Source organism: Mesorhizobium sp. M0195 (genome assembly GCF_040322115.1).
Lineage (GTDB): Bacteria > Pseudomonadota > Alphaproteobacteria > Rhizobiales > Rhizobiaceae > Mesorhizobium.
On record NZ_JAMYSV010000001.1, the window covers coordinates 888,561 to 970,080 of the forward strand.

The 81,520-nt window shown below is 63.2% G+C and carries 77 protein-coding genes, 1 pseudogene and 1 riboswitch (1 of these 79 running past the window's edge); of the genes and pseudogenes, 47 read left to right on the forward strand and 31 right to left on the reverse strand.

What is annotated here, in order from left to right; all coding sequences use genetic code 11:
- From NKJ12_RS04445 to NKJ12_RS04470, 6 genes are all read right to left on the reverse strand, one after another.
- A protein-coding gene (locus tag NKJ12_RS04445) for a peptidoglycan -binding protein (RefSeq protein ID WP_352465687.1) crosses the window boundary here: on the reverse strand, positions 1-748 show its 5' portion. 284 nt of this gene lie to the left of the window's left edge; the window shows 748 of its 1,032 coding nt (coding positions 1-748); it begins with the start codon at positions 746-748; the stop codon falls past the left edge of the window.
- Position 749: 1 nt separating this feature from the next.
- A complete protein-coding gene (locus NKJ12_RS04450; protein ID WP_352476085.1) occupies positions 750-1,775 on the reverse strand; it encodes a MotA/TolQ/ExbB proton channel family protein in 1,026 nt (341 codons plus the stop codon).
- A 115-nt stretch (positions 1,776-1,890) separates the two neighbouring features.
- The gene (trhA, locus tag NKJ12_RS04455) at positions 1,891-2,598 is read right to left on the reverse strand and encodes a PAQR family membrane homeostasis protein TrhA (protein ID WP_352687191.1); all 708 of its coding nucleotides are present in this window, start codon (positions 2,596-2,598) and stop codon (positions 1,891-1,893) included.
- 99 nt (positions 2,599-2,697) lie between these two features.
- Positions 2,698-3,498: an inositol monophosphatase family protein gene (locus tag NKJ12_RS04460; RefSeq protein ID WP_352504937.1), complete on the reverse strand. Its 801-nt coding sequence runs from the start codon at positions 3,496-3,498 to the stop codon at positions 2,698-2,700.
- Positions 3,499-3,523: 25 nt separating this feature from the next.
- Positions 3,524-4,090 carry an elongation factor P gene (efp, locus tag NKJ12_RS04465; RefSeq protein WP_254816449.1) on the reverse strand — a complete coding sequence of 189 codons (567 nt, stop codon included), beginning with the start codon at positions 4,088-4,090 and terminating at the stop codon, positions 3,524-3,526.
- A 139-nt stretch (positions 4,091-4,229) separates the two neighbouring features.
- Entirely contained in the window at positions 4,230-5,102 is an 873-nt protein-coding gene (locus tag NKJ12_RS04470) for a LysR family transcriptional regulator (protein WP_352687194.1), read from the reverse strand.
- A 97-nt stretch (positions 5,103-5,199) separates the two neighbouring features.
- Here NKJ12_RS04470 and NKJ12_RS04475 point away from each other — a divergent pair, with 97 nt between their 5' ends.
- Positions 5,200-6,216, forward strand: coding sequence for a zinc-dependent alcohol dehydrogenase family protein (locus NKJ12_RS04475; RefSeq protein WP_352504939.1), 1,017 nt, complete (start codon positions 5,200-5,202; stop codon positions 6,214-6,216).
- Between the two features lie 43 nt (positions 6,217-6,259).
- On the opposite strand, the gene NKJ12_RS04480 is transcribed toward NKJ12_RS04475, so the two are convergent.
- From NKJ12_RS04480 to NKJ12_RS04490, 3 genes are all read right to left on the reverse strand, one after another.
- Positions 6,260-7,291 (reverse strand): tetratricopeptide repeat protein, encoded by a 1,032-nt coding sequence (locus NKJ12_RS04480; RefSeq protein ID WP_023678013.1) that lies wholly within the window; start codon positions 7,289-7,291, stop codon positions 6,260-6,262.
- 1 nt (position 7,292) lies between these two features.
- Positions 7,293-7,940 (reverse strand): thiamine phosphate synthase, encoded by a 648-nt coding sequence (locus NKJ12_RS04485; RefSeq protein ID WP_352504940.1) that lies wholly within the window; start codon positions 7,938-7,940, stop codon positions 7,293-7,295.
- 105 nt (positions 7,941-8,045) lie between these two features.
- A complete protein-coding gene (locus tag NKJ12_RS04490) occupies positions 8,046-8,930 on the reverse strand; it encodes a DMT family transporter (RefSeq protein ID WP_352504941.1) in 885 nt (294 codons plus the stop codon).
- A 133-nt stretch (positions 8,931-9,063) separates the two neighbouring features.
- Here NKJ12_RS04490 and NKJ12_RS04495 point away from each other — a divergent pair, with 133 nt between their 5' ends.
- Together NKJ12_RS04495 and NKJ12_RS04500 are read left to right on the forward strand one after the other, a co-directional pair.
- Entirely contained in the window at positions 9,064-9,513 is a 450-nt protein-coding gene (locus tag NKJ12_RS04495; protein ID WP_352504942.1) for an Lrp/AsnC family transcriptional regulator, read from the forward strand.
- Positions 9,514-9,607: 94 nt separating this feature from the next.
- The gene (locus NKJ12_RS04500) at positions 9,608-10,378 is read left to right on the forward strand and encodes a sulfite exporter TauE/SafE family protein (protein ID WP_352504943.1); all 771 of its coding nucleotides are present in this window, start codon (positions 9,608-9,610) and stop codon (positions 10,376-10,378) included.
- 40 nt (positions 10,379-10,418) lie between these two features.
- Here NKJ12_RS04500 and NKJ12_RS04505 read toward each other — a convergent pair whose 3' ends face one another.
- The gene (locus NKJ12_RS04505; protein ID WP_352476095.1) at positions 10,419-10,970 is read right to left on the reverse strand and encodes a DUF2269 family protein; all 552 of its coding nucleotides are present in this window, start codon (positions 10,968-10,970) and stop codon (positions 10,419-10,421) included.
- A 580-nt stretch (positions 10,971-11,550) separates the two neighbouring features.
- Here NKJ12_RS04505 and rcdA point away from each other — a divergent pair.
- The 17 genes from rcdA (at position 11,551) to ftsH (ending at position 26,207) form a co-directional block, all read left to right on the forward strand.
- Positions 11,551-12,078 carry a protease adaptor protein RcdA gene (gene rcdA / locus NKJ12_RS04510; protein WP_352504944.1) on the forward strand — a complete coding sequence of 176 codons (528 nt, stop codon included), beginning with the start codon at positions 11,551-11,553 and terminating at the stop codon, positions 12,076-12,078.
- A gap of 176 nt (positions 12,079-12,254) precedes the next feature.
- Positions 12,255-12,767 (forward strand): crossover junction endodeoxyribonuclease RuvC, encoded by a 513-nt coding sequence (gene ruvC / locus NKJ12_RS04515; RefSeq protein WP_352701352.1) that lies wholly within the window; start codon positions 12,255-12,257, stop codon positions 12,765-12,767.
- Positions 12,768-12,823: 56 nt separating this feature from the next.
- Positions 12,824-13,093: an AbrB/MazE/SpoVT family DNA-binding domain-containing protein gene (locus tag NKJ12_RS04520; RefSeq protein WP_352701353.1), complete on the forward strand. Its 270-nt coding sequence runs from the start codon at positions 12,824-12,826 to the stop codon at positions 13,091-13,093.
- Positions 13,071-13,493, forward strand: a complete 423-nt coding sequence (locus NKJ12_RS04525) for a type II toxin-antitoxin system VapC family toxin (protein ID WP_352701354.1) — start codon at positions 13,071-13,073, stop codon at positions 13,491-13,493. The genes NKJ12_RS04520 and NKJ12_RS04525 overlap by 23 nt, the downstream gene beginning before the upstream one ends.
- A 13-nt stretch (positions 13,494-13,506) precedes the next feature.
- The gene (gene ruvA, locus NKJ12_RS04530) at positions 13,507-14,127 is read left to right on the forward strand and encodes a Holliday junction branch migration protein RuvA (protein ID WP_352701355.1); all 621 of its coding nucleotides are present in this window, start codon (positions 13,507-13,509) and stop codon (positions 14,125-14,127) included.
- Between the two features lie 67 nt (positions 14,128-14,194).
- Positions 14,195-14,479 carry an AbrB/MazE/SpoVT family DNA-binding domain-containing protein gene (locus NKJ12_RS04535; RefSeq protein WP_352476100.1) on the forward strand — a complete coding sequence of 95 codons (285 nt, stop codon included), beginning with the start codon at positions 14,195-14,197 and terminating at the stop codon, positions 14,477-14,479.
- Entirely contained in the window at positions 14,476-14,880 is a 405-nt protein-coding gene (locus tag NKJ12_RS04540; RefSeq protein WP_352701356.1) for a type II toxin-antitoxin system VapC family toxin, read from the forward strand. Before NKJ12_RS04535 ends, NKJ12_RS04540 begins: the two co-directional genes overlap by 4 nt.
- Positions 14,877-15,917 (forward strand): Holliday junction branch migration DNA helicase RuvB, encoded by a 1,041-nt coding sequence (ruvB, locus tag NKJ12_RS04545; protein ID WP_352701357.1) that lies wholly within the window; start codon positions 14,877-14,879, stop codon positions 15,915-15,917. The genes NKJ12_RS04540 and ruvB overlap by 4 nt, the downstream gene beginning before the upstream one ends.
- Positions 15,918-16,046: 129 nt before the next feature.
- Entirely contained in the window at positions 16,047-16,517 is a 471-nt protein-coding gene (ybgC, locus tag NKJ12_RS04550; protein WP_352701359.1) for a tol-pal system-associated acyl-CoA thioesterase, read from the forward strand.
- Between the two features lie 294 nt (positions 16,518-16,811).
- A complete protein-coding gene (gene tolQ, locus NKJ12_RS04555) occupies positions 16,812-17,522 on the forward strand; it encodes a protein TolQ (RefSeq protein WP_352489260.1) in 711 nt (236 codons plus the stop codon).
- A 9-nt stretch (positions 17,523-17,531) separates the two neighbouring features.
- Complete coding sequence (gene tolR / locus NKJ12_RS04560) at positions 17,532-17,990, forward strand: protein TolR (RefSeq protein WP_352701360.1); 459 nt, start codon at positions 17,532-17,534, stop codon at positions 17,988-17,990.
- A gap of 7 nt (positions 17,991-17,997) precedes the next feature.
- Positions 17,998-19,155 (forward strand): cell envelope integrity protein TolA, encoded by a 1,158-nt coding sequence (gene tolA, locus NKJ12_RS04565; protein WP_352701361.1) that lies wholly within the window; start codon positions 17,998-18,000, stop codon positions 19,153-19,155.
- Positions 19,156-19,233: 78 nt separating this feature from the next.
- Positions 19,234-20,505, forward strand: a complete 1,272-nt coding sequence (gene tolB, locus NKJ12_RS04570) for a Tol-Pal system beta propeller repeat protein TolB (RefSeq protein WP_502900933.1) — start codon at positions 19,234-19,236, stop codon at positions 20,503-20,505.
- 297 nt (positions 20,506-20,802) lie between these two features.
- Positions 20,803-21,309, forward strand: coding sequence for a peptidoglycan-associated lipoprotein Pal (gene pal / locus NKJ12_RS04575; RefSeq protein ID WP_352504953.1), 507 nt, complete (start codon positions 20,803-20,805; stop codon positions 21,307-21,309).
- A 188-nt stretch (positions 21,310-21,497) separates the two neighbouring features.
- A complete protein-coding gene (gene ybgF / locus NKJ12_RS04580) occupies positions 21,498-22,613 on the forward strand; it encodes a tol-pal system protein YbgF (protein ID WP_352701363.1) in 1,116 nt (371 codons plus the stop codon).
- 54 nt (positions 22,614-22,667) lie between these two features.
- Positions 22,668-24,176 (forward strand): tRNA lysidine(34) synthetase TilS, encoded by a 1,509-nt coding sequence (gene tilS / locus NKJ12_RS04585; protein WP_352701364.1) that lies wholly within the window; start codon positions 22,668-22,670, stop codon positions 24,174-24,176.
- Positions 24,177-24,281: 105 nt separating this feature from the next.
- On the forward strand, positions 24,282-26,207 hold the full coding sequence (gene ftsH / locus NKJ12_RS04590; protein WP_352476109.1) for an ATP-dependent zinc metalloprotease FtsH: 1,926 nt from the start codon (positions 24,282-24,284) through the stop codon (positions 26,205-26,207).
- 397 nt (positions 26,208-26,604) lie between these two features.
- Here ftsH and NKJ12_RS04595 read toward each other — a convergent pair whose 3' ends face one another.
- The gene (locus NKJ12_RS04595; RefSeq protein ID WP_352504957.1) at positions 26,605-27,591 is read right to left on the reverse strand and encodes a hypothetical protein; all 987 of its coding nucleotides are present in this window, start codon (positions 27,589-27,591) and stop codon (positions 26,605-26,607) included.
- A gap of 534 nt (positions 27,592-28,125) precedes the next feature.
- Here NKJ12_RS04595 and glmM point away from each other — a divergent pair.
- The 5 genes from glmM (at position 28,126) to serA (ending at position 34,678) form a co-directional block, all read left to right on the forward strand.
- Complete coding sequence (gene glmM, locus NKJ12_RS04600; RefSeq protein ID WP_352701365.1) at positions 28,126-29,478, forward strand: phosphoglucosamine mutase; 1,353 nt, start codon at positions 28,126-28,128, stop codon at positions 29,476-29,478.
- A gap of 221 nt (positions 29,479-29,699) precedes the next feature.
- Positions 29,700-30,539 carry an outer membrane protein gene (locus NKJ12_RS04605; RefSeq protein ID WP_352504958.1) on the forward strand — a complete coding sequence of 280 codons (840 nt, stop codon included), beginning with the start codon at positions 29,700-29,702 and terminating at the stop codon, positions 30,537-30,539.
- A gap of 233 nt (positions 30,540-30,772) precedes the next feature.
- Positions 30,773-31,522: an outer membrane protein gene (locus NKJ12_RS04610; RefSeq protein WP_352504959.1), complete on the forward strand. Its 750-nt coding sequence runs from the start codon at positions 30,773-30,775 to the stop codon at positions 31,520-31,522.
- A 197-nt stretch (positions 31,523-31,719) separates the two neighbouring features.
- Positions 31,720-32,895 (forward strand): phosphoserine transaminase, encoded by a 1,176-nt coding sequence (locus tag NKJ12_RS04615; protein WP_352701366.1) that lies wholly within the window; start codon positions 31,720-31,722, stop codon positions 32,893-32,895.
- 184 nt (positions 32,896-33,079) lie between these two features.
- Positions 33,080-34,678: a phosphoglycerate dehydrogenase gene (gene serA / locus NKJ12_RS04620; protein ID WP_352701367.1), complete on the forward strand. Its 1,599-nt coding sequence runs from the start codon at positions 33,080-33,082 to the stop codon at positions 34,676-34,678.
- An 84-nt stretch (positions 34,679-34,762) separates the two neighbouring features.
- Here serA and NKJ12_RS04625 read toward each other — a convergent pair whose 3' ends face one another.
- Positions 34,763-35,665, reverse strand: coding sequence for a DMT family transporter (locus tag NKJ12_RS04625; protein ID WP_352649060.1), 903 nt, complete (start codon positions 35,663-35,665; stop codon positions 34,763-34,765).
- Positions 35,666-35,984: 319 nt separating this feature from the next.
- Between NKJ12_RS04625 and NKJ12_RS04630 the strand changes: the two genes are divergently transcribed.
- Positions 35,985-37,283, forward strand: a complete 1,299-nt coding sequence (locus NKJ12_RS04630) for an adenylosuccinate synthase (RefSeq protein ID WP_352476117.1) — start codon at positions 35,985-35,987, stop codon at positions 37,281-37,283.
- A 73-nt stretch (positions 37,284-37,356) separates the two neighbouring features.
- Positions 37,357-39,039 carry a hypothetical protein gene (locus NKJ12_RS04635; protein ID WP_352701368.1) on the forward strand — a complete coding sequence of 561 codons (1,683 nt, stop codon included), beginning with the start codon at positions 37,357-37,359 and terminating at the stop codon, positions 39,037-39,039.
- Positions 39,040-39,070: 31 nt separating this feature from the next.
- Here NKJ12_RS04635 and NKJ12_RS04640 read toward each other — a convergent pair whose 3' ends face one another.
- The 4 genes from NKJ12_RS04640 to NKJ12_RS04655 all read right to left on the reverse strand — a co-directional run bounded on the left by NKJ12_RS04640 (position 39,071) and on the right by NKJ12_RS04655 (position 42,169).
- On the reverse strand, positions 39,071-39,370 hold the full coding sequence (locus tag NKJ12_RS04640) for a CcdB family protein (protein ID WP_254816483.1): 300 nt from the start codon (positions 39,368-39,370) through the stop codon (positions 39,071-39,073).
- A complete protein-coding gene (locus NKJ12_RS04645; protein ID WP_254816484.1) occupies positions 39,370-39,612 on the reverse strand; it encodes a type II toxin-antitoxin system CcdA family antitoxin in 243 nt (80 codons plus the stop codon). Before NKJ12_RS04645 ends, NKJ12_RS04640 begins: the two co-directional genes overlap by 1 nt.
- 76 nt (positions 39,613-39,688) lie before the next feature.
- Positions 39,689-41,509: an ABC-F family ATP-binding cassette domain-containing protein gene (locus tag NKJ12_RS04650; protein ID WP_352701369.1), complete on the reverse strand. Its 1,821-nt coding sequence runs from the start codon at positions 41,507-41,509 to the stop codon at positions 39,689-39,691.
- A gap of 15 nt (positions 41,510-41,524) precedes the next feature.
- The gene (locus tag NKJ12_RS04655; protein WP_352701370.1) at positions 41,525-42,169 is read right to left on the reverse strand and encodes a thiamine diphosphokinase; all 645 of its coding nucleotides are present in this window, start codon (positions 42,167-42,169) and stop codon (positions 41,525-41,527) included.
- Positions 42,170-42,297: 128 nt separating this feature from the next.
- Positions 42,298-42,412: riboswitch (TPP riboswitch) on the forward strand.
- A 43-nt stretch (positions 42,413-42,455) separates the two neighbouring features.
- Between NKJ12_RS04655 and thiB the strand changes: the two genes are divergently transcribed.
- From thiB to NKJ12_RS04675, 4 genes are all read left to right on the forward strand, one after another.
- Positions 42,456-43,469, forward strand: a complete 1,014-nt coding sequence (thiB, locus tag NKJ12_RS04660) for a thiamine ABC transporter substrate binding subunit (protein ID WP_352701371.1) — start codon at positions 42,456-42,458, stop codon at positions 43,467-43,469.
- 240 nt (positions 43,470-43,709) lie between these two features.
- Positions 43,710-45,329 carry a thiamine/thiamine pyrophosphate ABC transporter permease gene (gene thiP, locus NKJ12_RS04665; protein WP_352701372.1) on the forward strand — a complete coding sequence of 540 codons (1,620 nt, stop codon included), beginning with the start codon at positions 43,710-43,712 and terminating at the stop codon, positions 45,327-45,329.
- Positions 45,326-46,117, forward strand: a complete 792-nt coding sequence (thiQ, locus tag NKJ12_RS04670; RefSeq protein ID WP_352701374.1) for a thiamine ABC transporter ATP-binding protein — start codon at positions 45,326-45,328, stop codon at positions 46,115-46,117. The genes thiP and thiQ overlap by 4 nt, the downstream gene beginning before the upstream one ends.
- Before the next feature lie 254 nt (positions 46,118-46,371).
- Positions 46,372-47,841: a M48 family metalloprotease gene (locus NKJ12_RS04675; protein ID WP_352701431.1), complete on the forward strand. Its 1,470-nt coding sequence runs from the start codon at positions 46,372-46,374 to the stop codon at positions 47,839-47,841.
- A gap of 13 nt (positions 47,842-47,854) precedes the next feature.
- Here NKJ12_RS04675 and NKJ12_RS04680 read toward each other — a convergent pair whose 3' ends face one another.
- Positions 47,855-48,712, reverse strand: a complete 858-nt coding sequence (locus tag NKJ12_RS04680) for an RNA polymerase factor sigma-32 (protein WP_254816490.1) — start codon at positions 48,710-48,712, stop codon at positions 47,855-47,857.
- A gap of 325 nt (positions 48,713-49,037) precedes the next feature.
- Between NKJ12_RS04680 and NKJ12_RS04685 the strand changes: the two genes are divergently transcribed.
- The 3 genes from NKJ12_RS04685 to NKJ12_RS04695 all read left to right on the forward strand — a co-directional run bounded on the left by NKJ12_RS04685 (position 49,038) and on the right by NKJ12_RS04695 (position 51,384).
- Positions 49,038-49,811 carry an amino acid ABC transporter substrate-binding protein gene (locus tag NKJ12_RS04685; RefSeq protein ID WP_352701375.1) on the forward strand — a complete coding sequence of 258 codons (774 nt, stop codon included), beginning with the start codon at positions 49,038-49,040 and terminating at the stop codon, positions 49,809-49,811.
- A gap of 122 nt (positions 49,812-49,933) precedes the next feature.
- On the forward strand, positions 49,934-50,614 hold the full coding sequence (locus tag NKJ12_RS04690) for an ABC transporter permease subunit (protein ID WP_023721020.1): 681 nt from the start codon (positions 49,934-49,936) through the stop codon (positions 50,612-50,614).
- On the forward strand, positions 50,611-51,384 hold the full coding sequence (locus NKJ12_RS04695) for an amino acid ABC transporter ATP-binding protein (protein WP_352701377.1): 774 nt from the start codon (positions 50,611-50,613) through the stop codon (positions 51,382-51,384). Before NKJ12_RS04690 ends, NKJ12_RS04695 begins: the two co-directional genes overlap by 4 nt.
- Before the next feature lie 76 nt (positions 51,385-51,460).
- Here NKJ12_RS04695 and NKJ12_RS04700 read toward each other — a convergent pair whose 3' ends face one another.
- The 5 genes from NKJ12_RS04700 to NKJ12_RS04720 form a co-directional block, all read right to left on the reverse strand.
- Positions 51,461-52,042: a CarD family transcriptional regulator gene (locus tag NKJ12_RS04700; protein ID WP_006327799.1), complete on the reverse strand. Its 582-nt coding sequence runs from the start codon at positions 52,040-52,042 to the stop codon at positions 51,461-51,463.
- A 368-nt stretch (positions 52,043-52,410) separates the two neighbouring features.
- Positions 52,411-52,749, reverse strand: a complete 339-nt coding sequence (gene fdxA / locus NKJ12_RS04705) for a ferredoxin FdxA (RefSeq protein WP_254816494.1) — start codon at positions 52,747-52,749, stop codon at positions 52,411-52,413.
- A gap of 148 nt (positions 52,750-52,897) precedes the next feature.
- Positions 52,898-53,284 (reverse strand): RNA-binding S4 domain-containing protein, encoded by a 387-nt coding sequence (locus NKJ12_RS04710; protein ID WP_023680553.1) that lies wholly within the window; start codon positions 53,282-53,284, stop codon positions 52,898-52,900.
- Between the two features lie 12 nt (positions 53,285-53,296).
- Complete coding sequence (locus tag NKJ12_RS04715; protein WP_352701378.1) at positions 53,297-56,668, reverse strand: helicase-related protein; 3,372 nt, start codon at positions 56,666-56,668, stop codon at positions 53,297-53,299.
- A gap of 700 nt (positions 56,669-57,368) precedes the next feature.
- Complete coding sequence (locus tag NKJ12_RS04720; protein WP_352701379.1) at positions 57,369-58,100, reverse strand: TetR/AcrR family transcriptional regulator; 732 nt, start codon at positions 58,098-58,100, stop codon at positions 57,369-57,371.
- On the opposite strand from NKJ12_RS04720, the gene NKJ12_RS04725 reads away from it, so the two are divergent.
- Positions 58,087-59,286 (forward strand): FAD-dependent monooxygenase, encoded by a 1,200-nt coding sequence (locus NKJ12_RS04725; protein WP_352701380.1) that lies wholly within the window; start codon positions 58,087-58,089, stop codon positions 59,284-59,286. The two genes, NKJ12_RS04720 and NKJ12_RS04725, sit on opposite strands and share 14 nt — an antisense overlap.
- Positions 59,287-59,351: 65 nt before the next feature.
- Here NKJ12_RS04725 and phbB read toward each other — a convergent pair whose 3' ends face one another.
- Positions 59,352-60,077, reverse strand: coding sequence for an acetoacetyl-CoA reductase (gene phbB, locus NKJ12_RS04730; RefSeq protein ID WP_352504974.1), 726 nt, complete (start codon positions 60,075-60,077; stop codon positions 59,352-59,354).
- Positions 60,078-60,181: 104 nt separating this feature from the next.
- Entirely contained in the window at positions 60,182-61,366 is a 1,185-nt protein-coding gene (locus NKJ12_RS04735) for an acetyl-CoA C-acetyltransferase (RefSeq protein ID WP_254816500.1), read from the reverse strand.
- A 278-nt stretch (positions 61,367-61,644) separates the two neighbouring features.
- Here NKJ12_RS04735 and phaR point away from each other — a divergent pair, with 278 nt between their 5' ends.
- Complete coding sequence (phaR, locus tag NKJ12_RS04740) at positions 61,645-62,253, forward strand: polyhydroxyalkanoate synthesis repressor PhaR (RefSeq protein ID WP_352701381.1); 609 nt, start codon at positions 61,645-61,647, stop codon at positions 62,251-62,253.
- 109 nt (positions 62,254-62,362) lie between these two features.
- Here phaR and NKJ12_RS04745 read toward each other — a convergent pair whose 3' ends face one another.
- Positions 62,363-62,809, reverse strand: a complete 447-nt coding sequence (locus tag NKJ12_RS04745) for a hypothetical protein (protein ID WP_352701382.1) — start codon at positions 62,807-62,809, stop codon at positions 62,363-62,365.
- 101 nt (positions 62,810-62,910) lie between these two features.
- Between NKJ12_RS04745 and NKJ12_RS04750 the strand changes: the two genes are divergently transcribed.
- Positions 62,911-63,564, forward strand: a complete 654-nt coding sequence (locus tag NKJ12_RS04750) for a TetR/AcrR family transcriptional regulator (RefSeq protein ID WP_352701383.1) — start codon at positions 62,911-62,913, stop codon at positions 63,562-63,564.
- Between the two features lie 41 nt (positions 63,565-63,605).
- Here NKJ12_RS04750 and NKJ12_RS04755 read toward each other — a convergent pair.
- Positions 63,606-64,737, reverse strand: a pseudogene (locus NKJ12_RS04755) (citrate synthase).
- 92 nt (positions 64,738-64,829) lie between these two features.
- Here NKJ12_RS04755 and NKJ12_RS04760 point away from each other — a divergent pair.
- The 6 genes from NKJ12_RS04760 (at position 64,830) to NKJ12_RS04785 (ending at position 73,085) form a co-directional block, all read left to right on the forward strand.
- Positions 64,830-65,918: a citrate synthase/methylcitrate synthase gene (locus tag NKJ12_RS04760; protein WP_352701384.1), complete on the forward strand. Its 1,089-nt coding sequence runs from the start codon at positions 64,830-64,832 to the stop codon at positions 65,916-65,918.
- A 199-nt stretch (positions 65,919-66,117) separates the two neighbouring features.
- Positions 66,118-66,900, forward strand: coding sequence for a 3-hydroxybutyrate dehydrogenase (locus NKJ12_RS04765; RefSeq protein WP_352701385.1), 783 nt, complete (start codon positions 66,118-66,120; stop codon positions 66,898-66,900).
- 26 nt (positions 66,901-66,926) lie between these two features.
- On the forward strand, positions 66,927-68,054 hold the full coding sequence (locus NKJ12_RS04770) for a patatin-like phospholipase family protein (RefSeq protein WP_352701433.1): 1,128 nt from the start codon (positions 66,927-66,929) through the stop codon (positions 68,052-68,054).
- A gap of 383 nt (positions 68,055-68,437) precedes the next feature.
- Positions 68,438-69,649: an efflux RND transporter periplasmic adaptor subunit gene (locus NKJ12_RS04775; protein WP_352701387.1), complete on the forward strand. Its 1,212-nt coding sequence runs from the start codon at positions 68,438-68,440 to the stop codon at positions 69,647-69,649.
- A gap of 2 nt (positions 69,650-69,651) precedes the next feature.
- On the forward strand, positions 69,652-72,828 hold the full coding sequence (locus NKJ12_RS04780) for an efflux RND transporter permease subunit (RefSeq protein ID WP_352687248.1): 3,177 nt from the start codon (positions 69,652-69,654) through the stop codon (positions 72,826-72,828).
- 98 nt (positions 72,829-72,926) lie between these two features.
- Positions 72,927-73,085 (forward strand): DUF3309 family protein, encoded by a 159-nt coding sequence (locus NKJ12_RS04785; RefSeq protein WP_023678456.1) that lies wholly within the window; start codon positions 72,927-72,929, stop codon positions 73,083-73,085.
- Between the two features lie 63 nt (positions 73,086-73,148).
- Here NKJ12_RS04785 and NKJ12_RS04790 read toward each other — a convergent pair whose 3' ends face one another.
- On the reverse strand, positions 73,149-74,111 hold the full coding sequence (locus tag NKJ12_RS04790; protein WP_352701388.1) for an SDR family oxidoreductase: 963 nt from the start codon (positions 74,109-74,111) through the stop codon (positions 73,149-73,151).
- Positions 74,112-74,205: 94 nt separating this feature from the next.
- Between NKJ12_RS04790 and NKJ12_RS04795 the strand changes: the two genes are divergently transcribed.
- The gene (locus NKJ12_RS04795; protein ID WP_352476142.1) at positions 74,206-75,117 is read left to right on the forward strand and encodes a LysR family transcriptional regulator; all 912 of its coding nucleotides are present in this window, start codon (positions 74,206-74,208) and stop codon (positions 75,115-75,117) included.
- On the opposite strand, the gene NKJ12_RS04800 is transcribed toward NKJ12_RS04795, so the two are convergent.
- From NKJ12_RS04800 to NKJ12_RS04815, 4 genes are all read right to left on the reverse strand, one after another.
- Entirely contained in the window at positions 75,075-76,256 is a 1,182-nt protein-coding gene (locus tag NKJ12_RS04800) for an MFS transporter (RefSeq protein ID WP_352701389.1), read from the reverse strand. The genes NKJ12_RS04795 and NKJ12_RS04800 overlap by 43 nt on opposite strands.
- 146 nt (positions 76,257-76,402) lie before the next feature.
- Positions 76,403-76,864 (reverse strand): cupin domain-containing protein, encoded by a 462-nt coding sequence (locus tag NKJ12_RS04805; protein WP_352452498.1) that lies wholly within the window; start codon positions 76,862-76,864, stop codon positions 76,403-76,405.
- A gap of 11 nt (positions 76,865-76,875) precedes the next feature.
- Positions 76,876-77,184, reverse strand: coding sequence for a DUF1244 domain-containing protein (locus NKJ12_RS04810; RefSeq protein ID WP_254816513.1), 309 nt, complete (start codon positions 77,182-77,184; stop codon positions 76,876-76,878).
- A 26-nt stretch (positions 77,185-77,210) separates the two neighbouring features.
- Positions 77,211-78,008, reverse strand: coding sequence for an N-formylglutamate amidohydrolase (locus NKJ12_RS04815; RefSeq protein WP_254816514.1), 798 nt, complete (start codon positions 78,006-78,008; stop codon positions 77,211-77,213).
- A gap of 267 nt (positions 78,009-78,275) precedes the next feature.
- On the opposite strand from NKJ12_RS04815, the gene NKJ12_RS04820 reads away from it, so the two are divergent.
- The 3 genes from NKJ12_RS04820 (at position 78,276) to NKJ12_RS04830 (ending at position 81,468) form a co-directional block, all read left to right on the forward strand.
- Positions 78,276-78,740: a DUF1036 domain-containing protein gene (locus NKJ12_RS04820; RefSeq protein WP_502894192.1), complete on the forward strand. Its 465-nt coding sequence runs from the start codon at positions 78,276-78,278 to the stop codon at positions 78,738-78,740.
- On the forward strand, positions 78,737-80,167 hold the full coding sequence (gene pyk / locus NKJ12_RS04825) for a pyruvate kinase (RefSeq protein ID WP_352701390.1): 1,431 nt from the start codon (positions 78,737-78,739) through the stop codon (positions 80,165-80,167). Before NKJ12_RS04820 ends, pyk begins: the two co-directional genes overlap by 4 nt.
- 218 nt (positions 80,168-80,385) lie before the next feature.
- Positions 80,386-81,468, forward strand: a complete 1,083-nt coding sequence (locus NKJ12_RS04830) for an NAD(P)H-dependent flavin oxidoreductase (RefSeq protein WP_352701391.1) — start codon at positions 80,386-80,388, stop codon at positions 81,466-81,468.
- The last annotated feature ends 52 nt before the right edge of the window (positions 81,469-81,520 follow it).

Consider the following 81,520-nt stretch of genomic DNA (forward strand, 5'->3'; position numbering starts at 1 on the left):
TGGCATCGGCAAGCTTCTTCATCTCGACCTTGCCGGCATCGTTGATCACTTCGGAGCCGGTCGGGAAAAGCACTTCCGACTGGAAGACGAAGCGGTCGCCGACGATACGGATGTTCTCGCGGTCGGCGAGAATTTCACGCAAGCGGCCGAAGAAATCGGACCGGTAGCGGTTCAGCTCCTGCACGCGTTGCGCCAGTGCGACGTTGAGGCGGCGGCCGAGATCGGCGATCTTGGTGTTGGATTCGCGGTCGCGCGTTTCGGACACGTCGAGCGCTTGTTCGAGCGCTGCGATCTGCTTGCGCAGCGCCGAAATCTGCTGGTTGAGGATCTCGACCTGGCTCAGCGCCTGCTGGCTGATCTGGCGCTGGCTGTCGAGCTCGCCGGAAAGGGCCGTTGCGCGCTGGTTGGCGGCATCGCCGGCACCGGCGCCTTGCGCCAGCAATTGCTCGAGCCGGCTTTTTTCGGCCTCCGATGCGGATAGCGATGCCTGCAAATTGGCAAGGGTGTCTTCCTTGTCCTGTGTCGTCGAGCGCTCCAGCGCCAGAAGCTGGGTCAACTCATTGATCTGCGAGTTGAGGCGGTTGAGCACCGTGTCCTTGCCGGAGATCTCGCGGCCGAGCAGGAATTGCGCCAAAACGAAAACCGTGAGCAGGAACATGATCGCCAACAGCAGCGTCGACAGCGCATCGACGAAGCCCGGCCAGTAATCGATGCGGCGGTCGGAGCGCCGGCCTCGCGCCAACGCCACGTCAATGCACTCCAGGCTTCTTCAAGGCGTCGGCGATCTTCTCCAGGGTGTTGCGCATCGCCTTCTGCTCGTCGGACTGGGCCTCGACCCAGTCGCGCATGATCTGCTGTTCCGAGCGCATGTTCTTGACCAGGCCGGAAATGCCGTCGGCGAGATTGGCCATGGCAGTGGCCACGCGCGGATTGGAGCCGCCGCCATTTTCCTGCAGAGTGCGCAGCTTTTCCGACAACAGCCGGATTTCCTCGGAGGGTTCGGTCCTCGCCGCGTCGGCAACGACGATGTCGGAGGACAGGTCGGTGACCGAGGACAGCCAGTTTTCGAGTTCGGTATAGAAGCGCGTCTGGGCGCGGCCGGCCTGCAGGTCGAGGAAGCCGAGCACCAGCGAGCCGGAGAGGCCAAACAGCGAGGACGAGAAGGCGGTGCCCATGCCGGCCAACGGCGCGGAAAGTCCCTGCTTCAGGGATTCGAGCACGGCGGCGGCATCGCCGGTGCCGGGATCGAGCGACTCGATGGTTTCGCGGATCGAGCCAATCGTATTGAGCAGGCCCCAGAAGGTGCCGAGCAGGCCGAGGAACACCAGCAGTCCGACAAGGTAGCGCGACGTGTCGCGGCTTTCGTCGAGGCGGGTGGCGATCGAATCCAGCATGGTGCGCATCGAACTGGTTGAGAAGGCAATCGTCGAGGAGCGGCCGATCATCGCCTTCATCGGCGCCAGCAGCACCGGCTCGGTTGTCTCGGAACCGGCGCGGAACGAGTTGACCCAGCGCACCTCGCGGAACAGCCGGCCGACCTGGACGAAGGCCAGCAGGATGCCGACCGCCAGCACGCCGATGATCAGGCCGTTGAGACCGGGATTGGTGACGAAGGCGGTCGAGATCTGGCGCGTCAGGATGGCGGCGATAAAGGCCACGATGAACAGAAAGATCACCATGGTCAGCAGAAACACCTGCGGACTCGACAATTTGTGCGGATCGTAGATCAGAACGTCGGAGCGCCTGCCCATGCCGAAGGATCTGAGAAGAGTCATCCGTGCCCCGTTTCCGATGCCGTCGCCGCCGATCAATTTGTGTTTGCGACTCTAAACGGAATTGTGACGAAATTGAATGGCGCTTGGCAATATTGCCACTGTCCGCGACCGGAGGTCAAAGCCGGTTGATGACCAGGCAGTCGACCATGGCGGCCAGATGCAGGCCGGCGCCGGTGACGACAAAGCCATGCCACAGCGCATTGTGGAAGCGCAGGCCCCTCCAGGCGAAGAAGATCACGCCGCAGGAGTAGACGATGCCGCCGGCAACGATGAGCGCGATCGATGTCGCCGGCAGCGTCCGCACGAGCGGCTCCACCAGAACGAGACCGCTCCAGCCGATGGCTAGATAGAAGACGATCGCCAGCCGATCGAAACGGCCGGGAAGAAAGACCTTGATGGCGATGCCGACCGCCGCGGCGGTCCAGACCAGGAGGATCGTCGAAACGGCCAGCGGCGAGCCGCCGAGCTGGGCCAGGAAAGGCGTGTAGGTGGCAGCGATCAACAGGTAGATCGCGGCATGGTCGAAGCGCCGCAATATCCATTTTGCCGGCGACGACACCGGCCAGACATTGTAGGCCAGCGAAATCGACAGCACGGTGAGCAGCGAGACCACATAGAATGCGGCGGCGACATATTCGCCGGGGCCGGTTCGATAGGCGGCCAGTGCCAGCAGCGTCGAGCCCGCAGCGATCGCCAGCACGATGCCCACGGCGTGGACAATACCGTCGGCGATGATCTCGGCGCGCGAGTAATGCCAGCGCCCCATGAAGGGAATGTCGAGCTGGGAGAATTCGCTCTGGGATTTGGGCCGGCTGTTCGTCATCGATGATCCTGCGTCGCCTTATCTGGGCGGCCGCGGGCGAGTATTTCAAGCTTTGGTTGCGGTTTTGCGACTGCGGCGCTTCAGCGCGGCGCGCCTCTATCAGCTGGCTGAGAGTGGCCTTTTTATGGTCTTCAACAGCGCGCGCTGGATGAGTTCGTTGCCGGCAACCAGCGAACCGGCGTTCAGCACGTCCTGTCCCCCGGCGAAATCGGAGACGAAACCGCCCGCCTCGCGGATCAGCAAGATGCCGGCGGCGACATCCCAGGCCGACAGGCCGGTTTCCCAGAACCCGTCCATGCGGCCGGCGGCGACGTAGGCGAGATCGAGCGAGGCGGAGCCGAGACGGCGGACGCCAGAAACCTCGGCCATGACATTGCGCAACTCGATGAGGAAATTGCCGTGCTGGCCACGCCCGAGATGCGGCATGCCGCAGCCGATCACCGCATCGACCAGCTTGGTACGGCCGGCGACGCGCAGCCGGCGGTCGTTCATGAAAGCGCCGCCGCCGCGCTCGGCGGTATAGAGCTCATCCATCGCCGGATTGTAGACGACCCCGGCGACGATCTGGCCCTGGCGCTCCAGCGCGATTGAAACGGCAAAGAGCGGAATGCCGTGCAGGAAATTGGTGGTGCCGTCGAGCGGGTCGACGATCCAGCGGTGCTGGCCGTCGTCGCCCTCGATCACGCCGCGTTCCTCCATCAGGAAGGCGTAGCCGGGCCGCGCCTTCGACAGTTCGGCAAAGACGATGTCTTCGGCCTTGCGGTCGGCCTGGCTGACATAGTCGCCTGGCCCCTTCATCGAGACCTGCAGGTTCTGCACTTCGCCGAAGTCACGCGACAGGGAGCGGCCGGCCTTCATTGCGGCCTGGACCATGACATTGAGGATCGCGGAACGCGCCATTGTGTTTCTTCCTGCTGCCCGCGCTTTAGTCGGCGCGGCGCACGTAAGTGATTTCGTTGGTATCGACGATGATGCGCTCGCCCGAGCCGATGAACGGCGGCACCAGCACGCGGATGCCGTTTTCGAGTATCGCCGGCTTGTAGGACGAGGCTGCCGTCTGGCCCTTCACCACCGGGTCGGCCTCGGTGATGGTCAACGTGACATAGTCGGGCAGCGAAATGCCGATCGGCCTTTCGTCATAGAGCTGGACCGTGACCATCATGCCGTCCTGCAGGAAGGCGGCGCGATCGCCGACGAACTCCTTTTGCAGTTCGAGCTGCTCATAGCTTTCGGTGTCCATGAACACCAGCGCGTCGCCCTGTTCGTAGAGGAAAGAAAAATCCTTTAGATCGAGCCGGATCTGCTCGACCGTTTCGGCCGAACGGAAGCGCTCGTTGAGCTTGGTGCCGTTGATCAGGTTCTTGAGCTCGACCTGGTTGTAGGCGCCGCCCTTGCCGGGCTTGACGGTGTTGGTCCTGACCGCCACCCAAAGGCCGCCATCATGCTCGATGACATTGCCGGGACGGATTTCGTTGCCATTGATCTTGGCCATGGTGAGGTGATCCGGAAATGAGATGATCGCCGCAAAGGGCAATTTGGCGCCTCCAAGACCACAAATCGCCAGCAGAGGCAAGGAGCGCCTTTCAGGTGAAGCGGGAACGAAGCTGGCCCGGCAACGCGGCGCGGCAGCCTCAGTCCGTCCCGACGGTTGCGGTGACCGCCTCGGTCACCGCGTCGGCAACCTTTCTCAAAAGATGCAGGTGCGGCGAACGTAGGACGACAATTCGCAGCGACAGCTCGAGGCCGGGAGCGTCGACCAGGGCAATACCCTGCGGCAGCTTTTCCCGCAGCAGCCGCCTGGGCAGCAGGCCAAGGCCTTGGCCTCGACGAACCCAGTCGATCTGCAGCACGCTGTCCTGAATCTCGGCGCCGACGATCAACCTGTGGCCGCCCTCGGCAAGGGCAGCCGCCAGCCGCCGGCGCGCGTCGCAAGGTTCAGGGCTGAGGACCCAGGGCATGGTCTTGACGCCAGCTTGCCGGCCGGTGTTTTCGGCAGCGATGATGCCGAGGGGCTCGGTTCCGACAACACCGTCGCCGGCTTTGGAATTGCTGCCGTCCAGGATGAAGGCGAGGTCGAGCTGTCCGCGCTTGTGCTGGTCGGCCAGCTCAAGACTCCAGCCGCTCTTCAGCCGCAGCGAGACCTTCGGAAACCGCGCCACGGCATCAGCGATAGCGGCGGCCACAGCTTTGTCGCAAAGTCCATGCGCGAGGCCGAGCCGCAGCAGGCCCTCCGGTTCGTCGCCCTTGGCGAATGATCTCAGCGCGTCGACCGCGGCGAGAATGTCCTTGCCGCGTGCCAGCACTTCTACGCCGGCCGGGGTCAGTCGCGACGGTTTCAGCCGGCGGTCGAGCAATTCCGTGCCGAGCATTTCCTCCAGCCGCTGGATCTGGCGGGTGACGGCCGGCTGCGTCAATGGCAGGCGTCGAGCCACCTTCTGAATCGAACCCTCCTCGGCAAAGAGGGCCAGTGTTTTCAATTCTTCAAGCACGATACACCAGAACATGTCATAGAAGCATAATTATTCTGAACATTATGAATTTGAAATCCGATGGGTTGCAAGCGATTTTCCTCCGGCAGGACCCAGCCGGAAAGGGACGACGATGAAAGCGATCGAATTGCGGAGCCCGGGCGGCTTCGAGAACCTCAAAATGGTCGAGCGGCCGATGCCTGGACCAGGGCGTCAGGAGATGATTGTGAAAGTCAAGGCCACGGCGCTGAACTACCGCGATGCCGAGATCGTCCGCGGCAGCTATCACACGAAGTTTGCATTGCCGCTGGTGCCGCTGTCGGACGGCGTCGGCGAAGTCGTTGCCATCGGCGCCGAGGTCAGCCGGTTCAAGATCGGCGACCGGGTCTGCGGCACCTTCTGGCAACGCTGGGTCGGTGGCAGTTTCGCGATGGCTGAGCCCTCCTACCAACGCGGCGGCCCAATCGACGGGCTGCTCAGCGAATTTGCCCGGCTCGACGAACAGGCGGCGGTGCTGGCGCCGGCCAATCTGAGCGACCTCGAAGCAGCGACGCTGCCATGCGCCGGCGTGACGGCATGGCACGCGCTGTTTACGGAGGGCAGCGTCAAACCCGGCGACACCGTGCTTTGCCTCGGCACCGGCGGCGTTTCGCTGTTTGCGGTGCAGTTCGCGGCCGCTGCCGGGGCGCGCGTCATCGTGACGTCGAGCAGCGACGAGAAGCTTGCGCGGGCAAAGCAACTTGGCGCGCAGGATGGCGTGAACTATCGCAGCATCCCCGATTGGGCATCGGCCGTGCTGGGATTGACCGATGGCCGCGGCGCCGACCATATCATCGAGGTTGGCGGACCGCAGAGTTTTGCACAATCCCTGAGGGCAGCGGCGCGCGGCGCCCAGATCAACGTCATCGGCTATCTCGGCGGCAGTGACGGCGCCATCAACCCGCTCGACATCTTCCGCCGGCAGGTCCGGGCGCGAGGCATACCGGTGGGCTCACGCGAATCCTTCGAGGCGATGAACCGCGCCATTGTCGTCAACCGGTTGAGACCGGTGATCGACCGGGTTGTGCCGTGGAGCCAGGCCGCCGAAGCCTTTCGGTACCTTGAACACGGCTCGCCCTTCGGCAAGGTCGTGCTCGATCATACGCAGTGAGCCCGCCTGACGAGCCCGGGTGCGATGAGTCGCGAGATCGCGATCAGGGCAGGCGGTTGGCCCGTTGCAGCGCCTGCTGTGTCTGCTCGTCGGTCAGGCCCTGCAGGAAATCGTCCATTTCTTGGTCGATGAGCCCGGCGCGGCGGGCGACAACATACCAGGCGCCGGCTAGGATCAGATCCGGATCGGTGCCGATGCCGTTCATGTAGAGCTTGGCGAGACGGTTCTGGGCAGCGACATTGCCGCCTTCTGCGGCCTGCTTCATCCAGTTGAAGCCGGATTTCAGGTCGCGTGCGCCGCCGCGCCCCTCGATCATCCAGGTGGCGAGATCGATCTGTGCGGTGTCATAGTTCTGCCGCGCGGCCTGTGCCAGCAGGCCGCGGGCGCGGACATCGTCGCGCGGCTTGCCGCCGGCGCCGTTGGCGTAGACCTGTGCCATCGCATATTGTGCGTCGGCAAGCCCGGTCGCGGCAGCGCGCTCGTAATAGGATACGGCTTTGGCAATACCGGCATCGCCGGGCTCCTGCTCGACCATCAGCTGCGCAAAATTGAACTGCGCCAGGCGGTTGCCGGCCTCGGCGGCGGCCTGCATCAGCGCATAGGCTTCCTTTTCGTCCTTTTTGACGTAGCGGCCGTCGAGCAGCATCAGCGCATACTGGAATTGCGATTCCGGCACGCCCTGCTCGGCGGCAAGCGCATACCACTTCGCCGCCCCAGCCGCGTCGACCGGCACGCCGAGGCCGCGCGACAGTATCTCGGCCACCAGCGTCTGTGCCGCCGGATCGCCGTTTTGAGCACGGGACAGCGCAAGATTGTAGGCCGTCTTGTAGAGCCCGCGCTGAAAGGCGCCGTAGGCGGCGTCGGACGGCTTTGCGCCGAAGCGGTCGGGGTTGATGGTATCGGCCGACGGCAACGGGGCGGTCGTGGCGGGCTGCGGCAATTGTGCGGCGATCGGCTTATCGGCAGGTTCGCTGGAATCCGGCCTGGGCTGCGGTAGCGGAACGGGTTCCGCCGCTATCGCCTGCGTCACGGCCGTTGCAAGAAAGGCGCTGAAAAGGATTTTCCGCGAGAGCACGTCAGTCCTCGAAGCGCGGCGCGGTTTCGTCGAGCAGCGCGTTGGCGGCGGCAACCGCCGTCTTCGGATCGGCGCCGTCGGCGAAGACGGCGCTGGACAGCGCAACGAATTCGGCACCGGTGGCGGCGACCGCTTCCACCGAGGCAAGATCGGATCCGGCCATGACGATGCAAGGGATCTGGATCACGTCCGCCCACCATTGCCCCAGCGACAGGTTGCGCGGGTGCGGCTCCGGCTTGTTGTCGTAACCGAAGCGGCCGAAGAAGATGTAATCAGGCCTGAGCTCGCCGAGTTCCAGCGCATCATCGCGGGTCTTGGCGCCGCCGGTGCCGACCATCATCCTGGCCTGGAAATGTTCGATCGTTTCGGCGAGCTCGTCCTTGCCGACCTCGACATGAATGCCGTCGGCCTGGACGCGGCCGGCGATGCGGGTGTCGCCGGCAATGATGACGGCAATGCCGGCCGCTTGCGCCACCGGCACGATCTGCTCGGCAAAGGCCTGGAAGGCGGCCTCGTCCATACCGTTTTCCGGCAGGATAAGCGAGGCGACGTCACCGCCGTCGAAGGCCGCGGCGATGCGCTCGGCCGGCACGTTTGGCGGCGCGATCAGCACGATACGGCAGCGGTTGGGCGGCGTTGCGTCATTCATTGGTGTTCGGTCCCGGTTATCGCCTATGCCGGGCGAAGATGGTTGCATTGCGGCATAGAGCAAAGTGCGGGAGTTGAACAGGCGGCAGGGGGGCGCTTGCGGGCTCTAGGCTGGCACTTTCGATTTCCACAGCGACCAGCCGAGGTTCATGCCGGCGGCGGCGACCAGGATGGCGGCGGCGCCGACGATCTGCGCCGGCTGCAGACGATGACCGAAAGCGACCACGTCGACGAGGATGGCGACGACGGGATAGATGAAGGACAGCGATCCCTGCAGATGCGTCGGCAGCTTCTGGATGGCGCCGTACATGAGGATGTACATCAGGCCGGTATGGACGATGCCGAGCGTCGCCAGCATGCCCCAGCTCCGCGCGTCGGCGGGAAGGTGGGTGAGATTGGCGAAGGGTGCCAGCATGACGACGCCGACACAGACCTGGATCAAGGCGATCAGGTGCGGCGGCGTGCCTTTGAGTTTCTTGGTGACGATAGCCGCAACGGCCCAGAAGAAAGCCGCGGCCAGCGCCATCGCAATGCCGGCAAAGTAATCCGTACCATGATCGCCTGCATCGGGCGCGGCCTGCACGATCAGCAGCATGCCGGCGAAGGCAATGCCGAGCCAGGTCAGCTTGGTCATCGTCAGCCGTTCAGAGAAGAAGAGCGCGCCAAAACCCACCAGCATGAAGGGCTGCGTGTTGTAGACAGCCGTGGCGATCGAGATCGAGGCACGCGAAAACGCGCTGAACAGCAGCAGCCAGTTGATAACGATGGCAGCACCGCCGAGAGCCGCGATGGCTACAATGCGAAGCGACAGCCTGCCGCGCAGCAGTCCCAGCGCCGCGCAGATAATCAGCAGCGTTACCGCCCCGAAAGCACAGCGCCAGAACACCACGTCCATGATGGGCTGGCCGGAAAGGACGACGAACCAGCCGATCGTGCCGAGGATCGCCATCGCCGCCGTCATTTCGATCGTGCCGCGTACCGTGTTGTCCATGGATGCTCCCGAACCTTTGTTGAGATTTTATAATCCCACAGCGGATCGGGTCTTTCCATGACTTGTAGCCGGTGATATGCAGGACGAGCCTCATTAAATTAGGTAAACATCGCTCTTTTCCTGGAATTGTAAAATGCTGGACGAGCTCGATAGAAAGCTCCTCGATATCCTGGTCAAAGATTCACGGACCTCGCTGAAGGAACTGGCGCTGCAGGTCGGGTTGTCGTCGCCAAGCGTTTCGGAGCGGCTTCGACGGCTAGAGGATCGCGGCGTCATCCGCGCGTTCACCATCGACATCGATCCGCAGGCGCTCGGCTACGCCTTGCAGGCGATCGTTCGCGTCCGGCCATTGCCGGGCAAGCTGCACATCGTCCAGAAGCTGATCGAGGAAATCCCCGAATTCGGCGAATGCGACAAGGTGACGGGCGATGACTGCTTCGTTGCGCGGCTGTTCGTCCGCTCGATCGGCGAGCTCGATGGGATTCTCGACCGCATCGCCGACAAGGCCGAAACCAGCACCGCGATCATCAAGGCGCAGCCGATCCGGAGACGCCCGCCGCCGCTCGACATGCCAAACATGTGACGGGTTTCGGTGGCGTGGCCCACATATTTGCGGTCGCGGTCTGGCCATTTCTGGTCTATTCCAGAGATCACTTCCCTCCAGCCTCCTTTCCCTCATGTCAGGCCTGCTCGTCGATCCCTGGTTCTATGCCGCGGCCATTCCGGCCGTCATCCTCGTCGGCCTGTCGAAAGGCGGCTTCGGCGGCGCCGTCGGCTTTGTCGGCGTGCCATTGATGGCGCTGACGATGCCGCCGGTTCAGGCTGCCGCTATCCTTCTGCCAATTCTGTGCCTGATGGACATTGTCTCGGTGTGGACATGGTGGGGCATCTTCGACCGCAAGATGCTGGCCGACATGATGCCGGGCGCCGTGATCGGCATTGCCCTTGGCTGGCTGACGGCGGCCTTGGTCACCGAAGAGATGGTAAGGCTGATCGTCGGCGCGGTTGCCCTGATCTTCGTGCTGCGCTGGCTCTATTTGCAACTCCGCCACGGTGCCGGCCACGCGGCGGAGCCCAACCGCGTCGCCGCCGGCCTCTGGGGTACCGTTGCCGGGTTCACCAGCTTCGTCGCCCATGTCGGCGGCCCGCCTTTTCAGGTCTATGCGCTGCCGATCAGGCTCGATCCGAAGGTGCTGTCGGGCACCGCGGCGATCTTCTTCGCCGTCACCAATGCGCTGAAGCTCATCCCCTATTTCGCGCTCGGCCAGTTCGACACCACCAATTTGACCGCGTCGGCGGTGCTGATGCCGCTGGCGCCGCTGTCGACAATCGCCGGCGCCTGGCTGGTGCGGCGGATGCGGCCGGAGTTGTTCTATCCCTTCACCTATGCGACCGTGGCGGTCGTCGCGGTTAAGCTTCTGTGGGACGGCATCGCCGGCCTCCTGTAAGACGGCGGCCCCAGTCGGCCGCCGTCGGATTCCTTAAACCTCAGGCGGCACTCGGCAGCAGCGGCCGCGTCCTGCCAAGCGCCAGGGCAACGCCGGTTGCTAGCACGAACGCCATGCAGCCCAGAATGGTGATGTCGTGCAGCGTCGGCTTCAGCACCATGTCTGCGATGATCACCAGCATCACCGAATAGTCGAAGCGCGCGGCATTGAGGACGCGCTGGCCCTGGGCAAGCACTGCCGGCGTCACGCCATCCTTGGCGATCATGCCTGCCATGCGGTCGGCAGTCGGCTTGAAGACGAACATGCCGATGCAGAAGGTCGTCGCATAACCGGCAAGGCCGATCAGCACCCACAGATCGGAAAAGCCGACCCAGAAGCCGCACATGATGAGGCCGAAGAGCAATGTCAGCATCGACATCGGCGCGAAGAACCGGTTGCCGAGCTCGCCGGTGGCGCGCATCGCCTGCAGCATGCCTTCGACGTTTCCGGCACGGTCGGCGCGTACCGCAAGCAGCATCAGCGTGAAGCCGCCGCCGACCCAGAGGATCGCCGAGACGATGTGCAGAAATTTAACGACCGAGTACCAATCCATTGTTCGCTCCTTGAGAGATTTTCATGATTGCCGGAGCGCAAGGTTTGCTCCGCCTCGTTGCGAGGAGCGCGGCGTTTAGCGCGTCGCCTGTTTCGGAACGATGTCGCGGGCAGTGCCGCTTTGTTTCGGTATGTCGGTCACGATCTGGAAGAACCATGGCGCAAGCGGGTCGCCCCCGCTTCCAGCCAGTGGTGTGAACGCCGCCCTGGCCGGTCAGCTGTGCTGTTACGGCACAGATGCCGGGCCCTTGATCGAAAAATATGCGCTGCGTTAAGGCTTCGTTAAGCTTTACAGGCGTTTACTATGTCCATCCAGTGATCTGGATTCTTACCGAGTGGTTGGAGCCACTTTGTTTGACGCCTCCCTGTTAAACTCCTGAGAGCCGCCTTATCCGCGGCTCTTTTTTTGTGCGCCGGCATGGGCGTCTAGCGGCTAAATGCGGCCGTTAACCGTTTGTTAAACATGTGCTTGCCTTCGCTGGCAGCGAAGCGCATTTTCAAGCTTCAGTCGTTTAGGCTGCCGGATGTGGCAGACCAAGAGCCGAATCGGCCGGCTGTGAGGCAAGTGCAGGGGCGTGGCAATGAACGAGCCTTCGAAGGCTGGCGCGAAAACCATCAAGCTGGCGGAGCGCCGGGTTTTCTCCCAATCCTTCAAGCCGCTCTATCAGGAAGGCATGGGCCTGGTCGAGCAGGCGGCCGAGTATCTCGACGGCAAGGGCCGCGCCGAGGCCAAGAAGCTGTCGAGGCCGGCGGCGACGCTTTATGCGGCCGAATCGATGCGGCTGACCACCAGGCTGATGCAGGTCGCCTCGTGGCTGCTTTTGCAACGGGCGGCGAATTCCGGCGAGATGACCCGCGATCAGGTGGCCTCAGAAAAATCCAAGGTGCGTCTCGACACCGCCTCGGCGCATGAGGAGGCGCCCGGCTGGGCCGAATTGCCGAACGATTTCACCGACCTCGTCAACCGCTCGCTGCGCCTGCAGGCGCTGGTGCGCCGCATGGACGAGGAGATCTATGGCGGCCTCACCGAGGTGCCGCCGTCGAGCCGTCGCCTCAATCCGGTGTCCGACCAGATCACGCTGCTCAACACGGCTTTCGCCCGCGGCTGAGGGACCGTTTGATAATTCTACTCCGACGGACACCTAAGGCCGCCTCGGTTCTCGAAAATCACGCCATCTGCCTCGTCAGAGCGAATCTCAAACAGCCTGCGCGACGTAGCCACCCCTCGTTTCTGGTTTGTTCACATTTCGCTGGCATCGCTGTCTACCAGGGGTAAAGTTGGCGGATGGGGGAAGCGATTCGCATCATCGGCATCGATCCGGGGCTGAGGCGCACCGGTTGGGGCATCGTCGAAAGCCTCGGTAATTCGCTGCGCTTCGTCGCTTCCGGCACGGTGCGGTCCGACGACAAGGCCGCCCTGGCGATGCGTCTTTGCCAATTGCATGATGGGCTCGCCGAGGTCCTGCATGCCGCGATGCCGCACGAGGCGGCGGTCGAGCAAACTTTCGTCAACAAGGACGCCGCAGCGACGCTCAAACTCGGCCAGGCACGCGGCATCGCCATGCTGGTGCCGGCGCGTGCCGGCCTTGTCGTTGCCGAATACGCGCCAAACGCCGTCAAGAAGGCGGTGATCGGAGTCGGCCATGGCGACAAGAAGCAGATCCACATGATGGTCAAGGTGCTGATGCCGAAGGCAACTTTCGACAGCGACGACGCCGCCGATGCGCTGGCCATCGCCATCTGTCACGCGCACCACCGGCAGAGCATCGCCTACAGGCTGGCGGCGCTGGCCGGATAAGTTTGTTCTTGACTTGTTCTCAGGTCGACAATAAGTAATACCGACGAGGTATTACAATGCGCGTTACTACTAAGGGGCAAGTGACCATCCCTAAGGAGATACGGGATCATCTGGGTATCGGCCCAGGTTCGGAGGTGGAGTTCGTTCCCACCGAGGACGGCGCTCGTGTCATTGCGGTCAACGAAAACATGTCGCAGGAGGAAGCCTCGCGCAGATTCAGCCAGACGCTCGATCGTATGGCCGGTACGCTGGATTTGGGGGGCATGACGACGGACGAATATATGAAATGGCTGAGGGGCCCGCGTGAAGACCTCGACATTGATTGACACAAATGTCTTGGTCGACGTTTGGGGTCCTGCCGGACGGGAGAGGAAGTGGTCGGCGTCGGCAATTACCGCATGCCGGCGCGACGGTGCGCTTGTCATCAACACAATCGTCTGGTCCGAGCTCGCGCCGCTGATTGCAACGGAGCAGGCCCTTCGCCAGGCAGTCGACATGCTCAAGATCGAGCGTGAATTCCTGCCGTGGGAAGCAGCCTTCCTCGCCGGTGTAACGCACTCGCGCTATCGCCGCGCCGGCGGCATTCGCGAACGAACCTTGCCGGATTTCTTTATCGGCGCCCATGCGGTTGTCGCCGGGCATCGCCTGCTGACGCGCGATGCCGCGCGCTATCGCAGCTACTTCCCGGACCTCGACATCATCTCTCCGGAAACCCACCCGGCATGATCGGCAAGCTCAAATGATCGGCAAGCTAAAAGGCACGCTGGACGAGATCGGCGAGGATTTCTGCATCGTCGACGTGCATGGCGTCGGCTACGTCGCCTATTGCTCGGCGCGTACGCTGGCGGCATTGCCGCAGCCGGGCGAGGCGGTGGTGCTGTTCATCGAGACCTATGTGCGCGAGGACATGCTGCGGCTCTATGGGTTCCAGTCGGTGCTGGAGCGCGAGTGGTTCCGGCTGTTGATGAACAATGTGCAGGGCGTCGGCGCCAAGGTGGCGCTGGCCATCCTGTCGACGCTGGCGCCGGCCGATCTCGCCAATGCGATTGCGCTGCGCGATATCGCCATGGTCAGCCGCGCGCCCGGCGTCGGCAAGAAGGTCGCCGAGCGCATCGTCACCGAGTTGAAGAACAAAGCGCCGGCCTATGCGGGCACCGCCTCCGGCACCATCGGCCTGAAGCAGGAGCTCGGTGAGGGCGTTGCCTCGGCGCCGATCACCGACGCCGTCTCGGCGCTGGTCAATCTCGGCTATTCGCGCGACACCGCCGCCAATGCAGTTGCAGCGGCGCTGAAGACGGCAGGTGAGGAGGCGGACGCATCGAAGCTGATCCGCTTCGGGCTGAAGGAGCTCGCACGGTGAGACGTTGCTGGAAAGTGAAATTCCAACTACTATGTGATCGGTAAGAATTTTCTCCAGGAGTAAGAATATGGGCGCATATGCCAGTCTGACCTCCAAGGGACAGCTCACGATTCCAAAGGACGTCCGCGACGCCTTGTCGCTCAAGACGGGCGATACGATCGCCTGGACGGTCATGGATGGTTACCTGATCGGAACGCCGCGCAACCTCGGATTTGCCGACCTCGCCGGATTCTTGGGAGATCCGCCTGGCGGTCCCGCTACGCTGGAGGAAATCGACGCCGCTGTGCGGGATGCAGTCGGCCGGCATGTTGTCGGGGATAGATCAAATGACGGACAAGAGGGTCCCGCTTGACGTCGATCGGCATCGATACCAACGTTCTGCTTCGCATGGTGCTCAATGATGATCCGGAGCAGCGGGCAAAGGCGCTTGCGTTCGGCAGCGGCCTTAGTGTGGAAATGCCCGGCTTCGTGAGTTTGATCGTGCTGGTCGAATTCAGCTGGTCGTTGGCTTCGCGCTACAGGCAGCCAAAGGAACAAGTATCGGCCGCAATCCAGAGGCTGCTCAAGATCAAGACGCTGGAGTTCGAAGACTTCGATGCCATCGTCATCGCGCTCGAGCGATCGAATTCAGTGCAGGTCGACTTTGCCGACGCGTTGATTGCGGAACACAATCGAAAATTAGGTTGCTCGCACACGGTCACCTTCGATCAGCGCGCTGCCAAGGCCATTCCCGGTATGGAACTCCTCGCATGAGCCTCTCGCCACGCCTCATTGCTCCCGACAGACGCGGCGAGGACGCCGAGCAGACCTTGCGGCCGCAGACGCTCGGCGACTTCGTCGGCCAGGCTGCGGTGCGGGCCAATCTCAAAGTCTTCATCGAGGCCGCCAAGGGCCGCAGCGAAGCACTCGACCATGTGCTGTTCGTCGGCCCGCCCGGTCTCGGCAAGACGACGCTGGCGCAGATCATGGCGCGCGAGCTCGGCGTCAATTTCCGCTCGACCTCGGGTCCGGTCATCGCCAAGGCCGGCGATCTGGCGGCGTTGCTCACCAATCTCGAAGACCGCGACGTGCTGTTCATCGACGAGATCCACCGGCTCAACCCGGCGGTCGAGGAAATCCTCTATCCGGCGATGGAGGATTTCCAGCTCGACCTGATCATCGGCGAGGGGCCGGCGGCGCGCTCGGTCAAGATCGACCTGGCCCGCTTCACGCTAGTCGCCGCCACCACCCGGCTCGGCCTGTTGACCAACCCGCTGCGCGACCGTTTCGGCATTCCGGTCCGGCTCAATTTCTACTCGGTCGAGGAACTCGAGCAGATCGTGCGGCGCGGCGCCCGCATCCTTGCCATGCCGCTCGGCGACGACGGTGCCTTGGAGATCGCTCGGCGGGCGCGCGGCACGCCGCGCATCGCCGGCCGGCTGTTGCGCCGGGTGCGCGACTTCGCCAGCGTTGCCGGCGACGGTCATGTCGACCGCAAGGTCGCCGACGAGGCGCTGACGCGGCTGGAGATTGACGGGCTCGGCCTCGACGCGCTCGACCGCCGTTATCTGTCGATGATCGCCCGGAATTTCGGCGGCGGGCCGGTCGGCATCGAGACCATCGCTGCCGGGCTTTCCGAGCCACGCGATGCCATCGAGGACATCATCGAACCCTTTCTGATCCAGCAGGGCTTCATCATGCGCACGCCGCGCGGCCGCGTGCTGGCGGCCAATGCTTGGCGGCATCTCGGCCTCGACGCGCCGAAGGACCTGGCGCAGCAGCAGATCAGCCTGTTCCAGGAAGAGCCCTAAGTTCCGCTACTTATGGCTTTGGTGCTGGCAGTTCCCCGGCCCAGCCCTCCGGGCCTTGATCATCGCCGGTCTATGCGCAAAACAGGTGGTGTCAAAACAGATGCTCGTCGGGACCAAAAGGACAGCGCAATGGACGATCACGGTGAATCGGCATTGTCCGCCGGGCTTTCCGGCGCGCTGACGGAATTCGGCCATCGATTGATGGCGCGGGTCTATTATGCAGACACCGATTTTTCCGGCGTCGTCTACCACGCGCGCTATCTCGAATTCTTCGAGCGCGGCCGTTCCGACTATCTGCGGCTGGCCGGCGTCCACCACACCGAGCTTGCCGATGGCAAGCATGGCGAGAAAATAGTCTGGGTGGTGCGGCGCATGGAGATAGACTTCCGCGGCTCGGCCCGCATGGACGACATCCTGACCATCGATACGCGCACCGACGAGATTTCCGGCGCCCGCATCGTCATGGCGCAACAGTTGAAGCGCGGCAGCGAAGTGCTGGTCGAGGCGCGTGTCGAAGCGGCGATTGTCGGCGAGAACGGGCGGCCGCGGCGCTTTCCCAAGGACTGGATCGCAGCCTTCGTGCCCAGAACGCGCAAATAAGGCTCAGAGGCGGACGATCCGGAACTCCTGATCGGGGCGAGGATCGCCGGGCGGCTCGTCGGGGCGCGGCAATGCGCCGCGCTGTACGTCATAACCCATCCTTAACCATAACGGTCCATGAAGGGATTGGTTAAGATTGGGAGAATCCAAGCGCCTTCCTTTCACCAATATTTGCCCCGAAAAGGCCGCCAACGGTGCATTTGGGGTTATTCCGCAAGCTTAACGCGAACGGACCACAAGGGATGCCCATGGGCCAGCCGCCAGCCACGCCCGGAAAATCTTTAAGGACGTAACATGGAAAACATCGCTCTCGCCGACCCGGGCGCGCATTTATCGATTTGGGCCTTGTTCATGCAGGCCGGTTGGGTGGTCAAGCTGGTCATGATCGGCTTGCTCTGCGCCTCGATCTGGACCTGGGCGATCATCGTCGACAAGCTCGTCGCCTATGCCCGCATGCGGCTGGCGCTCAACCGCTTCGAGCAGGTGTTCTGGTCGGGACAGTCGCTGGAAGAGCTTTACCGCACGCTCGCCGACCGCAAGACGACCGGCATGAGCGCGATCTTCGTCGCCGCCATGCGCGAATGGAAGAAAAGCTTCGAGAAGGGCGCGAAATCGCCGCTCGGCCTGCAGACCCGCATCGACAAGGCGATGGATCTGGCGTTGACCCGCGAAATGGAAAAGCTGGAAGGGCGGCTCGGGTTTCTCGCCACCACCGGCTCGGCGGCGCCCTTCATCGGCCTGTTCGGCACCGTGATCGGCATCATGACCTCGTTCCAGGCGATCGCCGCCTCGAAGAACACCAGCCTGTCGGTGGTCGCGCCCGGCATCGCCGAAGCGCTGCTGGCGACGGCCATCGGCCTGCTCGCCGCCATTCCCGCCGTCATCGCCTATAACAAGCTGTCGTCGGACGCGAGCAAGATCGCGGTGCGCATGGAAGGTTTCGCGGATGAGTTCTCCGCCATACTCTCGCGCCAAATCGATGAAAAAGTCGCGCAGAAGGCCTGAGGAACGATCATGGGAATGTCCGTAAGCGCAGGTGGCGGAGGACGTGGCGGGCGCGGCCACCGGCGGCGCGGCCGCCATCACGCCTTGATATCGGAGATCAATGTCACGCCGATGGTCGACGTGATGCTGGTGCTGCTGATCATCTTCATGGTCGCGGCGCCGCTGCTAACGGTCGGCGTGCCGATCGACCTGCCGGATACCCAGGCCAAGGCGATGAACGCCGATACGCAGCCTATAACCGTGTCCATCAACTCGGCCGGTCAGATTTACCTCCAGGAAACCGAGATCCCGGTCGAGGAACTGGTGGCCAAGCTGCAGGCGATCTCGAAGACAGGTTATGACGAGCGCATTTTCATCAGGGGTGACAAGGCGACGGATTACGGCACGGCCATGAAGGTGATGGCCCGCATCTCGGCTGCCGGCTACAAGAATATCGGCCTGGTTTCACTGCAGGAACAGGATCAGTAGACGCAAGATGAGGACCGGCCTCACCACATCGGTGATCTTGCATGCGGTGGCGATTGCCTTCGGGCTGTTCACCTTGTCCTCGCCGCCCGCGATGCCTGCGTCCGATGCGGAATCGGTGTCGGTCGAGATCGTGCCGATGGAAGCGACGGCACAGGTCCTGCAAGGCGACAAGAAGTCTGTGATGCATGACAAGCCGGCGCCGCTGCCGACACAGCGTCCCGACATCGTTCCCGATGCCCAGAAAGTCGGCGATAATAGCGTCGACACCGAAAAGCCGCCGACACCTGAGCCCAAGCCTCAGCCAGTCGACATGACGGCGGCTCCGCCACCAGCGCCGACGCCGGTCGAAAAGCCCAAACCCGAGGACGTGCCGAAGCCGAAGGAAGAGCCGAAGCCTATTCCCGCTACGGAGGTGGCGCCGGTGCCGCAGCCGAAGGAAGAGGTCAAGCCCGAACCGGTCAAGCAGACCGAGCCCAAGCCGACGCCGGCGAAGGAGCCGACGCCCACGCCGCCGCAGGACAAGACTGCCGCGATCGATCCGCAGCCCGAGGTCAAGCCGGATGCCGTCGCCGAGGCGATTGCCAAGCAACCGCCGACCGAGGAGGCGCAGCTTCCGGACTCGGCGCCAGCACCCGAGGCTCGGCCGAAGCCGCAGCCGGCCCAGGCCGAAAGCGCCAAGGCGCCCGAGCGCAAGGATGCCGACAAGCCGGTCAAGGAAGCCTCGTCCAGGCCGAAATCTGAAGACAAGCAGTTCAACGCCGACGAGATTTCGGCTCTGCTCGACAAGCGGAAGCCGTCCGGCGGCGGCGCCAAGCGCTCGACCCAGCAAGCATCGCTCGGCGGCGACAAGGATCAGGGCCAGAAGCTTTCGAAATCGGAGCAGGGGGCATTGGAGGCCCAGCTTAGTAATTGCTGGACCCTGCCGGTAGGGGTCGAGGGTTCGGAGAATTTCGTGGCTGTGATCCAGTTCAACCTGGACGCCTCCGGCAAGCTGGATGGCCGGCCTACTGTCGAAAAATCGAGCGGAAACCGCCCGTTTGACGAAAGTGCAGTGCGGGCGGTTCAGAAATGCGACATGGCCGGCCTGCAGGTTCCGGCGGGCAAGCAAGACATCTGGTCCGACGTTCGGGTCACTTTCGACCCCAGGGAGATGCTCGGTCTTTAGGCCCGGCGCTCACAGAATCAGCGAAAGAAGCGAGAAGACATGAAATCCATCCTCAAGCCGCTCCTGACGATCGCAGCGATGGCGCTGGGTATGACCGTTGCCGTCACCCTGCCGGCGCGGGCGCTCGTTGAGCTCAACGTCAATAAGGGCAATGTCGAGCCGTTGCCGATCGCCATCACGGACTTCCAGGGCGGCGATGCGCTCGGCGCCGAGATTTCCGGCATCGTCAGTGCCGACCTGAAACGCTCCGGCCTGTTCGCGCCGATCGACAAAAGCGCTTTCATTGAAAAGATCTCGAGCCCGGATGCCACGCCGCGCTTCGAAGACTGGAAGGTGATCAATGCGCAGGCGCTGGTCACCGGCAGCGTCGGCAAGGAGGCTGACGGCCGCATCCGCGCCCAGTACCGGCTGTGGGACACCTTTGCCGGCCAGCAGATGTCGGGCGAGCAGTTCTTCGCCAACGACGCCAATACCAGGCGCGTCGCCCATATCATCGCCGATGCGATCTACGAGCGGCTGACCGGCGAGAAGGGCTATTTCGACACGCGCGTTGTCTTCATCGACGAGTCCGGTGCCAAGAATGCGCGCAAGAAGCGGCTTGCCATCATGGACCAGGACGGCGCCAACGTCCGCTATCTCTCGAACGGCAAATCGATCGTGCTGACGCCGCGCTTTTCGCCGAACCGGCAGGAAATCACCTACATGTCCTATGAAAGCGGTCAGCCGCGGGTGTACCTGCTGCAGATCGAGACGGGGCAGCGCGAACTGGTCGGCAATTTCCCCGGCATGACGTTTGCGCCGCGCTTTTCGCCGGACGGCCAGAAGGTGATCATGAGCCTGCTGCGCGATGACGGCAATTCCAACATCTTCGCCATGGACCTGAGAAGCCGCTCGACGACCAGGCTTACCAACTCGACCGCCATCGACACCTCACCGTCCTACTCGCCTGACGGCAGCAAGGTGGTGTTCACCTCGGATCGCGGCGGCCGCGCGCAGATCTATGTGATGGGCGCCGATGGCTCGGGCCAGACCCGCATCTCCTTCGGCGACGGCGTCTATTCGACGCCGGTGTGGTCGCCGCGCGGCGATCTCATCGCCTTCACCAAGCAGACCGGCGGCGAATTCCAGATCGGCGTCATGCGCACCGACGGGTCGGGTGAGCGCATCCTGTCCACCGGTTTTCAGCAGGAGGGGCCGACTTGGGCGCCCAACGGCCGGGTGCTGATGTTCTTCCGCGATTCCAATGGTGGACCAAAACTTGTTTCGGTCGATCTCACCGGCCGCAACGAACAGTCGATCCCGACGGCGAACTTCGCCTCGGATCCTGCCTGGTCGCCGTTGCTGGAATAGTCCCGGGCAAGGATGTTCAACTCGAGCATCCTTTGCTCCCAGTTGCACGCCGGCAACGGTGGCCGAAAAGCGCCGTTTCCGGCCTGTTTTCCACGTGTTGGTCGCGTTTTGGCCGCATTTCGGCCTACGGTCCGCGCTCATTGTGTAGCCTTGGATGACCCCTCGGGGCGCCCCTGCAACAAAGGCTGCGGACGGCAGCCGAAACCAAATTTTAACCGTGTTTCTTGAGCGTCGGTTAACCCAAACGTGGTTACTGGACGATCAATGAAATCACTCGAATTGCGAAGGAGAGGCGGCATGGGCCGTATCGCAGCACTTACCACAAACCCGGTCATGATCGCGCTGGTCGCGATGCTCGCGATCACCGGTTGCGCCTCGAAGAAGACGCCGAACAGCGCCGCCGATCTCGGCCTCAACGGCGCCGGCGCGGCAACGCCCGGGTCGGCCCAGGACTTTACCGTCAATATCGGCGACCGCATCTTCTTCGATACCGATTCGTCCTCGATCCGCGCCGATGCGCAGACGACGCTGTCGCGCCAGGCGCAGTGGCTGAACCAGTACAAGCAGTATGCCATCGTCATCGAAGGCCATGCCGACGAGCGCGGCACGCGCGAATACAATCTGGCGCTCGGCGCCCGCCGTGCTGCCGCCACCCGCGACTTCCTGGTTGCCAAAGGGGTTTCGGCACAGCGCCTGAAGACTATTTCCTACGGCAAGGAGCGTCCGGTCGCGGTTTGCGACGACATCTCCTGCTGGTCGCAGAACCGCCGCGCCGTGACCACACTGAGCGGCGCCGGCTCCTGATCGGCAAAAATGCAACACTTGGTGCGAAAGGCGGCCGCAGGGCCGCCTTTTTCGTATCTGCTCGCTCCAAACAAAATTTGGCCGAAGTCTCACGTCCTGTTAAGAGCCGAGAGCGTCTGGCCAGTCCCCAGTTGGCTGGTCTACTTCGAGTGAGAGGCGCGCAACAATGGTTTCACGGCGAGAGGCACATGCATTTCAGATCGGTCTTGAGCGGCACGCTTGCGCTGCTGCTCGTATCAAGTATCGCGGCAATTGCTAACGGTATCGGGGCAAACGGCACCGAGCAGTCATCGCAAAGCGGTTTTTCCTTCCATCTGCCGACGATCAAACTGCCCGGCATTTTCGGCGAAAGGAAAAAGCCGGATCAGGTTCAATTCGCGCAACAGGATGGCACCGGCACTCCGGCGCTGGAGGAACAGCTCCGGCAGATGAACGGCAAGATCGAGGAACTCAATTTCCAGGTCCTGCAGATGCAGGAGCAGATCCGCAAGCAGCAGGAAGACAACGAATTCCGTTTCCAGCAGCTGGAAGGCGGTCCGCAAGGCGCGCAGCAGCCGGCCGGGCAGAAGAAGTCCGAGGCCGCGCCCAGCAGCGACAGCCCCAACCGCGACGGTAACGTGGCGGAGGCGCCGGCAACGCAGGCCCCGGCCGACGCGGGCAAGGCTGCAGACGGCGGCAAAAGCGTCGAGGACGTCATCATCGAATCGCCGAGCGGCGATCCCGGCAAGCTGATCCCCGGCGCGCCACCCAAGACGTTCGGCACCATCACCGTCGACAAAAACGGCAATGTCGTCGAAGCGGATGGCAATGCGCAGGCGAACGCGCCGTCGCAGAATACGGCCCCAGCCAACGGCGCCAGCGCGGCCGGCAACAAGGCCGGTAAATCCGACGACACGGTGGTCGCGGCACTCCCATCGACCAACGACCCGGAGGAGCTTTACCGCAACTCTTACCAGTTCATCCTGTCGGGCGACTACAGCACGGCCGAACAGGGTTTCCGCGATCACATCGCCCGTTTTCCCCGGGACGCCAAAGCGGCGGATGCGCATTACTGGCTTGGTGAATCGCTGCTCGGCCAGCAGAAATACCGCGATGCGGCCGAGATTTTCCTCGCTGCCAGCAAGGACTATCCCAAGGCCAAGAAGGCGCCCGACATGCTGCTGAAGCTCGGCGTTTCACTGGTCGGGCTGAAACAGCGCGACGTGGCCTGTGCCACTTTCAGCGAGATCGGCAAGCGCTACCCTGATATTTCCGGCGCGCTCAAGGAGCGGGTCAAGCAGGAAAGGGCACTCGCGGCGTGCTAGTTTTTCCGTTGCGTGTCGTTGCCGCAAAACCGGGCCCACGCTTGGGCGACATGCATGACGCTCGACACCGAGCCTGACCTTTCGGATTTTTCGCGGATCGACTTTTCCAACGGCGCTGTTGCGGCCGTGTCCGGCGGCAGCGACTCGACCGCCCTTCTCCTCCTCCTCAAAGCCCATCTCGACCGTAACGCCCCGGCAACGAAATTGCTGGCGGTAACGATCGATCATCGATTGCGGCCGCAAGCGGCAGCGGAAGCGCAAGCCGTGGCCAGGCTGTGCGCGGCGCGCGGCATTGCCCATCGCGTCCTCGCTTGGTCGGGGCACAAACCATCGACCGGCCTGCCCGCCGCCGCGCGCGAAGCCCGATACCGGCTGCTCGCCGAGGCCGCCGAAGCGGCAGGCATCGGCCTGATCCTGACTGGCCACACCGCCGACGACCAGGCCGAGACCGTGCTGATGCGGCAAGCGCGGGACGAGTGGGCGCGGGACGAGTGGGCGCGTGACGAGTGGGCACGTGACGAGCGGCCAAGTGACGAGCGGCCAAGTGACGGAGGGCAAAGCGACGACGGGCGGCGCGAGGAAGGGCGGGGTCTTGCCGGCATGGCGCCGGCAACCCTCTACGACTGGCGGCACTGGATCGTGCGGCCACTGCTCGGCGTAAGGCGTGAGGCACTGCGCGAATTCCTGCGGCGTGAACAGGTTGCCTGGATCGAAGATCCGACCAATGCCGACACCGCTTTCGAGCGGCCGCGCGTCCGCGCAGCACTTGCCGAAGGCGATGGTGCGCCACGCGTGGCTGAAGCGATAGCGCTGGCCAGAAAGGTGGCGGCCGAGCGTGAGCAACTGGGACGCCGCGCGGCCATGCTGATCCGCAGCTTGGCCTCCAGGCCAGCCGCCGGCCTAGTCCGCCTCAACCGGGATTTTGCGACGGAAAGCGACAGCGGGGCGGCCATTTATGCGCTGCGCATTCTGCTGGCGGCGACCGGCGGCACAGCCTTCCTTCCCGACCAGGCCCGCAGCGAAGCCCTTTTCGGCCGGCTCCGCACCGGGCCGCTTTGTGCCACATTGTCGCGGACCGTGATCGATGCCCGGCGTACCGGTATCTTTCTGCATCGCGAATTGCGCGATCTGCCGCCCGCTGTCGAGGTTTCCGACAATGCGCTTTGGGACGGCCGCAGACGGATCACATTGGGCGACAGTTCAGGTGCATTGTTGATCGCGCCGCTGTTGGTAGCACCGCTCGGGGCGGCTCTTGCCGCAAAGCGGGCAATTGCCGGGCATGGCACGCCGGCAAGCCTTGTACGCGCGGCCCTGGCCGCCGAGCCGGCGCTATGGCGGGATGGCGAATGCCTTGGTCTGCCTGGGGAAGGCCCGGGTTCGCCCGGGGAAGGCTCGATGCCGGCGGCTGTCGCCGCATATCCGGCAGTCGCGCCCTTCGCCCGTTTCCTGCCGTCCTTCGATCTGGCGCCGGCCGATGCCGTTGCCGCCTTGCTTGGCGCGGCGCCGGTTCCAGCCTCGCCATTCGGCGGCCACAGTGCCGGCCTACCACGGGCGAAAGCTTAACCGAGACCTGCTGTTATGCTTGGCAAGGGGAGACGCTCTCCCTATGTTAGGGCCAAGTTTCCTCTCACGACGCGTGTCCGCCCAGCGGCGCCAACGGGACAATTGATGAATCCGAATTATCGCAACCTCGCGCTCTGGGCGATCATAGCGGTCCTGCTCATCGCTCTCTTCAATCTTTTCCAGACGCCGCAGACGCGTGGGGCCTCGAGCGATGTCCCCTATTCGCAGTTCCTGCAGGAAGTCGCGGCGGGAAGGATCAAGTCGGTGACCATCGCCGGCGCCCGTATCTCCGGCAATTACACCGACAGCTCCAACGGCTTCCAGACCTATTCGCCTGGGGACCCGTCACTGGTTTCGCGTCTGCAGGACAAGAACGTCACTATCAATGCGCGTCCTGAATCCGACGGCTCCAATTCGCTGTTCGGCACACTGATCTCCTGGCTGCCGATGATCCTCATCCTCGGCGTCTGGATATTCTTCATGCGCCAGATGCAGTCCGGTTCCGGCCGTGCCATGGGCTTCGGCAAGTCGAAGGCCAAGCTTTTGACCGAAGCGCATGGCCGCGTCACCTTCCAGGACGTCGCCGGCGTCGACGAAGCCAAGCAGGATCTGGAAGAGATCGTCGAGTTCCTGCGCGACCCGCAGAAATTCCAGCGGCTCGGCGGCAAGATCCCGCGCGGCGTGCTGCTCGTCGGTCCTCCCGGAACCGGCAAGACGCTGCTCGCCCGCTCGGTCGCCGGTGAAGCCAACGTGCCGTTCTTCACCATTTCGGGCTCGGACTTTGTCGAGATGTTCGTCGGCGTCGGCGCAAGCCGCGTCCGCGACATGTTCGACCAGGCCAAGAAGAATGCGCCTTGCATCATCTTCATCGACGAAATCGACGCGGTCGGCCGCCATCGCGGTGCCGGCCTCGGCGGCGGCAATGACGAACGCGAGCAGACGCTGAACCAGCTGCTGGTCGAGATGGATGGCTTCGAATCCAACGAAAGCATCATCCTGATCGCCGCCACCAACCGGCCCGACGTGCTCGATCCGGCGCTGCTCAGGCCGGGCCGCTTCGATCGCCAGGTGGTGGTGCCGAACCCCGACATCGTCGGCCGCGAGAAGATCCTGAAGGTGCATGTGCGCAACGTGCCGCTGGCGCCCAACGTTGACCTCAAGGTGATCGCGCGCGGCACGCCGGGCTTTTCCGGCGCCGACCTGATGAACCTGGTCAACGAGTCCGCCCTGATGGCGGCGCGGCGCAACAAGCGCCTCGTCACCATGGCCGAATTCGAGGACGCCAAGGACAAGATCATGATGGGCGCCGAGCGCCGCTCGTCGGCGATGACGCAGGCCGAGAAGGAGCTGACCGCCTATCACGAGGCCGGCCACGCCATCCTGGCGCTCAACGTGCCGTCGGCCGATCCGTTGCACAAGGCGACCATCATTCCGCGCGGCCGGGCACTCGGCATGGTCATGCAGCTGCCGGAAGGCGACCGCTATTCGATGAGCTACAAATACATGATCTCGCGCCTCGCCATCATGATGGGCGGCCGTGTCGCCGAGGAGTTCAAGTTCGGCAAGGAGAACATCACCTCGGGCGCCTCCTCCGATATCGAGCAGGCGACCAAGCTGGCGCGCGCCATGGTGACGCGCTGGGGCTTCTCCGACAAGCTCGGCCATGTCGCCTACGGCGACAACCAGGAGGAGGTGTTCCTCGGCCATTCGGTGGCGCGCACGCAGAACATCTCAGAAGAGACGGCGCAGATCATCGACGCCGAAGTGCGCCGGCTGATCGACGAGGCCTATTCGACGGCAAGGTCAATCCTGACCAAGAAAAAGAAGGAATGGATCGCGCTGGCGCAAGGCCTGCTCGAATACGAGACGCTGTCGGGCGAGGAGATCAAGCAGCTGATCGCCGGCAATAAGCCCGCACGCGACCTCGGCGACGACACGCCGCCGAGCCGTGGCTCGGCCGTACCAAAGTCCGGCCGCCGCAAGAAGGGCCCCGAGCCCGAAGGCGGCATGGAACCCCAGCCGTCAAGCTAGGGACCAGGACAGATCGACTTCGAAACGCCGTGGGCTCTAACCGCGGCGTTTCCTTTTGATGTTCGCGAGGCGCTAAAGCTGCCGATCTCCCCACTTTGCAGGGCTATCGCAGGTGGAAAGCCGAGGCTTTCGCCCTACGATGATCCCTAACCCCCAAAAAGGGGAGGGAGACTCGGCGCCGACCTGGGCAAATTGCCTGCCTTTCCGGCGCCAAGGGCTCAACGGCGCCGACGACCCGCCCTCCGAGGCGGGTTCTTTGCTTCCGGCGGCGGACAGCGAAGGAACGCGACCTGACAGTTGGTCCAACCTCGGAAGGCCCTCTCACTTGTTCGGTAATAACAAAAAAGCCCGCGAACCTTGCGGCTCGCGGGCTCCTATCGTCGGATGATGGCGCCGGTCAGCTCTTCAGCTTGGCGTTGCAGAGGCTGTAGAAGCCGCCGCCCTTCTGGATCCACCTGAGGCCGCCCAGCGTGTTGGCGTCCTTGTTGGCGTAATAGAGGTCGAGGCAGGTGTGCATGCGGCCCTTGGCCGGGGTCTCGGTTGCATACTTCTTGGAGATCGCCGTCGGGAATTTCACGCCCTGGGGGGCGGTGATGGTCGGCGGCTGCGGATCGCCGGTATACTTGGCATCGGGAGCCGGCAGGGTGTCGTCGTCGGCTGCGCCGGCGCCGCATTGGCTCTTGCGGAAGTCGTTCCACTTCATGCCGTTCAGCGTGTTGCCGGCCTTGGCAGCCTGATATTTGGCGCTGCAATCCGCCATGCTGAGGCCTTTGCCAGAATCGGTCGCCGCGGCTGTCGCCGCCTCGGCAGGTGCCGCGGCAGGCTGTGCCGCTGCAGTTGCGCCGGCGGCGCATTCACTCTTGCGGAAGTCGTTCCATTTCATGCCGTTGAGGGTGCCGGCAGCCTTGGCGGCCTGGTATTTGGTGCTGCATTCTTTGGCCGTCAGGCCCGGCGCAGCGTCGTCGGCGGCTGCCGCAGCCTTGGTCGTGGCGGCGGGTTGTGCGGCTGCCGTCGCGTCGGCGGCGCACTGGGTCTTGCGGAAATCGTTCCACTTCATGCCGTTCAGCGTGCCGGCGGCTTTTGCCGCCTGGTACTTGGTGCTGCACTCCTTCGCCGTCAGGCCCGGGGCCGCATCGTCGCCGGCGGCTGCCTTGGTGGTGTCAGTGGCCTTGGCCGGGGCGGTGTCGGTCGTAGCGGCGGTGGCATCGGTGCCGCATTGCGCCTTGCGGAACTGGTTCCAGTTCTGCCCGCCAAGCGTTCCCGCATCCTTCGCCGCGTTATACTTGGTGCTGCACTCGGCCATGGTCAGCGCATTGGCAGGCGCCGCCAGGAACAAGGTCGCGACGGCAAGACCCGTCAAAGTGGCAAGTCGGTGGATGAGCATGCGTTTTCTCCCTGTGGCAGTTCATGATATGTCCCAGTGCAGCAATAGCGCTCAACGGCTGGTTGCGCCAGATGCTAAGTAGCGTAGAGACAAATTTAGAGGTGCATTCTTTTCTTTAAGGTGATGAATTCGTTGCCGGGACCGTCTCCCAGCCAAATTCGTCCGGGTGCATTGCACGGAGAGCGCGCATATGGCTGGTTCCCAGCGAGGCCACTGCGTCACATGAGGGACAGTCAAATCGGCGGGTGCGGAGGACCTGAGCCTACCGCTGTCTGGAGCCGCACGATGCGGACTCGGGTTCAAGGCCACACTGCCACAGACCAAAGGATCCAGATGAGTTTGAGTTGACGTTTCTGATGCTGCTGCCGCAACAAGGGCTCGGAACTTGAAAATCAACACACTAGCGTGACGCAAAACACACAAAACAACAATTTTCTAAGGATTGGTCGTCCATAATCATACAATGTGATGACGGGGCTTGGGCCATTTTATGGCATGAGATGCTCGGAAAGAACCATCGGGAAGCTGGCGAACATGGCAGGACATTATTTCGGTACGGACGGCATTCGTGGGCGAGCCAACAAGTTTCCAATGACGGCGGAGGTCGCCATGCGGGTCGGCATGGCCGCCGGCCTCTCGTTCCAGCGCGGCAGCCACCGCCACCGCGTCGTGCTCGGCAAGGATACCAGGCTTTCCGGCTACATGATCGAGAACGCGATGGTATCCGGCCTGTGCGCCGCCGGCATGGATGTCTTCCTGCTCGGCCCTATCCCGACGCCCGCTGTTGCCATGCTGGTGCGCTCGCTGCGCGCCGATATCGGGGTGATGATTTCTGCCTCGCACAACCCCTATTACGACAACGGCATCAAGCTGTTCGGCCCCGATGGCTACAAGCTGTCCGATGAGATCGAGGAGCGTATCGAGGGGATGCTCGACAAGGATATCGAATTGGCGCTCGCTGATTCCGATGGGCTCGGCCGCGCCAAACGCGTGGACGGCGTGCATGACCGCTATATCGAATTCGCCAAGCGCACGCTGCCGCGCTCGATGTCGCTGTCGGGCCTGCGCATCGTCGTCGATTGTGCCAATGGCGCCGCCTACAAGGTGGCGCCCGACGCGCTATGGGAACTCGGCGCCGAGGTCGTTGCCATCAATGTCGAGCCCAACGGCTTCAACATCAACAAGGAATGCGGCTCGACTCATCCAGCCGGCTTGCAAAAGAAGGTGCACGAAGTGCGCGCCGATATCGGCATTGCGCTCGACGGCGATGCCGACCGCGTCGTCATCGTCGACGAGAACGGCGCGATCGTCGATGGCGACCAGATCATGGCGCTGATTGCCGAGTCCTGGCACCAGAGCGGGCGGCTGGCCGGCGGCGGTGTCGTCTCGACGGTAATGTCCAATCTCGGCCTCGAACGCTTCCTCGGCGACATGAACCTGCAGTTGCATCGCACCAAGGTCGGCGACCGCTATGTCGTCGAGCACATGCGTGCCCATGGGCTCAATGTCGGCGGCGAACAGTCGGGTCACATCGTGCTGTCCGACTTTTCGACCACCGGCGACGGCCTTGTCTCGGCGCTGCAGGTGCTCGCCTGCATCAAGCGGCATAACCGGCCGGTGAGCGAACTGTCGAAGAAGTTCGAGCCGGTGCCGCAGCTGTTGAAGAATGTGCATATTTCCGGCGGCAAGCCGCTCGAGGAGGCGCCGGTCAAGGCAGCGATCGAAGATGCGCGCAATCGCCTCGGCATGGCCGGGCGCCTGGTCATCCGGCCATCCGGCACGGAGCCGCTCATCCGCGTCATGGCGGAAGGCGACGACCCACAACTTGTCGAGTCCGTCGTCAACGACATCGTCGAGGTCATTTCGGAAACGCGCAGCGCCGCCTGATCTCCCTCCAACATCGGTTCAAAGCCCGCCTTGCCGGCGGGCTTTTTATTGAGTCGCCAATTCCGCCTGCAGCAACGGCCGCCAGATTGCTCGACTTTTGGAGATTCGTGGTTAATCAATACGGTTAAACGCCTTTTAACCTTTCCGATTCATTATCCACAACTGAGGTCAATCACGTTTCGGGCGCGTTCGCCGTTCGAGGGTTCTCAGGAGTGATAAGCATGTTCAACACAGCAAGAATGGCCCTCCTGGCCGCGCTGTTTGCCGGCGCCGGGCCGGCATTCGCCGCCGATTTCGTCGAGCCGCCCGTAGTCGAGGAGGCGCCACCACCGGTTGCCTACGAGCAGCCGGCCGAATTCGGCGGCTGGTATATCCGTGGCGACATCGACTATCACTGGTCGAAGTTTCGTGGCGGCGACTACATCACCTACGGTGTAGCGCCCCAGAATCCCGGCAAGTTCGATACAGGCAAGCTGGACGGCGCCTTCTCGGCCGGCGGCGGTGTTGGTTACCAGATCGACGAGCATTTCCGCACCGATCTCACCTTGGACTGGATGAGCAAGTCCAAATTCCGCGGCTCGACCAACGGCTTCTGCGGCCCGCAGCAAACGCCTTGCACGTCCGTCGATACCTCGTCCTATTCGGCGCTGCTGCTCTTGGCCAACGCCTATGTCGACATCGGCACCTGGCATGGGATCACGCCTTATGTCGGCGCCGGCATCGGCGGTGCCTGGGTCAAGTGGGATGAACTGCACAACGTGGACAGCGACGGTTCATTTGATCATAGCGGTGGCAAGGGCTGGCGTTTTGCCTATGCTGCCATGGCGGGCGCATCCTACTGCCTGACCGATCGCGTCAAACTCGATGTCGGCTACCGCTTCAGCCACATCAATGGCGGTAAGATGTTCGACTATGCCTCCCTCCCCAATGTCGGCCCAGGCTATGACAAAGGCATCAACGTGCACGAAGTGCGTGGCGGCCTGCGCTACCAGTTCGGCAGGTCGGACTGCGCGCCGCCGGAGCCCTACGTTCCAGAACCCGAGCCCGTCTACACCAAGTAGTTGTTTCTGAAATCCAGGAATTCGTCGACCGCCCGGCTGATGCCGGGCGGTTTCGTTTTGGCTGCCTAAGATGCTGCGGCGCTCGGGAACACCGCCCAACTTGAGAAGCGAAAGCGGATCAAATCAATTGCTAACGCCTTGTTATCCTTAACCCGCACTTAACCACTATGGTTAACAATGCTGTCTGAAACGGCGCGCGATTGCGAATGCGCCAAGTTCGGGAGCCGAGGACCATGACATCCAAATCGCCTGTAGCACTGGCGCTAGCAGCAGTCGTCGTGTTGCCGCTGACGCCGGCGCTTGGTGCCGATTACGAACCGCCGGTCTATGTCGACCAGGCGCCCGATTATGTACCGGTCGAGGTTGGCTCGGGATGGTATCTGCGCGGCGATGTCTCCTATCTGGTGCAGAAGAGCTTCAGGGATGAGGATTTCGCCTTCACGCCCGCGAGCTTCGACGAAAAGGAAGATCCCATCTTCGCCAGCATTGGCTTCGGCTACCATTTCAACGACTATTTGCGCGCCGATCTCAATGCCGGCTATCTGCCCGGCAACAAGATCGAGGTCGGCTATAACAACGGAACGACCGTGGCATCGGCGACCCTGAAGAACTATGCCTTCTCAGGCATACTCAATGGCTATGTCGACCTTGGCACCTATGTCGGAATCACGCCTTATCTCGGCGCTGGTGTCGGTATCCTCCAGAGCAAGCGCCGCCTGTCGGCGAGCTACTTCACCGCCAACGCCGACCCCACCGACGATTTCGTCCTGCGTGACAACAAGACCCAATACTCCTTCGCCTACACGCTGAATGCCGGCCTTGCCTACCAAGTGTCCAAGAATGTCTCAGTCGATGTGGGGTATCAGTATTTCTCCGCACCCGACGCCGAATATGTGACGGCCGAAAGCCTGACTTCTTATCCGATCCGCAAAGGGATCAATAATCACCAGGTCAAAGTCGGACTGCGATACGACCTCTGGTAGGCTCGATCGAAGCTGAGGCGTGAACAATGGCGGGTCTTTGGCCCGCCGTTTGCGTTGTGGCACTTTTTTTCCAAAGGCAGCCGGTATCCCGACAGCGACAAAAACTTTCCCCTTGACGCCGAAAGCCTGAACGCATATCGCCGTCCGTGGGCCACCCCTCCCCAACGAGGGGCCACTATCTGGAAGGATAGACCACGATGACGACGCATACGAAGCCCGAATTCCGTCCGGCAAATCCCAATTTTTCCTCAGGTCCCTGTGCAAAACGCCCCGGCTGGTCGGTCGAGGCGCTCAAAAATGCCGCGCTCGGGCGCTCGCACCGCGCCAAGATCGGCAAGACCAAGCTTGAACAAGCGATCGAGCTGACCCGGGAAATCCTCCAGGTTCCGGCGGATTACCGCATCGGCATCGTGCCGGCCTCGGATACCGGCGCGGTCGAAATGGCGTTGTGGTCGCTGCTCGGCGAACGCGGCGTCGACATGGTCGCCTGGGAGAGCTTCGGCTCCGGCTGGGTCACCGATGTGGTCAAGCAACTGAGGCTCGCCGATGTGCGCAGGTTAGAGGCGGACTACGGCGCGCTGCCCGACCTGACCAAAATAGATTTCGACCGCGACGTGGTCTTCACCTGGAACGGCACGACGTCGGGCGTGCGCGTGCCGAACGGCGATTTCATCCCGGCCACCCGCAAGGGCCTGACCATCTGCGACGCCACTTCGGCGGCCTTTGCGCAAAAGCTCGATTTTCAGAAACTCGACGTCGTCACCTTCTCCTGGCAGAAGGTCCTGGGCGGTGAAGGCGCGCACGGTATGCTGATCCTCAGCCCGCGCGCCGTCGAACGGCTGGAAAGCTACAAACCGGCCTGGCCACTGCCGAAGATCTTCCGTCTCACCTCGGGCGGCAAGCTGATCGAAGGCATCTTCAAGGGCGAGACCATCAACACGCCGTCAATGCTGTGCGTCGAGGACTATCTCGACGCGCTGCGTTGGGCGCAGTCGATCGGCGGCCTCGACGCGCTGGTCACCAGAGCGGATGCCAACGCCGCTGTTCTCGATCGCTTTGTCCGGAAATCTTCCTGGCTCGGCCATCTTGCCGTCGACCCGGCGACGCGTTCGAACACATCGGTCTGCCTTTCATTCACCGATCCGGATGTCGCTGCACTCAACGCCGATGGACAGGCTGCGTTCGCCAAGGCAATCGTCTCGGCGCTCGACAAGGAAGGCGTTGCCTACGACATCGGCGCCTACCGCGATGCACCGCCCGGCCTGCGCATCTGGTGCGGCGCGACAGTCGAGACCTCCGATCTCGAAGCGCTGCTGCCCTGGCTCGACTGGGCTTTTGCCGCACAAAAGGCGTCGCTGAAGGCAGCCGCCTAACTCCCTCTCCCTCGAAGAGAGGGTGGCCCAAAGGGCCGGGTGGGGTCGCCTCCAACCGCTCACCGATCCGCCATCCAGAAAGAAAAAAAGATTTGGCCGCATCCGGCCGCAATGACCCACCCCGGCGCTTCGCGCCGACCCTCCCCTCAAGGGGGAGGGACGCCAATCGCAAAGGACCAAGCCAATGCCCCGCGTTCTCGTCTCAGACAAACTTTCCACCACCGCCGTGCAGATCTTCAGGGATCGCGGCATCGAGGTCGACTATTTGCCGGATCTCGGCAAGGACAAGGAAAAACTGCTCGAAGTGATCGGCCAGTATGATGGGCTGGCCATCCGCTCGGCGACAAAGGTGACGGAGAAGCTGATCAACGCCGCGACCAGGCTGAAGGTCGTGGGCCGCGCCGGCATCGGCGTCGACAATGTCGACATCCCGGCGGCGAGTCGCAAGGGCATCATCGTGATGAACACGCCTTTCGGCAATTCGATCACCACCGCCGAGCATGCCGTCGCCATGATCTTCGCGCTGGCCCGCCAGATACCGGAGGCCAACGCCTCGACCCATGCCGGCAAATGGGAAAAGAACCGCTTCATGGGCGTCGAGATCACCGGCAAGACGCTCGGCATCATCGGTTGCGGCAATATCGGCTCGATCGTCGCTACGCGCGGCGTCGGCCTGAAGATGCACGTCGTCGCCTTCGACCCGTTCCTGTCGGACAGCCGCGCCGAGGAACTCGGTGTCGAAAAGGTCGAGCTCGACGAGCTGTTCGCCCGTGCCGACTTCATCACGCTGCACACACCGCTTACCGACAAGACGCGCAACATCATCGACGCCGCGGCGATCGCCAAGATGAAGACCGGCGTGCGTATCATCAACTGCGCCCGTGGCGGGCTGATCGTCGAGGCCGACCTGATCGCGGCGCTGAAGAGCGGCAAGGTGGCCGGCGCCGGCATCGACGTGTTCGAGGTCGAACCGGCGGAGAGCAACGCACTGTTCGGCATGGAGAATGTGGTGGCAACGCCGCATCTGGGGGCCTCGACGATGGAGGCGCAGGAGAATGTCGCGCTGCAGGTCGCCGAGCAGATGTCGGACTATCTGATCAAGGGCGCCGTTTCCAATGCCATCAACATGCCATCGATCACCGCCGAGGAAGCGCCGCGGCTGAAACCTTTCGTCAAGCTCGCCGAAGTGCTCGGCGCCTTTGTCGGACAGGTCACCGAGGATCCGATCAAGGAGGTCGAGATCCTGTTCGATGGCTCGACCGCGACGATGAATACGCGGGCGCTGATCAGCGCTACTCTTGCCGGGCTGATCCGGCCGCAGGTCGCCGACGTCAACATGGTGTCGGCGCCGATCATGGTGAAGGAGCGCGGCATCATCGTCGCCGAGGTCAAGCGCGACAAGTCGGGAGTGTTTGACGGCTATATCAAGCTAACGGTTAAGACCGAGCACAGGACGCGCTCGATCGCCGGCACCTGTTTTTCGGACGGCAAGCCGCGCTTCATCCAGATCAAGGGCATCAATCTCGACGCCGAGGTCGGTCAGCACATGCTCTACACGACCAATGCCGACGCGCCCGGCATCATCGGCCTGCTCGGCACGGTGTGCGGCGAGAACGGCGTCAACATCGCCAATTTCCAGCTCGGCCGCAACCGGCCGGGCGGCGATGCCATTGCGTTGCTCTATCTCGATGCGCCGTTCCCGGAAGACGTGTTGGCGCAGGTGCGCTCGCACAAATCGATCGACTCGGCCAAGCGGCTGCATTTCGACGTCGGCGCGGCCTGAAATTCGATCGCCCCGTGTGCAGCAGCACGCGGGGCGCTTCCATGGTCGTTGACGGACCGCAGTGAACCGTCGCGGCGAGCGACTTCATTCAGCAGCGGATACCGACATCTTCCGTCCGCTGTATTCGGCGAGGCTGATGCCGCCTAGCACCAGTGCGAGAGCCAGCGCCTGATAAAGCTGGAATGTCTCACCGACAATCAGCACCGACAGCAGCGTACCGAAGATCGGCACCAGATTGATGAACAGGCCGGCCCGGTTGGCGCCGATCAGCTCGTTGCCCCTGATATAGAAGATCTGCGAGATGACCGAAGCACCGATGGCGGTATAGAACGCGACAGCCCAGCCGCGGGCGTCGGGGACGATGACCTTGCCGGCGGCAATCTCCCACAGGAAGAAAGGCAGCGATGTGATGAGTGCGGCAACCGACAGCGCCAGCATCAGGCTCTGCCAGCGGATGACCGGCTTCAGCCGCAACCCCACCGAATAGAAGGAGTAGCAAAGCACGGCCACCAGCATGATCGCGTCGCCGAAGTTGAGATCCAGCTTGAGAAGCTGGCGCAGGTCGCCATGGCTCGCCGTCACCGCGACGCCGATGATGGTCAGCACGACGCCAGCGATCTGCACCCGGTTCACCCGCAGACGAAACAGCACGAAATTGGCGATGATGATCACGATCGGTATCGCCGCCTGCTCGATCGAGACGTTGATCGCCGTCGTGTAGTTGAGTGCCGTGTAGAAGATCGCATTGAAAAAGGCGAAGCCGCAAGCGCCGAGCCCGCCAAGCAGCAACCAGTGCCGACGCACCACTGGCCAGTCCTCTTGCAGCGTTCGCCAGCCGATCGGCAGCAGGATCAGAACGGCCAGAATCCAGCGCAGGAAGACCAGCGTCATCGGTGAAATGTGGTCGACCGCCAGCTTGCCGGCCACGGAGTTGCCGCCCCACAGCAAGGTGGTGAACAGCAGGAATAGGTAGGCGGCTCGATACATCGTGACATTCCGGCCAGGCAGAGGGAATTTGACGTCGGTGTGGGACTATTGCGACCGCTAGCCCAAGTAAATGATGTCAAAGGCGAAAATTGTTGTGCCTCGGAGCGTTTGGGTGGCAAAGAGTGGTCGCGCTCGCCGGGTCTTGACGCTATAGAGCGACGTGCGTGCAATTGGACGCTACAAGTACGCGTCGGAAGGCTTTAATCCTCGCGTCGTGCTCTCCGAAAATCGATTCCGTTTTTGGGGGCCGATGCGATAGAGGCCTGTCGTTTCGAACTGTTTTCAAGCTGCTCGTGCGGCGTCTCAAGGGAAAAGAAATATGGCCAATGTGGTGGTCGTCGGCTCGCAATGGGGCGATGAGGGCAAAGGCAAGATCGTAGACTGGCTGTCGGAGCGCGCCGACGTTGTCGTGCGCTTCCAAGGCGGCCACAATGCCGGCCACACGCTGGTCGTCGACGGCAAGGTCTACAAGCTGTCGCTGCTGCCGTCCGGCGTGGTGCGGCAAGGCAAGCTGTCCATCATCGGCAATGGCGTCGTCTTCGATCCGCACGCCTTCGTCGCGGAGGTTGCGAAATTGAAGGCGCAGGGCGTCGAGGTGACGCCAGACCGCCTGAAAATAGCCGAAAACACCGCGCTTATCCTGTCCTTGCACCGGGAGCTGGACGGATTTCGCGAGGACGCCGCTTCCAATTCCGGAACGAAGATCGGCACGACCCGTCGCGGCATCGGTCCCGCCTATGAAGACAAGGTGGGCCGGCGCGCCGTCAGGGTGATGGATTTGGCGGATTTGGAAACGCTGCCCTTGAAGGTCGACAGGCTGCTGACGCACCACAATGCGCTGCGGCGCGGGCTCGGCCATGCCGAGGTCACGCATGAGGCAATCATGAGCGAGCTGATTTCCGTCGCCGACGAGATCCTGCCCTATATGGACCGCGTCTGGAAAATCCTCGACGACAAGCGCCGCGCCGGCGAGCGCATCCTGTTCGAGGGCGCGCAAGGCACGTTGCTCGACATCGATCATGGTACCTATCCGTTCGTCACCTCGTCAAATACGGTTGCCGGCCAGGCCGCTGCCGGGTCCGGTGTCGGCCCGGGCGCCATCGGCTATGTGCTCGGCATCACCAAGGCCTATACCACGCGTGTTGGCGAAGGCCCGTTTCCGACCGAGCAGAAGAACGAGATCGGCGAGTTCCTGGGCACGCGTGGCCATGAATTCGGCGTCGTAACTGGCCGCAAGCGCCGCTGCGGCTGGTTCGATGCCGTGCTGGTCCGCCAGGCCGTCGCCGTCAACGGCATCAAGGGCATTGCGCTGACCAAGCTCGATGTGCTCGATGGGCTGGACGAGATTAAGGTCTGTACCGGCTACCGACTCGACGGCGAGGCGATAGATTACCTGCCGGCCAGCCAGGGTGCGCAGGCCCGCGTCGAACCGGTCTACGAAACGTTGGAGGGGTGGAAAGGTACCACCGCCGGCGCGCGTAGCTGGAACGATCTGCCGGCCCAGGCGGTGAAGTACGTCCGCCACATCGAAGAGCTGATCGGCGCGCCGGTCGCACTCCTTTCCACCAGCCCTGAACGGGACGACACGATACTTGTGACCGATCCGTTTCAAGACTAGTTTCTCAGCCTTTCCGGGCATTGCGGCTGATTTGCGGGGGCCGGCCCAGAAACAAATGCAGGTCGACTGAAGCATGGTAGATTTTGTTGGTGCCCTGAAAAAGACGCTAGACAAGCTTGATAAGCCGTCGGCGGAAGTGCGCGCCAAAGTTTATGACATGGCGCGTTCGACGATCGCGAAGAAAATTGCCGAACGCGATCCGCCGTTTGCGCCGTCGGATGTCGCCAGGCAGAAGCGCGCACTCGAAGACGCCATCGCAAGCGTTGAGCGAGAATATGCTAAACCGGCACCGGCATCCGATCCGCTGGCGGAACTGGAGGACATCTTCTCCTCCATCGACCGCAACAAGAACCAGCCCAGCCATGTCCGGCAGCCGGCAAAGACCGAGCCAGCAACAACCGGGCCAGCAAAGACCGGGCCGGCCCAGACTGGGCCGGCATGGCAGTCCACGCCCGCCAAGGCGGTGCCGAACTGGCAAAAGCCGCAGCCCGTCGCTCTTCCTCAAGAGCGCGCTGGTCCGCCGCCGTCCGATATGGATCTTCCGACGGCCGATGACCAAGACAGCGTTTTTCGGGGCGACGACTTTTCCAACGACGGCGGCCCCGCGGAGGACAGGTTCCAGCGACTCCATCCTGCCGAGCGCAGGCGCAGCTATGGCGGCGTGATCGCCGCCGCCATTGCCCTGCTGGTCATTGCCAGTGGCGGTTATGGCATCTGGCTGAACAAGGATGCGTTCGGCAGCATGCTCGGCCTCGACGAGACCAAAGCCGTCGCCACCGAACCGCTGGTAAAACCAGCCCCGGCCAAGCCGGTGGCCGATGCGGCCGTACCGGCCGCCGCGCCTCCGACGGAGGCCGGCGAGGGCGCGAAGTTTACGCAGCGCCTTACGCCCGAGGGCCACGAAGTCGATCCCGGCCCCGCGGTCGGGCAGGCGGGCATCGGCGAAGGCGAATCCGTCGCCGCACTGACCACGCCGCCGTCGGCCGCTCATGCGCCGACCACCCCGGCACCCGCCGCGCCGGCACCGGCCGCACCCGCCGACACGCAAGCCACGGCCAATGCTCCAGCAGTCGATGGGTCGGCTGCGCCAACGCCCGCAACGCCGCCCGATGCTGCAGCTACTCCGCCAGCCCCTGCAACGGCCGCCCCACCGCCCGCGACGGCAGCGGCACCGACGGTAGTTCCGCCGCAAGCCGCGTTGGCCGTCGGCCAGAAGGCGATCTTCTACGAGGAGCGCACCAGCACCGCTCAAGGCTCGGCCGAGCCCGGCAACATCGTCTGGTCGCTGGTGCAGGAATCGCCCGGCGGCGACCTGCCGCCCGAGCCGGCGATCCGTGCCGAGGCGACCATTCCAGGCAAGGATATCCAGTTGCGCATGACGATCCGTCGCAACACCGACCAGACGCTGCCGGCCAGCCACATCATCGAGATGATTTTCCTGACGCCTAATGGCTTCGAGGGCGGCGGTGTCGACAACATCTTGCGTGTCGCCATGAAGGGCTCCGAGCAGGATGCCGGCAGCCCGCTGATCGGCATCCCGGCCAAGATCGCCGATGGCTTCTTCCTGGTTGCGCTCAACGACACCAAGGCGGATGAAGACGCCAATCTGACCTTGCTCAGAGGTCAGGACTGGATTGACGTGCCGGTCGTCTACAAGACCGGGCGGCGGGCGCTGCTCACCATGGAAAAGGGAATTCCCGGCGAGAAGGTATTCGACGAGGCGCTGAAGGCCTGGCAGACAAAGACGGCGGGGTGAGGCCGGCTCACCAGCCCAACGCCTCCTTGGCTCAGAAGCCTTGGAACAGCATGTCGAGCGCGCTCACGATGTCTTCGTGATGCCTGGTTAGATTCAGTCGGCTCTCGCCCAGTTCCGTCGCCGCAACCGTGGCGATCAAATGGGTGGCCATGACCAATTTCCGACCATTGATCTCGAAAATGGGATGGAGCCTTCGCATTGGTGATGGCGCCATCGCAACCGGCAGCAGCGGGACGACCACCCGGGTCTTGAAGTGGTCGAGCAGATCGGCCTGGACGTCGAGGAGATAGCCGCCTTCGATGCTACCCGCGAAGACGTCGTAGCGCGCCATCAGAATTGCCGATGTTCTGCCAGCGGAATACCGTGTTTTTCGACATATTCGTTCCACGCATCTATCGTCGCGCGGTTCTCAAGCTTCCACAGCCGCGTCTTTTCGGCGGCCACTGCCTCTGCGATGCCGGCTTCAGCGGCGCGTGAGACATTCACATCGAGCCCCTTGGCTTCCTTCATGAGCTTTGAGTCGATCGACAGATTTGCCGGCTGACGAACCGCATTCACAGCTATCTTGCGCATGATCACCTCCGCAGCATGCGCATAATATATGCGCACTCCTGTCTAGCCGCAATGACAAGGTGCTTGAACTCGCGAATTACCCCTCCATCTCCTCGCGCAGCATCTCGAGTTCCAGCCATTCCTCCTCGAGCGCTGCCAGTGTGACGCGCTCCTTGTCGAGCGCGGCAATCGTCTTCTGGAACGAGGCCGGGTCGCGCTCGTAATAGGCCGGATTGGCGATGTTGTTCTCCAGCCGCGAGATCGAGGCCGACACCGCCTCGATCTTCTTGGGTAAGGTTTCCAGCGCGAATTTCTGCTTGAACGACAGTTTCCTGGCCGGGCCCTTGGGAGCGGCCGCGTCGCTCCTGCTTGCAGCGGTCGCCTCGCTGGTCTCTGCCTTCGGCCGCGCCTTGCGGTCGTCCAGCCTGGTGCCGCCGCGCTGCGCCAGCATGTCGGAATAGCCGCCGGCATATTCGATCCAGCGGCCGCCACCATCCGGCGCAATGATGCTGGTCACGGTGCGGTCGAGGAAATCGCGATCGTGGCTGACCAGGATCACCGTGCCGGCAAAGCCGGCGACCAATTCCTGCAGCAACTCCAGCGTCTCCATGTCGAGGTCGTTGGTCGGCTCGTCGAGCACAAGCAGGTTTGCCGGCCGCGCCAAAACGCGGGCGAGGATCAGCCGTGCCCGCTCGCCGCCCGAAAGCTCGCGCACCGGCGTGCGCGCCTGTTCCGGCTTGAACAGGAAGTCTTTCATGTAAGAGACGACGTGGCGCTGTTCGCCATTGATGACGAGGTTCTCGCCGCGACCGTCGGTGAGATACTGCGCCAGTGTCTCCTGTGGATCGACGGCCTCGCGCTTCTGGTCGAGCGTGGCGATCTCCAGATTGGTGCCGAGCCGCACCGTGCCTGCGTCTGGCTTCAATTCGCCGGTCAGCATCTTCAACAGTGTCGTCTTGCCGGCGCCGTTCGGCCCGACCAGGCCGACGCGATCGCCGCGCTGGATGCGGGTCGAGAATCCCTTGACCACGGTCAGATCGCCAAAGCTCTTCTCGATGTTCTTGGCTTCGATCACCAGCTTGCCGGATTCGGCGGCGTCGCTGGCTGTCATCGTCGCCGCACCCTCGGCGCCGCGATGACCGCGAAAGCGCTGGCGCATGGTCTGCAACTCACCGAGCCGGCGCATGTTGCGCTTGCGCCGCGCTGTCACGCCATAGCGCAGCCAGTGCTCCTCGCGCACGATCTGGCGACCGAGCTTGTGCTGCTCGCGCTCTTCCTCCTCCAGCACCGTGTCGCGCCATTCCTCGAAATAGCCAAAGCCCTTGTCGAGACGGCGGGTCTGGCCGCGGTCGAGCCAGATTGTGGCGCGTGACACGCGCTCGAGAAAACGGCGGTCATGCGAGATGACGACCAGTGCCGAAGAGGTGCGGGCAAGCTCCTCCTCCAGCCATTCGATGACCGACAGGTCAAGATGGTTTGTCGGCTCATCGAGGAGGAGAATATCGGGCTCCGGCGCCATGACGCGGGCGAGTGCCGCACGCCTCGCCTCGCCGCCGGAGAGGTCGTTCGGCCGTTCTTCGCCGGTCAGGCCGAGATGCTCCATCAGATAGGTGGCGCGATAGGGATCGTCGGCGGGCCCGAGCCCCGCCTCGACATAAGCGCGGACGGTCGCAAAACCGTCCATGTCGGGCATTTGCGGCAAGTAGCGCACGGTTGCCGAAGGCTGGCGGAAGACTTCACCGTCCTGCGGCTCGATCAGCCCGGCGGCGATCTTGAGCAGCGTCGACTTGCCCGAACCGTTGCGGCCGACCAGGGCGATCTTGTCGCCAGCGGAGGCCGTCAGGGCGGCACCGTCGAGCAGCGGCGTGCCGCCAAAGGTCAGCTTTATCCCGTCGAGATTGAGAAGTGGCGGCGCCATGTCAGCTTTCTGGGCTCAGCTTTCCGGAAGAGGGTGGGGATGCGCGAGCAGCAGCGCGCGGCCGCTGGCCAGCGCGATTTCCAGCCGGCCCCTGACCTCGTTGGAAATGGTCAGCGACGAGCCGAACGCAACCTCGACATGGTCGAGCGGCCATTTGGCACCGGTGACGCTCAGGCCGGCGAGATCGGAGAAGCCGAGCACCGAAAACAGCGTGCCGTCGGCATAGTCGAAGCCAGCCTTTCCGGGCAGCAAGGGAATGCCTTCCTGTGCGCCGCTGGTCAAAAGCACGTCCGTCCCGCCTTCCGCCAGCCGGACGCTCAACGCCAGATGCAGGAAGATGTGGTCGGTGCGTTTACCGCCGAAGGCACCTGCGAGCACAAGGCTGGTCGCACCGCGTTCGAGCGCGGCAGCGATAGCGAGTTCACCGTCGGTCTTGTCCTTTTCGGCGGGAAACACCTGCCGTGGCACGGCGGCCAGATCCTCCGGCAACTCGGCAGGCACGGAATCGAAATCGCCGACCCAGAGTTCCGGCCACAGGCCCAGCATACGGGCATGGCCGATGCCGGCATCGGCAGCGATGACGCGCGAGCCTTCGACCTGGCGGTCGAGCAGCGGCGTGCGGATGAGATCGCCGCCAAGCAGGATGGTGAATTTGCTCATATCTCGTGGCCCTTACCAGCCCTGCCCCAGAAACGGAAGAATGAAACGGCAGACGACACGGAAGGCTGGGCTTTGGATGCCCGGCAAACTTCCGCTTGCGCGGCACTTCGGCCGGGCCTATGTGTCGAAACGCTCTAACGGGGTGCCGGACGCGATCTTCGCGGACCGGCTGAGAGGCAAGACTGCCAACCCGCTGAACCTGATCCGGTTTGTACCGGCGGAGGGATTAGACGCTTCGGACAGCCCGGCGCCTCAATTCCTTTCAATGCGAACGAAGGAGGCGCCGATGCGCAGTTTTTTCCACTCTCTTGTCCCGATTGTCCTGCTTGCGGCATCCGCGCTCGCCCTGCCAGGGCAGGCATCGGCACAGGATAGACTGACCGTCTATACCTATGAGAGCTTCACCGCCGATTGGGGTCCGGGACCGGCAGTGAAGAAGGCCTTCGAGGCCGAATGCAGTTGCGTCGTTGAATTCGTCTCGGTCGCTGACGGCGTGGCGCTGCTCAACCGTGTGAAGCTGGAAGGGGCCGCCACCAAGGCCGATATCGTGCTTGGCCTCGATACCAATTTAACCGCCGACGCCAAGGCAACCGGCCTGTTTTCGCCGCATGGCGCCATATCGGATGTCAGCGTGCCGGGCGGCTGGCGCGACGATACTTTCGTGCCGTTCGACTATGGCTATTTCGCCGTCGTCTACGATACCGAAAAACTGAAGAACCCGCCGAAAAGCCTCAGGGAATTGGTCGAGGGCGATGCCGGAGAAAAGATCGTCATCCAGGACCCGCGCACCTCGACGCCGGGCCTTGGCCTGCTGTTGTGGGTCAAGTCGGTCTATGGCAACAAGGCGCCCGAAGCCTGGGCCAAGCTCAAGGCAAAGGTGCTGACGGTGACGCCAGGCTGGAGCGAGGCCTACGGCCTGTTCACCAAGGGCGAGGCGCCGATGGTGCTGTCGTATACCACGTCGCCGGCCTACCACATGGTCGCCGAAAACACCGAGCGCTACCAGGCGGCGTCCTTCGAGGAAGGCGAATACCTGCAGATCGAAGTTGCGGGGATCACCACCAAGGGCGTGAAGAACCCGCTGGCGGAAAAGTTCATCGCCTTCATGACCGGACCGAAATTCCAGGATGTCATTCCCGAAACAAACTGGATGTTCCCGGCCGGCAAGACCGACAAGCCGCTCAACCCGGCGTTCGACAAGCTGGTCAAACCGACCAAGACCTTGCTGTTCAGCCCGGAGGAAGTCGCGGCCCACCGCAAGGCCTGGGTCGATGAGTGGCTTGCGGCGATGAGCAAGTAGCTTTGGCCGATTGGTCGAAGATGATCGCTCTACGGCGCCCCCCTCTGTCCTGCCGGACATCTCCCCCACAAGGGGGGAGATCGGACGGCACGGCGGCTTTCGCCAGTCGCCGATGTTGCTGGAATGAGCGGAGCGCTGAAACTGCCAATCTCACCCCTTGTGGGGGAGATGTCCGGCAGGACAGAGGGGGGCGCGAAGGAACGCAATCCTCACTAAGAATCTCGAATCTGGTGGTCTAGCGTGCAACGCGCACCATCATCTGACTCCCGCATCACCGCCGGCATCCTCGCGCTTGCGGCAATAGCACTTCTGCTCGGCGGAGCATTTGCAGGGCTGATCATCGAAGCCACACGCGACCCGTCCGGTGTCGCCTCCGCCTTCGATTCGTATCTCTTGCGTATCGTCCGTTTCACGCTCTGGCAGGCTCTGCTGTCGACTCTGCTCTCCGTCGCGCCAGCGCTGTTCGTCGCGCGTGCCCTGTCGCGGCATCCACAGTTTTTCGGGCGAGGCTTTGTCCTGCAGCTTTTCGCCGTGCCACTGGCGCTGCCGGCCATTGTTGCCGCACTCGGTGTCTTGGCACTCTATGGCCGCGCCGGCTATTTCGCCGGCATGCTCGGCGCGATTGGCGGCCAGAGCTGGCCCGGCATCTATGGCCTGTCGGGCATACTCTTCGCCCATGTCTTCTTCAACCTGCCGTTGGCGACGCGGCTGTTCCTGGAGGCGTTGCAGACCGTGCCGGCCGACCAATGGCGGCTGGCGACCCAGCTTGGCATGGGTGCTGCGCCGGCCTTCCGGCTGATCGAATGGCCGCCGCTGCGTGCGGCCTTGCCGGGCGTTGCCGGGCTCGTTTTCATGCTGTGCATCACCTCCTTCACCATCGTGCTTACGCTCGGCGGCGGACCCAGCGCGACGACGCTGGAGGTTGCCATCTACCAGGCGCTGCGTTTCGACTTCGACCCGGCGCGGGCTGTGACGCTGACCCTGCTGCAGATTGCCCTGACCTTCGTCGTCGTGCTGGCCTTGACGCGGCTTGGCGCCAATATGGTCGGGGACGCCAATCTGCCAGTGGCGCCGCGCCGGTATTTTTCAGCCGGTGCGGCCGAGACCGTGCTGAACGCGCTGGTGATCGGGCTGGCGCTGCTGTTTGTCTCCGGGCCGATGGCGGCCATGCTGGTAGCCGGGCTTGGCGCCGATCTCGGCCGCTTGGCCGGCGAGAGCGCGGTGCGGCAAGCGATGGCGACCAGTGCCGTGCTGTCCGTCTTATCGGCGCTGCTCTCCCTGGCGCTGTCGCTGTCGCTGGTCATGGCGCGCCGGGCGCTGGCGCTCACCCGGCGGACAGGCCGGCGGACGGTGCTCGAACATCTGGCCGACACCGGTGCGGGGTTCGTCCTGGTGGTGCCGCCCATCGTCATCGGCGCCGGCTGGTTCCTGCTCCTGCGCACCGTCAGCGATGTCTTTGCGATCGCCCCTGTCATGGTCGTTGCGGTCAATGCGGTGATGGCGATGCCGTTCGCCATCCGCGCCATCCGCCCTGCCTATGACGCGGCGAGCGAACGCCACGAACGGCTTTGCGCACAGCTTGGCATCTCGGGCTGGAACCGGTTGCGGCTGGTCGACTGGCCGTCGCTGCGGCGGCCGCTCGCCACCGGCTTCGCTTTCGCCATGGCGCTGTCGCTCGGCGATCTTGGCGTCATTGCGCTGTTCGGCAGCGATTCCGTGCAAACCTTGCCCTACCTGCTGCTGGCCCGCATGGGCAGTTACCGCACCGAGGATGCGGCCGGGCTGGCGCTGCTGCTCGGCCTTGTCTGCCTGGCGCTGGTGCTGACCGCGGACTGGATGGGAAGGAGGGAGAAATCATGATGCCGATCAGCCCGGAACGGTCCATTTCGGTGGAAAAAGGCGCGGCCGTGCGGCTCGATAATGTCTCGTTCAGCTATGGTGAAACGCCGCTTACATTCGATGTCGATTTCCCGGCGTCGGAAATCACCGCCATCATGGGGCCGAGCGGTTCGGGAAAGTCGACACTGCTCAATCTGGTGGCCGGTTTCGAAGCGCCACGGTCAGGCCGCGTGCTCATCGGCGGCGCCGACGTCAGCACTGCGCCGCCATCAGCGCGGCCGGTATCGATGGTGTTCCAGGAAAACAACCTGTTTGCCCATCTGTCCCTCGAGCAGAATGTCGGGCTCGGCCGCTCGCCTTCGCTCAGGCTGAGCGAGGCTGACCGCGCCGCAATCGCCGCAGCGCTGAAGCGCGTCGGCCTTGCCGGCAAGGAAAGCCGACTGCCGCGCGAACTCTCCGGCGGCGAGCGGCAGCGCGTCGCGCTCGCCCGGGTTTTAGTGCGCGACCGGCCGGTGCTGTTGCTTGACGAGCCGTTCGCTTCGCTCGGACCGGCACTGCGCGACGACATGCTCGACCTGGTGGCCGACGTCCATTCGGAGCAGCGCATGACGGTGCTATTCGTCACGCACCAGCCGGACGATGCGCGCCGTATCGGCCAAAACATGGTTTTCCTGGACGGTGGCACGGTTGCCGCGACCGGCACCGCCGCCGATTTTTTCGTTGGGGCTGGACCGGAGGCATTCCGACGCTATATCGGCTCGGGTCCGTTTGCGACTGGATCACGAGATGTTGCCCGGAAGCGGACATAATTTATGGTCAAACCGGCGGAAGGCGAAGCGGCGCTTGCTTGCCATCGTCGAGGTAGTGTGGCTAGGTCCGCCAGGAACTGGTCCGGCTTAGACCGTGATTTGCCCTTGCTGCCTCGTATCTGTCGGACGCACGAAGGACGCCGTAGAACTTGATTTTGCGCGTGATGCTTTCCGGAAATCGCGCCCGATTTTCGCGGTCACGTCCCAGGACTTGAAAGGAAGCCGACCTGCCGACCGGCATCGACAATCGGAGGCTGAAACCGCTGGCGCGCTTTCTTGCGCTGGCCGGTCTTGCCGTGGCGCTGGCAAGCTGCCAGATGTTCACGCCTCCCGACGTGCAGGAATCGGGCTTCCAGCCCTCCGACAAGCCGATTACGGTCGACAATGTCGCCGCTAACAGCAGGCTCGCCGAACTGGCGAAGGCGCAGCACCCGCGCATCCTTGCCACCTATGGCGGCGAGTATTCCGACCCTAAGCTCGAGCGCATGGTGGCCAAGGTCGTTGGAAGACTGACGGTGGTGTCGGCCAACCCGACCCAGACCTACCGTATCACCATCCTCAATTCGCCCAACGTCAATGCCTTCGCGCTGCCGGGCGGCTATCTCTATATCACCCGCGGCCTGCTGGCGCTGGCCAACGATTCGGCCGAGCTTGCCGCCGTCATTGCGCATGAGATGGGCCACGTTACGGCCAATCATGGTCTGCAGCGCCAGCAGCTGGAAGCTGAAGAGGGGTTGGCGACCAAGGTCGTTTCGGACGTGCTCGGCGACAACCCGACGGCCAAGGCGGCGCTGATCCGCGGCAAGCTGAGGCTGGCACAGTTCTCGCGCAATCAGGAGCTGGAGGCCGATGCCATCGGCATCAAGTCGATCGGCGAAGCCGGTTTCGACCCCTACGCCGCCGGCCGCTTCCTGCAGTCGATGTCGGCCTATGCCGATTTCCGCTCGATCAGCGGCGCCACCGACGCCAGCCTCGACTTCCTGGCGACGCATCCCAACACGCCGCAGCGGATCGATCTCGCGCAGCGCCACGCCCGCCAGTTCGGCGCGCCCGGTGTCGGGTCGCGCGACCGCGATTCATTCCTTGCCGGCATAGACGGGCTGCTCTACGGCGACACGCCGGAGGAAGGCTATGTGCGCGGCGAAACCTTCCTGCATCCTGGCCTCGGCGTGTCGTTCTCGGTCCCCAACGGCTTCATCATCGACAATTCGGCGGCGGCGGTGACGGCCACAGGCCCGGGCGACATGGCAATCCGCTTCGACGGCGTTTCGATCGACAAGGACCGCTCGCTGACCGACTACATCCGCAGCGGCTGGGTTGCCGGGCTCGACGACAGCAGCGTGCGCCAGGAAACGATCAACGGCAACGAAGCGGCAACCGCGCATGCCGGCGCCGATGGCTGGCAATTCGATATTGCGGTGATCCGCGCCGGCGGGCAGGTCTACCGCTTGCTGACTGCTGCACCGTCGGCCAGCACCTCGCTGAGCACGGTGGCGCGCTCGGTCAGCGGCTCATTCCGCATCCTGAGTGCTGCCGAGAAGGCAGCACTGAAGCCACTGCGTATCCGCATCGTCACGGTGCAGCCCGGCCAGACAATGGGCTCCCTGGCCGCACAGATGGTCGGCGTCGACCGCAAGCTGGATTTGTTCAGGGTGCTCAACGCGCTGTCGCCGGGTGCTGCGGTTTCGGCCGGCGACAAGGTTAAGATCGTCACCGACAAATAGCAGCCGACGCGATTCAGGCCGCGAGAAATTCCGGATTCTGCTTTACCAGCGCCGCCTTGAGTTTTTCCATGGCGCGCGCCTCGATCTGCCGGACACGTTCCTTGGAGATGCCGAGCGTTTCGCCAAGCGCTTCGAGCGTCGCGCCCTCGTCGCTCAGCCGGCGTTCCTCGATAATCCTGAGTTCTCGCGCATTGAGAGCGCCGAGTGCCGTCTTCAGCCACACCGAGCGGCGTTCGACGTCGATCGTGTCGCCGACCACCTCATCGGGCAGCGGGTCATCCGAAACTAGGAACTCCATCCGCTCGGTTGCGCCCGCATCGTCGGCAAGCGGTGTGTTGAGCGAGCTGTCCGGCGCCGAAAGGCGGGAATCCATCATCGCCACATCGGCCTCCGATACCCCGAGAGCCGCCGACACTTCGCGGTAGAGCGTGGCATTCGACGTCTGCTCGGCGCCGTTTGCCAGGCGAGCACGCAGACGCCGCAGGTTGAAGAACAGCGCCTTTTGCGCGGAGCTGGTGCCGCCGCGCACGATCGACCAGTTGCGCAGGATATAGTCCTGCATCGAGGCGCGGATCCACCATGTCGCATAGGTCGAGAACCGCACCTCGCGCTCGGGCTCGAAACGGGCCGCGGCCTCCAGCAGCCCGACATGGCCTTCCTGGATCAGGTCGCCCAGCGGAAGGCCGTAGTGGCGAAACCGCGACGCCATGGAAATGACCAGCCGCATATGCGCGACGGTGATGCGGTGCAGCGCATGCTGGTCATTGTTTTCCTTCCAGCGCAGCGCCAGGAGATGCTCTTCGTCACGTTCCAGATAAGGGGCTTTCATCGCCGCGCGAACCATGGTCCGTCCTGCACTGTCTTCCATCATGCCGCGCTCCTGCTTCAGGCGTTGCGGTGCGATCGAATCGTGAGTTGGCGCCGATGGTTGAAATGGCGGCGCCGCGCCCTACAACAGCGAAGAACGTGCCATGCGGGGGAATGTTCCCCCGGACTGTCATGTCGATTGCGCTGCTCCAGGAGATTCGCCACCGGCCTTGACTCAGCCGGATGGCGCCGGGAACTGCTGGTTGAGAATTGGATTTCAAGGGCGCGAGATTTTTGAAATTTAGTTTCTTATTCCGGCATCGCGCATCTGTCATTTTCCGGCACTCGCAATGACGCCGGACATCGGCCAAGGACGGGATCACAGAAAAATGAAATGGCTCAAATCGCTTATCGTCGCCGGAACGCTGCAGGTTCTGGCCATCGCCGCCGGTCATGCCGGCGCCAATCTCGACCAGATCAAGCAGTCCGGCGTCTTCAAGGTCGGCACGGAAGGAACCTATGCGCCCTTCACCTATCATGATGCTTCCGGCGTGCTCGTCGGCTTCGACGTCGAGATCGCGCGGGCCATCGCCGAGCGCCTCGGCGTCAAAGCCCAGTTCCTCGAAGGCAAATGGGACGGGCTGATCGCCGGTCTCGACGCCAACCGCTACGATGCCGTCATCAACGAGGTCGGCATCACCGAGGCGCGCAAGGCCAAATATGACTTTTCGGATCCCTATATCGCCTCCAAGGCGGTGCTGATCGTGCGTGGTGACAACACCGATATCAAGAGCTTCGCCGATCTCAAGGGCAAGAAGGCGGCGCAGTCGCTGACTTCGAACTTCGGCAAGCTGGCTGAAACCAACGGCGCCGAACTCGTCGGCACCGACGGCTTCGACCAGTCGATCCAGCTTCTTCTTACCGGCCGCGCCGACGCCACCATCAATGACAGCCTGTCCTTCCTCGACTTCAAGAAGCACAAGCCCGACGCCAATGTGAAGATTGCCGCGCAGGAGGAAAACGCCGACTATTCCGGCGTCATCGTGCGCAAGGGCGATCCGGAACTGGTGGCCGCCATCAATAAGGCGCTGGCCGACATCAAGGCCGACGGCACCTACAAGAAAATCGCCGACACCTATTTCGGCCAGGACGTTTCGAAGTAAAACGGCTTTCTCGTGTGGGCCGAACGCCGGCCCGCGTCGTTCATATCGCGGCGAGCTGTCTTTTGACGGCCCGCCGCTTTCGCGTGATATGAGCGACGGCAATCTGGCAAGGAGGAGCCTTCGTGCCGCACTGGCTGCAACTGATGCTGGAATCCCTGCCTACACTGCTGTGGGCCGCACTGATCTTCACCGTGCCGTTGACGCTGCTGTCGTTTGCATTCGGTCTTGTCCTAGGCCTGGTTGTGGCGCTTGTCCGGCTGTTCGGTCCCAAACCGCTGGTCGCCGTGGTCCGCTTCTACGTCTGGATATTCCGCGGCACGCCGCTTCTCGTGCAACTGTTCCTGATCTTCTACGGCCTGCCATCGGTCGGCATACTGCTCGACGCCTTTCCGGCAGCATTGATCGGCTTTACCTTGAACATCGGCGCATATTCGTCGGAAATCATCCGCGCAGTCATCGGTTCGGTGCCCAAGGGCCAGTGGGAAGCGGCCTATTCGATCGGCATGACCTGGGCCCAGGCAATGCGGCGCACCATTCTTCCGCAGGCGGGGCGCGTCGCCGTGCCGCCGCTGTCCAACACCTTCATCTCGCTGGTCAAGGACACTTCGCTCGCCGCCGCTATCACCGTGCCGGAGATGTTCCAGGCGGCGCAGCGCATCGTCGCCACCACCTATGAGCCGCTGATCCTCTATGTCGAGGCAGCGGCTCTCTATCTGGTCATGAGCTCCGTGCTGTCGGCCTTGCAGGCGCGGCTGGAAACGCGGCTCAACCGTTATGGCGGCTTCCTGGAGGCGCGCGCATGATCGGCCTCACCAACATCGAAAAGCGTTTCGGCGACAATTTGGTGCTGAAGGGCGTGACCGTCACCATCGAGGAAGGCAGCGTCACGGCGCTTGTCGGGCCGTCGGGCGGAGGGAAGAGCACGCTTTTGCGCTGCATCAACCTGCTCGAGCTGCCGACTTCAGGCACGGTGCGGATCGGCGACGATGCACTCGAATTCCAACCCGGCGGCAGGGTCTCGACCAGGGATATCCAGCGACTGCGGCTGCAGACCGGCATGGTGTTCCAGAATTTCCAGTTGTTTCCGCATCGCACTGCGATCGAGAACATCATGGAGGGGCTGGTGACGGTGCTGAAATGGCCCAAGGAAAGAGCGCGCGGACGGGCGCTCGCCCTGCTCGAAAAGGTCGGCATGGCGCACAAGGCCGACGCCTGGCCGGCGACGCTGTCAGGCGGCCAGCAGCAGCGCGTAGCGATTGCCCGGGCGCTGGCGCCTTCGCCGAAAGTCCTGCTCTGCGACGAGCCGACCTCGGCGCTCGATCCGGAACTGGCGCAGGAGGTGGTCGACGTGCTCGGCAAGCTCGCCAGCGAGGGCACGACCATGGTGATGGCGACGCATGATCTGCGGCTCGCCTCGAAGATCGCGCGGGAAGTGGTGTTCCTCGATGCCGGCAACATCGTCGAACAAGGGCCGGCCGCGGTGCTGTTCAGCAACCCCGAGCGCCAGCGGACCAAGCGGTTCATCGCCACGCTGAAGCAGGAGGCGGAAAGGGAAGGCGGCGGCAAGAGCTAGAATGGCCATTACCGGTCAGCCAAAACAAAAAACCCGGCGCGAGGCCGGGTTTTTCTGAATTCGAAGGCGAAAAGGCTCAGGCAGCTTCTTCCTGCTCGGCTTCCTCGTTGTCGGCCTTGGCGCCGCGCTTGGGGCCCTTGTTGAGGTTCACCTCGATGAGGCGCACCGCTTCGGTCTCCGACATGCGGTTGACGGCCGCGATCTCGCGGGCCATGCGGTCGAGGGCCGCCTCGTAGAGCTGGCGCTCGGAATAGGACTGCTCCGGCTGGTTGTCGGCGCGATAGAGGTCGCGCACCACTTCCGAGATCGAGATCAGATCGCCGGAGTTGATCTTGGCATCATATTCCTGGGCGCGGCGCGACCACATGGTGCGCTTGACGCGGGCGCGGCCCTGCACGACCTTCAGCGCGCGCTCGACATAATCCTCTTCCGACAGCTTGCGCATGCCGATCGAGGTCGCCTTGGCGACCGGCACCTTGAGGCGCATCTTGTCCTTCTGGAAGTCGATGACGAACAGCTCCAGCTTGTGGCCCGCGACTTCCTGCTCATCGATCGAGACGATCTGGCCGACACCATGCGCCGGATAGACGATGTACTCGCCGGTCTTGAAACCGTGGCGCGCTGCGGTGGACTTCTTCTGCGGGGTGATCGTTGCCATTACGCCCTGAACTCCTTGTTGTGGTACCGGCATCGTGCCGGCCCGAACTCGTGCGACCGGGGTGACCGGTCCTTAGCCACACAACGATGAACTCACCGGAAAGGCCAGGACCGGCAAATCGCAACATTGCGACCGCCTGCCCCAGATCGCTCTGGTCCGGATTGAGAAATTCACCTTTCAGTGATTTGGGGCGTTTGCGCCATAAATCGACGTTGTGTCACCGGCATGTTTGGCTGATATAACACAAAAAGTCGGAAGAATCAAGGTTTTGCTGCACGCGCGAAGGCCACGCGCCGTTGCCGCCTGTCAAGGCAGTTAATGTATCACGTCTGTTAAGCGGCGTCAGGCGGCCGCAGCCGGCCGGCTCGTCAGTCGCCTTCGCCGGGCTCGGGGGAGAAATATTTCTCGAACTTGCCAGTTTCGCCATCGAAAGTTTTAGCGTCGGCCGGCGGCTCCTTCTTAGCGGTGATGTTGGGCCATTTCTCGGCATATTCGGTGTTGATCTGCAGCCATTTGTCGAGGCCCGGTTCGGTATCGGGCTTGATCGCGTCGGCCGGGCATTCCGGTTCGCAGACGCCGCAATCGATGCACTCGTCCGGGTGGATGACGAGCATGTTCTCACCTTCGTAGAAGCAGTCGACCGGACAGACCTCGATGCAGTCCATGTATTTGCATTTTATGCAATTGTCGGTCACGACATAGGTCATTGGTCGGCTCCGGGACGTCCCATTTTGTTGGGCTTTTTTGGTGAGGTAACGCCTTTGTCCGCTGGTGGCAAGGGCGGCCCCTGCCAGCGGTGCCGCGGTTTCCGGAATGGAATTCCGGAAGGCCGGCAAAGCGGGCGTTCGACCTTGCTCAATCGTCGCCGAGCAGGTGGTCGGTCTGGCGGCGTTCCTTCTTGGTCGGGCGACCGCTGCCGGCCTCGCGCAACGGCGGCACCGCATCCGGAAGCGCCTCGCCCTTGGGCGCGGGGGGCGGCGACATGTCCTCGTAGAGCAGGCGGGCCTCTTCGGCCGGGCCACGCCGTACGCCGGTGCCAAGGACTTTCCAGACGAAGATCCGCCGCTCCAGCGTGATGGTCAAAACGTCGCCCGGCCGGACCGTATCGGAAGCCTGCGCTGCTTTGTCGCGATTGATGCGGACGCGTCCGGCGACGACCAGCTTGGCTGCCAGCGTGCGCGATTTTACCGCGCGCGAGAAGAACAGCCACTTGTCGATGCGCTGGCGGGCATCAGTGACCATCGGACGAGCAGCTTACTTCTTCAGCTGGTCGCGCAACGCGGCGAGCTTGGCGAAGGGCGAGTCCGGGTCGAAGCGGACCGGGCGTTCCTCACGCGGCTTTGGCTGGAAGGCGGGTTTTGCGCCTTGGGCGCCGCCTTTGCCGTCCTGCCGGCCAGCCTTCCAGTCGGGCCGGTTTTCGCGCCGGTCCGGGCGTTCGGCTTGCGGCTTGCCGGCGCGCTGTTCTGCCGCCTCGCCTTGCGGCCTGGGCTTGAACTTGCTGCGATCGAAGCGCGGCTTGCCGGCGCCGTCGCGCTGGTCGTGACGCCCCTGACGGGCGGGCCGGTCGCCCGGCGTCGGTTGCCCGCCGGCATCTGCCGGCGCATCGCTGCGGCTGTCCGGCGCAGCTTGACCATTGCGCGCGCGATTGTCCCGATGATTGTCCCGGGGGCGGTTGTCATGCTGGCGATGACGCGGGCGCTGGTCGAAACGACCCTGCCGCCATAACAGGACAGGTTTTGGCTCCTCCGCTTCTGGAGCAGCTTCACCGGAGACGGCTTCCGCCGTCGCTGCAGGTTCGGCCGGCGATGCTTCCGTAGTGTCGGAAACCGGCGGTTCTGCCGATGCCGCAGCCTCAGTTTCCGCAGGCGCTTCAGCAGTCGCCTCCGCGGCGGGCCGGGTCTCTTGCGTGACTTCTGCCGCAGCTTCAGGGGCTGGAGCTTCCGCGACAGGCTCTGCCGTCGCTTCGGTCACAGCTTCGGCCGCCGCCTCCGCAACAGGAGCCGCATCCGACACAGGTTCCGAAGCCTCCGCCGGCGGCTCTGCCGCGGCAGATGCTTCCGCCATCCTCGCCTGCTCGACTCGCGCAGCCTCTTCCGCCGCCTGCTTTGCAGCGGCAGCTTCACGCGCGGCATTATCCTGTGCTTCGAGCCGCGCCTTGACCTCGGCCGCCGGTTTGGCATCGGCGCGATAGCCGAGTCCCTTCAGGATTTCTTCCATGTCGTCGGCGGTGGCGCCGAGAATCGACATCATCGGCGGCGTCACCATGAAGGACTGGCCGTCATAGGCGCCGTCGGGGCGAGGCCCGAGGCCCGGCTTCCAGTTGGTCGCCGGCCGGATCAGGTCGGCCAGCCGTTCGAGAATATCGACGCGTACAGCACGCCGGCCAAGATTGCGGTAGCCGGCAAGCTTGTAGAAGGTCTTGTCGAAGGTCGGATCGATGACCACCGAGGTGCGGCCGGAGGCCAGTGCGTGAACGACATCGCCGAAACCGGGCTTGTCCTTGCCGTCGTTTCTCAGCGCCCACAGCAGCGTTATCAGCCCGGCCGGCGCCGGTTTGATCAGCGCCGGCACGAAGACATGGTAGGCGCCGAAGCGCACTCCGAGACGGCGAAGCGCCGCGCGGCCTTCCTGGTCGAGCGACTTCATCTCGTCGGCGATGTCGCGACGGTTGATGAGGCCGAAATGCTCGACAAGCTGGAAAGCGATGCCGCGGCCGATGCCGGTGATCTGCTCGGCATTCTTAAGGTCGACCAGAGGCTTCAGCAGGGATTCGATCTGGAAATTGACGAAGCGCTCGGCGCGCGCCGCAACCTTGTCGCGGGCCGGACCGGTGAGCTGCTCGTCGGCGAGCAGGACAAGACGCGGCTTCAAAGCGTCTTCGCCGGCGACCAGCGTGCCGATCGGCGCGCCGATCCAGCGCAGCGTGCCATCCGAACCCAGGGCGATGTCGCCATTGGCAGAGGCGCCGAAGCGCTCGGCCCGCGCCTCGAACTCGGCGGCAAGCGCCTTCTGCGCCGCCGCCCGCACCGCCTTGGCGTCCTCGCCGCCGGCGCTCTGGTCGGCGGTAAAGCGGAAACCCTGCAGCTCGCCGACATGATGGCCTTCGACGAGGACGGTTCCGGTTGGGCTGATTTCGGCTTCAGGCATCGTGTTTTCTCTAAGGCGCCGCATGAGGACGGAAGTCCTGCGGTCTACAAAACGTTTCGTCAACCGCTCATGCAGCGCATCCGACAATCTGTCTTCGATTTCGCGCGTCTTTTCCTGCCAGTGTGCCCGATCGGCCAGCCAGCCGGGTCGGTTGGAAACGAAGGTCCATGTGCGGATCTGGGCAATCCTGTGCGACAGCGTGTCGATGTCGCCTTCGGTGGTGTCGGCACGGCGGACCTGCTCGGCCATGTAGTTCTCGTCGACATGGCCATGCCTGGCAAGGTCCATGTAGATGGAGGCGATCAAGTCGGCGTGCTGGGCCGGCGCGATCTTCCTGTAGTCGGGCAGCGCGCAGGCTTCCCATAGCAGCGCCACGCGTCTGGCATCGGTGGTGAGTGCCCGGACGTCCTCGTCGCGCGACAGATGCTCGAGCGCCTGCGCGTCCACGGCCGGCAGTGCGCGCGTCAGGCCTTCGACCGGGGCGTTGGTCTCGATCGAGCGTTTCAGCGCATCGAGGTTGGCGAAATCGAAATGCGCGGTGCGCCACTGCAGCACTTTCACCGGATCGAAATCATGCGCCTCGATCTTCTTGACCAGTTCCTCATCCAGCGGATCGACCTGGCCGGTGACGCCGAAGGTGCCGTCGCGCAGGTGCCGGCCGGCGCGGCCGGCAATCTGGCCGAGTTCGGCCGCCGTTAGGTTGCGGTACTGGTAGCCGTCGAATTTGCGGTTCTGGGCGAAGGCGACGTGGTCGAGGTCGAGGTTGAGGCCCATGCCGATGGCGTCGGTGGCGACGAGGTAGTCGACGTCACCCGACTGGAACAGCGCCACCTGGGCGTTGCGGGTGCGCGGGCTGAGTGCGCCGAGCACGACGGCGGCACCGCCTTGCTGGCGGCGGATCAGCTCGGCAATGGCATAGACCTCGTCGGCCGAGAAGGCGACGATCGCGGTGCGCCGCGGCAGGCGGGTCAGCTTCTTCGAGCCGGCATAAGCAAGATGCGATAGCCGTGGCCGGGTCACCACCGACACGCCCCGCAGCAAGCGCTGCAGGATGCCGTGCATGGTGGCCGCGCCCAGCAGCAGCGTCTCCTGGCGGCCGCGCAGATGCAGAATGCGATCGGTAAAGATGTGGCCGCGTTCGAGATCGCCGGCGAGCTGGACCTCGTCGATGGCAACGAAGGCGGCGTCGGTCTCGCGCGGCATCGCTTCCACGGTGCAGACCGAGTATTTCGCGCCAGCCGGCTGGATCTTTTCCTCGCCGGTGATGAGCGCAACCTTGTGGGCGCCGACCTTCTCGCAGACGCGCGCATAGACCTCGCGGGCAAGCAGCCTGAGCGGCAGGCCGATGACGCCGCTTTCATGAGCCACCATGCGTTCGATGGCGAGATGGGTCTTGCCGGTGTTGGTCGGGCCGAGCACGGCCGTCACGTCTCGGCCGGTCAGGATCAGCGGTTCAGTGTGTTTCGGATGGATGTTCATCGGCCTGGAAATAAGGCTCTCCGCCTCGCATTGTCGGGAGCGCGCCCATATTGGCCGCGTATGACAGGCGACACATAGGGATTTCGGGCGCGAAGCGAAAGCGGAATGTGCCGAGGGCAGGCCGATTGGTCGCTTCAAAGCCAGAAAATCTGTTCCCGATTAACAGTTGGAACGAGTCTGGAACGAATCAGCGACGAATCACTGACTCTCGCCGATTCAGGTTTTGTTCACGGCTACATCTGGGTTTTCTGCCGGCGTACCTCACCACATGCTGAATCACGGGAACTGGCCCGATTCATGCAAGCGGCATCCAGGCGAGCACCATGGTTAACCTTTGCCGGTGAATGGTCGTGGGTGGCCAATCTGCTTCGCACAACATTATGAAATTATTGATGTTTCCTAACGCGCTTTAATCATTTCGAGGGCGTTTTCAGCTCTCGTCGTTAACGTTCCGCTCAAAGCCGGAACGAATCGGCGACGAATCAGAGATAGCCGAAGTTTCTTGGTTTGTTCACCGCAACATGTTGTGTTGTGAACAGCTTCTCCACCGAGAATCCACAGGCTGCGGGACGGATTGTGCACAGGCTGCGCAGCGGCCATTAACCTTTGCGTGCTGGTTCGGCACACACCGGCGTCATGGCCATCGGTCGGCGCACTTGCCGCATGAGGCTCAGACTCGGCCCCACGCTGAACGGCTTGTTCAAGGCACATCCTCTCCGACGGCATAGCGCTGCAATGTAGGGCCGACGGTCTGGATGATTTCTTCGTGAGACAGGGCGACGACCGGTGGTAGGCGCAGCAGGTAACGGCACATCGCCAAACCCAGCAGCTGGCTGGAAATGAGCCCGGCCCGCCGGCCCGCATCGGCGGGATCAGCGACCGCCGCAACCAGTGGCCTCACCTGGTTGGCAAATACATCGCGCAACTTTTCGGCGGCGAATTCGTTCGACGTCGCCGACCGCAGCAGAATTGCCATGCCGGTACCGTTGGCCGGATCTTCCCAGATTTCGAGAAATCGCCTGATCAGTGTCTTGCCGATGGCGGTTCGATCGATCACCCGCAGTGCCGGCAATCTCAGGTCGACGACCGCCGCTCTGGCGAATAGCTCGTCCTTGCTGCGGAAATAGCGGATCACCATGGCCGGATCGATCGAGGCGTGGGCCGCGACGTCGCGGATGGAGGCGCCGTCATAGCCGTGCCTGGCGAACAGCAGCCTCGCGGCTTCGAGGATCTGGGCGCGGGTGCGGTCCGACTTGCTGGTTTTCTTCTGCTGATTCTCGCTCATGAAATCCCTATGCCAACGGTTGTTGACAAATGCAATGGCTTCGACTAGAAAGTCAACATGTGTTGATAAATGGAGAGAGAAAATGTTGCCAGATACAACGGAAGTCCTGATTATCGGCGCGGGCCCGACCGGCTTGGCGCTGTCCATCGTGCTGCACCAGGCCGGGGTCGACCATGTTCTGATCGACAGGCTTGGGGAGGGCCTTCAGACCTCGCGGGCCGGCGTCATCCACGCTCAGACGCTGGAAGCGCTGGAGCCTCTGGGCGTCACGCAGCGGCTGAGCGAACTTGCCCTGAAGCTGCAGAATTTCGCCATCCGAGATCGCAGCCGGGCACTGCTCAAGCTCGATTTCGGAAAGCTTCCGTCGAGGCATCCCTATCTGATGATGCTGCCTCAGAATCTCACCGAGCAGGTGTTTGCCGAGCGGATTACGGCCCTGGGCGGCGTGATCCACCGCATGGTCGAGGCCAAAGCGGTGCTTCAGGACACTGACGGTGCGCGCGTGACGGTGGTCGAAAACGGCCGCGAGAAGATCATATCGACACGTTACGTCGTTGGCGGCGACGGCATGCACAGCCTGGTGCGCAACTCGGCCAGCATAGAGTTCGACGGCGCGGCCTATGAGGCGTCGTTCGTTCTCGCCGACGTTCGTCTCGACTGGCCGGTTGGGCCAACCGAAGTGTCGCTGTTCTTTGCGCCAGCCGGACTGGTGGTGGTGGCGCCGCTCCCAGACGGATCGTACCGCGTCGTCGCGACAATGGACGATGCACCGGAAAAACCCGCAGTCGCAGACATACAGGTGCTGCTCGACAGCCGTGGGCCGACCAAAGAAAGAACCCGCGTGCTCGACCTGTCGTGGAGCTCGCGGTTTCGCGTGCATCACCGCCTGGTCCGGTCATACCGCAAGGGCCGGTTGTTCCTGATGGGCGATGCCGCGCACGTGCACAGTCCGGCGGGAGGGCAAGGCATGAATACCGGCATCGTCGACGCGGTCGTGCTTGGCCAATTGCTTGGCGACGTGGTGAACGGCGTGCGCCCCGAAGCGGAGCTCGAACTCTATGAAACGCTGCGACGCCCGGCAGCCCAAGAGGTGCTTGACCTGGCTGGCATGATGACCGGCATGGCGCTTGCCCGCAGTCCGGTGAAGCGGTTCGTTCGCAACCTCGTGCTGTCGGTGCTGAACCTCACACCATTCCTGAAGCGCCGCATCGCATTGAAGCTGTCGGGCCTCAGTCGGGCGCCGCTTGCCCGTCTGCCGGCACCCGCGTGCAAGGCAGGTTCAATTACCCGAACCCAGCCTGAAGCCAGCCCAGCGCTGAAGCTTGCCGCGTGACAGCCCGGTTATCTGCCCGTACCTGCCGTCGGGCCGGTACGGGGGCATCCGCGACATCCCAAGCCTCAGCTAATGTACTGGCCGCCATTGGCTGAAATGGTCGAGCCGGTGATGAAACCGGCGTCGTCAGATGCGAGGAAGACGACGCAGCGCGCGATCTCCTCCGGCTCGCCGAGACGGCCGACCGGGATGTGCGGGATGACACGCTCGTTGAGCACCTTCTCGTCCATCGCCTTGACCATCTCGGTGGCGATATAGCCGGGGCAGATGACGTTGACGGTGATGCCGGCGCGCGCGCCTTCCTGGGCCAGTGCCTTGGTGAAGCCGATGTCGCCGGCCTTCGAAGCCGAATAATTGACCTGGCCGACCTGGCCTTTCTGGCCGTTGATCGAGGAGATGGTGATGATGCGGCCGAACTTGCGGTCGCGCATTCCACCCCACAACGGATGCGTCATGTTGAAGACGCCGGAAAGATTGGTGTCGAGGACCTCTTTCCATTGCTCGCGCGTCATCTTGTGGAACATCGCGTCGCGGGTGATGCCGGCATTGTTGACCAGCACCGAGACGGGACCGAGATCGGCCTCTATCTGTTTGATGCCGGCAGTGCAGGCTTCATAGTCGGCGACCGACCATTTATAGACCGGGATGCCGGTCGCTGCCTTGAACTTTGCCGCCGCATCCTCGTTGCCCGCGTAGTTTGCGGCCACCGAATAGCCGGCGCTCTTCAAGGCGACCGATATCGCCGCGCCGATGCCGCGCGACCCGCCTGTGACGATTGCAACCTTTGTCATGTGTCCTCCCGGGAAATGCAGATGGCTGCGCGTTGAAGCGGTGGGGTTTGCCCTCTATTCCCTACTCGCTTTGCACCAGCATCCTACTCGTATCGCCTATCTCATCACAATGCTTCCACGCACATGGCAACGCCCATACCGCCGCCGATGCACAGCGTGGCAAGACCTTTCTTGGCACTTCTGCGGCGCATCTCGTAGACCAGCGTGTTGAAGATGCGGGCGCCCGAGGCACCGACCGGATGGCCGATGGCGATGGCGCCGCCATTGACGTTGACGATCGCCGGGTCCCAGCCCATGTCCTTGTTGACGGCGCAGGCCTGCGCGGCGAAGGCCTCGTTGGCTTCGACCAGATCGAGGTCGCCGACCGACCAGCCGGCCTTGGCCAGCGCCTTGCGCGAAGAGGGGATCGGTCCCGTCCCCATGATCTGCGGGTCGACGCCGGCGGTCGCCCAGGAAACGATACGCACCAGAGGTGTGATGCCGCGCCTTGCGGCTTCCGCTTCGGTCATCAGCACCACAGCTGCGGCGCCGTCGTTGATGCCGGAGGCATTAGCTGCCGTCACCGTGCCTTCCTTGTCGAAGGCCGGCTTGAGCTTGGTCATGGCATCGATTGTCGCGCCGTGGCGGATGTATTCATCCTGGTCGACTACGGTGTCGCCCTTCCTGCCCTTGACTGTGAAGGCAACTATCTCGTCCTTGAATTTTCCGGCTTTCTGCGCGGCCTCGGCCTTGTTCTGGGAAGCCAGTGCGAACTGGTCCTGGTCGTCGCGGGTGATCTGGAACTGGCGAGCGACGTTCTCCGCGGTGTTGCCCATATGATAGCCGTAGAAGGCATCGGTCAGGCCGTCCTTGATCATGGTGTCGATCAGCTTGAAGTCGCCCATCTTGACGCCACCGCGCAGATGTTGCGCATGCGGAGCCATCGACATCGATTCCTGGCCGCCGGCAACGATGATCCTCGCGTCGCCCTGGGCGATCTGTTGCATGCCGAGCGCGATGGCCCGCAAGCCCGAGCCGCAGAGCTGGTTCAGGCCCCAGGAGGTAGCCTCCTGCGGCACGCCGGCGGCCATAGCCGCCTGCCGCGCCGGGTTCTGCCCTTGGGCCGCGGTCAGGATCTGGCCGAGAATGACCTCGTCCACCTCCTTGCCCTCGACGCCGGCACGGACAAGCGCTTCCCTGACGGCGACCGCACCCAATTCATGGGCTGGCGTGTTGGCGAAGGCGCCGTTGAAGGAGCCGACAGGCGTGCGCGCTGCACTGGCGACAACGATGGCGTTGGAAGCGGACATGTTCTTCTCCAGGCTTTCGGGGAACGATTTCGGGTGCCGTCGGGGACTTTTCTTGCCCTTTCCACAACCCGAGTCAAACCCGAAATGGGCATGGCGTCCCACTGCCGCAAGCATGCCGCACGTCGCTGCAACGGCGGCCCGTCCGTGCTGCGCAGCATAAAATGTTCCCGCACTGCACAAACTGCTTGGATTCATGACGCTTTTGCGCATATCCTTTAAAAAGGCGCAATCGTTACCGGCGGCTTACTTAAGCTGCCCGGTGTCCGGGGAGGATGCAGATGGCCGCAAAAGACGAACCTATTGTTATCAAGAAATATGCCAATCGCCGTCTCTACAATACGGGCACCAGCACCTATGTGACGCTCGAGGATCTCGCTGAAATGGTCAAAAAAGGCGAGGACTTTACTGTCCAGGACGCCAAGACCGGTGACGACATCACGCATCCGGTGCTGACCCAGATCATCTTCGAGCTGGAGAACAAGGACGGGCAGAACATGCTGCCGGTCCCGTTTCTGCGTCAGCTCATCGCCTATTACGGCGACCAGATGCAGATGATCGTGCCGAGCTTTCTCGAGCAGTCGATGCTGGCCTTCTCTAAGGAGCAGGAACGCTTTCGCGAACAGATGAAAGATGCGCTCGGCAAGTCGCCGATGGACATGATGAAGATCGCCACGCCGATCAAGGTGCTGGAGGAGCAGACGCGGCGCAACATGGAAATGTTCCAGAACGCCATGCGGCTGTTCACACCGTTCCCGCCTGCGGGCTCTGCGCCGGCAGCAGCGCCGGCCGAACCGGGCAGGAAGGAAACACCGGAAAAACCCGACGACCTTCAGGAACTGAAGGAGCAGATCGCCGCGATGCAGCGCAAGCTCGACACGATGTCCTGACTGCCGGCTGGCGAAGTGCCGGCCGAAACTTCCTTCAGCAGACCGTGTGATAAAACATCTTCGTCTCGAAAGGCGGAGATGTCATCCATGCTATGCTTCGTGGCATGCTCTATTTCGTGGTCACCGTCACCAGAGCGGTAACAGGTTTGCCGTCTACTAGAATGGGCCGGTGATGATCATCGGCAAGAAGCACGCCGATTACGTGTCTGCCGGCGGCATCCGGGCAATGGCCGAAACGGGCCTTGATAAGGTCACCGCCAAAGTCGCTGTTCATGCTGTTGTACGGCTTGCCGGGGATGTTGCAGGTGTCTCCGTCGGGATCGATCTTCATATGCACGTGGCCGCATTGGCTGATTTCCCCGCACTCACCCGCAGGGAGCAGCCTGAAGTTGCTCCTGACGACGACGCCTATCGCCTTCTCAGGATCATTGCCGAGTTCGACAACTGAACCTGCCGTCGGCCAGATGACTTCCAGTGTGGGCCGATCCTCGGCCTCGGCAGACACGAGCGACAATAAGGAGAAAGCGAGGGCAGTCGTTGCGGTGATGCGAAACATGATAACCTCCGTTGCGATGTAAACACTGATTACATATGCAGTGCTCGAACACAAGGGAAATAATCAGCGATTACATTCCGCTCTCGTGGTATTTGGCTGAGATGACCAAGACTACTGATTCCGACGAAGCCGGACATGCCAAGCGGTATCATCACGGCAATCTCGTCGAGGCCTTGATCACGGCAACCGTGGAGATCATCGAGGAACGGGGAGCCGAGCATGTCTCCGTACGCGAAGCCGCAAAACGTGCCGGCGTTTCACCCGGCGCACCATTCCGGCATTTTCGATCGAAAACAGCGTTGCTAACCGCGGTCGCCGAACAGGCCATGGATCGGCTGACAGAGGCTGTTGCCAAGGCGCAGTCGAAAATCGGCAGCGCAAATCCCATTGAGGCTTTCGAAGCAATCGGACAAGGCTATCTGGAATGGGCAATTACCAACCCCACGCATTTCCAGATCATCAGTTCCAGAACCCTAATTGATTTTGAAGCGTCGGACAGCCTTCGTCATCAGAATGAGGCTATTCGGCGGAGGATGATCGACTTGCTGACGCAAGCGCAACAACACGGTCGGCTTGCTCCCGACACCGACTTTGATCATCTTGTGCTTGCCGCGCGTGCACTCGTGTATGGGTTGGCACGCATGGCGCTCGATGGTCATTTCCGGGAATGGCATCCGTCCGAGCCGCCAGCCCTGGCCGCGCAGCGGGCTCTCCGACTTTTCATGAGCGGTATGACCATTCCATCTAAAGCTTAAATCCGCCAGCACCCAAAAAGGGCCCGGGATTGCGCCGCCAGTTAATGGAACTCCGGCAGCGGTCCCTGGTAGCGGGCGCGTGGCCGGATCAGGCCGTTGCTTGTCACCTGCTCCACCGCATGCGCGGCCCAGCCGACGCTGCGGCCGAGCGAAAACAGACGGAACGGCGCATCGGACGGCAAGCGGAGGCTGCGCGTCAGCGCAGCCAAGGCGAAATCGACGTTCGGGCGCATGCCCGTTGCCGCAAAGGCCGCATCGCAAAGCCGCAGCAGGCCATCATCGACATCGATTGCGGCCAGCAAAGGTTCGGCGCGCGGATCGCCTTCGGGATAAAGCGGATGGCCAAATCCGGGCAGTGGCATGTCGTGACCGAGCCAGCGTCCGACGGCCGCATCCGGCCCCAATCTCTGCGCATCCTCGCCCAGTAGCATGACGGCCTCCGCGGCGGCGCCATGGCGCGGACCGGAGAGCGTTGCGAGGCCGGCAAGCAGGCAGGCCGAAACAGGTGCGCCGGTGGACGCGGCGACCCGTGCGGCGAAGGTTGATGCGTTCAATTCGTGATCGGCCAACAGTACGAGCGAGCGGCGGATCAAGTCTGCGTCGGCCGCATCGAGCGACCATCCCCGCGCCAGCCTTTCGTGCACGGCACCGGATCCGGGAATCGCGCCGAGCGCCTGGGCCAGGGCGGCGATGGCGCCGGCCGCATCGTGGTTGAGCGAAGCTGATCGGCGGCCGAGCGAAGGCCGGTCCTTGGCCGCCAACGCGGCCAATTCCGCGAAGGCGGCCGGCCGGCCAGTTGCGCCGTTGCCGTGGCGGCTCGCCGAGACAAACGACACTGGTGCGTCAGATGCCCAAAGCAGGTTTGCCGTCTGCTCCAGCGTGGCAGCCTCGCAGAGAGCAACCGCATCCTGGCCGCGATAGACGAGGCGGCCGTGCAAAACGGTCGAGATCGTGGTGGCGATCGCCGGCTCACCCCAGGCAATTGCACTTTCGGCGATGGCCTGGGGATTTCGGCCGCGCGCCCGGCGGCTCGCCAGCGCCGCGATGTCGTCGGCGCGATACTGGCTACGGCGTGGATCCGCCCGGTCCGGGCGCATGCCGATGCGCCCGCGGCGTCTGGGCGCGCACCTTGAGACGCTCCAGGGCCTCGTCCCGCGTCAGCCACTCCGTCATGTCAGTCCTGTCATGTTGATTCTGTTGATCAAGATTGATGATCCAGTCGCCAACCCTTATCTACCGCGCGGAAAGGGTCAAGGAGAAAACCAATGGCGAATGGGCTCGATGATGTGGTGGCGGCGGAAACGGTGCTCTCCGATGTTGATGGTCTTGGCGGCCGCCTGACCATCCGGGGCCATTCGTTGCCCGAACTGGCAGGCCGCTGGAAATACGCCGAGGTGGTCCATCTGCTGTTCGACGGCTTTTTCGACGATTTTCCCGACGACAAGGAGCTGGCGAACGCGATCGGTCGGGCGCGCAGCGAAGTGTTCGGGCAGATCGAACCCTTGCTGCCGTTTCTCGCATCCCTCGATATCTACAGCGCGATGCGCGCCGGCATTGCGCTGCTGCCGGACGGCGGCAAATTGCCGGACGCGCTGCGGCTGGTTGCAGCACCTGCCGTGCTGACGCCGGCCTTGCTGCGCTTGCAGCGCGGCGAAAGCCCGATTGCGCCCGATAGCAAGGCCGATCATGCCGCCGACATGCTGCGGATGCTGACCGGCATTGCGGCCTCGCCGAAGTTGGCGAAGGCACTCGATGCCTATCTCGTGACGGTTTGCGACCATGGCCTCAACGCATCGACCTTCGCCACGCGCGTGGTCGCTTCGACGCAGGCCGGGCTTACTTCGGCGGTGCTGGCCGGGCTCGGAGCGCTCAAGGGGCCGCTGCATGGCGGCGCCCCAGGTCCGGTGATCGAGATGCTGGATGCGATCGAGGCGCATGGCGACGCCGCCGGCTGGCTGCGTGACGAGATCGGGCGCGGCCGCCGCATCATGGGCTTCGGGCATCGCATCTACCGCGTGCGCGATCCGCGTGCCGACGTGCTGAAAGCGGTGGTGCGGCAACTCGGCGCCAAGGGCGTAGCCGCCCACCGGCTGGGGTTTGCCGAAAGCGTCGAGCAAGCGGCGCTCGAAGTGCTTCGCATCGCCAAGCCGTCGCGCTCGCTCCAGACCAATGTCGAGTTCTTCACAGCACTTCTGCTGGAAGCGGCGGGCTTTCCGAAAGAGGCGTTCACCAATGTCTTTGCTGCCGGGCGCGTCGCCGGCTGGATTGCCCATGCGCGCGAGCAGCAGACGAGCGGACGGCTGATCCGGCCGCAGTCGCGCTATATCGGGCCGGTCCCAGACCTCGTCGCCTGAGGATTTTTCCCTCGCATACTTGCGGAAACCGGTCGCAATAGCCGGTGCCGGACACCTCTCTCGTCGAGATAAGAGAGGTCCTCATGACAAAAATTTCATGTCATTGCTCCACACATCCGCTGTTCTTGGATGGCAGAGAACCTATATGCTGCAGTGCAACATGGTTCCGCGGGAACCCACTTCAAAGGAATAGCCAGCCTTGACTACCAGAAAAACCGCCATAGTCACGGGTTCTACCTCGGGCATCGGCCTGGCTATTGCCCACGCGCTCGCGGCCGAAGGCTGCAACCTCGTCGTCAATTCCTTTTCCGATACCGCAGACGACCACGCCATCGCAGACGCGATCGCGAAGCACCACAAGGTGAAGACCGCCTATGTCAAAGCCGACATGTCAAAGGCGGCCGAGTGCCGGGCTTTGGTGGCGAAGGCAGCCGAGGCATTCGGCTCGGTCGACATCCTGATCAACAATGCCGGCATCCAGCATGTCGCGCCGGTGGAAAGCTTCCCGATCGAGAAGTGGGATGCGATCATCGCCATCAACCTGTCATCGGCCTTCCACACCATCGCCGCCGCCATCCCGTTGATGAAACAGGCCGGTGGCGGCCGGATCGTCAACGTCGCCTCGGCCCACGGCCTTGTCGCCTCGCCGTTCAAGTCGGCCTATGTCTCGGCCAAGCATGGCATTATGGGCTTGACCAAGACTGTCGCCCTGGAGCTGGCGCGCGACAAGATCACCTGCAATGCCATTTGTCCGGGCTATGTGCTGACGCCGCTGGTCGAGGCGCAGATCCCCGACCAGATGAAGGCCAACAAGATGGACCGCGAGACGGTGGTCCGCGAGGTCATGCTCGAAAAGCAGCCGACCAAGGAGTTCGTTACCGTCGAGCAGGTTGCGGCGGTGGCAGTGTTCCTATGCTCGGATGCGGCGGCGCAGATCAACGGCACGCACATCTCTGTCGATGGCGGCTGGACCGCTCAGTGAGCCATCCAGCGGTCAAGGGCCACGCCATGCCGAAGAACGGCAAGGTGGAAGAGCCAAAGAAGATCAACATCGCGCTGCAAGGCGGCGGCTCGCACGGGGCGTTTTCCTGGGGCGTGCTCGATCGGCTGCTGGAGGACGGGCGCCTCGACATAACGGCGGTTTCGGGCACCAGCGCCGGTGCCATGAATGCTGTGGCGCTGGCCGACGGCTTTGTCCGCGGCGGCGTCGAGGGTGCGCGGCGCAAGCTCGACGATTTCTGGCGTGCGGTGGCGGCAAAGGGCCGCTTCAGCCCGGTGCAGCGCATGCCTTGGGACGTCGCCTGGGGCAATTGGTCGATCGAGAACACGCCCGGCTATTTCCTGTTCGATACGATGTCTCGGGTATTTTCGCCCTATGTCGCCAATCCGCTCGCCATCAATCCGCTGCGCGACGTGGTCGAACGTGAGATCGATTTCGACAATGTGCGCGCCTGCAAGTCGATTGAACTGTTCATTTCCGCTACCAATGTCGAGACCGGCCAGTTGCGGGTCTTCTCTGACGGCGAGATCGACCTCGACACGGTGATGGCGTCGGCCTGCTTGCCGCATTTCCGTGCCGTCGAGATCAAGGGCGTGCCCTATTGGGATGGCGGTTATGGCGGCAACCCGGCACTGTTCCCGTTCTTCAAGACGGCGGCCACCGAGGACGTGCTTTTGGTTCAGATCAATCCGGTGGTCCGCGAGGGGACGCCGAAGAGCGCCAATGAGATTCAAAACCGCATCGACGAGATCACCTTCAATGCCGGGCTGTTGCGCGAATTCCGCTCGATCGCCTTCGTCAAGGAATTGATCGCCGCCGGCCGACTGCCGCACGGCGAATATCGCGACATACGCATGCACCGCATCGACGCCGACGAAGCGTTCAAGGATTTGTCGGCATCGTCCAAGGTCAATGCCGAATGGGCGTTCCTTGCCTATCTGCGCGACCTCGGCCGCACCGCGGCCAGTGACTGGCTGGAAGAAAACTACGACGCCGTCGGCAAGCGGCCGACGATCGATCTGTCCGGCGAGCTCGATGACGGCCTGAAGCCGGTACGCGGGCCCGCGCCGGGCCGGCGGGTCAAGGAGTTTCTTGCGGCGCGCAAGCAGCCCGAGGCCGCCCGCCGTCCGGCCTAGAACGGTTAATCGTTTCGGAAACGCCGAACCGCTCTATCTTTTTCTTTTTGTTTTACGCAATTCCGGACGGAAACCGTTTCACATTTTCCTGGAATTGCTCTCGCTCCTCCGCAAAGCAGATGACGTCGCAATCTGTCCAATCATCCTGACACTTGCTGCCATACCGCTGTTTTGGCGATCAACAGCCGATGCTGCAGCCGCATCTTTGCGGACAAAGCAACAATCCATCAACTTTTCTGACTATATTGCGCCGCAACTTTGCGGTAGAAGCGCGCTTCGCCGATCACGGCAATTTGAATACGGCCTCGCGCGCACCCATATCGGCGACGCGCCCCAAGTAGAAGATGCGGCTTGGCCGAACCCCGCGCACTGGAAAAATAACGATGCCGAAATTCAGGTTTCACAAGCTTGCTGCCATTGTTGTGCTCATCGGTTTCGCCGGCTGGATGGTGACAGGCGAGTTCTCGTCCGTCGGCAGCGCGTCCGCCGATAACAAGCCCAAGGCAGGAGAGGTCGAGCAGCCCAAGACAGCCGACGCAGGCAAGCCCCAAACTGGCGAAGAGGGGGCTGCCAAGCCGGGGACTGCCGAGGCGAAACAGCCCAAGGCGCCGTTACGTACGGTCGCGGTCATAACCCCGCCGCGGCGCACCTATGCACGCGCTATCCGCATTTCCGGACTGACCGAAGCCGACAAGCGCGCCGTCCTGGCGACACGCGTCGCCGGCGTCATCGACAAGCTGCCGGTCAAGCAGGGTCAGCACGTCAAGACCGGCGACCTGATCCTGATGCTTGCCGCCGAGGAAAAAATCTCGGCGGTCGACAATGCCAAGCAGCTTGTCGTGCAGCGGGAGGCAGAGCTGGCTGCTGCCCTGCGGCTTATGAAAACCGGCAATCTGCCCAAGTTGCAGCTCGATACAGCCCGCTCCAACCTGACGCTGGCCAAGTCGCAACTGGACGCAGCGCAAGCCGAACTCGACCGCAATGAGGTGAAGGCGCCCTTCGACGGCGTTATCGACCGGGTGCCGGTGGAGCTTGGCAGTTCCGTGATGCAGGGCGGCGAGGTGGCTACTATTCTCAGCCTCGACCCGGTGATTGCGCGCGGCGAGGTCAGCGAACGCGATCTCGGCTATCTGAAGATCGGTGACAAGGCGAATGTGCGTCTGGTCAGCGGCCAGAACGTCGAGGGCATCGTGCGCTACATCAGCCGGGATGCATCATCGGCAACCCGTACCTTCCGGGTCGAAGTCGCCATCCCGAATGCAGATGGTTCCGTACCGGCCGGCATGACGGCCGAAATCGCGCTCAGCGCCCAGCCGACCGATGCCGTCATGCTGCCGCGCTCGGTGGTGACGCTCGGCGACAAGGGCGACCTCGGCATCCGCGCCGTCGGCAAGGACGACAAGGTCGTGTTCTTCCCGATCGACCTGGTCGACGACACGCCGACCGGCCTGGTGCTTGGCGGCATTCCGACCGACGCCCGCATCATCGTCGCCGGCCAGGAGCTGGTGAAGGAAGGCGAAGTGGTCAAGCCGGTCGAAGCGGACCAGGCGACCATCCAAAAGCTGTTGGGCGAAGCGACGACCGGGACGCAGTAATCATGGACATCGTCAAACTTGCAATCAGCAATGCCCGGCTGACCATATCGGTCCTGGTCTTTCTCATCCTTGCCGGTGCGGTCGCTTACCAGTCGACGCCGAAGGAAGCGGAACCGGACGTTCCGATTCCGATGATGTATATCAGCCTGATCTACCAAGGCATCTCGCCGGAAGATTCCGAGCGCCTCTTGCTGCGGCCGATGGAAGCCAAGCTGAAGAGCCTGAAGGGCCTCAAGGAGATGCGCTCGGCCGCCTTCCAGGGCGGCGGCTATGTGCTGGTCGAATTCCAGCCACAGACGGATCTCGCCACCGCGCTGCAGGACACGCGCAGCAAGGTGCAGGACGGCAAGGCCGACCTGCCGCAAGCGGCCGAGGAGCCCGTGGTCTCAGAGGTCAACATCTCCGAGTTCCCCGTCCTGGTCGTGACGCTGTCGGGCGAGGTGCCCGAGCGCGTGCTGACGGCGGCGGCGCGCGAGTTGCGCGACCGCATCGAGGAAGTGCCTGGTGTGCTCGAGGGCTCGCTGCAGGGTGCGCGCGACGACCTCGTCGAAGTGGTCATCGATCCGATGAAGCTGTCTTCCTACGGGCTGCAGCTCGACCAGTTGATCGGTGCGGTCGGCGCTTCCAACAGTCTTGTCGCCGCCGGCAATATCGAAGGGTCCGAGGGCAAATACGCAGTCAAGGTGCCGTCGCTTATCGAGACGCCAGAGGATGTAGCGGCGCTTCCGGTCGTCGCCGGCCCCAATGCCGTGGTGCAGGCCAAGGATATCGCCACCATTCGCTCGACGTTCAAGGACGCCGAGACGGTTACCCGCCTCGACGGCAAGCCGGCGATTGCCATCGAGGTGAAGAAGCGCATCGGCTCCAACCTGATCGATACGATTGGCAAGGTCAGGGAGGTGTCCGACGCCTTCATCAAGACGATGCCAGAGGGCATGCACGTCACCTACACGCAAGACAAGTCCGTTTTCGTGAACCAGTTGCTCGGCGACCTGCAGAACCACGTCATGATCGCCGTCATCCTGGTGTTCATCGTTATCCTCTACGCGCTGTCCGGCCGTGCCTCGCTGCTGATCGGATTGGCCATCCCCTCGTCCTTCCTGATCGGTATCCTGTTGCTGGCGATGATGGGCTACACGATCAACATGATCGTGCTGTTCAGCCTCATCCTGGCGGTCGGCATGCTGGTCGACGACGCCATTATCGTCACAGAATTCGCCGAGCGTCGCATGAGCGAGGGCATGCCGAAGCAAGAGGCGTTCGCGCTTGCCGCCAAGCGCATGGCCGGCCCGGTCATCGCGGCGACGATGACGCGCATTGCCGCCTTCTCGCCGCTGTTGTTCTGGCCGGGCATCATCGGCGACTTCATGAAATATATGCCGATCACTCTGATCGTGACGCTCTCGGCCTCGATGCTCTATGCGCTGGTCTTCGCGCCGACGCTGGGCGCGATATTTGCCAAGGCGCCGGCCCATCACCCCGACGACAATCGGGACGGCTGGTACATGGCCGTGGTCAAGCAGGCGGTGCACTATCCCATCACCGTGCTTGTCCTCACTGTGGCGCTGTTGTTCGGCGTCGGCTACGCCTATTCGAAATTCGGCGCCGGCGTCGAATTCTTCCCGAATGTCGAGCCTGACTACGGCCTGCTCTATGTCCACGCCCGCGGCAATCTTTCGCTTGCCGAAATGGATGCGGCCACCAAGACGGCGGAAAATCGGCTGCTCGGTTGGCCGGGCGTGAAGTCCGTCTATACCCGTGTCGGCAAGACGCAGGGCGGCGGCCAGGATGTCCCGGAAGATGTGGTTGGCGTGATCCAGTACGAATTCGTCGACTGGCGCGAGCGCAAATCGGCGAACTCAATCCTGGACGAACTGCGCGGCGTGATGGCCGGCATTCCCGGTGTCGACGTCGAGGTTCGCGTGCCGGAAGCCGGCCCGCCCACCGGCAAGCCGATCCAGATCAGGCTTTCGGCCGTCGATCCGAAGGGCCTTGACGACAAGGCCCGCGCCGTCGCCGCGCGCATTGCCAAGGTGCCCGGCGTCATCGATATTTCCGACGGTCTGGCGCCGCCCGGCGTCGACTGGGCGCTTGAAGTCGATCGCGCCAAGGCGGCGCAGTACGGCATCAGTCCGACCGCGGTCGGGACGGTCGTGCAATTGGTGACCAACGGGCTGAAGCTCAGCGAGTACCGGCCAGCCGGCGCCGACGATGCGGTGGACATCAGGCTGCGCCTGCCCGAGGATCGGCGCACGCTGTCGACGCTCGACGAACTCAGGGTGCAGACCGCGCAAGGCTCGGTGCCGATCTCGAACTTCGTCGTGCGCAAGCCGGAGCCGACGGTCGGTATCCTCAACCGCATCGACGGCGCGCGAACGGTGGTCGTCCAGGCCAACGTCGCTGCCGGCGCCCAGGTGGCTGCCGTCCAGCAGGAGGTCACCAAAGCTGTCGCCGACATGAACCTCGGCAGCGGCATTCGCTGGAAGCTTGCCGGTTCGAATGAGGACAGTGCGGAGGCCGGGGCCTTCCTCAGCAAAGCCTTCGGTGCGGCGATCTTCCTGATCTTCATCGTGCTTCTGGCGCAGTTCAACAAGTTCACCAGCGTCTGGCTGGTGCTGTCCTGCGTGGTCATGGCGACGATCGGCGTGTTCCTCGGGCTGCTGCTGACGGGAGAGGCATTCGGCATCGTCATGTCGGGCATCGGTGTCATTGCGCTGGCCGGCGTGGTGGTGAACAACAACATCGTGCTGATCGACACCTATGACCGGTTGCGCGAAGAGGGCTGGGACAAATACGAAGCCGTTCTGCAGACCTGCCGCGAACGTGCCCGCCCGGTGGTGCTGACGGCAGTGTCGGCGATCCTCGGCGTGCTGCCGATCGCTTTCGGCCTCGGCCTCGAAATCTTCCACCACGAGACGACGATCAACGCGCCGTCGACGCAATGGTGGATTTCGCTGTCTTCGGCTATCGTCTTCGGGCTGTCCTTCGCCACCGTGCTGACGCTGGTGGTGACGCCGTCGATGCTGATGGTGTTCACGCGCGCCAAGGTCAAACCCGGTGCGCGCCGTGGCTGGTTCAGTAGCCTGTTGGGGCGTCGCAAGGCCGACATCCCGTCGAAAGGCCTGGACGCCGATCTGGGCGCCGAGCCGGCGATCGCCTTCCCGAAGGCCGCCGAATAGAGTCCGATTGCTGCCCTGATCAAGCAAAGGCCGCCCGGGAACAATGGGCGGCCTTCTGCATTGTTTCGTCATTGCAACCTCAAAGCGAGGATTTTCTGATGACGATCAGCACCATTCTCATCATTATTCTTATTCTTATCCTGATCGGCGCGGTTCCGGCGTGGCCGCATTCTCGGTCCTGGGGTTACGGCCCATCGGGCATCGTCGGCGTCATCCTGATCGTTGTCTTGGTGCTGCTGTTGATGGGCCGGATCTGAGCGCAATCATTGGTCCGGACAAGCGGCGGATGACCGTCAGACCATCCGTCTTTTTCAACTTCCTTATTGGGCAGCTTGCTGCACCGGCTTGGTTGTGGCGACGCCGATATCCTCAAGCGCTTCCGATACTGCATCTTCCAGCGGCGTGTGCGGGATCGTACCGATAATGCCTTCCAGCCGGGCTGAAGCCAGCCGGTGCGGCTCGAAGCGGAGATAGGACATCGAAACGATCTCGCGCCACATCGCCACGAACGGGCTGCCGGCGCGCAGCACCCACCACGGCATCTTCGTCAGCTTCAGCGCGTGCCCGAGCGCCTTCTCCGCGGCCGCCTTGATGTCCAGATCGGTCACCGCATGGCCAGGAAAATTCAGCGCCTCGTATGAGCCGAGCTTGTCGAGATTGTCAGCCAGCCCGACGAAGGTCTTGGCCAGGTCGGGCAGATAGGCCCATTCATGCACGAGATCGACCGGTCCCGGTGCCGTATAGATACCCTTGGTCATCTTGGCGGCGACAACCAGATCGAACCACGATCCGCTGCCGGTGCCGCCGAAGAAATCACCGGCGCGCAGCAGGATCGTGCGCACCCGACCCGCGTCCGCCTCGCGGCGAAACAGATCTTCCATGGCGACGCGGATGCGGCCCTTTTCCGTCGTCGGGCGAAACGGCGTGTCTTCGGCGATCACCGCCGGCATCGGCGAGCCGTAATTGTAGACGGTGCCCGGGAAGAGATGCAGTGCGCCGTTCGCCCGGCAGGCAGCCATGACGTTCTCCGCCATCGGCAGACACTTGCCCCAGTCGGTGTAGAGCGGGTTGAGGCCGTTGAAGATGATGTCGACGCCTTCGGTGGCGCGGATCAGCGCTTTGCGGTCGAGCGCGTCGCCGGCGATTGCCGTGGCGCCTTTGAGCTCGGCCGGCACCTCGCCGCCGCGGGTGACGGCGCGGACATCGTAGCCGGCATCGAGGAAGGCCTTGGCCACCGTGCGGCCGAGCCGGCCGTTGGCGCCGAGAATTGCGATCTTGGTCATTGTTCGTCTCCGTGTTTGTGTTGAGACCCTGTTGTGGTCTCTTCGCAAGCGAATGAAAATTGACTAAAGATGGCAATCTGATATTCAATTTTGAATGGATATCGATTGGAACCTGATCAAGAGTTTCGTCACCGTGGCGGAGACCGGCAGCCTGTCGGCCGCCGCGCGAAAACTTGCAGCAAGCCAGCCGACGCTCGGCCGCCACATCGCCGAGCTGGAACAGGCGCTCGGCGTCACCCTGTTCCGGCGCGGGCGGCGTGGCTATGCGCTCACGGAAGCAGGCAGCACGCTCTTTGAACAGGGTCGCGCGGTGAGCGAGCAGGCAAGCGCCTTTTCGCTGCTGGCGCTGGGATCGGTCGAGGCGATAGAGGGTACGGTGCGCATTGCCGCCAGCGAAGTGGTGGCCGCCTATGTACTGCCGGAAATGATGGCGAGGCTTGGTTTCGAGGAGCCGGGCATCGAGGTCGAGATCGTCGCCTCGAACCAGGTCGAGAATCTGCTGCGTCGCGATGCCGATATCGCCATTCGCATGGTCAAGCCGGCGCAGAATGAACTGGTCGCGCGCAAGGTGACCGACATTCCGCTCCGCGCCTGCGCGGCAAAATCCTATCTCGACCGGCGTGGCCGTCCGCGCGAGGCCCGCGATCTCGCCGGCCATGATCTGGTCGGCTTCGACCGCAGCGATGAGATCATTCGCGGCTTTGCCCAGTTCGGCGTCCCGCTTGCCCGCAATGCCTTCCGCTTCAGGACCGATAATCAGATCGTGCTGTGGGAAGCAGTGCGGGCGGGAAACGGCATCGGCTTTGGCCAGGAGCCGCTCGCCGACCGTGATCCGCTGGTCGAGACAGTGCTGCCGGGTCTCCCGCTGCCGACGCTGCCGGTGTGGCTCGCTATGCACCGCGACGTGCGTACAAGCGTCCGCATCCGCCGCGTCGCGGATTTCCTCTACGAAGAGTTCAAGCGCTATTCAGCCGGTGCTGCCTCGGCTGCGAATTCAGCGCGGTGAGCGAGCCCGGCCATCAACAGCACGACGATCAGCAGCCCGGACAGAGCGACGAAGATCGGGCCGAAGCTCGAGTGTTCGGCGATGAAGCCGATCGCCGACGGCGCCACCAGAATGCCTGAGTAACCCATCGTGGTCACGACGCTCATGCCGGTGCCGGACGCCATGCCCTCCTGGTTGCCGCCGGCCGAAAAGATGATCGGCACCATGTTGGCAATCCCGAGGCCGCAAAAGGCAAAGGCGGCAATGGCGAGCCACGGCGAGGGAGCCAGCCCGGCCACCAGCATGCCGGCAGCAGCGGCAAGGGCCGAGGCGCGCAACGTCGTAACGGCACCGAAACGGTTGCGGATGCCATCGCCAAGGAAGCGCATGACGGCCATGACACCGGAAAAGGCGGCGTAGGCCAGGCCTGCGATGGCAAGATCGGCGCCGAGCTCCTGCCTGAGATACAGCGCCGCCCAGTCGAGCACCGCACCTTCGGAGATCATCGTCAGCAGTGCCATCAGCCCAACCAGATAGACCAGCGGGTTTGCCGGCAGCGCGAATTTGTGGTGCTCGGCGACTGGGTGCTTGTCCTCGGCGATCAGGTAGCGGATCGCTACGGCGATGACGGCAAAGGCAAGAGCCGTCACCACTGTCGCATGGGCGAGGTGACCGTAGTTCTGGATGGCGAAACCGCCCAAAGCGCCGCCAGCGAAACCGCCAAGGCTCCAGAAGCCGTGCGAGGACGACATGATGGCACGGGATAGCCGCCGTTCGACTGCCACTGCGTTGGCATTCATGGCGACGTCCATGCCGCCGATCGAACCGCCGAAGATGAACATGGCGATTGCCGCCAAGGGCAGGTTGGGGGCCAGAGCCACGACCAACAGGCCGAAGCTGCCGGCAAGTCCGAACCAGCGCAGCACAGTGCGCGAGCCATGCTTCGAGATCAGATGGCCGCACCAGGTCATGGCGGTTACGGCCCCTGCCCCGAACAACAGAATCAACAGGCCGAGCGTGAATTTGCTGATGTCCAGCCGGGTGAGGAACACCGGGATCTGCGGCGCCCAGCTCCCGGTCAGGAAGCCATTGGCGAGGAAGATGCCGGCCACTGCCCAGCGTCCACGAATCGCGGTCTGCGTCATTTTCTGCGCGTCCATCGGGTAGAATCCGGTCCGGAAATGGCTTCGCGCGGCAAATTAGATCGATTCAATTCACAGTCAAGCGCTCTTTGCCGAAAGTGCTTGGACCAGACGCTACGTCCTCTCGCGTCGGCCAACCATCTCGGCGGTCCACTCCGAAATCCTTACGGCTCGGGATAAGGCGCGCCATCCTTGTGCACAAACCGGCCATCAGCGTTGGTGCTCATCATGTCGATGTCGGAGCAGGTGGCGACGTCGTCGGGCCAGCGCGAACCGACTTCGAGATAAATCGCCATCGCGCCCGATTTATTGATCATGTGATGGCCGTTGCCTGATCCTTTCGGAAAGGCCGCGCAGTCACCGGCGCGCAGCACCGTCTCGCCGGCATCTTCGACGAGCGTCAGCTCGCCTTCAAGCACGTAGACGAATTCGTCTTCGTGCGAATGCCAGTGGCGCTGGCTCGACCAGTTGCCCGGCGGCAGGCGCATGAGATTGATGCCGAAGTCGGTGAGCCCGCCTGCGTTGCCCAGCCGCTGCCGCACGCGTTCGGCACAGGGTGCATCGAACGGCGGTGGATAGGATGAGCCCTTGCGTCCGGGCACGTCGGCAACGTCAATCTTAGGCACGGCGTCCTCCCCTAGTGATCCCTGGGGCGCCTTGCCTCGAACTCGGCCTTCTTGGCATCGGAGGCTTCGATCTGGTTCAGTGCCTGCCACTCGGCATAGGGCATACCGTAGATGATCTCACGCGACTGCTCCTTGCTGAGTTCAACACCTTCGGCCTGCGCCGCATCGCGGTACCAGTTGGACAGGCAGTTGCGGCAGAAGCCGGCGAGGTTCATCAGGTCGATGTTCTGCACGTCGGAACGCTCGCGCAGATGCGCAACCAGCCGGCGGAAGGCAGCGGCTTCGAAATCGCGCTTTTGTTCGTCGCTGAGTTCGGTCATGTCTTTGGCGTCCCTTGGGCCTTCCGTCACACCGGTCCGGTGCGCGAGCCGAATATTTTCACCGCATGTATATCGGCACGTCGATCGATCGCGTCAACGATCGGCGCCAGCCGTTCGGCCCAGTCGAGGGCACCCTTAAGGTCGGCGATCAGGTCCTGGCGGATCTCGAGCAGCGCATGGGCAAATCCGTTGACGATGGCGTGCCTGAACATGGTATCGCCGCGCAGTGCGCCGTCATAGGGTTCGTTGTCGCCGACGATGAGGCTCTTGTCCTTGGCGAGCATGTCGATCAGCGGCCGCGCAACGCGATCGTCGAGATCCCATAATATGCCGACGTGCCACGGCCGCACGAAGCCCTGCATGGTCGGTGTGAAGGAATGCACCGAAAAGATGAAAGGTGCCTGCGCGGACGCTTGCGCCACCGAGGCGATCATGGCGCCGACGGCATCATGATAGGGGCGGTAAAAGCGGTCCAGACGTCTTTCGCGTTCCTCCGGCGCCATGGGATAATTTCCCGGGATGATGGTGCCGTCATAGAGCTGGCGAATCAGCGTAGGATCGTCCTCGCCGCGATTGGGATCGATCAGCAGCCGTGAAAAATTGGCAAGCACCGCCGGAACGCCGAGCAGACTTGCGAGTTCGCGGGTTACAGTCTCGACGCCGATGTCGTAGGCGATGTGGCGGTCGAACTCCGCCGCTGGCAGGCCAAGGCTGCCATACTCCTCCGGCAGGTCGCGGCGAGCGTGATCGGCCAAAAGCACCATGCCGCGCTTGCGGTCGCCTTCGACGATGTCGAAAGGCGCGAAAACTGTGGATCGGGTCATCGGCGGGAAAGGTCTGTTCGCGGGCTTCCTGGGAGGGTGGTATCGTCATTCCACGAAGAGAACGCTTGCGCAATGCCGTTGTTTGGCCACGGTTTCTGCCAAAAACTGAGCAGGGGCGACCGCAAGCGCGCCGGAGCCTTCTAAATCGATTGGAATTGGACAGATCGGCGCGTTGACATGCGTACGGACTTTTCCGAAAAGGGGCGTTGAGAGATGCAAATGTGGTTCTTGAGGGGTTTCGGGATGGGTTTTGCCGGCAGGCTGCGTGTGCGCCATGCCTTGGCCATGCCGCTCCTGATACCGGCAATGGGCCTTTTCGCGGTGATCACGGCCTCGCCGGCACGGGCCGATTTCCGGGTCTGCAACGCCACGCAGAACCTGGTAGGCGTCGGCATCGGCTATCGCGCCAAGGCCGGCTGGATCACCGAAGGCTGGTGGCACATCGAAGGATCGAGCTGCAAGACGCTGATCGAGGGACCGTTGTCATCAAGGTTTTACTATCTGTATGCAGAAGACGCCGAGCGCGGCGGACGCTGGGATGGCCCGATCAACATGTGCGTGGCCGAAAAAGAGTTCAAGATTGCCGGCGTTACCGACTGCGTCGCCCGGGGCTTTCAGCGCGCCGGATTTCAGGAATATGACACGGGCGAGCAGGCAAGCTGGATGGTCCAGCTGACTGACGAGCCCGCAACGGATGGCGCTGCAGCCGCCCCGGGAACAAACAGTCAATGAGACGCAGCCGCAAGGTCAAGATCCTCGCCACCATCGGTCCGGCCTCCTCATCCGAGGAAATGCTGAAGAAGCTGTTCGAAGCCGGCGCCGACGTGTTCCGGATCAATATGAGCCACACCGACCATGAATTGATGCGGACGCTTGTCGGCCGCATTCGTGCCGTCGAGGAGGCGGTCGGCCGGCCGATCGGCGTTCTCGCCGACCTGCAAGGGCCAAAGCTGCGCGTCGGTAAGTTCGCCAACGGCAAAGAAGTGCTGACCGTCGGCCAGACCTTCACGCTCGACGACAATCCCGAGCCCGGCAATTCGAAGAGGGTCTACCTTCCGCATCCCGAAATCCTGCGTTCGGTCGAGGCTGGTCATCGCCTGCTGATCGACGACGGCAAGCTCGAGCTCAAGGCGGTCAGCAGCAACGGCAAGGCGATCGCCTGCACCGTCGTCGCCGGCACCACCATTTCCGACAAGAAGGGCGTCAGCCTGCCCGACACCGACCTGCCGGTCGGCGCGCTGACGGAAAAGGACCGCCGGGATCTCGACGCGGTTCTGGCGACCGGCGTTGACTGGGTGGCGCTGTCCTTCGTGCAGCGGCCCGAGGACCTGGCCGAAGCGCGCAAGATCGCGCGCGGCCGGGCGCTGATCATGGCCAAGATCGAAAAGCCGCAGGCCGTCGCCCGGCTGGCCGAGATCATCGAGCTTTCGGATGCGCTGATGGTCGCCCGCGGCGATCTCGGCGTCGAGATGCCGCTCGAAGCCGTGCCTGGTATTCAGAAGCAGATCACCCGCGCCGCCCGCCGCGCCGGCAAGCCTGTGGTGGTTGCCACGCAGATGCTGGAATCGATGATCACCGCGCCGGTGCCGACCCGCGCCGAAGTCTCGGACGTCTCGATCGCCGTGTTTGAAGGCGCCGACGCGATCATGCTTTCGGCGGAGTCCGCCGCCGGCGCCTACCCGGTCGAAGCGGTGGCGATGATGAACCGGATCGCCACCAAGGTCGAAACCGACCCGACCTATGCCGGCATCATCAACGCGCAGCGCTCGGAACCGGAAGCGACCGGCGCCGACGCCATTTCGCTTGCTGCCCGCGAGATCGCCGAGACGCTGAAGCTGTCGGCCATCATCACCTACACGGCCTCGGGTACAACCGGCCTGCGCGCCGCGCGCGAGCGGCCGCAAGTGCCGATCGTGGCGCTGTCGCCGATCCTCAACACGGCGCGGCGACTGTCGCTGTTGTGGGGCACGCATTGCGTCGTTTCTCCCGATGCCATCGACCTCGACGACATGGTCGATCGCGCCTGCCGCATCGCTTTGGACGAAGGATTCGGCAAGCCCGGCGACCGCGTCATCATCACGGCCGGCGTTCCGCTGAGGACGCCCGGCTCGACCAACATGCTGCGCATCGCCTATGTCGGATCGGAAGTCGGCCGCTAATGTCGGCGGCGGCTGCCGGATGGGCCGGCTGCATGGCGCGTCGTAAACGCGGCGCCAGCCCGGCGCATCGACGGCAGGTAGATCAGGGTCGACGCCGAACTCCCGCCCGCGTGCATCAGCCTGTGGCCGGCCGCGAGCCGGTTCGGAGGCCCCATCCGACTTGAGCTGGAGGTCAGTTAGGGTAAAATCTCTCCTGGGAGAAAGAGGAGGGTGATCCAATGTGGATGCGCACTGATCTTCTGGAACTCCTCGGCATTGAGCACCCGATAATCCAGGCGCCGATGAGCGGCATCACCACGCCGGAACTGGCGGCGGCAGTCAGCAATGCCGGGGCGCTTGGCTCGCTCGGATGCGGCATTCTGCCTGCGGCGGCTATCCGCGAGCAACTCACGGCGACGCAGCACGCCACCAATCGTCCGATCAACGTCAACTTCTTTGCGCACCCGCCGCCGGCACGCGATGATGCGGCAGCCCAAAGCATGCGAGACCGCCTTCGCGGCTGCTATGAGGAGGTCGGCCTCGGACCGGTGCCCGAGCCGGGCGAGCCCTTCCCCACCTTCGATCGTGAGCGTCTCGAAATTGTGCTCGAGCTGCGCCCGAAGGTGGTCAGCTTCCACTTCGGCCTACCCGACACCGCAATTGTGCAGCAGTTGAAAGCGGCCGGCTGTACTGTCTTGTGTTCGGCTACCACCGTCTCGGAAGCGCGCCAGCTTGAGGCAGGAGGGGTGGACGCCATTATCGCCCAGGGATACGAGGCCGGTGGGCATCGCGGCACATTCACTGGCGACCCTGCTATCGGCACAGCCGGCACCATGGCCCTCGTACCGCAGATTGTTGATGCCGTGCGGGTGCCTGTAATTGCCGCCGGCGGTATCTTCGACGGTCGCGGCATTGCCGCCAGCTTTGCACTTGGTGCATCTGGTGTGCAGATCGGCACGGCTTTCCTGGCCTGTCCTGAAGCCAATGTGCAGCCAGTCTATCGCGCAGCATTGCGCTCGGGCAACGACGAGAGCACGTCGGTGACTCGCTGCTTCACTGGCCGCCCAGCGCGCGTGGTGCGCAACCGGTTTGTGATGGAAATGGCTGGTGAGGAAGATGCTGCGCTGGCGTTTCCGCTACAGGCGAGTCTGGTCATGCCGCTTTCGATGGCGAAGGATGAAAGCAAGCGGGCTGACTTCTTGCCCATTTGGGCCGGGCAGGGCGTTGCGAAGCTGCGGCAGATGCCGGCCGCCGCGCTTGTGGAGAAACTCGTCACGGAAGCAAGCGGCGTAGATCGGGCCTATAGGGGAGTAGGGGAGTAGGGGAGTCGGGGAGTCGGGGAGTAGGGGTGTAGGGGGTGTCGGTTATACAAAT

Excerpts from the sequence above, each read along its gene's own strand:
- thiB (WP_352701371.1), top strand. The coding sequence starts at position 42,456 with ATGCGCAGTTTTTTCCACTCTCTTGTCCCGATTGTCCTGCTTGCGGCA.
- NKJ12_RS04780 (WP_352687248.1), top strand. The coding sequence starts at position 69,652 with ATGGACATCGTCAAACTTGCAATCAGCAATGCCCGGCTGACCATATCG.
- ruvB (WP_352701357.1), top strand. The coding sequence starts at position 14,877 with ATGAGCCTCTCGCCACGCCTCATTGCTCCCGACAGACGCGGCGAGGAC.
- NKJ12_RS04745 (WP_352701382.1), bottom strand. The coding sequence starts at position 62,809 with ATGTTTCGCATCACCGCAACGACTGCCCTCGCTTTCTCCTTATTGTCG.
- NKJ12_RS04640 (WP_254816483.1), bottom strand. The coding sequence starts at position 39,370 with ATGGCGCGCTACGACGTCTTCGCGGGTAGCATCGAAGGCGGCTATCTC.
- NKJ12_RS04535 (WP_352476100.1), top strand. The coding sequence starts at position 14,195 with ATGGGCGCATATGCCAGTCTGACCTCCAAGGGACAGCTCACGATTCCA.
- NKJ12_RS04500 (WP_352504943.1), top strand. The coding sequence starts at position 9,608 with ATGTCAGGCCTGCTCGTCGATCCCTGGTTCTATGCCGCGGCCATTCCG.
- NKJ12_RS04485 (WP_352504940.1), bottom strand. The coding sequence starts at position 7,940 with ATGAATGACGCAACGCCGCCCAACCGCTGCCGTATCGTGCTGATCGCG.
- NKJ12_RS04490 (WP_352504941.1), bottom strand. The coding sequence starts at position 8,930 with ATGGACAACACGGTACGCGGCACGATCGAAATGACGGCGGCGATGGCG.
- phbB (WP_352504974.1), bottom strand. The coding sequence starts at position 60,077 with ATGACAAAGGTTGCAATCGTCACAGGCGGGTCGCGCGGCATCGGCGCG.
- NKJ12_RS04735 (WP_254816500.1), bottom strand. The coding sequence starts at position 61,366 with ATGTCCGCTTCCAACGCCATCGTTGTCGCCAGTGCAGCGCGCACGCCT.
- tolR (WP_352701360.1), top strand. The coding sequence starts at position 17,532 with ATGGGAATGTCCGTAAGCGCAGGTGGCGGAGGACGTGGCGGGCGCGGC.
- pyk (WP_352701390.1), top strand. The coding sequence starts at position 78,737 with ATGAGACGCAGCCGCAAGGTCAAGATCCTCGCCACCATCGGTCCGGCC.
- NKJ12_RS04795 (WP_352476142.1), top strand. The coding sequence starts at position 74,206 with ATGGATATCGATTGGAACCTGATCAAGAGTTTCGTCACCGTGGCGGAG.
- NKJ12_RS04475 (WP_352504939.1), top strand. The coding sequence starts at position 5,200 with ATGAAAGCGATCGAATTGCGGAGCCCGGGCGGCTTCGAGAACCTCAAA.
- pal (WP_352504953.1), top strand. The coding sequence starts at position 20,803 with ATGGGCCGTATCGCAGCACTTACCACAAACCCGGTCATGATCGCGCTG.
- NKJ12_RS04655 (WP_352701370.1), bottom strand. The coding sequence starts at position 42,169 with ATGAGCAAATTCACCATCCTGCTTGGCGGCGATCTCATCCGCACGCCG.
- NKJ12_RS04635 (WP_352701368.1), top strand. The coding sequence starts at position 37,357 with ATGGTAGATTTTGTTGGTGCCCTGAAAAAGACGCTAGACAAGCTTGAT.
- NKJ12_RS04460 (WP_352504937.1), bottom strand. The coding sequence starts at position 3,498 with ATGGCGCGTTCCGCGATCCTCAATGTCATGGTCCAGGCCGCAATGAAG.
- NKJ12_RS04495 (WP_352504942.1), top strand. The coding sequence starts at position 9,064 with ATGCTGGACGAGCTCGATAGAAAGCTCCTCGATATCCTGGTCAAAGAT.
- ftsH (WP_352476109.1), top strand. The coding sequence starts at position 24,282 with ATGAATCCGAATTATCGCAACCTCGCGCTCTGGGCGATCATAGCGGTC.
- NKJ12_RS04685 (WP_352701375.1), top strand. The coding sequence starts at position 49,038 with ATGAAATGGCTCAAATCGCTTATCGTCGCCGGAACGCTGCAGGTTCTG.
- NKJ12_RS04650 (WP_352701369.1), bottom strand. The coding sequence starts at position 41,509 with ATGGCGCCGCCACTTCTCAATCTCGACGGGATAAAGCTGACCTTTGGC.
- NKJ12_RS04605 (WP_352504958.1), top strand. The coding sequence starts at position 29,700 with ATGTTCAACACAGCAAGAATGGCCCTCCTGGCCGCGCTGTTTGCCGGC.
- NKJ12_RS04695 (WP_352701377.1), top strand. The coding sequence starts at position 50,611 with ATGATCGGCCTCACCAACATCGAAAAGCGTTTCGGCGACAATTTGGTG.
- trhA (WP_352687191.1), bottom strand. The coding sequence starts at position 2,598 with ATGACGAACAGCCGGCCCAAATCCCAGAGCGAATTCTCCCAGCTCGAC.
- tolB (WP_502900933.1), top strand. The coding sequence starts at position 19,234 with ATGGCGCTGGGTATGACCGTTGCCGTCACCCTGCCGGCGCGGGCGCTC.
- thiQ (WP_352701374.1), top strand. The coding sequence starts at position 45,326 with ATGATGCCGATCAGCCCGGAACGGTCCATTTCGGTGGAAAAAGGCGCG.
- NKJ12_RS04815 (WP_254816514.1), bottom strand. The coding sequence starts at position 78,008 with ATGACCCGATCCACAGTTTTCGCGCCTTTCGACATCGTCGAAGGCGAC.
- ruvA (WP_352701355.1), top strand. The coding sequence starts at position 13,507 with ATGATCGGCAAGCTAAAAGGCACGCTGGACGAGATCGGCGAGGATTTC.
- NKJ12_RS04710 (WP_023680553.1), bottom strand. The coding sequence starts at position 53,284 with ATGGTCACTGATGCCCGCCAGCGCATCGACAAGTGGCTGTTCTTCTCG.
- NKJ12_RS04630 (WP_352476117.1), top strand. The coding sequence starts at position 35,985 with ATGGCCAATGTGGTGGTCGTCGGCTCGCAATGGGGCGATGAGGGCAAA.
- NKJ12_RS04720 (WP_352701379.1), bottom strand. The coding sequence starts at position 58,100 with ATGGACAGCGCCAAGCCGGTCGGGCCCGCGCCGATAATCAGGACTTCC.
- phaR (WP_352701381.1), top strand. The coding sequence starts at position 61,645 with ATGGCCGCAAAAGACGAACCTATTGTTATCAAGAAATATGCCAATCGC.
- ybgC (WP_352701359.1), top strand. The coding sequence starts at position 16,047 with ATGGACGATCACGGTGAATCGGCATTGTCCGCCGGGCTTTCCGGCGCG.
- NKJ12_RS04830 (WP_352701391.1), top strand. The coding sequence starts at position 80,386 with ATGTGGATGCGCACTGATCTTCTGGAACTCCTCGGCATTGAGCACCCG.
- NKJ12_RS04615 (WP_352701366.1), top strand. The coding sequence starts at position 31,720 with ATGACGACGCATACGAAGCCCGAATTCCGTCCGGCAAATCCCAATTTT.
- ruvC (WP_352701352.1), top strand. The coding sequence starts at position 12,255 with ATGGGGGAAGCGATTCGCATCATCGGCATCGATCCGGGGCTGAGGCGC.
- NKJ12_RS04715 (WP_352701378.1), bottom strand. The coding sequence starts at position 56,668 with ATGAACATCCATCCGAAACACACTGAACCGCTGATCCTGACCGGCCGA.
- NKJ12_RS04785 (WP_023678456.1), top strand. The coding sequence starts at position 72,927 with ATGACGATCAGCACCATTCTCATCATTATTCTTATTCTTATCCTGATC.
- tolQ (WP_352489260.1), top strand. The coding sequence starts at position 16,812 with ATGGAAAACATCGCTCTCGCCGACCCGGGCGCGCATTTATCGATTTGG.
- NKJ12_RS04700 (WP_006327799.1), bottom strand. The coding sequence starts at position 52,042 with ATGGCAACGATCACCCCGCAGAAGAAGTCCACCGCAGCGCGCCACGGT.
- tolA (WP_352701361.1), top strand. The coding sequence starts at position 17,998 with ATGAGGACCGGCCTCACCACATCGGTGATCTTGCATGCGGTGGCGATT.
- NKJ12_RS04470 (WP_352687194.1), bottom strand. The coding sequence starts at position 5,102 with ATGTTCTGGTGTATCGTGCTTGAAGAATTGAAAACACTGGCCCTCTTT.
- glmM (WP_352701365.1), top strand. The coding sequence starts at position 28,126 with ATGGCAGGACATTATTTCGGTACGGACGGCATTCGTGGGCGAGCCAAC.
- NKJ12_RS04450 (WP_352476085.1), bottom strand. The coding sequence starts at position 1,775 with ATGACTCTTCTCAGATCCTTCGGCATGGGCAGGCGCTCCGACGTTCTG.
- NKJ12_RS04770 (WP_352701433.1), top strand. The coding sequence starts at position 66,927 with ATGCCGAAGAACGGCAAGGTGGAAGAGCCAAAGAAGATCAACATCGCG.
- NKJ12_RS04680 (WP_254816490.1), bottom strand. The coding sequence starts at position 48,712 with ATGATGGAAGACAGTGCAGGACGGACCATGGTTCGCGCGGCGATGAAA.
- NKJ12_RS04610 (WP_352504959.1), top strand. The coding sequence starts at position 30,773 with ATGACATCCAAATCGCCTGTAGCACTGGCGCTAGCAGCAGTCGTCGTG.
- NKJ12_RS04800 (WP_352701389.1), bottom strand. The coding sequence starts at position 76,256 with ATGGACGCGCAGAAAATGACGCAGACCGCGATTCGTGGACGCTGGGCA.
- tilS (WP_352701364.1), top strand. The coding sequence starts at position 22,668 with ATGACGCTCGACACCGAGCCTGACCTTTCGGATTTTTCGCGGATCGAC.
- NKJ12_RS04505 (WP_352476095.1), bottom strand. The coding sequence starts at position 10,970 with ATGGATTGGTACTCGGTCGTTAAATTTCTGCACATCGTCTCGGCGATC.
- ybgF (WP_352701363.1), top strand. The coding sequence starts at position 21,498 with ATGCATTTCAGATCGGTCTTGAGCGGCACGCTTGCGCTGCTGCTCGTA.
- NKJ12_RS04520 (WP_352701353.1), top strand. The coding sequence starts at position 12,824 with ATGCGCGTTACTACTAAGGGGCAAGTGACCATCCCTAAGGAGATACGG.
- NKJ12_RS04595 (WP_352504957.1), bottom strand. The coding sequence starts at position 27,591 with ATGCTCATCCACCGACTTGCCACTTTGACGGGTCTTGCCGTCGCGACC.
- NKJ12_RS04760 (WP_352701384.1), top strand. The coding sequence starts at position 64,830 with ATGGCGAATGGGCTCGATGATGTGGTGGCGGCGGAAACGGTGCTCTCC.
- efp (WP_254816449.1), bottom strand. The coding sequence starts at position 4,090 with ATGGCCAAGATCAATGGCAACGAAATCCGTCCCGGCAATGTCATCGAG.
- fdxA (WP_254816494.1), bottom strand. The coding sequence starts at position 52,749 with ATGACCTATGTCGTGACCGACAATTGCATAAAATGCAAATACATGGAC.
- NKJ12_RS04625 (WP_352649060.1), bottom strand. The coding sequence starts at position 35,665 with ATGTATCGAGCCGCCTACCTATTCCTGCTGTTCACCACCTTGCTGTGG.
- NKJ12_RS04810 (WP_254816513.1), bottom strand. The coding sequence starts at position 77,184 with ATGACCGAACTCAGCGACGAACAAAAGCGCGATTTCGAAGCCGCTGCC.
- NKJ12_RS04775 (WP_352701387.1), top strand. The coding sequence starts at position 68,438 with ATGCCGAAATTCAGGTTTCACAAGCTTGCTGCCATTGTTGTGCTCATC.
- NKJ12_RS04645 (WP_254816484.1), bottom strand. The coding sequence starts at position 39,612 with ATGCGCAAGATAGCTGTGAATGCGGTTCGTCAGCCGGCAAATCTGTCG.
- NKJ12_RS04750 (WP_352701383.1), top strand. The coding sequence starts at position 62,911 with ATGACCAAGACTACTGATTCCGACGAAGCCGGACATGCCAAGCGGTAT.
- NKJ12_RS04790 (WP_352701388.1), bottom strand. The coding sequence starts at position 74,111 with ATGACCAAGATCGCAATTCTCGGCGCCAACGGCCGGCTCGGCCGCACG.
- rcdA (WP_352504944.1), top strand. The coding sequence starts at position 11,551 with ATGAACGAGCCTTCGAAGGCTGGCGCGAAAACCATCAAGCTGGCGGAG.
- serA (WP_352701367.1), top strand. The coding sequence starts at position 33,080 with ATGCCCCGCGTTCTCGTCTCAGACAAACTTTCCACCACCGCCGTGCAG.